The 90724-nt window shown below is 67.6% G+C and carries 91 protein-coding genes, 1 tRNA gene and 2 riboswitches; of the genes, 53 read left to right on the forward strand and 39 right to left on the reverse strand.

What is annotated here, in order from left to right:
- The first annotated feature begins 148 nt into the window (after positions 1 to 148).
- Positions 149 to 1588, forward strand: a complete 1440-nt coding sequence (locus ACFWYW_RS48690; RefSeq protein ID WP_379627267.1) for an alpha/beta hydrolase — start codon at positions 149 to 151, stop codon at positions 1586 to 1588.
- A gap of 57 nt (positions 1589 to 1645) precedes the next feature.
- Positions 1646 to 1719 (forward strand) — tRNA-Thr (locus ACFWYW_RS48695).
- Between the two features lie 70 nt (positions 1720 to 1789).
- On the opposite strand, the gene xerC is transcribed toward ACFWYW_RS48695, so the two are convergent.
- From xerC to ACFWYW_RS48735, 8 genes are all read right to left on the reverse strand, one after another.
- Positions 1790 to 3067, reverse strand: coding sequence for a tyrosine recombinase XerC (gene xerC, locus ACFWYW_RS48700; RefSeq protein ID WP_379627265.1), 1278 nt, complete (start codon positions 3065 to 3067; stop codon positions 1790 to 1792).
- The gene (locus ACFWYW_RS48705) at positions 3067 to 3252 is read right to left on the reverse strand and encodes a helix-turn-helix domain-containing protein (protein ID WP_379627263.1); all 186 of its coding nucleotides are present in this window, start codon (positions 3250 to 3252) and stop codon (positions 3067 to 3069) included. Before ACFWYW_RS48705 ends, xerC begins: the two co-directional genes overlap by 1 nt.
- A complete protein-coding gene (locus tag ACFWYW_RS48710; protein ID WP_379627261.1) occupies positions 3249 to 4466 on the reverse strand; it encodes a replication initiator in 1218 nt (405 codons plus the stop codon). Before ACFWYW_RS48710 ends, ACFWYW_RS48705 begins: the two co-directional genes overlap by 4 nt.
- Positions 4467 to 4565: 99 nt before the next feature.
- Positions 4566 to 4691 carry a hypothetical protein gene (locus ACFWYW_RS48715; RefSeq protein ID WP_379641309.1) on the reverse strand — a complete coding sequence of 42 codons (126 nt, stop codon included), beginning with the start codon at positions 4689 to 4691 and terminating at the stop codon, positions 4566 to 4568.
- Positions 4688 to 5014, reverse strand: a complete 327-nt coding sequence (locus tag ACFWYW_RS48720; RefSeq protein WP_379627259.1) for a hypothetical protein — start codon at positions 5012 to 5014, stop codon at positions 4688 to 4690. The genes ACFWYW_RS48715 and ACFWYW_RS48720 overlap by 4 nt, the downstream gene beginning before the upstream one ends.
- Positions 5011 to 5700: a DUF2637 domain-containing protein gene (locus tag ACFWYW_RS48725; RefSeq protein WP_379627257.1), complete on the reverse strand. Its 690-nt coding sequence runs from the start codon at positions 5698 to 5700 to the stop codon at positions 5011 to 5013. Before ACFWYW_RS48725 ends, ACFWYW_RS48720 begins: the two co-directional genes overlap by 4 nt.
- Positions 5701 to 5715: 15 nt before the next feature.
- A complete protein-coding gene (locus ACFWYW_RS48730; RefSeq protein ID WP_379627255.1) occupies positions 5716 to 7038 on the reverse strand; it encodes an FtsK/SpoIIIE domain-containing protein in 1323 nt (440 codons plus the stop codon).
- The gene (locus ACFWYW_RS48735) at positions 7031 to 7369 is read right to left on the reverse strand and encodes a hypothetical protein (RefSeq protein WP_379627253.1); all 339 of its coding nucleotides are present in this window, start codon (positions 7367 to 7369) and stop codon (positions 7031 to 7033) included. Before ACFWYW_RS48735 ends, ACFWYW_RS48730 begins: the two co-directional genes overlap by 8 nt.
- 96 nt (positions 7370 to 7465) lie before the next feature.
- On the opposite strand from ACFWYW_RS48735, the gene ACFWYW_RS48740 reads away from it, so the two are divergent.
- Positions 7466 to 7798, forward strand: coding sequence for a GntR family transcriptional regulator (locus ACFWYW_RS48740; protein ID WP_379627251.1), 333 nt, complete (start codon positions 7466 to 7468; stop codon positions 7796 to 7798).
- Here the strand turns inward: ACFWYW_RS48740 and ACFWYW_RS48745 are convergent.
- Positions 7725 to 7976, reverse strand: a complete 252-nt coding sequence (locus tag ACFWYW_RS48745) for a hypothetical protein (RefSeq protein ID WP_379641313.1) — start codon at positions 7974 to 7976, stop codon at positions 7725 to 7727. The two genes, ACFWYW_RS48740 and ACFWYW_RS48745, sit on opposite strands and share 74 nt — an antisense overlap.
- 2 nt (positions 7977 to 7978) lie before the next feature.
- A complete protein-coding gene (locus tag ACFWYW_RS48750; protein WP_379627246.1) occupies positions 7979 to 8182 on the reverse strand; it encodes a hypothetical protein in 204 nt (67 codons plus the stop codon).
- A gap of 200 nt (positions 8183 to 8382) precedes the next feature.
- Between ACFWYW_RS48750 and ACFWYW_RS48755 the strand changes: the two genes are divergently transcribed.
- Positions 8383 to 9072, forward strand: coding sequence for an XRE family transcriptional regulator (locus ACFWYW_RS48755; protein WP_379627244.1), 690 nt, complete (start codon positions 8383 to 8385; stop codon positions 9070 to 9072).
- 3 nt (positions 9073 to 9075) lie between these two features.
- A complete protein-coding gene (locus ACFWYW_RS48760; RefSeq protein WP_379627242.1) occupies positions 9076 to 9552 on the forward strand; it encodes an NUDIX hydrolase in 477 nt (158 codons plus the stop codon).
- Here ACFWYW_RS48760 and ACFWYW_RS48765 read toward each other — a convergent pair.
- The 6 genes from ACFWYW_RS48765 to ACFWYW_RS48790 all read right to left on the reverse strand — a co-directional run bounded on the left by ACFWYW_RS48765 (position 9540) and on the right by ACFWYW_RS48790 (position 12652).
- On the reverse strand, positions 9540 to 10205 hold the full coding sequence (locus ACFWYW_RS48765; RefSeq protein WP_379627240.1) for a DUF6000 family protein: 666 nt from the start codon (positions 10203 to 10205) through the stop codon (positions 9540 to 9542). The genes ACFWYW_RS48760 and ACFWYW_RS48765 overlap by 13 nt on opposite strands.
- Before the next feature lie 13 nt (positions 10206 to 10218).
- Positions 10219 to 10779, reverse strand: a complete 561-nt coding sequence (locus ACFWYW_RS48770; RefSeq protein WP_379627238.1) for an HD domain-containing protein — start codon at positions 10777 to 10779, stop codon at positions 10219 to 10221.
- Between the two features lie 87 nt (positions 10780 to 10866).
- Positions 10867 to 11340 carry a GntR family transcriptional regulator gene (locus ACFWYW_RS48775; RefSeq protein WP_379627236.1) on the reverse strand — a complete coding sequence of 158 codons (474 nt, stop codon included), beginning with the start codon at positions 11338 to 11340 and terminating at the stop codon, positions 10867 to 10869.
- Positions 11341 to 11345: 5 nt separating this feature from the next.
- Entirely contained in the window at positions 11346 to 11753 is a 408-nt protein-coding gene (locus ACFWYW_RS48780; protein ID WP_379627234.1) for a hypothetical protein, read from the reverse strand.
- Between the two features lie 219 nt (positions 11754 to 11972).
- Positions 11973 to 12278 carry a hypothetical protein gene (locus ACFWYW_RS48785; RefSeq protein ID WP_379627232.1) on the reverse strand — a complete coding sequence of 102 codons (306 nt, stop codon included), beginning with the start codon at positions 12276 to 12278 and terminating at the stop codon, positions 11973 to 11975.
- Between the two features lie 11 nt (positions 12279 to 12289).
- Complete coding sequence (locus ACFWYW_RS48790) at positions 12290 to 12652, reverse strand: hypothetical protein (protein WP_379627230.1); 363 nt, start codon at positions 12650 to 12652, stop codon at positions 12290 to 12292.
- A gap of 141 nt (positions 12653 to 12793) precedes the next feature.
- On the opposite strand from ACFWYW_RS48790, the gene ACFWYW_RS48795 reads away from it, so the two are divergent.
- Both ACFWYW_RS48795 and ACFWYW_RS48800 read left to right on the forward strand, forming a co-directional pair.
- A complete protein-coding gene (locus ACFWYW_RS48795) occupies positions 12794 to 13528 on the forward strand; it encodes a helix-turn-helix domain-containing protein (RefSeq protein WP_379627228.1) in 735 nt (244 codons plus the stop codon).
- 796 nt (positions 13529 to 14324) lie between these two features.
- Positions 14325 to 15053: an NYN domain-containing protein gene (locus ACFWYW_RS48800; protein ID WP_379627226.1), complete on the forward strand. Its 729-nt coding sequence runs from the start codon at positions 14325 to 14327 to the stop codon at positions 15051 to 15053.
- A gap of 230 nt (positions 15054 to 15283) precedes the next feature.
- Here the strand turns inward: ACFWYW_RS48800 and ACFWYW_RS48805 are convergent, their stop codons facing one another.
- A complete protein-coding gene (locus ACFWYW_RS48805) occupies positions 15284 to 16741 on the reverse strand; it encodes a hypothetical protein (RefSeq protein ID WP_379627224.1) in 1458 nt (485 codons plus the stop codon).
- Positions 16742 to 16815: 74 nt separating this feature from the next.
- Here ACFWYW_RS48805 and ACFWYW_RS48810 point away from each other — a divergent pair, with 74 nt between their 5' ends.
- Positions 16816 to 17022, forward strand: coding sequence for a hypothetical protein (locus ACFWYW_RS48810; protein WP_379627222.1), 207 nt, complete (start codon positions 16816 to 16818; stop codon positions 17020 to 17022).
- Positions 17023 to 17390: 368 nt separating this feature from the next.
- Here ACFWYW_RS48810 and ACFWYW_RS48815 read toward each other — a convergent pair whose 3' ends face one another.
- A complete protein-coding gene (locus tag ACFWYW_RS48815; protein ID WP_379627220.1) occupies positions 17391 to 18074 on the reverse strand; it encodes a hypothetical protein in 684 nt (227 codons plus the stop codon).
- 184 nt (positions 18075 to 18258) lie between these two features.
- Positions 18259 to 19404, reverse strand: a complete 1146-nt coding sequence (locus ACFWYW_RS48820) for a tyrosine-type recombinase/integrase (protein ID WP_379627218.1) — start codon at positions 19402 to 19404, stop codon at positions 18259 to 18261.
- Between the two features lie 102 nt (positions 19405 to 19506).
- Between ACFWYW_RS48820 and ACFWYW_RS48825 the strand changes: the two genes are divergently transcribed.
- Positions 19507 to 20982 carry an ISL3 family transposase gene (locus ACFWYW_RS48825; protein ID WP_379641310.1) on the forward strand — a complete coding sequence of 492 codons (1476 nt, stop codon included), beginning with the start codon at positions 19507 to 19509 and terminating at the stop codon, positions 20980 to 20982.
- A gap of 64 nt (positions 20983 to 21046) precedes the next feature.
- On the opposite strand, the gene ACFWYW_RS48830 is transcribed toward ACFWYW_RS48825, so the two are convergent.
- Together ACFWYW_RS48830 and ACFWYW_RS48835 are read right to left on the reverse strand one after the other, a co-directional pair.
- Entirely contained in the window at positions 21047 to 23500 is a 2454-nt protein-coding gene (locus tag ACFWYW_RS48830; protein ID WP_379611996.1) for a hypothetical protein, read from the reverse strand.
- Positions 23436 to 24524 carry a hypothetical protein gene (locus tag ACFWYW_RS48835; RefSeq protein WP_379611995.1) on the reverse strand — a complete coding sequence of 363 codons (1089 nt, stop codon included), beginning with the start codon at positions 24522 to 24524 and terminating at the stop codon, positions 23436 to 23438. Before ACFWYW_RS48835 ends, ACFWYW_RS48830 begins: the two co-directional genes overlap by 65 nt.
- A 1043-nt stretch (positions 24525 to 25567) precedes the next feature.
- On the opposite strand from ACFWYW_RS48835, the gene ACFWYW_RS48840 reads away from it, so the two are divergent.
- Positions 25568 to 25816: a hypothetical protein gene (locus tag ACFWYW_RS48840; RefSeq protein WP_379611994.1), complete on the forward strand. Its 249-nt coding sequence runs from the start codon at positions 25568 to 25570 to the stop codon at positions 25814 to 25816.
- A gap of 179 nt (positions 25817 to 25995) precedes the next feature.
- On the opposite strand, the gene ACFWYW_RS48845 is transcribed toward ACFWYW_RS48840, so the two are convergent.
- On the reverse strand, positions 25996 to 26181 hold the full coding sequence (locus ACFWYW_RS48845; protein ID WP_379611993.1) for a hypothetical protein: 186 nt from the start codon (positions 26179 to 26181) through the stop codon (positions 25996 to 25998).
- A gap of 511 nt (positions 26182 to 26692) precedes the next feature.
- Here ACFWYW_RS48845 and ACFWYW_RS48850 point away from each other — a divergent pair.
- Positions 26693 to 27331, forward strand: coding sequence for an LGFP repeat-containing protein (locus ACFWYW_RS48850; protein ID WP_379611992.1), 639 nt, complete (start codon positions 26693 to 26695; stop codon positions 27329 to 27331).
- 344 nt (positions 27332 to 27675) lie between these two features.
- Here ACFWYW_RS48850 and ACFWYW_RS48855 read toward each other — a convergent pair whose 3' ends face one another.
- Together ACFWYW_RS48855 and ACFWYW_RS48860 are read right to left on the reverse strand one after the other, a co-directional pair.
- Complete coding sequence (locus ACFWYW_RS48855) at positions 27676 to 28077, reverse strand: VOC family protein (RefSeq protein ID WP_379611991.1); 402 nt, start codon at positions 28075 to 28077, stop codon at positions 27676 to 27678.
- 49 nt (positions 28078 to 28126) lie between these two features.
- The gene (locus ACFWYW_RS48860) at positions 28127 to 28723 is read right to left on the reverse strand and encodes a GNAT family N-acetyltransferase (RefSeq protein WP_379611990.1); all 597 of its coding nucleotides are present in this window, start codon (positions 28721 to 28723) and stop codon (positions 28127 to 28129) included.
- A 110-nt stretch (positions 28724 to 28833) separates the two neighbouring features.
- On the opposite strand from ACFWYW_RS48860, the gene ACFWYW_RS48865 reads away from it, so the two are divergent.
- Positions 28834 to 29361, forward strand: a complete 528-nt coding sequence (locus tag ACFWYW_RS48865; RefSeq protein ID WP_379611989.1) for a DUF305 domain-containing protein — start codon at positions 28834 to 28836, stop codon at positions 29359 to 29361.
- A gap of 43 nt (positions 29362 to 29404) precedes the next feature.
- On the opposite strand, the gene ACFWYW_RS48870 is transcribed toward ACFWYW_RS48865, so the two are convergent.
- Entirely contained in the window at positions 29405 to 30523 is a 1119-nt protein-coding gene (locus tag ACFWYW_RS48870; RefSeq protein ID WP_379611988.1) for an alpha/beta hydrolase, read from the reverse strand.
- Positions 30524 to 30588: 65 nt separating this feature from the next.
- On the opposite strand from ACFWYW_RS48870, the gene ACFWYW_RS48875 reads away from it, so the two are divergent.
- The 7 genes from ACFWYW_RS48875 to ACFWYW_RS48905 are packed head-to-tail and all read left to right on the forward strand — an operon-like array spanning position 30589 to position 39843.
- Complete coding sequence (locus tag ACFWYW_RS48875) at positions 30589 to 31296, forward strand: FadR/GntR family transcriptional regulator (RefSeq protein ID WP_379611987.1); 708 nt, start codon at positions 30589 to 30591, stop codon at positions 31294 to 31296.
- Positions 31297 to 31306: 10 nt separating this feature from the next.
- A complete protein-coding gene (locus tag ACFWYW_RS48880) occupies positions 31307 to 32554 on the forward strand; it encodes an ABC transporter substrate-binding protein (protein WP_379611986.1) in 1248 nt (415 codons plus the stop codon).
- Complete coding sequence (locus ACFWYW_RS48885) at positions 32551 to 33393, forward strand: carbohydrate ABC transporter permease (protein ID WP_379611985.1); 843 nt, start codon at positions 32551 to 32553, stop codon at positions 33391 to 33393. The genes ACFWYW_RS48880 and ACFWYW_RS48885 overlap by 4 nt, the downstream gene beginning before the upstream one ends.
- Positions 33390 to 34199 (forward strand): carbohydrate ABC transporter permease, encoded by an 810-nt coding sequence (locus ACFWYW_RS48890; RefSeq protein ID WP_379611984.1) that lies wholly within the window; start codon positions 33390 to 33392, stop codon positions 34197 to 34199. Before ACFWYW_RS48885 ends, ACFWYW_RS48890 begins: the two co-directional genes overlap by 4 nt.
- A complete protein-coding gene (locus tag ACFWYW_RS48895) occupies positions 34199 to 37189 on the forward strand; it encodes a glycoside hydrolase family 38 C-terminal domain-containing protein (protein ID WP_379611983.1) in 2991 nt (996 codons plus the stop codon). The genes ACFWYW_RS48890 and ACFWYW_RS48895 overlap by 1 nt, the downstream gene beginning before the upstream one ends.
- Positions 37176 to 38408, forward strand: coding sequence for an enolase C-terminal domain-like protein (locus tag ACFWYW_RS48900; protein ID WP_379611982.1), 1233 nt, complete (start codon positions 37176 to 37178; stop codon positions 38406 to 38408). Before ACFWYW_RS48895 ends, ACFWYW_RS48900 begins: the two co-directional genes overlap by 14 nt.
- Positions 38409 to 38418: 10 nt before the next feature.
- Complete coding sequence (locus ACFWYW_RS48905; RefSeq protein WP_379611981.1) at positions 38419 to 39843, forward strand: S10 family peptidase; 1425 nt, start codon at positions 38419 to 38421, stop codon at positions 39841 to 39843.
- On the opposite strand, the gene ACFWYW_RS48910 is transcribed toward ACFWYW_RS48905, so the two are convergent.
- The 3 genes from ACFWYW_RS48910 to ACFWYW_RS48920 are packed head-to-tail and all read right to left on the reverse strand — an operon-like array spanning position 39832 to position 42709.
- A complete protein-coding gene (locus ACFWYW_RS48910) occupies positions 39832 to 40602 on the reverse strand; it encodes an SDR family NAD(P)-dependent oxidoreductase (protein ID WP_379611980.1) in 771 nt (256 codons plus the stop codon). The two genes, ACFWYW_RS48905 and ACFWYW_RS48910, sit on opposite strands and share 12 nt — an antisense overlap.
- Positions 40599 to 41561, reverse strand: coding sequence for a DUF4432 family protein (locus ACFWYW_RS48915; protein ID WP_379611979.1), 963 nt, complete (start codon positions 41559 to 41561; stop codon positions 40599 to 40601). The genes ACFWYW_RS48910 and ACFWYW_RS48915 overlap by 4 nt, the downstream gene beginning before the upstream one ends.
- Before the next feature lie 44 nt (positions 41562 to 41605).
- On the reverse strand, positions 41606 to 42709 hold the full coding sequence (locus ACFWYW_RS48920) for a DUF4185 domain-containing protein (protein WP_379611977.1): 1104 nt from the start codon (positions 42707 to 42709) through the stop codon (positions 41606 to 41608).
- 138 nt (positions 42710 to 42847) lie between these two features.
- Between ACFWYW_RS48920 and ACFWYW_RS48925 the strand changes: the two genes are divergently transcribed.
- From ACFWYW_RS48925 to ACFWYW_RS48945, 5 genes are all read left to right on the forward strand, one after another.
- On the forward strand, positions 42848 to 44458 hold the full coding sequence (locus ACFWYW_RS48925) for an ABC-F family ATP-binding cassette domain-containing protein (RefSeq protein ID WP_379611976.1): 1611 nt from the start codon (positions 42848 to 42850) through the stop codon (positions 44456 to 44458).
- A gap of 64 nt (positions 44459 to 44522) precedes the next feature.
- Positions 44523 to 45329, forward strand: a complete 807-nt coding sequence (locus ACFWYW_RS48930) for a hypothetical protein (protein ID WP_379611974.1) — start codon at positions 44523 to 44525, stop codon at positions 45327 to 45329.
- A 130-nt stretch (positions 45330 to 45459) separates the two neighbouring features.
- On the forward strand, positions 45460 to 46908 hold the full coding sequence (locus tag ACFWYW_RS48935; RefSeq protein WP_379611973.1) for an RNA polymerase sigma factor: 1449 nt from the start codon (positions 45460 to 45462) through the stop codon (positions 46906 to 46908).
- 3 nt (positions 46909 to 46911) lie between these two features.
- The gene (locus ACFWYW_RS48940) at positions 46912 to 47565 is read left to right on the forward strand and encodes a hypothetical protein (protein ID WP_379611972.1); all 654 of its coding nucleotides are present in this window, start codon (positions 46912 to 46914) and stop codon (positions 47563 to 47565) included.
- A gap of 84 nt (positions 47566 to 47649) precedes the next feature.
- On the forward strand, positions 47650 to 48768 hold the full coding sequence (locus ACFWYW_RS48945; protein ID WP_379611971.1) for a C40 family peptidase: 1119 nt from the start codon (positions 47650 to 47652) through the stop codon (positions 48766 to 48768).
- Between the two features lie 6 nt (positions 48769 to 48774).
- Here the strand turns inward: ACFWYW_RS48945 and ACFWYW_RS48950 are convergent, their stop codons facing one another.
- Complete coding sequence (locus ACFWYW_RS48950; protein ID WP_184971400.1) at positions 48775 to 49266, reverse strand: inorganic diphosphatase; 492 nt, start codon at positions 49264 to 49266, stop codon at positions 48775 to 48777.
- 113 nt (positions 49267 to 49379) lie between these two features.
- On the opposite strand from ACFWYW_RS48950, the gene dacB reads away from it, so the two are divergent.
- From dacB to ACFWYW_RS49015, 13 genes are all read left to right on the forward strand, one after another.
- Entirely contained in the window at positions 49380 to 50756 is a 1377-nt protein-coding gene (gene dacB, locus ACFWYW_RS48955; protein WP_379611970.1) for a D-alanyl-D-alanine carboxypeptidase/D-alanyl-D-alanine-endopeptidase, read from the forward strand.
- A 46-nt stretch (positions 50757 to 50802) separates the two neighbouring features.
- Positions 50803 to 51879 (forward strand): zinc-dependent metalloprotease, encoded by a 1077-nt coding sequence (locus ACFWYW_RS48960; protein ID WP_379611969.1) that lies wholly within the window; start codon positions 50803 to 50805, stop codon positions 51877 to 51879.
- A 557-nt stretch (positions 51880 to 52436) separates the two neighbouring features.
- Entirely contained in the window at positions 52437 to 53750 is a 1314-nt protein-coding gene (locus tag ACFWYW_RS48965) for a hypothetical protein (RefSeq protein ID WP_379611968.1), read from the forward strand.
- Positions 53751 to 53821: 71 nt separating this feature from the next.
- Positions 53822 to 54649 carry a hypothetical protein gene (locus ACFWYW_RS48970; protein ID WP_379611967.1) on the forward strand — a complete coding sequence of 276 codons (828 nt, stop codon included), beginning with the start codon at positions 53822 to 53824 and terminating at the stop codon, positions 54647 to 54649.
- A gap of 63 nt (positions 54650 to 54712) precedes the next feature.
- Positions 54713 to 55708 (forward strand): tRNA lysidine(34) synthetase TilS, encoded by a 996-nt coding sequence (gene tilS, locus ACFWYW_RS48975; protein ID WP_379611966.1) that lies wholly within the window; start codon positions 54713 to 54715, stop codon positions 55706 to 55708.
- 11 nt (positions 55709 to 55719) lie between these two features.
- Positions 55720 to 56271 carry a hypoxanthine phosphoribosyltransferase gene (gene hpt / locus ACFWYW_RS48980; protein WP_312896704.1) on the forward strand — a complete coding sequence of 184 codons (552 nt, stop codon included), beginning with the start codon at positions 55720 to 55722 and terminating at the stop codon, positions 56269 to 56271.
- Between the two features lie 260 nt (positions 56272 to 56531).
- Positions 56532 to 58526: an ATP-dependent zinc metalloprotease FtsH gene (gene ftsH / locus ACFWYW_RS48985; RefSeq protein ID WP_379611965.1), complete on the forward strand. Its 1995-nt coding sequence runs from the start codon at positions 56532 to 56534 to the stop codon at positions 58524 to 58526.
- Positions 58523 to 59092, forward strand: a complete 570-nt coding sequence (gene folE, locus ACFWYW_RS48990) for a GTP cyclohydrolase I FolE (RefSeq protein WP_379611964.1) — start codon at positions 58523 to 58525, stop codon at positions 59090 to 59092. Before ftsH ends, folE begins: the two co-directional genes overlap by 4 nt.
- A gap of 922 nt (positions 59093 to 60014) precedes the next feature.
- Positions 60015 to 60815, forward strand: a complete 801-nt coding sequence (gene folP, locus ACFWYW_RS48995; RefSeq protein WP_379612000.1) for a dihydropteroate synthase — start codon at positions 60015 to 60017, stop codon at positions 60813 to 60815.
- The gene (locus tag ACFWYW_RS49000; protein ID WP_184971388.1) at positions 60812 to 61255 is read left to right on the forward strand and encodes a nuclear transport factor 2 family protein; all 444 of its coding nucleotides are present in this window, start codon (positions 60812 to 60814) and stop codon (positions 61253 to 61255) included. The genes folP and ACFWYW_RS49000 overlap by 4 nt, the downstream gene beginning before the upstream one ends.
- Positions 61227 to 61610 (forward strand): dihydroneopterin aldolase, encoded by a 384-nt coding sequence (gene folB, locus ACFWYW_RS49005; RefSeq protein ID WP_379638429.1) that lies wholly within the window; start codon positions 61227 to 61229, stop codon positions 61608 to 61610. The genes ACFWYW_RS49000 and folB overlap by 29 nt, the downstream gene beginning before the upstream one ends.
- On the forward strand, positions 61607 to 62110 hold the full coding sequence (gene folK, locus ACFWYW_RS49010) for a 2-amino-4-hydroxy-6-hydroxymethyldihydropteridine diphosphokinase (protein ID WP_379611961.1): 504 nt from the start codon (positions 61607 to 61609) through the stop codon (positions 62108 to 62110). Before folB ends, folK begins: the two co-directional genes overlap by 4 nt.
- Positions 62107 to 62568 (forward strand): DUF3180 domain-containing protein, encoded by a 462-nt coding sequence (locus tag ACFWYW_RS49015; protein WP_379611960.1) that lies wholly within the window; start codon positions 62107 to 62109, stop codon positions 62566 to 62568. Before folK ends, ACFWYW_RS49015 begins: the two co-directional genes overlap by 4 nt.
- A gap of 4 nt (positions 62569 to 62572) precedes the next feature.
- Here the strand turns inward: ACFWYW_RS49015 and ACFWYW_RS49020 are convergent, their stop codons facing one another.
- From ACFWYW_RS49020 to ACFWYW_RS49030, 3 genes are read right to left on the reverse strand one after another with little or no spacing between them, the layout of a single operon-like run.
- On the reverse strand, positions 62573 to 62701 hold the full coding sequence (locus tag ACFWYW_RS49020) for a hypothetical protein (protein WP_379611959.1): 129 nt from the start codon (positions 62699 to 62701) through the stop codon (positions 62573 to 62575).
- Complete coding sequence (locus tag ACFWYW_RS49025) at positions 62698 to 63804, reverse strand: acyltransferase (RefSeq protein WP_379611958.1); 1107 nt, start codon at positions 63802 to 63804, stop codon at positions 62698 to 62700. Before ACFWYW_RS49025 ends, ACFWYW_RS49020 begins: the two co-directional genes overlap by 4 nt.
- Positions 63801 to 64946: an NADH-quinone oxidoreductase subunit D gene (locus ACFWYW_RS49030; RefSeq protein WP_379611957.1), complete on the reverse strand. Its 1146-nt coding sequence runs from the start codon at positions 64944 to 64946 to the stop codon at positions 63801 to 63803. The genes ACFWYW_RS49025 and ACFWYW_RS49030 overlap by 4 nt, the downstream gene beginning before the upstream one ends.
- A gap of 159 nt (positions 64947 to 65105) precedes the next feature.
- Between ACFWYW_RS49030 and ACFWYW_RS49035 the strand changes: the two genes are divergently transcribed.
- On the forward strand, positions 65106 to 65828 hold the full coding sequence (locus tag ACFWYW_RS49035; protein WP_379611956.1) for a DoxX family protein: 723 nt from the start codon (positions 65106 to 65108) through the stop codon (positions 65826 to 65828).
- Positions 65829 to 65831: 3 nt separating this feature from the next.
- Here ACFWYW_RS49035 and ACFWYW_RS49040 read toward each other — a convergent pair whose 3' ends face one another.
- A complete protein-coding gene (locus ACFWYW_RS49040; protein ID WP_379611955.1) occupies positions 65832 to 67145 on the reverse strand; it encodes an aminotransferase class V-fold PLP-dependent enzyme in 1314 nt (437 codons plus the stop codon).
- 43 nt (positions 67146 to 67188) lie between these two features.
- Positions 67189 to 67304: riboswitch (SAM riboswitch) on the reverse strand.
- 193 nt (positions 67305 to 67497) lie between these two features.
- Between ACFWYW_RS49040 and ACFWYW_RS49045 the strand changes: the two genes are divergently transcribed.
- Complete coding sequence (locus ACFWYW_RS49045; protein WP_379611953.1) at positions 67498 to 68247, forward strand: TerC family protein; 750 nt, start codon at positions 67498 to 67500, stop codon at positions 68245 to 68247.
- Between the two features lie 9 nt (positions 68248 to 68256).
- On the forward strand, positions 68257 to 69447 hold the full coding sequence (locus ACFWYW_RS49050) for a cytochrome P450 (protein WP_379611952.1): 1191 nt from the start codon (positions 68257 to 68259) through the stop codon (positions 69445 to 69447).
- On the opposite strand, the gene ACFWYW_RS49055 is transcribed toward ACFWYW_RS49050, so the two are convergent.
- Positions 69434 to 70732 carry an FAD-binding oxidoreductase gene (locus ACFWYW_RS49055; protein WP_379611951.1) on the reverse strand — a complete coding sequence of 433 codons (1299 nt, stop codon included), beginning with the start codon at positions 70730 to 70732 and terminating at the stop codon, positions 69434 to 69436. The two genes, ACFWYW_RS49050 and ACFWYW_RS49055, sit on opposite strands and share 14 nt — an antisense overlap.
- Positions 70733 to 70761: 29 nt before the next feature.
- Positions 70762 to 71700 (reverse strand): SAM-dependent methyltransferase, encoded by a 939-nt coding sequence (locus ACFWYW_RS49060; RefSeq protein WP_379611950.1) that lies wholly within the window; start codon positions 71698 to 71700, stop codon positions 70762 to 70764.
- A 227-nt stretch (positions 71701 to 71927) separates the two neighbouring features.
- On the opposite strand from ACFWYW_RS49060, the gene ACFWYW_RS49065 reads away from it, so the two are divergent.
- The 5 genes from ACFWYW_RS49065 (at position 71928) to ACFWYW_RS49085 (ending at position 77561) form a co-directional block, all read left to right on the forward strand.
- On the forward strand, positions 71928 to 72143 hold the full coding sequence (locus ACFWYW_RS49065; protein ID WP_379611949.1) for a chaplin: 216 nt from the start codon (positions 71928 to 71930) through the stop codon (positions 72141 to 72143).
- A 323-nt stretch (positions 72144 to 72466) separates the two neighbouring features.
- The gene (locus ACFWYW_RS49070; RefSeq protein ID WP_379611947.1) at positions 72467 to 73357 is read left to right on the forward strand and encodes a Rossmann-like and DUF2520 domain-containing protein; all 891 of its coding nucleotides are present in this window, start codon (positions 72467 to 72469) and stop codon (positions 73355 to 73357) included.
- A gap of 42 nt (positions 73358 to 73399) precedes the next feature.
- Positions 73400 to 74233 (forward strand): pantoate--beta-alanine ligase, encoded by an 834-nt coding sequence (gene panC, locus ACFWYW_RS49075; RefSeq protein WP_379611946.1) that lies wholly within the window; start codon positions 73400 to 73402, stop codon positions 74231 to 74233.
- Positions 74234 to 74315: 82 nt separating this feature from the next.
- Entirely contained in the window at positions 74316 to 76775 is a 2460-nt protein-coding gene (locus ACFWYW_RS49080) for an L-aspartate oxidase (RefSeq protein WP_379611944.1), read from the forward strand.
- 3 nt (positions 76776 to 76778) lie between these two features.
- Complete coding sequence (locus ACFWYW_RS49085) at positions 76779 to 77561, forward strand: type III pantothenate kinase (RefSeq protein WP_379611943.1); 783 nt, start codon at positions 76779 to 76781, stop codon at positions 77559 to 77561.
- A 53-nt stretch (positions 77562 to 77614) separates the two neighbouring features.
- On the opposite strand, the gene ACFWYW_RS49090 is transcribed toward ACFWYW_RS49085, so the two are convergent.
- Positions 77615 to 78091, reverse strand: a complete 477-nt coding sequence (locus ACFWYW_RS49090) for a hypothetical protein (RefSeq protein ID WP_379611941.1) — start codon at positions 78089 to 78091, stop codon at positions 77615 to 77617.
- Between the two features lie 119 nt (positions 78092 to 78210).
- Between ACFWYW_RS49090 and lysX the strand changes: the two genes are divergently transcribed.
- Complete coding sequence (lysX, locus tag ACFWYW_RS49095) at positions 78211 to 79692, forward strand: bifunctional lysylphosphatidylglycerol synthetase/lysine--tRNA ligase LysX (RefSeq protein WP_379611940.1); 1482 nt, start codon at positions 78211 to 78213, stop codon at positions 79690 to 79692.
- A gap of 4 nt (positions 79693 to 79696) precedes the next feature.
- Here lysX and ACFWYW_RS49100 read toward each other — a convergent pair whose 3' ends face one another.
- Positions 79697 to 80629: an NADP-dependent oxidoreductase gene (locus ACFWYW_RS49100; RefSeq protein WP_379611939.1), complete on the reverse strand. Its 933-nt coding sequence runs from the start codon at positions 80627 to 80629 to the stop codon at positions 79697 to 79699.
- Between the two features lie 76 nt (positions 80630 to 80705).
- On the opposite strand from ACFWYW_RS49100, the gene ACFWYW_RS49105 reads away from it, so the two are divergent.
- The gene (locus tag ACFWYW_RS49105; RefSeq protein WP_379611937.1) at positions 80706 to 81104 is read left to right on the forward strand and encodes a winged helix-turn-helix transcriptional regulator; all 399 of its coding nucleotides are present in this window, start codon (positions 80706 to 80708) and stop codon (positions 81102 to 81104) included.
- On the opposite strand, the gene ACFWYW_RS49110 is transcribed toward ACFWYW_RS49105, so the two are convergent.
- Positions 81086 to 82129 (reverse strand): cytochrome P450, encoded by a 1044-nt coding sequence (locus tag ACFWYW_RS49110; RefSeq protein WP_379611936.1) that lies wholly within the window; start codon positions 82127 to 82129, stop codon positions 81086 to 81088. The two genes, ACFWYW_RS49105 and ACFWYW_RS49110, sit on opposite strands and share 19 nt — an antisense overlap.
- Positions 82130 to 82480: 351 nt before the next feature.
- Here ACFWYW_RS49110 and ACFWYW_RS49115 point away from each other — a divergent pair, with 351 nt between their 5' ends.
- Positions 82481 to 82693 (forward strand): LuxR C-terminal-related transcriptional regulator, encoded by a 213-nt coding sequence (locus ACFWYW_RS49115; RefSeq protein ID WP_157251897.1) that lies wholly within the window; start codon positions 82481 to 82483, stop codon positions 82691 to 82693.
- Between the two features lie 85 nt (positions 82694 to 82778).
- Here the strand turns inward: ACFWYW_RS49115 and ACFWYW_RS49120 are convergent, their stop codons facing one another.
- Entirely contained in the window at positions 82779 to 83822 is a 1044-nt protein-coding gene (locus ACFWYW_RS49120; RefSeq protein WP_379611935.1) for an NlpC/P60 family protein, read from the reverse strand.
- Positions 83823 to 83827: 5 nt separating this feature from the next.
- Positions 83828 to 83976, reverse strand: a riboswitch (cyclic di-AMP (ydaO/yuaA leader).
- A gap of 337 nt (positions 83977 to 84313) precedes the next feature.
- Between ACFWYW_RS49120 and ACFWYW_RS49125 the strand changes: the two genes are divergently transcribed.
- From ACFWYW_RS49125 to ACFWYW_RS49145, 5 genes are all read left to right on the forward strand, one after another.
- The gene (locus ACFWYW_RS49125; RefSeq protein WP_379611934.1) at positions 84314 to 84883 is read left to right on the forward strand and encodes an amino-acid N-acetyltransferase; all 570 of its coding nucleotides are present in this window, start codon (positions 84314 to 84316) and stop codon (positions 84881 to 84883) included.
- An 85-nt stretch (positions 84884 to 84968) separates the two neighbouring features.
- Positions 84969 to 86204, forward strand: a complete 1236-nt coding sequence (locus tag ACFWYW_RS49130) for an RDD family protein (RefSeq protein ID WP_379611933.1) — start codon at positions 84969 to 84971, stop codon at positions 86202 to 86204.
- A 113-nt stretch (positions 86205 to 86317) separates the two neighbouring features.
- Entirely contained in the window at positions 86318 to 86827 is a 510-nt protein-coding gene (locus ACFWYW_RS49135; RefSeq protein WP_379611932.1) for an RDD family protein, read from the forward strand.
- Positions 86828 to 87320: 493 nt separating this feature from the next.
- Positions 87321 to 87653 (forward strand): Lsr2 family protein, encoded by a 333-nt coding sequence (locus ACFWYW_RS49140; protein ID WP_184971356.1) that lies wholly within the window; start codon positions 87321 to 87323, stop codon positions 87651 to 87653.
- A 615-nt stretch (positions 87654 to 88268) separates the two neighbouring features.
- Positions 88269 to 90724, forward strand: a 2456-nt coding sequence (locus ACFWYW_RS49145; RefSeq protein WP_379641312.1) for an ATP-dependent Clp protease ATP-binding subunit, incomplete at its 3' end; no start/stop codon positions are given.

Below are 90724 nucleotides of genomic sequence, written 5' to 3' on the forward strand. Positions count from 1 at the left end.
TTCACGGTGCAGATCTCGCAATCCACACCGAACCCGGAAGCCCTTCCTTATGCCAAACCGATCAACCCCTGTACCTAACCTCCGTGGTCAGTACACCTAGAAGTGGTTCGCGCAAGGCACCCCGTGGTCGCCTTCTACTCGGCGTAGCATGGCGACAGTGTGGTGCCGAGCCCTCCTAGCCGCCCTGATCCTGCTGACCTCCGGCTGCGCGAGCGCCCGGCCCCCCGCGACCCTGGTCTGGTCCGGCTGCGGTGACGACTTCGAGTGCGCCCGCCTCCGCGTCCCCCTGGATCACGCCCAGCCTGACGGCGAACACATCCAGATCAGCGTGATCCGCCTCCCCGCCACCGGCGACCGCATCGGTTCCCTGCTGATCAACCCGGGCGGCCCCGGCGGCTCCGGCATCGACTACGCCCGCGCCGCCCCCGCCATGCTCAGCCAGGACATCCGCGCCCGGTTCGACATCGTCGGCTTCGACCCCAGAGGCGTAGGCGCATCAACCCCCATCAAATGCCTCACCGACGATCAGCTGTCCGCGTTCATCGCCCTGGACAGCACTCCCGACACCCAACCCGAGCAATCCGCCCTGGAACAGGCCTCGAAGGACTTCGCCAAGGCCTGCCAGGCAAGCTCCGCGAAGCTCCTCCCGCACGTCAGCACCACGAACGCCGCCCGGGACATGGACCTCCTCCGAGCCGCCTTGGGCGACGAAAAGCTCACCTACCTCGGCAAGTCATACGGAACCCTCCTGGGAGCGACATACGCCCACCTGTTCCCCGGCAAGGTACGCGCCCTGGTCCTCGACGGCGCCATGAACCCGGCGATCACCCGCCAACGCCTCAACCTCGACCAGGCCAAGGGCTTCGAAACCGCCTTCCGCGCCTACGCCAAGGACTGCCTGACCTCCCGATCCTGCCCCCTCACCTCAAAGACCCCAGAACACGCCTTGGTTGAGATGTCAGACCTGCTCCGCCGTACCGACAAAGCCCCCTTGACCAGCGAAACCGGCCGCCCAGTAACAGAAGCCCTGGCAACCCTGGGAGCCCTGACCCCGCTCTACGACCGGAACACCTGGCCAGCCCTGTCCGAATCCCTGTCCGAAGCCCAGAAGGGCAACGGCACCCTGCTCCTGTCCTCTGCAGACCAGTTGGTAGGCCGCGCCGACGACGGCACCTACTCCAACCAGACCGAATCCGGAATGGCCATAACCTGCGCCGACACCCCCACCCCACCCGGCACCTCAGCCCTGGCCCAAGCCGCCACAACCGCCGCAAAAGCCGCCCCGGTCTTCGGCTCCTACGTCATGTGGAGCATCCTCCCCTGCGCCTTCTGGCCCTCAGCCCCCGAGCCCCCCGCAACCCTGCGCGCCCCCGGCGCCGCCCCCATCCTGGTCCTCGGCACCCGCCGCGACCCCGCAACCCCGTACCACTGGTCACAATCCCTAGCCGACCAACTCGAATCCGGCACCCTCCTCACCTACGAAGGCGACGGCCACACCGCCTACGGCAGCGGCTCCACCTGCATCGACACCCACGTGGACCACTACCTCATCACCCGCACCACCCCCGCCGACGGCACCCGCTGCTGATCGACGGGAGCGAGAAGTGCCACGCCTCCTGTAGACTTCATCACGCTGTACGGCAGTGCCGCCTTAGCTCAGTCGGCCAGAGCACTTCACTCGTAATGAAGGGGTCTCGGGTTCGAATCCCGAAGGCGGCTCCGCAGGTGAAAGGCCCCTCGCGATGATCGCGGGGGGCCTTTTTCGATCTTGTACAGCTTGGATTTACAGCTACGAGGTCAGGCGTTTGTTCAGGCGCTTTAGGGCCTTGCGGGTCTCCGGGGAGGGGACCTGGGTGTAGACGTTCATGGTGACCGCTATCTGGGAGTGGCGGAGGATGCGCATGGCCACTCGGGGGTGGACGTCCAGGGCGGCCAATAGGGAGGCGCAGGTTCTCCGGGTGTCGTGGACGCGGATGCGTGGGACGTCGGCGTTTCGGCAGTGCATGTCGAAGGATCGGTTGAAGTTTCGGGGTTCGATGGGCGTGCCGTACCTCGTGGTGAAGACGAGGTCGCTCTTGTGCCACCTCTTGCCGGCGGCCTTGTGGGCTTGAGCTTGGATCTGCTCGCGATCTTTCAGGGCTGTGACGCAGAGGCCAATCAGCGGGAGCGAGGTGGATGAGTCTTCTGTCTTGGTGTTGTCGCGGTGAAGGAGCTGGCCGTGGACGCGGGTGAGTTGGTGACTGATGCTCAGTTCTTCGGTCTCGTAGTCCACGCTGTCCCACGTGAGGCCGAGCACTTCGCCACGGCGTAGGCCCAGGAGCAGCACTAGGACGTAGGCGGCGTACAGGGGCTCTTGGACCTTGCGGAGGTGTTCGAGGAAGCGGCGGGCCTCGTCTACGCTCCAGGCGCCGCGTTTGCGCTCCTTCTTGGGGAACTTGCTGGGGTTCGGTAGAAGGGTGAGGCTGACGACGTTCTTGGAGATGAGTTCTTCGCGGATGGCGTTGGAGACGGCTGAGCGGAGGATGCGGCGGATGCTGGCTAGGGTGCCGCGGGAAGGGGTGCTCTTGCAGCACTCGCCTATTGCGCAGCATCGTTGCTCGTCCTCCGGGCGGTTGTGGTCCTTCTTTTGGGCGCAGCACGTACAGAGCGTGGGGAGCTTGTTGAGCCAGCTTTGGACGTCGCGGACGGTGAGCTTGTCGAGTCGGATCTTGCCGATGCCGGGGATCATGTAGAGCCGTACGAGAGCTTCGTAGGCGGCGTATGTGGTGGGTTCGAGGTTGGGCTTGATGACCTCCTTGAGCCAGCGGTTGAGGTACGTCGTCATGGTCTCGTGCTTGGTGGCGACCGGGCCTTTGGCGGCTTGCTCGTGGAGTTTGAGCCACTTCTCGTGGGTTTCCTCGCGGGTCTTTCCGTAGACCCATTTGCGGGTCCTATCGCCGTCCGGGGTAGTGACCCAGACGTAGCCGGCCCACTGGTTCTTGTAGGGGAAGATCGAGCCTTCCTTGTTTGCTCGGGTGCGACGGCGCTTGGGCTCTTCCGGGGTGGCGAGGGCGGTTTTAGTTGGCATTACGCGGCCTCCTCTCTCAGTCGGTTGATGTAGGAGTTGAGGGCGGACGTGGGGATGCGCCGACAGCGGCGGGCGACGAGGACGGACTCCAGTTCGCCGGAGCGGATGAGGTTGTAGAGGGTCCAGCGGCTGACCTGCAGGAGGGCCATGGCGTCGGGGACGGTGAGCATGGCGTCGCCGGTCATCGGGGGCCGTCCGGGGTGAGTGCGGCGGCCAGGAGTGCGTCACTGGCGGAGTGGCCGCGGCCGGCGTATTGCCAGTGGGCGACCGTATGACCCTCTTGCTTGACGTGGTCCTGGCGGGCGGTGCGGAGGGCGCCCAGGGTGGGGCCGTAGTGGCGGGATCGGGTGGAGAAGTGACCGCCGAAGCCGAGCATGTGGGCCCAGTGGGTCATGCCGAGGTCGAGGCAGGCGGCGATAAGGCGGCGGGCGTGGCCGGGAATGGGGAGCGCAGTCAGGTCCGTGAGGGGACTGATGCGCTGGTCGAGGACGCCGACGCATTCGGCCGCCTTGGTGGCGTATTTGGCGACGTAGGACGCGGCGTGCTCGGTTACCGCGCGGATGTCGAGTTGGGTGCCCCATCGCAGAGTTCTGCCGGAAACCGTTGCCGTGACTGTGGTTGCGGCTTCTTGTACGGCTTGCGCCAGGGTCTCGGTGGTTGCCCAGGGTGGGGGAGGCGTTGCCGGTCCAGTGGAGCCGTCCAGGCGGAGGATGGCGTGGAAGTGGACGACGCCGCGGCGCTGGTACTCGGCGACTTTGGCGAAGGAGAGCATGACGCCGGGGTCGAGGCGGCGGCGGGTGGCGTTGATGAGCCGTTTCCACAGCAGCGGGGCAACGCCGTTGAACAGGACGGTGCCTGCGTAGTCGTAGCACTCCGGGCATAGAGGGCGGCCAAGGCGCTGCTCAGTGGCCTTGTGGCGGACGGTGCAGGACAGCGCGTTGCCGTGTTGGCAGGTCGGTGTGTTGCGGCGGGGGCGACAGGGCAGGATGCGTCCGGCTCGCGCCCTGTGGGCATGGACGAGGCCGAAGCTGGGGGCGGTCAGGGTGATGAACAGGGTCGGATGGGTGCGGACCGATTCGGGGACGCCTTTGCCGCCGATGAGGCCGGCGCGGATGAGGTGGTAGGTGTCTTGCCGGTAGGTTTCGGCGCAGGCGGGGCAGCGGGTGGCGCGGCGGGTTTTGCAGGGGATGCGTAGGACGCCGTCTGGTTCGTGGGTGGTTGTGTAGCGGCGGGTGACGACGCCGCTCGCGTCGTGGTGGGTGATGTGGCCGCGCAGGTGGATGGGGTTGCGGCAGCCGTTCGTGTTGCGGATTTGGGTTGCCCAGCGGGCGTATTTCGGGTGGTTGAGTCGGGCGATCATCCCCGCTTTCTTGTGCAGGTTGATGGTGGTTGCGGGCAAGATGGTGTCCTCCTTTCGCTCGTTCTCGGGTGGAGGGATGGCTCCCGACCTGGCGTGTGTCTTGGCGGATGTGCGGCCAGGCCGGGGGCGCTGCGCTGGTTAGGCGCCGTGGTTGTCGATGCCGGTGCCGTCGCAGTCTCGGCATCTGGCGTCTTCTGTGAGGCCGGTGCCGTTGCAGGTGCAGCAGCGGTAGTGGATCACCGGTAGGTCCTCGTCGGCCGTCACGGGTCGACGCAGTCGTGGTAGCTGGATTCGGCGCGGTAGCGGGCCATGCTGGCGGCGGGGATGGCGACCGCTTCGTAGGCGACCGGTCCGAAGGCCACCATGGTGCGGTAGTGCTCGCGCGGGGTGGCGTCTGCGGTTGCTTCGGTGCCGAGCTGGGCGGCGATCTGGTCGATCTCGGCGAACGCGGCGGCGTCGGTGTCCTGGCGTGGGAAGTACCGGATGGACATGTCGCCGTGGCTGACGGGGAGAGCCGGGTTGGCCTTCAGGAAGGCGGCCAGGTTGATCAGGCCGTTGATCACTTCGGTGCGGTGGTCGGTGGTCATGGGGGGCTCCCTTCTGGTCGGAGTGTCCGCAGGGCGCGGAGCAGGTCGGAGGCGAGCTGGTTGGAGACGCCCAGGCGGGCGCGGAGGGCGTCGCGGGTGATGGGTTTGCCGTGGCGGGTCTGGTGTTCGTCGGCGGCGCGGCGGGCGTAGTCGAGTAGCTGCGGGGACGGTCCTGAAGCTTCGTCCTGACCGTCCTGGGGCGTGAGGACGGCGGGTTCCTCGGGCGAGGAGCGGGCCGGTTCGTCCGGGACGAGGGCTAGTTCGCTGGTGGGAGCTGGGGTTTCTTCCGCGGCCGCGGTCGGGTGGGAGTTGGCGCGGCGTTCGAGCATCGAGACGGCGATGAGGAATGCGGCGGCCGGGGTGGCGGCGGTGATCCAGCCCCAGGGGGTTGGGACGGCTTGCTGGAGGTTGGCGGCCAGGCTCAGGACGATGCCGCCGGTCAGGACGAGGGTGGGCCAGGAGGCGAGGCCGTGCCGTACACGTCCTGAGCGTTTGTCGTGGTGGCGTTCGCGGGCGGCCATGACGCAGGTGAGGTCTACGCAGATGGCGATGGCCCAGGACATCCAGCCGGTTTGGCCGTGGTCGGTGGCGGTGGCGCGAATGTGGGTGAACGATCCGGCGCCGGCGATGGCAGCTAGGACGACGATGGGGCCGGTGTCGAGGAGCCAACTGGCGAAGCGTCGCATCGTTGCACCCTCCTTTCAGGCGTTGATGGGGGTGGGTTGGTCGGTGGTGAGGTCGACCCAGGTGGGGGTTCGGTGGGCGTGGCGGTTGGCGGCTTCTTCGGCGGCTTGCTCGGGGATGTGGAAGGAGCGGGCGCGGTACCAGCGGCCGTCTTGGCCGGCGACTATGGCGACGCCGGGTTGGTCGGCGGGGATGGCTCGGGCCGAGACGAGGGCGGCGGGGTCGAGGTCGCCGAGGGTCATCGTGGCGGTTTCGGGGTCGTTGACGCGGTGGCAGATGCGGCCGGAGCACTGGGCTCTCAGGGCAGTTACGCCGGGGCCTAGGTCGGAGCCGATGCGTTGGCCGCAGCAGAACAGGTAGAGGCCGAAGGCGCGGCCGAGCTGGGCTATGCGCAGGAGGGCTGTCGAGGTGGTGGCGATCTCGTTCTTCTCCGCCTTGTCGGCCATCAAGTAGAGCTCCGCGAGCTCGTCTATGAGGATCACGATGGGGATGGGGCGGTCTGTCTCGGGGAGTTGCCAGATGTTGCGGGCGCTGGCCGCACGGCATTGGCCCATACGTTCGATCATCAGGGCGATGAGGTCGGTGAGTAGGTCGGTGGATGCGGCGCGGTTGGTGGCCAGGGCGGACAGGCGCCTCTCGTAGGGGGTGAACTCGACGCCGCCTTTCAGGTCGAAGCCGACCAGGGCGACGGGTTGCGGGGCGAGGCCGACGATGAGGGCGTTGGCGAGGTTGGATTTGCCGGACTGGGTGGCGCCGGCGTTCATCCAGTGGGGAACGGTGCGGAAGTCGATCACCCAGGGGTCGCCGGTTTCCAGGCGGCCGACGGTGACCTTCAGCAGGTCTGATGCTGCTGGGAGCTGGGCGATTGTGGTCAGGGGGTCGTTCCGGGTGACGTGGAGGCGGATGCGGCCGGGGCGGGGTGAGGAGACGCGGACCGCATGGACGCCCCAGGAGTGGGCTAACGCTTCTGCGGCCTCGCTGTAGTCGGTCGGCGTCTGCCCCTCCAGCGTGTGGAGGGTGACGCGCCAGCCGTACCGCGTCGGGAGGGGAAGCCACATGAACGGTTTGGTGTCTACGGCGACGCGTTGGAAACGGCGCTTGACCTTGACGATGCCGGTGGAGGCGATGGCGCCGGGGACGGTGGTGAACCACCACTGTTGGCGCTTCTTCGTGAGGCCGCAGCCGAGGGCTACGCGGCGCCAGGTGAGTCGGACGTTCAGGGCGGTGAGTGGGTAGCCGATGATCCACCAGAAGGAGCGGGGGTGGAGGGCTCGCCAGGCCCACAGGGTGCCGGTTGCTGCCGAGATGGCGATCAGGGTGAGGGTGAAGGTGTCAGGCATGGGTGGCCTCGATGGGGACGATCTCGGCGGCCTTGTAGCTGATGCCCCAGCGGGTCTGGCCGCCCTGGGCGATTTCCCAGACGTAGCCGAGCAGGCCGTGCGGGGTGACGTCTTGGCCTTGGGTGATGGCGGGTTCGCCGGTGGTGTTGACCTTGACGAGTTCGAGGCGGCCGAGGGTGTCCTCTGCCATGAGGATCGTTTCGTAGAGCGTGTTGCCTTCCTTGTCGGTCTTGATCTGGCCGGTGTCCTTGCTGACGAGGCGGGGGCGGGGTGCTTTGGCGCAGGTGAAGGTCAGGCGGGTGGTGTCTACGGGGATCGGGATGGTGCGCATTCGGTATCTCCTTATCCGTCGTAGCCAACATAGTTAACCTAGTTGGCTCGGTTGTCAACGTTGGCGTGGGTGACTTGGTGTGGTGAGATTGGGGCGATGGTCAAGCACACCGGGCGGCCGGGATATCTACAGATCGCCGATGATCTGCGGGAGCAGATTCGCGGTGGTTCGCTTGCGCCCGGGGCTCCGTTGCCGTCTACGGCGCAGCTTTCGGAGCGGTACGACGCTTCGTTGTCCGTGGTGAAGATGGCGGTCGGGCTGCTGCGCAACGAGGGGCTCGTGATCGGGCAGCAGGGGAAGGGCGTTTACGTCCGGGATCTGGCCGAGGCGCCGGCCGTCGATTTGGCGGCCGAGGTCAGCGAGTTGCGTAGTGCGGTGCGACAGCTATCGGAACGTCTCGCTCGGGTAGAGAAGGAGCTCCGGAGCTAGAGCCGTCGCGGGTGTGGCAACCCGTCACCATGCGGGTCATCCAGTTGAACGAGGTCGCCGGCTTCTGGCGCAGGCTCATGGCCTTGTCTTCGCGGCGGATGCTGATGACCAGGACGGCGAAGCCGTACACGATCGAGATGCCGATGATCGCGGCGATGATGAGCGGGATCCAGTGCATGGTCATGCCTCCTTGTGGTTGCGGGGGTTGCGCGGGGGACGACGGGTTTCGTTGCGCTGCCGGGTACGGCGTTGGCGGGCGGTGTGCTTGCGCTGCCAGCGTTCGCGGCGCAGGCACTTCGAGCAGCGGGCCTGACCCTGCAGGAGGGCGGCGCCGCATTCGCAGGACGGGGTCTCGTCCAGCAGGGGGATGGGGGTCTGGTTCATGGGCATTCCTCCTTGGGTTGTGGGCCTTGGGGCTTGTGCAACCTGAGAATGCGCCCGGGAACCAGGACGGGATCACTACACGACGGGACATGTTCAAGACGTCCCGCTTACGATGGCCAGGTCCCCGGACGTCCCCCATGCGGGCAGGTGAGATGGCGAACGAGCGACTGCGGGCGGCTTTGCTGGCCAAGGGTGTGGGCGTGGGTGATCTGGCCGAGGCGATTCAGGTCGATCCCAAAACCGTGGAACGGTGGGTCACCAAAGACCGCGAGCCCTATCGGAAGCATCGTTACGCTGCGGCTTCTTACCTCGGAGCGGATGAGAGCTATCTCTGGCCGAAGGCGCTCACGCGGGAGCAGGTCGCCTCGGCTTCCGAGAGCGAGATCATCACCGTGTATCCGCACCGCTGGGCCGTACCGAGGGACGCTTGGGGACATCTCTTCGAGAAGGCGTCCCAGGAGATCGGGATCCTGGTTTTCAGCGGGACGTTCATCCATGACGACAAGGGGCTGATGCGGTTGCTGGGCGAGAGGGCGCGGGCCGGGGTCCGGGTTCGGATCTTGCTGGGTGAGCCGGAGAGCGCCGAGGTCGCCCAGCGCGGGATCGATGAGAACATCGGCGACGCCATGCGCGATCGGTGCAAGCAGGCCATCACCTACTTCCGCACGCTGGTCCCGGACGGCGCTGAGATCCGGCTGCATCGGACGGTGCTGTACAACTCGATCTTCCGCGGCGACGATCAGCTTCTCGTCAACACCCACGCGTACGGCCAGCCCGCCGGCGACGCGCCCGTCCTGCATCTGCGTCGGGTGGCCGGTGGGGACATGGTGGGGCTGTACCTGGGGAGTTTCGAGAAGACGTGGGACGGGGCGGCCCCGCTAGAGTCCTGACCCATGGCTACGCGGATCGACTACTTCGACGACCCCGACGCGCCCGCGGCCAACAGCCTGGTGCCGTCCGTGAACGTCATGGTGACCAATGCCGAAGGTGCGCTGTTGATGATCCGGCGCAGCGACAACGACAACTGGGCCGTCCCTGGTGGGGCCATTGACCTTGGAGAGTCGATCCCGCACGCCGCGATCAGGGAGACGCTGGAGGAGACCGGGATCACCTGCGAGATCACCGGGATCTCGGGGACTTACAGTGATCCGCGGCATGTGATCCTCTACACCTCGAATGGTGAGGCACGGCAGGAGTTCTCCCTCGTGCTCACCGGCCGGGCTGTCAGCGGGACGCCCACGCCGAGTGACGAGTCGCGCGAGGTTCGGTGGGTGCCGCGTGATCAGGTGTTGGCGCTGCCCATGGACCGGTCGATGCGGATGCGGATTGAGCACTTCCTGTCCGGCGCCGGGCATCCTTACATCGGGTGACCGGTCTGTTCGTCCATGAACCGGCGCCGCCGTGGCAGCCATTGATCGATCTCACGAGCCATGCAGGCTTCGGCGAAAGCCACGTACTCGTCTGTCTGCATCTTCTGCTCGGCCGGATCCAGATGGGACACCGCGGATCCTTCCCATAGCCCTCCAGGCTGGAGGAACTGTGCCGCATGGTCGGTACCGAGCCGCTCATCGAGGTGGAGCAGCGCGCCCATCGCGTCGTCTTGGTCGTACATGCATTCCACCCGCGGGAGGTAGCGCTCCAGGTAACTGACGAGAATCTCGGCATCGCGCTCCTCCCCGAAGCGGGCCAATGCGAGACAGTAGGCGTTTCCCGCGTACACGTACTGGCTCTCAAGGAGCAGTTCGCCCAGACGGTCGCGAAACTGCGTCCGCCGGTCAAGGCTGATCAGCCATGCAGCGGTGTACTTGGACCGCCATTCGAAATCCAGGAGGAACTCCAGCTCATCGTCGGAGACCCGGCGGGCGTCCCTGGCCAGTGAGCGCCCGAAGCGGAGTAGCTTCCGATCCGGCATGAGCATGAACATGCCCATGAGCTGCAAGTACCGCCGGACACTGCCCCGACCGGTCGCTACATAGCGCCGGACCATACGCGACTGTCTGAACGACACGTCGCGAAATGGCATGAACCCATCATGGTCAGACGCCGTCCGGATTTGAAGCCATGGCAGCCTCTACGGCTCGGACAGCAGCCGTGATGCATGGTGTCGAAGCAGTGATCGACCGGCTGACGAGGTGATCGGGGCCGTAGCGTGAGTGAATCTCGGCGAGGCGTTCCTCAACGTTAAGGTGCTGGCCGTCCGGTCCCGTGGTCATGTCGCTGTAAGTCAGGGCGTCCATCAAACGTGGACGTTCCTTGTCGAACTCGCTGATGAGCGCGTCGTACAGGGAGCGCTCAAGGGCCTCGTTCACGGCGCAGGAGTGGTGGGCGACCAGTCGGCACAGTGTCTCGTCGGCCTGGTGGACATCACGCAGATATCGGGCGCCGTCGAGGGGGTGGAAGCCGGTGTCCACAAGCTGTGGAGAGTATCCGATGTCGTGGAGGTAGGCCGCGGCCACGAGGGTGTCCGCGTCGGCGCCCAGGATCGGGGCGAGGGTCTCGGCGCGCTTGCCGACGCCTTGCGTGTGTGCCCATCTGCGAGGCAAGGGCTCTTCCAGCAATCGTTTGGCCAGGTCATAGGCCCAGGCAACTTGTCCCACGCGGTTCACGATAGGCAGTAGACCCCGGCCTCGGGCTAGAGGAGAAGGTGAGACGTCCCGGGACGTCTCACCTGACCCCTCTGGGAATCACTGATCATCGGACTTGGGCCGGATGAATCGCCCCCTTCCTTGGAGTGCGTGGATAAGACCCTCTTGCTCCAGTACGGCCAGCGCACGCCGTACCGTGTTGCGCGACGCCGAGTACCGGCGCCGGAGGGTGAGTTCGCTGGGCACCTCAGCCAGCTCACCCCGCTTGATCGCGTCCCGCAGGTCGCCGGCGATGACCTCGTAGCGGTAGGACATGCTCTCGGCTTGGCCGCCGGTCACCACGCGGCCCTTGGAGGGGACCGTGACGATCAGGCCCTCGTCCTCCAGGATCGCCAGGCCGCGCCGTACCGTATTGCGCGCGACCCGAAACTCGCGGCCCAGCTCAGCCTCGGACGGCAGGACGCTGTCCACCGGGTAGACGCCCGTGGTGATCCGGCTCCGCAGGCGGGCGGCGAGCTGGGGGAAGACGCGCTTGCCGGTCAGCCATGGCCGGTCGTCGTCGGCGGTGGGCATCGACGCTATGGGTTCGGGTCGGTGAGGGCCGCGTCCCAGGTGTCCGGGGGAATCGGCGGGAGCGTGGTTTGGTAGCGGAGGAACACGTTCGCCTCTTCGAGGGTGGCGCCTTCGTCGGCCCAGGTTCGGATCTTGTGCTGCGATTCGGGCGAGTGCCAGGGGTCGTGCGCGTTCTGGGCTGGGCTTGTGGGGATGCGGAGGAGCGTCTCGGCCTTGGCCCTGTCCCAGGCGGCATCTGGGATGGTGGGGATCTTGAGCATGATCAGAGCGGCGTTGACTTCGCGGTGGGTCACTCCCGTGCGGAGCAGGAACCTGATGTGGCCCTGCCAGTCGTCGCTGTACCAGACGTCCGGGAAGGTGGCCGATTCGATGTCGGGGAACATCAGCTCTCGCTGTGTTGCGTAGATGTCCATGGGGATCCGATCTCGGCGTTTCTGGAGCGGCTGATGGGGCCTCCGGATGGAGTGCGAGGCGGTACCCGGAGACCCCACCTGACCCCTGGCTTGGGCCTTGCCAGGGGGTGAGCGACCGCCGCAGAGCCGCGGAATCGCCCCCGCTTCGGGGAGGGAGCGACCGAAGCGGGGGTGCGCACGTTCCTCCCGCAGCAAGGGGTAGGCGTGCGTGTTCCCCGGCTACGGCGCTGCGGCTGAGCCACGCTTGGCAGGCGAGACGGCGTAGCCGGGGAAGGGTGCGTAGATCTGGGAATTGGGCGGCTTCAGGTGCCCTTTGGCGCGGAGGTGGAGCTCGAACGGCAGCGCGGGGAAGCAGGTGTCGCAGATGATGTCGCCGCACTGGTTGAGACAGTGGCGCAGGCCGCACCAGTGGGTTGCTTCACATCGATGCATGCTCGTGCTGTCGGTGGGGTTGCCCAGGCAGACCGGCGGGCAGGATGTGAGCTCGTCGTCCGATCCCAAGGGCGGCGGGATGAACGGGACCATCGGGTAGATCGTCACTGCGGTACCGCCGCTCGGAGGTTGGCGACCTCGTCCACGGGACTGCCATGGGTGGGGTGCTGGGCCCGAAGCTCGTCGTAGCGGGTGACGAGCTTGGTCGCCGCGGTGCTCGGGTCGTCGGCGGGGGCGTAATCCCAGATCGGAGTAGCGCCCCTCGCGCCGGTGATCCAGGAGAAGAGCAGGCCATCGCAACTGACCAGCAGGCCACCCCAGAGTGACACCCACGCCCGGCCCTGGAAGAACGGCTGTAGATCAGCGTCAACGCCTCGGGCGGCGAGCTCAGCAACGAGGAGCCGGGCGGCGTCGTGCGGAAGGACCCGGCGGCCGGCGTGCTCGGGAGCTCCATCTGTCACGATCATGATCAGACCCTTCGGTGGCGGATGTCGTGCGAACGAGCTTCGTTCGCGGCCATCGACATCGGCACCGCGTCTCCGGGACGTCTAGGGACGTCTTGTGTTACCGTCCGCGTAGGAGCCAGCTGCGTGGGAGGGAACGTCCCCGTGAATGACTACCTGCGTGCGGCCATGGCCCACGCCCGGTTGCAACCGCTCGACCTCGCATCCCGCCTCGGCGTCGACCCCAAAACCGTCAGCCGCTGGCTACACGGCCGCATCCCTTACCCACGCCACCGCGCAGCCGTAGCCGACTGCCTCCAGGTCGACGAAGCCGACCTCTGGCCGGAAGCCGCCGGCGCTCACCGGATGATCAATCACGAGGTACGCGCCGTCTACCCGCACCGCTGGGCCGTTCCACATGCGGCATGGCGGAACCTCTTCTCCGCGGCCACAAGAAGGATCGACATCCTCACCTACAGCGGACTGTTCCTCGCCGAGGACGCAGGGCTCATGAACCTGATCGCCGAGCGTGGCCGCGGAGGTGTAGGGCTCCGTATCCTCCTCGGCGATCCGGAAAGCACCGAGGTCGCCGCGAGAGGCGTCGACGAGGGAATCGGCGCAGACGTCATGGCCGCCCGCGTCCGCAACGCCCTCACCCTATTCAGCCCACTCCAAGAAGTACCGAGCGCGGATATTCGCCTTCACCGCACAGTCCTCTACAACTCGATCTACCGAGCCGACGACAACCTCTTCGTCAACGCTCACGCCTACGGCACGAAAGCTCCAGACGCACCCGTCATCCACCTCCACCACGCCGGCCCCCACGGCACAACGGCCGTCTACCTCACCGGCCTCGAACGCATCTGGAGCCGAGCGAGCCCCGTCCCGAGAACGTGTTGAGTCTGCAACCCAAATATCTCTACGACTATCAAGGCCGCCCGCCTGCGGCGGTCGGCGCGCGTCGGGGCGGTCGCTGGCCGCGCTGCGGCTCTTCGGCCGGTCGCGGCCAGCGCCGACCACGCGCGGGGCCACCTCCATACGTGGGCTTCGACGATCGACCGTGCATGGATCGAACAGGGCGACTCGGCATTCGGCCGAGTTGGCGAGGAGGATCAGGGCATTCGGAGGGAGCCGCGTGAGGCAGCGTCCCACGATGGCCGATCGGTAGGTGGCCGCCATCGCCGCTCATGTCGAGACTGCCGCGTTGGAAATCAGACACTGGACGTTTCGGCATCATCAGGTGGAACGGCACCGAGCGACCACGCAGTTACAGACGAGAGGTTTACGCGCCATGGCATAGGATTTAGGCTGCTACCTCCGTTTAGGAGCGTTGCGTCCCAAAGATGTAGATAGTCGCCGACGTGGTCAATGATCGAGCCTTCGGGAGTTGTCAAGCCGGACGCTGAGGCTATGGCACGCAAGACGGCTGCCGATTGTTGCGCACTTTCGCTCGCACGTTCCAGTCCTTCGAGCCACAGCTTGTGCCACTTTCCGCTACTGATCAGGCGTCCAACCAATGCGCCTCCGGGGAAAGCGACGATGATATCCATTTCTGTGCCGATGTGAACCAGCGCCATCAGTCGTGCTAACGCTGGGTCCACCTCACCTCGCTGGACAGATGGTGGATAGTTCTCAGTTTCATGCTGTGAGGACATGTGAGCTCCGGTAGATTGATAGGAATCGATTCCTATCCTAGATGCAGGAGGCACAGTTGAGAGGGCGAATCGCAGGCCTGATAGACGCTGGCTTTATGACCAGGTCAGCTGCTGGCGCGTTACAGAAGCCGGTTGGCGAAATTAAGTTTGAAGGAGAAGAGCTGGTTCAATGGTTCCGCATATGTGCCCACCGATTGGATATGTCGTTTCTTCGGGCCTATTGGTACGACGGTGCATACAATATAGATGATCCGAACTCCAGGGTCCAGCGCGTGCGTTTTGCCGAACTGGAAGCGTGTGCTGGCCTGCAATTGCGACTGGGGCATCTGGAGGCACGCCCATTCGACCATAAGATTGCACTCAAAAGGGCCGTTAAGGAGGCTGGATACAGCTACGAGGAATTGAGAAAACACTTTCATCCTGAAAGGCTGTACCAACAAAAGGGTGTCGACACACTATTAGTCCTGGATATGATGCGTCTTGCTCAGCAAAAGGCGTGTGACACCTTTCTGCTTATAGCAGGAGATCGGGATCTCGCTGAGGCGGTACGCGCGGTCCAGCAATTGGGAATCAAAGTATTCTTGGCTTGTCCTGCAGGAGCGCCTGTCGCCACCGAGCTAGGCAATCTGGTTGATATGAAAATCGCTTGGTCCCAGGAATTATTGCACCAGCTCACATCTACGCATGAAGATAGATTCGGGCGTGCATTCAAGTTGCCTTCGAGTTCTCACAAGGTAGAGATTCTTATGGATGACAGTGCTGAAGAGTGAGTTTCCTCGCTGATCCATAAGCACAGACTCCTATTCACCCCCTGCGCCGAGCCAGCTGGCTGAGACTACGTCGGAGATCAGGTTGGCCAAACTGGCTGAGGGTGGATGGGCATCTTCGATTGAGGCGTGCATGGCCACGATGTCCGTACCTTGCAGCTGGATGCTACCCCTTTCGCTGACCAGCGCCGGCGACACGGCCATCCACCCTGCTGCACCAGCATGCGCCAGGCCTACTTCTTCGCCAGCTCAATTATCTTTATTCCAGTCTCATAGCGCCCTTTAGAAGACGGATCAAGAATCGCAACCATCTGGGCCACCAGGATCACAGTACATGTCGTGGTGAGCGTTGCAGCTAGTCCCGCGGGAAGCGCTCGCGAATATAGTGTCGAGATAACGATAACAGCCACTGTTGCTGCTAGGAGCGAAATTCGAAGGAAGACTTTAGCAATCCTCATATATTTGCGCGGACTCCTTTCAATTTCCGAGACAGAGAGAAGCTCCCAGTCGCCATCACAAGCATTTAGCACGGCCAATGAAAAGGCTTCTCGTGCTTGCTCAAGATTCTTCACCCCTCCGAGAGTAAGTCTTAGCTTCCAGCCCCTCAGAGCTTGCGAGATGCCTAAGGAGAGATGCAGGAGCTCCTTATCGTTCGTCGCGTATCCGGTCCTTAGTGATCGATACCATGAAGTTTCGACCCCACTTGCAGCTTCCTCAATTTCGGCCACGAGTCGAGATCGTAGATCGCTCACTGCATACTGAACTGAACCGGCCTGGTAGTCGCCCATCGCATCCAAATAGCGGGAGATTTGAGCCAATTTGAAGATAAAACTGGAAATCGCCACTTGAGATCGGTGTGGATGACCTAGATGGCTCAGCGACTTAATCCACAGGAGTAGCCGCATGACTAAGCTGGCCCACCAAACAAGACCGGCAAATACGAGCAACTTCGACGCCGCGTCCCCGGCATGAGCCCAGCGGACCGCCTGGAAGTGGGCCCAAGGCGCAGCGTCGCCCAAAAAGGCCACGATGCCATCCAAGATGTTCTTAGAATCTAGGAACCAGGTGCGTGACCATGGGGGACCCTCGGGATCTGAGCCCATCATAATGAACACCGATAGAGACACTCCAAGGATTGCTGCAACTACTCGGCCGAGTATCTTGACAACGCCTAAGTGAAGAAGAAGTCCGACAATAAACAATCCGATGGCGGCCACCGCGGACGGGATGCCTGCCGAAAAGACATTAAACATCATTGTGAAGCCGATTAGTCCTGCGAATGTAAGCGGAACAACCGTTAAAGCATATTGTAGTTGAGGTCTGTTCTCCAAGGTTGGGCTCGATAATGGTGAAGTGCGCCATTGCTCGATCAGGATATTGCGTGTCGCATCTTGAAGTGCGGGCTTTATGCGTTCTTGCTCTTCGGGGCGAAGTAAGAGTATGCTGGCAACTATCTCTGCATGCTTCTGGGATGCGACATTAATATAGTCTCGCTGAGCATCTCCTAGCTCACTTAACTGAGTAGCTACTTTCTCGATATAGGCGACGAAAGTCTTAATGGCGGTGTTCCCTAGAGAAAATGTAGTACTTGCGGCTACGGAAACAATCCAGAGGATGAACTCTATTGCGGACTGCCCCCTGGGCATTTTCGGGTGATCCGATTTCTGCTCGGATGGATTCTTGGCGGCCATGTCACCAGTATTGTCCTTCGGGATGCATATTTCTGGAGAATCGCGGCATCTGCAGATCGCCAGAATCTGGCCGCGTGGCTTCGTTCGTCTGGCTAGGGTTTCTCCAGTACGGGGCCACTTGCCATCAAGGCATGTGCGGCTCTCGCCTCTGCTGCACAGTGGCGAAATACGGCGACGGACGCGAACGACAGTTCCCGACACCGGTTGCCATTGGTGACCTTGAAAGTGAAGACTTCGAGGACTTCACGATCCACCACGGGCTCGACCTGATCACTTCATGAAGGCGGCAGAGGTAGAAGAGCGGGCTGCCGCGTGACTTCCGTTCCTCGGGCCTGGCGGCCCTGCGGTACGGGTCCACTTGCCATCGAGGCAGAAGGGGTTCTCGCCTCTGCTGTACAGCACGCAAGTACAGCAACGCACCCGGACGCCGGCTCATCATCACGTACCCCTTCACACGCCTGACCAGCGCCGCGACGTCTCAGCCACCCCTCCGCCGTTCACTCGTAATGAAGGGGTCTCGGGTTCGAATCCCGAAGGCGGCTCCAGGTCAAAGGCCCCCTGTGATGATCACAGGGGGCCTTTTGCTAACACCCTTGCTAACAGGCGCTGCCAGATGCCATCTCATGAATGCTGGGGCAGGAAGCAGAGACTAGGCCGCACAGTCGCTGACCGGTGCACTGTGGGTGGCCGCGCCGACATAGTGGATCTGCTCGGCGCCGTTGGCATCTTTGACACCATAGGTTCCGAAGATTGTTTCGTCGGAGGCGACAACGGGATCTGAGCCAGGAAGCCAGTCATGGCCCCCCTTCCGCACAATTGACCCCCATGTCGTACGAGGTGAGACCGTGAACGTGCGCTGAGTGCACGGCTCGACGATGATCTCCCAGTTTTCAGGTACCTGCCCGGCCGGGGACAGCGATAGAAAGAGGACACGTGCAGTCGCCGAGTTGGCATTTCTAACCATGACCTGCATTCCCTCTGGTAGGGAGTACGTGATCACGGACACGCGGCCGACGAAGTCGGCGTGTCGGCGCATCTCATCCCGGTCCACCTGTGAACGCCATTGCCAGACCCCGAACCCGAGACCGGCAACTGTGACTAGCGCCACGACCAGGTTCAAGCGCTCTGACATCGGGCGATCCAAGATCCAAGCCGAGCCCCAACCGAGAATGACCACGCCGAGTAGGCATCCCCAGACGGGGAGATGTCCGAGTCCAAAGGGCAGGGCGAGGTCGGACATGGCCAGTTGCCCTACGAACGCGAGGGGGACGTAGATGAGAGTCCCGAGAGCAATGAAGAAGTTGACCAGGAGGTCTCCGAGATCCGCGAGCAAGCATGCCTCCGCTGAGGCCCATGATTCCCATGGGGACTAAAGGGGGAACGGCGACAAATGTCGGTAGGTTCCCAGTATGGGGCTAGCCAGCTTCTGGGAATGACCTCTTTGGCCGGAACCATCAGCAAGTCGGAGCAGGCGCCCAGGTAGAAGATTGGACGCCTGGCCGTTGGCTTTCGAGTCGCTAAGAGCGCTGTGATCCTGCGTCGTTCAGGAACTTGGCGAAGATGTCGGCGGCGGCGGTCTCCGCGGAGCGGATCACGTGGGCGTAGACCCGGAGGGTGATCGCGGGGTCAGCGTGGCCGAGGCGGGCCGCGACCACGTGCACGGGGACGCCGGCCAGGAGCAGCATCGTCGCGTGAAGGTGACGAAGATCGTGTAGGCGGATGAGCGGGAGCTTATCCTTGGCCTTCTCGTTGTGAACCTCGATGAGTTTGCGGGGCAGGTTCGTGGCGGTGGTGGGGTAGATGGGGCCGCCCCAGGCGGTGAGAAATACGTGGTCGTCGTTCTCGCCTTGCCATTCGTCACCGAGGCGCTCTTTCTCGGCTTGTTGGGCCTCTTGGTGGTTCTTGAGGACGGTCACGGTGATGTCGTCGATGGTGACGACGCGAGTCCGTCCGCTCTTAGTGGAGCCCTCCAGGCGTTCGCCTTCCACGACCCCTACGGAGCCACTGATGGTGATCTGCTTGCCGTCCATGTCGATATCTGACCAGCGGAGGTTGAGCAGTTCGCCACGACGGGCGCCGGTGTAGGCGGCCAGGTGGAGGAAGGCGAAGAGCCTGTGCTTCTTGGCCACGCGCAGGAACGTGCGGAGCTGGGCCGCCGTCCAGACCGTTCCAGGTGGCTTGATCTCGGGGCGGGGGCGCTTGGCTTTCTCGACCGGTGAACTGCTGATGTACTCGTGAACGAGTACGGCGTCGCGGAACGCGCGGCGGAGGATCGCGTGAGTGTGCGTGACGGTGGAAACTTTCAGCGGCTTGCCGTGCTTGCTGCCCTTGGTGAGCAGGTCACGGTACAGCTTGGTGATCGTGGCGGGCCGTACCGCCTGAAGACGCATCTTGCCGATGAACAGGGTGATGTATAGGCGGATACCCGCGCGGTAGTCCTCCAGAGTGCCCGGCTTGACCTCCATCGCGTGATCCTCGATCCAGATGTCGAGGAACTCGGCGACGGTGATCTCGTTACGGTCTACGTACTCACCGCGCCGGGCCTGCACGCGTCCTTCATCGCGAGCTTCCTTGGCTTCGTCGGCAGTGGAGAAACCGCCGACCCACCGGGGCTTGCTCAGGCCAAGAGTTTCGGGTCTGTCCAGTGAACGGCTCTGGCCCACTTTCGGTGGTGACGGAACGTAATAGCTCGTGTCGGTCCACGGCTATCTCGGCGTGCTGTGTCAGCGTGACGCCGGTGTGACGTAAAGGATCTTGCGAGGCTGGTGTTTCCGCAGTTGGCCGACCTGGCCATCGGCAGCGTTCAAGCCGAGGTCGGAACCGGGGCGATCGTGGTGCATGTCGCGTCCCGGGGCATGCCGGCAGCGTGCCCCGGCTGCGGAACAGTCGGGCGGGTGCACGGCTATGTGAATCGGCAGTTGGCTGATCTGCCGTTGGGCGGGCAGCGGGTGCTGGTGCGGCTACGGTTTCGGCGGTTGAGGTGCGCGACGGTCGGGTGTGAGCGGCAGACGTTCCGGGAGCCGCTTCCCGGGCTGGCCGGACCGTATCAGCGCCGCACGATCGCGTTGGCCACGCAGGTGGGGGCGGTGGTGCGGGAGTTGGCCGGGCGAGCGGGGTCTCGGCTGCTGGCCGTACTGGGAGTCGCGATGTCGCGGCAGACCGCGGTCCGGTCTCTGCTGTCTCTGCCCCTGCCGGTCCGTCCGACGCCGGAGGTGATCGGGGTGGACGACTTCGCGCTCCGTAAACGGCACCGCTACACCACGGTGATCATCGATGCGGTGACGCGGGAGCGGATCGATGTGCTCGCCGATCGTCAGGCCGACACCTTGGAGGCGTGGCTGCGTGCCCATCCCGGTGTGCGGGTGGTGTGCCGGGACAGCAGCGGCGCCTACGCCGAGGCGATCCGCCGGGCCCTGCCTGACGCGGTGCAGGTCGGTGATCGCTGGCATGTCTGGCACAACCTGGCTGAAGCCATGGTCAAGGAGGTCGCCGCGCACTCGCTCTGCTGGGGCAAGAACGGCCCGCCGCCGAAAGAAGGCGTCCGAACCGCCACTACCCGCGAACGCTGGCGGCAGGTCCACGCCCTGCTCGACCAGGGTGTCGGGCTGCTGGAATGCGCCCGCCGCCTGGGCCTTGCGCTCAACACCGTCAAGCGCTACGCCCGGGTCAGCGAACCCGAGCGGCTGGTGCGCGTGCCGAAATACCGGCCCACACTCGTCGACCCGTTCCGCGACCATCTGCGCCAACGCCGGGCCGAAGATCCCGCCGTCCCGGTCCAGCAACTCCTCGCCGAGATCAAGAAGCTCGGCTACACCGGCAGCCAGAACCTGCTCTACCGCTACATCAACCAAGGCCGCGTCGAATGCGACCGGCCCGCGATCTCGCCCAAGCGCCTGGCCGGCCTCCTCCTCACCGAACCGAGCAAGCTCAAGACCCACCACGCCGAGCGGCTGGATACCGCCACCGCCGCCTGCCGCGAGCATGGTCATCTCGACCCCAAGCAGGACAACGACCAGCGACTGACCGCCTGGATCGACCAAGCGCGTCAGGTCGACCTACCCCACCTGCACGCCTTCACCCGCGGGCTGGACTACGACCGAGCCGCCATCAACGCCGCCCTCACCCTCCCGTTCCACAACGGCGGTACCGAAGGCGTCAACACCAAAACGAAAATGATCAAGAGGCAGATGTACGGGCGAGCCGGCTTCGCGCTCCTTCGCCACCGCATCCTGCTCGGCTAACCACGATCCGTCACCACCGAAAGCGGGCCAGAGCCGTTCTTTGTACAGTCCCATTACCAAGAAATCATGAAGAATCTGCGAACTCCGCGAGTATGTCGTGGGCGGTCTGTGCGGGGTTCGGTAGGGCGATATGGGGGGCCATGCAATCGACAATGTCCGCATGTGGGGATCCGCAGTGCAGACATGTCCACTTGCCGTGCTCCGTGCTGGCGATGCTCTTGAGGTGTTCGACAGCCGCCTCCGTGCGCACATCACCGACGTTGCGCACCGCAGCGTCGGCCACGCGATTGTCCTTGTCATGTGTGAGTTGGCAGAGGAGGGAGTTGAGCTCCCCGTTCACCGCGTTCGGTAGCCGCATCGCGGCTACACGCCGTAGTTCAACTTGGTCCGATACGGCCCACTCCCTCAGCGGCTCATCGTGCTGTAGTAGTGAGAGAGCAAGCGCAGCAAAGTGCTGATTGTCGCGGAGGGACTCAAGCCGGGGCAGTGCATCTTCCAGCAGTGGGACGGCAATATCTGGAGGAGCGGCCGATAGGGCAGCGGCGGCGACGAAAGATGTCGCCCTGCCCATGAAAAGAGCCTTGGCAAGGCTGCGCGCGGCAACCTCGGGAGTATCGATGGTGTGCCAGCGTACGAGGCGTCGGCGTTCAGACGCGATGTCCAGTGCCGTAAACGCTCTAATGCCACACTGCGCGACACGTCGCTGCATGATCGCGGCTTCTGCGGAAATGCGGGCTAGATCGAATCCGCCAAGGGTGAGGATGACATCGACAAACTCCAGCCAGGCTGAATACGCCTCTCGGCGAGGCCAAGCGCTGAGGTCATCCAACCTCAGCGACGTGATGAGTACGGCGAGTTCGTCGAGTCGCGCTGCTTGGGCGACATCCAACTCCGCGGCACACGAGAGGTGTGCGAGATAATCAAGGACGCGCGCCTCTCCCTCCCAATCGTGATCCTTCAACCACTCCAAAGTGCGCTTAAGATTGCGCGCCTCTTGAGTGAGAATGTCATTTACCTCGTCGTCAAAACCAGCACCGCGCAGCGCACTGAGCAAACGCTTGCGCAGACCTATGGATGCGTTCTGAAGCATCTCTACGATGAGCCCTGTCGCCTCATCCACATGGCTCAGAAGCCGGCGCGCTACCGCCTCAATCACCTCGTCATACAGATCGTCCCCAAGAGTCCATGGGACCCCCGATGTGGCGGTGAGATCTCGATCCGGCAATTGTCGAAGGCGATTAGTGCGAAGCGTATTCAGCAGGGCCTCGTTGTCTGCCGAGTCGGATGAGACGCGTAGCGCCATCGCCGCCTTCGCGATGACTTGATGCTCAAGCGGATATTGCGCCAGCACCTCACCTGTGTGACGCAGGGTGTCGTACTCGCTCACCAATCCCAGCATCGCAACGTAGGATGTCCATCCGTGTCTATCCGGGCTCGCGGCATCCTTCGTTAAGGCAGCGGCGAGTCGTACCCGACCCTCGTCGGATATGCGTGCATGCTGGCGGACAGCGGTGCTGGCAGCGATCAGCAACTCGTGCTCGCCGCTGTCACACGCTGCGGTTAGCAGCTTCTCGCACGCGATGTCGCTCATTGCGGCAGCGAGGATGAGGGGCTCGTGCCGTCGGTCACGGATGCGTACGTCGACCCATGCGGCAACGGCCTCCGGTGGCCGTTTGCTGGCTTGGACGGCGTCGCCAATGTCGAGGAACAGTTCCATCCGTGGCGCGATGATCTCATCCGCACCGCGGATGACGAATACTCCAATTTCATCCCAGAAGTGCACAACGGCTCTCGCGCTGGACGCAGCGGCGCCTGAGGGGAGACCCCAGTCGCGTATCAAGGCGGTGGCGACCGCCTCCTGCACGGTCGCCAATCGTGCCTGGCCGCCAGCGTCCCCGAGAACACCGGCCTCGACTGCGAACGCGGCCAGGGTCGCGTTCGCAGAGTCGTGCTCGTTGAGAGTCGCTAGTCGAACACCGGGGTCGCGATGCGCCTCGCGGCGTCGTACGGCGGCCTTGACTACCCCGTGCAGGATCTCGGCGCGCGTTACAGGCAGGGCTCCGTTGCTTCGGTCGCCCGCAAGCAACGCCAACAGCACTGGCATGAGTGCTGTTTCGCCCAGCACACGGTCCCTGTCGAGGATCGCTGCGACCCACTCGACCCGCCGTTCCACCCACGCGTCAGAATCCGGTGCCTGGCGAGCGGCCGCTACTGCCGCAAGGACGGCCCGGACAGCTCGTTTGGGCTCCTTCGGTTTGACGAGGCGCAGTTCGTCCCACCCAAGCGTGGCTGCTTGGGCGTAGGCGACATCGCGCGTCGCAAGCAATACCGGCACATCCGCGCTAATTCCACCACATAGGTTTTCTATCTCGGACACAACCGTCCCGCGGCGGTCGTGTGTCTCATCGAGTGAGTCCAGCAGAAGCGCTGTCGCACCCGACCGCAGCCCGTGCTCAAGCGCCGCGCGGACCAGTGGTCGATCGATCGCCGGTACGTCTTTTACGGCGGTATCCAGCACGCGGTCGGGCAAATCCGCTGGACCGGTCCCGCGCATCGACGTCCCGCAAGGAGACCACCAGCGGGAGGGGCGCGCCCGCCGCATCGACGAGCACCGCTGCTGCCGCTGACATCGTGACGCTCTTTCCGCCGCCTGGTAGCCCTGTAAGCAGCACGCGTCGACGGCGAAGCAATGACCACGGCAGCGGCTCGACTTCACGTTCATCCGCACCCGCCGGCACGCATTCCGTTACTGAATCCACTTCTGCCAGCGGAATCGGTGGCGTGTCGGCGCCGAGTGGCCGCAAGTCGACCATAGTGCCGCGCGACCGCAGCAGATCCCGATATCTGTCCAACGCCTCTGCTTGTCGGGCCACATCTGCCGCCGGGGTCCCGTAGCCAGCGACCCGATACCCTTCCTCCTGCAGGAGGCGAACCCAGCCTTCGACACCGAACCCACCCCGCAGTCGTCCCACTCTGCCGCAATGCGCAACCAAATCACGCCAGGCTCGTACTGCCACGTCGCCGCCGAGGACTCGCCCAAGTAAATGCCGAGCAAGATTGGCCCCTGACGACTGCTCCTCCTCCACATCGAGGATCGTGATCACCGCGCACCGACGTACGAGCCGCCGCTGCTGTGACGTCAGGCCAGACAGCATCTGGTCGAGCGCCTTCAGCGCCTCCTTCTCCTGTCCCGTGAACGCCCCAGGCTCGTCGGTCTTGCATCGATCGAGCGCTCGTGCCAGCGTACGTACAGGCCCGCTAGCAGCACCGGTTACCAGGACCAGTCGGTCACGCGTAACGTCCAGTCCTGACATCGCCGCGTCGCGCCACTGCGCTACAGCATTACGCAACACACGGCCGGAGCGCAGCGTGCGCTTTGCCTGAACCTGCGCCTTATGACCGCCAGCGAGCGTTACCCGAACATCGTCGGCGTGCTCGTCCGTCTCAATCGCAACTGCCACGACTTGCGCCAAGGTGAGGGCAAATCCGAACTCCGGCAGCGCCTCGCCCGCCAGGGCGTGCGCCACGGCGTACGCTGCCACGGCTCGCCGGTACTCCACACCCCCGTCCCCGCTCGCCCCTCCGATCGGGGCACGCGGGACCGACACTTTCAGATGAGCCATAGCAGGCAGACTAAAGGACCCAACTTTGATCAGATGGCAACTGCCGTTAGGAGCGCGGGATCTCCGGTGGTGGTGAAGTCGGCAACTCCCCTACGCCCGGAGGTCCTTTTCGCGATCAGCTATTCTCTCAGGGAGTCGAGGCCACGCCATCACTGTAGGGAGCTCAAAGAGGCTTTGCGCCGTATCCCGCTCATTTCTATAGGGCGCTCACGCTGATCCACGGCATGACAACGAACGTCACTTGCTGAGGCCGTGACGATCGCGGACTTCGGCTCTCGCCGTCCGTTGCTGGGGCGATCGACGCCGAGGCCTTCCTTCGTCGGGCCTCGCCACCGAGTGACATTGGCTGAGGTGACAGCAGCGCTGACAGCAATGTCCCCACACGCCGACGCATCCGCGCCACCGTCCACGCGTGCCTGACCACGGTCTCTATCAGCCGAGCAGGCTGATCGGTCCGCCTGAAAAGCGGACGGTCGCGCGGTCACGCTGCCGCAAGGCTTCCCCTCGTCGGGTCTGGTAGCCCTGCGGTGCGGTCTCCTCTGGCCATCGGATGACGTGACTGAGGGCCGGATCTTGCTAACGCGGTTGCTAACAACGGCCTTGGACGAGCACGGACGACAGTAGGCCGGGCCAAGCGCATCGGGTGGATGTGACCAGCGCGCGGAGCCTCTAGTGGACGGCGCTGGACGATCATGGAGAATCTCGTAATGAAGGGGTCTCGGGTTCGAATCCCGAAGGCGGCTCCGCAGAAAAAAGGGCCCTTCCGGATGATCCGGGAGGGCCCTTTTCGATCTTGTGCAGATACGAGGACAGCCGCTTGTTCAGGCGCTTGAGGCCTTGCGCGTCTCGGGGGACGACACCGGCGTGTAGACGTTCATCGTGGCCACTAGCTGGAAGTGGCGGAGGATGCTCATCGTCACGCGGGCTGGGCCTGGAGCGAGGCGCGGGGTTCGGCGGGTGTCGTGAACGCGGATACGTGGGACGTCGGCGTTTCGGCAGTGCATGTCGAACGAGAGGTTGAGGGTGCGTGGCTCGATCGGGGTGCCGTGCTTGGTAGTGAACACCAGATCGTTTTCGTGCCAGTCATCGCCCGCGAACTCCTGGTGTGGATGGTGTTTGCGGAGTGGCTGGAGTGGAATCTGATCACCCTGTACTCCATGACCCAGGCAGGCCCAGCAGACCGGCTCCTCCGCATCAAGTCCGGGCCGTGACTGCAGGACAACTCGTGACCGAGGAAGGCCACTGGCGGACGTACGCGCAGCCGGCCTTGACACTCCGTCCCCGGCCCGTCTGCTGCTATGCGGTGTATGGCTTCTCTATTGATCTGTCGGGTGCTGGCAGCGTTTCGCCAGTTGTACGCAATCCGGAGACAGGGACTGACGACCTCTGGTCAGGAGCGTCCCGTTCTGAGGAGGCACCTGCGGATCGCAGGTGTCCCGAACAGCACGCCCATGACGACGGTCCACGCCAACAGCATGGTGGCCGGGTCCCCGGCCACCGGCAATGTGAACAGGAGCACACCCCAGACCGCGACGGCGGCGATGAACACAGTGACGACGATGCGGAGTGCGCGCATACGTTTCAGCCTACCCGCGCAGGACCTCGGCCACCGGCGATGCAGCGGCACCGGCAAACACCACGCGGGTTGTCGGCACGTCGGTCCTCACGCGATCATCCTCGCCACATCGGATGAGAACTCGTTACTTCGGATGAGAACCCACACGGTGGGTTGACGGCGTGCGAGGTGATCAGAGCGCGAGAGCCATTTTCTGATGGATGTCAATAGCGCAATCATTTAATTTCGCTCCAGATCTTTTTAGGCGTTGGATCGATGTCCGTGATCTGCGGGAAGGTGAAGTACCGGTTGCGTGTCCTCAGCGAATGGTCGAAGGCCGCGAGGCGCTACGTCTCATAGACCTTTACCCACTCTTACTTGACGATCTCCAGTCGTAGGGTGCCTACTGGAAAAGAGAACAGTCCTGTGTATCGAGCAGATCGATCGCACCAGCCGAAGACCATGCAAATCTATTCAAGGCCTCTTTCTCTGGAGGTGCGATGGAATAATGCCCTGCGTTGCATCGGTAGATATGATCAACTCCGGGGAGGAAACCATGGTCGCCGTTGCATGTCTTCAGCGATCAACTGCTGCCTATGTGGTCGTCGTTGCGCTCCTACCCTCACCGGTCGTCGCCGTGGAGGATGTCGAGAGAGAGGCGTCGATTGCTGCATGTAATTCCGCACTCGTGGCACCTCCAGGAAGCCTGGTCGGGGACTACTGGCGCTCAAAGGGTGGGGAACGCAGCATCTACGGCTGCCCGACTACTCGGGAGACGGGGTTTCCGGACAAGCGCGGTTCAATTCAGCGGTTCAAGAACGGCCAGATCGCCTGGTCGCCAAATATGGGCGGGGGCAACTTGCTTCGCGTCTATCAAAAGAACGGAAAGATTAACCTCCGGTGGGGTCCGACTTCCCGCGACTGGGACTTCTTTCACGTGCGATGGAACATTAACGCCGATCCGAATCCGGCGCATGAGGTGCAGCTGCGGGTAAAGCGAGAGACGCCGTGGACTGGGGGGTACTCCTTCAACCCCTATCCAAATGTTTCACACCAAGGCGACCGATACGATGTATTCAATTTTTCGTTCCAGGGCTGTGATCGAGGAGTGTTCAGTTCCGATTGTGGCCCTTGGAGCAACGTCAATATCCATACTGTATGGCGCAGTTGACGGATCCGCATACGCCAGGGTCGTGACGATCGTTCACTTCGCCGCTCGCCGTATTCGGCGCCGACGCATCCGCGCCACCGTCCGCACGCCCCTGACCGCAGTCCCGATCTGCCATGCAGGGTGATTGCCCTACCTGAAAAGCGGACCGTCATGCTCGGGGGCTTTCGCCAATGCTCTGTCCGTAGCTTGGCTTGTGACGGATTCGCCAGCGATAGACGACACCTTCGACGGTGATGAGCCTAGAGCCCTTCTTTGGTATGGCCACAAGCGCCTCCGGTCATGATCTGGTCCGCAGAAGGCCACAAGGCGGCCGAGAGCGACGAAAGCTCCGTTGCCGCCTCCGTTCAGGCCTGTTGGATTCGGACCGTGTTGCCTGAGGGGTCGCGGAAGGCGGAGTCGCGTGGGCCCCAGGGGCGGTCGATGGGTTCCTGGAGTACTTCGGCGCCGTATGCCCTTATCTTCTCGAAGGTGGCGTCCAGGTCGTCGGTGCTGAAGACGATCATGGGCAGGATGCCCTTGACCAGCAACTCCTGCAGGGCGTCGCCGTCGGCTTGGGAACGGCCGGCGTGTGGCTGGGACAAAACGAACTCTAGGCCGGGCTGTTTCACGCTGCCGAGAGTGACCCAGCGGGAGACGTCCGAGCCGACGTCGTTGCGCACTTCCAAGCCGAGTGCGTCGCGGTAGAAGGCGAGCGATTCGTCCAGGTCGTTGACGGTGATGTGGCAGTACTGAAGTGCGAGGTTCATGCCGTTGACGCTAGGTGGCGCGGGTCGCTGGTCGCTTCTTCGTTTCTGCTCAGACCGCCTCTGGGTTGAGGCGGGTGATCAGGTTTCGGCGTACGGCGGGCCACTCGGGAGCTATCACCGAGAACATCGCCGAGTCCCGCAACCGCCCTTCTTCTCCGGGGGCCCAGGAGAGGGACCAGCTCCGCAGTACACCCTCGAAGGTCGCGCCGAGTCGTTCGAGGGCACGGCGGGAGCGCTCGTTACGGGTGTCCGTTTTGAGGTCGACGCGCTCCACGCCCAGCACGTTGAAGGCGTGGTCGAGCATCAGGAGCTTGGCCTCGGCGTTGATGCCGCTGCCCTGGGCGGAGGCGGACAGCCAGGTGAAGCCGATCTCGATGGCGCGCAGGTCCGCGCGTCCGGGCCAGGTGCGCGGGTCCCAGAAGCCGGTGCAGCCTACGGCCGTGCCGTCTTGGGTGCGTACCTGGGCGAACGGGGTCAGGCCTGGGCGGGTCAGCTGGGCGGAGATGTACGACTCGACCTCGTGGGCCCGGGGGACCATGGTGTACGCGTAGGACGAGCGGTCCTCCTCGGCGGCTTTCGCCAGGTCGGGGGCGTGGCCGAGGGCGAGGGGCTCTAGCCTGACGAGGGTGCCGTGCAGCGTGACCATTCGGCGATCATGCCGGACGGCGGCCGATACTTAAAGGAGAATTAAGCACACTTAAGGTCGAACTTCGGGTCTCGACTCGACCGCCGTAACGTGTCAATCTCGGGTCTGAGATGAAAAGAGCATTCGCCCTGGGGCTTCTGTTACTGGCGGCCGCCTGCGCCGCGCCCGAGACCGAGGCGCCGGCCAACTCCGAGGACGTCATGTTCCTGCAGATGATGATCCCCCATCATCGGCAGGGCATCGAGATCGTCAAGCAGGCTCGGGCCAAGCCCGTCCAGGACCAGCTCAAGGTGATGGCGATGGCGATCGAGTCCACGCAAGGGGACGAGGTCAAGAAGATGATGGAGTGGTTACGCTCCTGGGATCAGCCGACCGTCGCGCCTTCTAGTGCCCACGACCATCATGGCGGGATGCCGGAGACGGACCGGGAGAAGATCGAGCGGCTGGCGAAGTCGAAGAACTTCGAGCCTGACTTCCTCAACCTGCTGATCGCGCACCAGGATGACGCCATCCAGATGGCGAAGATTGAGACGATGAACGGGATAAATCCGGACGTGAAGCAGTGGGCTGACCAGATCAGCAAGTCACGTAAGGCCCAGATCGACCAGATGATGGCCCTGCTCAAGAAGAAGCCGTAGAGGCGCTTCGCGGGGGAGCGGGAGGAAAGCCGTGGGGGCGGGGTCAGGGAGAGGCTGTGGGTAGGTTTGTGGTGAAGTCGGTGACGGTCTTTTCGTAGGCTTCCGGGTCGACGTTCCATGATCCGACGTGCCCACCCCCCTGCGTACGCACCACGTTCACCAAATCCGACCGAACCCGTGCAAACTCCAACGCCGGCCCAGGCGGCACCCCAGTGTCGGAGTCGTCCACGAACAGCAGGACCGGCATCCTGAACTCCTGGGCATGCGCCACATGATCCAGCTCAGCCAGCGAGATCCCGGTCCGCCGCTCGATCACGAACCGGCCCACCGACGCCAGCCACAACGGCACACCCTGCTCACGCGCCCCCGCCTCGATCGGCCCCTTCCAGTCCATGACCGGACTGTCCAGGACGATCCCCCTGATCGGCTCCTTGGGGAGCTTCCGGGCAGCCATCGCGACGATCCCGCCGCCCATCGAGTACCCGTAGAGCACCACCCCGCTCGCCCCCTGCGAACGCGCGTAGGAGATGGCGGCCGCCACCTCCTTCCATTCAGAGGCACCGAGGTGGAACTTCCCGTCGGGACCGGCCGGCGCCCCGGTGTCGTTGCGGTAGCTGATCCCCAGCACCCGCATCCCCAGCCTGTGGAAGGCGGGGGTGATCCGCAGCGCCTCGCCGGCGTTCGCGTTGCGCCCGTGCACCGCGATCACCCACGTCTTCGCCTTGCCCTCCGTCTGCCACGCCGGGAACTCGCCCAGTTCCGAGCGGATCTTCACGCTCTTGTACGGCAGGCCGAGCGCCGACCCGGGATCCTCGTTCCCCCACATCCACCGGTCGAGGTAGCCGCGGACCCCGGGTTTCAGCTCGCCCCGCCGTACCTTGAGGACCTCGCGCGTCACCGTCCCGGGACCGGTGGAGATCACCTTGCCCAGCGTGGCGTTGCCGTCCTTCCACGTCAGCCCGTAGGTGCCGGGGGCGGCCGTGTCGCCGCCGCCCTTGAGCGTGACCTGGTCGCCGGTGGCCTCGGTGACCTCGAGCGGGTAGGAGTTCTGGCCGCCCGACGGGTCGATGACCATGCCGGAGTAGTACCAGCCGGCCGCGCCCACTCCGGCCGTGCCGAGTGCCAGGAGGACGGGCACCGTCCACGCCAGAAACCTTTTCATGGCGTGCAAAATACTCCGAAAGCACGCGTAGACGCAGTGCACATAAGGTGATTAGATGACTTGATATGTCGGCCGAAGTCACCCGTCCCACGCTCTCCGACGCGCTTACCGAGCGCATGCTGGAGCTCATCCGCACCGGAGGTCACCGTCCGGGCGACCGGCTGCCCTCGACCAGGGAACTGTCCCAGCGCTTCGCTGTCACCACCCCGACGCTCCGCGAGGCGCTGCGCAGGCTCGAAGCCACCGGCGCGATCGAGATGCGCCACGGCTCCGGCATATACGTCGGCTCCGCCATCGAACGTCTTGTCATGCCCAACCCCAACATGCGCGAGATGCGCGGCGCTCAGCTCGTCGAGCTGCTCGGCGCCCGCATCGTCATCGAGCCGCCGCTGGCGGCCATGGCCGCGCAGCACGCCACCGCCGAGGGCATCGCCGCACTGCGCACGATGCTCGACGAGGCGGCGCTCCACCTGCGCGGCGAGGACGCCGAACTGCACGACGCCAACATGACCTTCCACCGGGCCACCGCCCGGCTGGCCGGCAACGGCGTCCTGCACGAGATCGTCGACTCGCTGCTGACCGTGCACGCCAACGAGCAGCGGGAGATCCTGCAGATCTTCGATGACCGGCGGCGTGACTACGACGAACACCTGGCGATCCTCGAAGCGATCGAGGCAGGTGACCCCCAGGCCGCTGAGCGGCTGATGAAGGCCCATCTCGCGGACGTGAAGAGCGTCGTCGAGCTGAGGCTGCACCATCCCCCCATGGAGTAAGGAGTCCGGCATGCGCACTCTGGCCGCGCTCGGATTGGCCGCCACCCTGACGCTGGCGGCCTGCGGTGGCAACGACGCCGCAGCACCGCAGAAGAAGAGCGAGCTGTCGCTCTACAACGACAAAGGCGCCTGGAGCAAGTATTTCGACGGCATGGGCGCCCTGTCCAAGCAGCAGATCAGCCTGTCGATGAAGCCGGTGGGTTACACCGACTCGGCGCAGTACCAGGCGTTCATCAAGGCCTCGTTCCGCACCGACGTGAAGCCCGACCTGTTCACCTGGCAGACCGGGGGGATGCTCGAAGAGATCGTCAAGCAGAAGCAGGTCGCCGACACCACCGCCGTCTGGCAGGAGGCGATCAAGGCGGGTGACCTCCCGCAGGATCTCGCGCCCTACTACACGGTCGGCGGCAAGCAGTACTGCGTCCCGCTCAACGTCGCCTACTGGGGCATGTTCTACAACATGCCGGTCTTCGAGAAGCACGGCGTCAAGCCGCCGACCACGTGGGAAGAGCTGATCAAGGCCGCGGACACGCTGAAGAAGGCCGGGGTCACGCCCTTCTACCACACCAGCGTGTTGTTCTCCTTCGTCTGGTTCGAGCAGCTCATGGCAGGAATGGACCCCGACCTGTACGACCGGTTGTCCACCGGCAAGGCCAAGTACACCGACCCGGGCGTGGTCGCGGTGATGGACAAGTGGAAGGAACTCATCGACGCCGGATACTTCGTGAACGCCGGTGACAAGACCGACCCGGCGGACCTGCTGAAGACCGGCAAGACCGCCATGGTCTCCTTCGGCACGTTCTTCAACACGAGCATGACCACCCGCAGCATGGCGCCCGGCAAGGACTACGGCTTCTTCGTCATCCCGAACGTCAACACGTCCCTGCCCAAGACCTCGGTCATCTTCGAGAGCGGCCCGCTCTGCGCGCTGGACAAGGCCGCCGACCCCGAGGCCTCGATGAAGTACCTCAAGTGGTGGACGAGCGCCGGGGCCCAGGAGAAGTGGGCGAGCAGCAGGGGCGACGTCAGCGCCAACCCCAAGGTCACGGTCAAGGACGAAGCGCTCAACGCGATCACGAAGGACGCGGGCAGCGGCAAGTACCGCCTGGTCAACCGCTACTTCGAGGCGACGCCGCCGCCGATCCTGTCGGCCGCGCTCGACGGCTTCGGCAAGTTCGTCTCCGACACCAGCACCACCAAGGAGGTGCTGGAGACGATTCAGAAGGCCGCCGACGAGTACTGGAGCACGCACCAGTGAGAAACGCCCCCATCCTCGGGCGGTTCAGGGGCGGGTACGTGGCCCCGGCGGTCCTCCTGGTCGCCGGGCTCCTGTACGCGCCGTTCCTGTGGACGGCCTACCTCAGCCTCACCGCCTACGACGGCCTGGCCGACCCCGAGTTCGTCGGGCTGCGCAACTTCACCCGGCTCTTCGACGACCCGGCGCTGCTCACCTCGACCAGGAACACGCTGATCTGGGTGGTCGGCACGATGGTGCTCCCGGTCGGGCTGGGCCTGCTGGTGGCGGTGCTGTCCTACGACATCAAGGGCGGGGCCTGGTTCCGGGTGCCGTTCATGCTGCCGTACGCGCTGAGCGGCGCCGGGCTCGGCATGGTCTGGAGCCCGATCCTGTCCCACGACGGCATCGCGAACCTGCTGCTCGGCACCGACACCGCGTACATGCAGGAGGCGCCGCACAACACGGTCGCGATGCTGCTGGTGTGGACGTGGCAGCAACTCGGCGTGAACACGCTGTTGTTCGTGGTCGGCCTGCAGTCGATCCCGAAGGCGCCGATCGAGGCGGCCAGGCTCGACGGGGCGTCGGGCTGGTCGTTGTTCCGGCATGTCATCTGGCCGCTGATGCGCCCGCTGACCGCGGTCGTGGTGGGGCTGGCGCTGGTGGCGGGGCTGAAGACGTTCGACATCGTCTGGGCGATGACGCAGGGCGGGCCCGGACGCAACTCCGAGACGCTGGCGGTGATGATGTACCGCGAGACGTTCGTCGCCACCAAGTACGGCTACGGCTCCGCGGTCGCGGTGCTGCTGACCGTGGTGGCCGGACTGGCCTCCTGGCTCTACCTGAGGAGGCAGGTGCGATGATTCGCCGTCTCGTGCTGGTGGTGCTCGGGCTGATCTGGCTCGGTCCCACCTATCTGCTGCTGGTCAACGCCTCGCGTCCGGCCGACGCCTACGACCCGGCCGGCGCGTGGGTCCCGTCGGGCGACTTCGCGCTGTTCCAGAACTTCTCGACCGCGCTGGAGCGGGTCGACCTCGCCCAGAGCCTGGCGAGCACCGCCCTGTACAGCCTGGTCTCGCCCCTGCTCGGCGTGCTCGTCGGCGCCATGGCCGGGTACACGATCGTGGTGCTCAGGCTGCGCTTCGGCTTCCTGTGGTTCATGCTCATCTTCGGCGGCACGATCTTCCCGTCGCAGATGCTGCTGGTGCCGCTGTTCATCGGCTACAGCGAGGCCGGCCTCTACGACGACCGCTTCGGCATGCTGCTCCTCTACACCGCGATCAACGTGCCGCTGGCCGCGTTCGTGCTGCGCAACTTCTACTCGGGCGTGGCCTTCTCCATCTTCGAGGCCGCCAGGATGGACGGCGCCTCGACCCTGCGCATCTTCTTCCGCATCTACCTGCCGCTGTCGACGAGCGCGCTGGCCGCGGTCTTCATCCTTGAGTTCACCTTCATCTGGAACGACCTGATCTTCGGCCTGGTCCTCACCCAGTCCCAGGACGTGCGACCGGTCATGGTCGCGCTCAACGGCCTGATCACCGACGTTTACGCGGGCACGCCCGTCCCCGTCGGCCTGGCCGCGGGCCTGATGGTCTCGCTGCCGACGGTCGCGTTGTTCCTCGCCACCCAGCGCCTCTTCGCCAGAGGCCTTTCTCTAGGGAGTGTGTGATGACGAGCCGGTTGCTGCAGAGGAGCCTCGGTTCCCCGGACTACGACGGGATCAGGCAGGCGCTGCGGCACGACACCTCGACCCCGGTGATCAGTGTGCGCGGCCTGGAGGTACGGCTGGCCGTACTGCCGTTGTTCACCCATGACGGACGCCAGGCGGTCAGGGTGTCGTGCACCGGATTGATCGGCTCCGACCTGGTCGTGTCGCTGAAGGACGTTGATCAAAAGACCGGCGCCGACGTCACCCTGCTGGTGCCCGAGGTGACCGAGCCCAGGACGTTCACGCTGGAGGTGCGCGACGCCGCCGGCGTGATCGGCTCGGCCGAGGTCACGGTGACGCCGCAGCGCAAGTGGAGCGTCTTCGTCGTGCACCACTCCCACCTGGACATCGGCTACACCGACCCGCAGGGCACCGTCCTGCGCCACCATCTGGAATACCTCGACGCGGCGGTACGGCTGGCCGACGAGACCGCCTCGTGGCCGGACGACGCCAAGTTCCGCTGGACGGTCGAGTCGTCGATGCCCGCGGCGAAGTGGCTGGCCGCCCGCCCGGCCGAGCAGGTGGAACGCTTCAACCGGGCGGCCCGCGAGGGGATCATCGAGGTCACCGCGCTGCCGTTCCAGCTGCACACCGAGGCGTGCTCGACCGAGGAGCTCTACCGGCAGCTGCGGCAGGTCTTCGACTTCCCGGTCAAGTCGGCGATGCACACCGACGTGCCGGGCGCCGTGGTCGGGCTCGTGGACGCGCTCAACGCGGCCGGGGTGCGGTATCTGGCCGCGGCGCACAACTGGGCCGGGCGGTCGGTGCCGTATCTGCACGGCGGCGACAAGCTGACCAGGCCGTTCTGGTGGCAGGCGCCGTCGGGGCAGCGGGTGCTGGTGTGGTTCACCGACACGCCGCACGGCATGGCGTACATGGAGGGCAACACGGTCGGGCTGACCGACTCCTACGAGCTGGCCGACGACCTGCTGCCGCGTTACCTGTCGGCTTTGGCCACCCGGGGGTATCCGTATGGGCCGGGGACGTTCGGGTGGCAGGGGCCGGACGCGCCGCGGGAGCCGTACGAGCTGGATGTGCTGCATCTGCGGGTGCAGGGCGCGCACGCCGACAACGCGGGGCCCTCGATCGTCCCGGCGTCGATCGCGCGGCGCTGGAACGAGCAGTGGGCCTGGCCGAGGCTGCGCTCGGCGGTCAACAGCGACTTCTTCGAGCACGTCGAGGAGCGCTACGGCGACCGGCTGGCCGTGCACGAGGGCGACTGGACCGACTGGTGGGCCGACGGGCTCGGCTCCGGCGCCCGGCCGCTGGGTTATGTGCGGCGGGCGCAGTCCTCGCTCAGGGCCGCCGAGACCCTGCACACGCTGGCCGGTGTCGACGCCACCGAGCAGATCTCGCTGGCCTACGACAAGGTGGCGCTGTTCAACGAGCACACCTGGGGCGCGGCCAACCCGTGGGAGGACGCCGAGGAGGCGGGCGACTCGGGCGGGCTGCAGTGGACCAGGAAGTCGGCCGGGGCCTACGACGCCCAGGACGACGCGGCCGACCTGCTGCACGCGGCCGTCCGCCGGTTCGGCGCGGCGCTGAGCGGGGAGGGCGCGGCTTCGTTCGCGGTGTTCAACCCGGGCACGCACGCCAGGACCGACGTGGTGAAGGCGTTCCTGCCGCGCGACCTCGTGCCCATCGAGGCGCCGATCGCGCTGAAGGACGCCAGGACCGGGCAGATCCTGCCCCACCACGAGGAGGTCGTGCTCCCGGAGGACTGGCCGACGCGGCCGATCGGGCGCCACCTGCACGCGGTGGTCCCCGACGTCCCCGGGTACGGCTACGCCCGCGTGGACGTCGTCGCCGCCGAGACGCAGGCTCCTGAGCCGGTCGAGATGGGCCAGGAACCGGTGATCGAGAACGAGTTCTACCGGGTCACCTACGACCTGCGCGAGGGCTACGTCCGTTCGATCTTCGACAAGGTGGCCGGTCGCGAGCTGGTCAACGCCGACGCCGCCGCCGGGTTCGGCCAGTACGTCTACGACCGCTACGCCACCGCCCCGCATTTCAACCACATGTCCGGACACGTGGGCGCGCACGACCGGACGCTGCTCGGCGACCGGGCCATCGCCAGGAACGCCGCCGTGGTCAAGGCGCAGCGCACCGCGGTCAGCGAGAAGCTCGTCGTGGAGCTGCAGGGCAAGGGCGTCGACTGGCTGCGTACCACGATCGAGCTGCACAAGGGCGTGCCCAGGCTCGACCTGACCTACCAGCTCGCCAAGCAGGGAACTCCGGCGAAGGAGGCGGTCTTCCTGGCCTTCCCGTTCGCCGCGGGCGCCCCGGCGGCCTGGGAGCTGACCGGTGGCGTCGGCGGGCCCGGCGTGCCCCGGGTGCCGGGTTCGGCGGAGTACATGCTGCCGATCCGCCACTGGATCGCCTACGAGGACCCCGAGCTGACCATCGCCTGGGCCACGATGGAGGCGCCGCTGGTGCAGCTCGGCACCATCCACATGCCGTACGCGCCGTTCCCGCCCACGCTGGAGGAGGAGGCGGGCACCGTCTACTCCTGGGCGCTCAACAACATCTGGGACACCAACTTCCCCGCCCAGCAGCAGGGTGAGACCACGTTCCGCTACGCCGTCACCTCGGAGGCCGGAGCCGAGGCCAGGCGCCTGGGCGCGCGGGCCGCGGCGGGGCTGACCGAGCCGTTCATCGGGGTCCTGACGACCGGCGCGGACACGGCGGCGCACGAGTACGTCCGCGTCGACCACCCGGACGTGCTGGTCACGTCGCTGGGCAGGTCGGCGGACGGCCTGGTGGTGCGCCTGCAGTCGCTGGCGCCGCGGCCGGTGGAGGCGCGCGTGACGCTGCCGGGCCTGCGTGAAGCCCAGGTCAGCTCCGGGCTGCGCACCGACCTGGCGCCCGCGGCGGTCGACGGCGAATCGGTCAAGGTCGTGCTGCCCGCCTGCGGGGTGGCCGCCGTTTGGGGGACTTGTGAAGATCGTTGACATCCGGGCGACAACCGTCGCCGTCCCGCTGGAGGCGCCGCTGCGGCACAGCAACGGCGCCCACTGGGGCCGTTTCGTCCGCACGATCGTCGAGGTCGAGGCGGACAACGGGCTGGTCGGGCTGGGCGAGATGGGCGGCGGCGGCGAGAGCGCGCAGGCCGCGTTCAAGGCGCTGCTGCCCTACCTGACCGGCCACGACCCGTTCCAGCTCGAAGCGCTCCGCTTCAAGATCGCCAATCCCACCGCCTCGCTCTACAACAACCGCACGCAGCTGCTCGCGGCCATCGAGTTCGCCTGCCTCGACCTGGTCGGGCAGCACCTCGGGGTGCCCGTGCACGACCTGCTCGGCGGGCGCGTACGCGGCGAGGTGGCCTTCGCCTCCTACCTGTTCTTCCGGTACGCGGCCGAGGGCCACAAGGAGATCAGGACCCCCGACCAACTGGTGGAGCAGGCGCGCGAGCTCAAGCGGGACCACGGCTTCACGGTGCACAAGCTCAAGGGCGGCGTCTTCCCGCCCGGCTACGAGCTGGAGTGCTACCGGGCGCTGGCCGCGGCCTTCCCCGAGGACCGGCTGCGCTACGACCCGAACGCCGTGCTCTCGATGGCCGAGGGCCTGCGGTTCGGCCGGGCCATCGAGGACCTCAACAACGACTACCTGGAGGACCCGGTCTTCGGCCTGGAGGGCCTGCGGCAGGTCCGCGAGCAGGTACGCGTGCCGCTGGCCACCAACACCGTGGTGGTCAACTTCGAGCAGCTCGCCTCGAACGTCATGCGGCGCAGCGCGGACGTGATCCTGCTGGACACGACCTTCTGGGGCGGCATCCGGCCGTGCGTGAAGGCGGCAGGCGTGTGTGAGACGTTCCAGCTCGGCGTGGCGGTGCACTCGTCGGGCGAGCTGGGCATCCAGCTCGCGACCATGCTCCACCTGGGCGCGGTGCTGCCCAACCTCGGGTACGCCGCCGACGCCCACTACCACCAGTTGCGCGACGACGTGATCGAGGGCGGCAAGCTGCCGTACGTGAACGGCGCGATCGCGGTGCCCTCCGGCCCCGGGCTGGGGGTCCGGCTGGACCGCGACAAGGTGGCGCGATACGCCGAGCTCTACCGGGAGACGGGCGGCTATCCGTACGACCGCGATCCGGGCCGTCCGGGGTGGTACGCGCAGGTGCCCAACGAGCGCTTCGCCGACCCTGACATTTCAGTAGAAGTCCAGACATAGTCTCATCCTCATGACGAACACCACTCCCGCTGACAACCTGGTCACCACCCTGCACACCCTCACCTCCGGCCAGCCGTACACGGCCAGGACCGGGACCATGGTGCTGCGGGAGGAGACGTTCACCGACGGCGCCTTCGACGGCCACCAGGCCAAGGCGGAGATGTTCGTCACCGCCTACACGCTCGACGGCGCCGACCCCCTGACGCGCCCCGTCACCTTCGCCTTCAACGGCGGGCCCGGGTCGTCGAGCGTGTGGCTGCATCTCGGGGTGCTCGGCCCCCGCCGGGTGGTCATGGGCGACGCCGGGGCGTTGCTGCCTCCGCCGTACGGGCTGGCCGACAACGCCGAGACGCTGCTCAACGAGAGCGACCTGGTGTTCATCGACCCGGTCTCCACCGGATTCTCCCGGGCCGCCGAGGGCCACAAGCCCGACGCCTACCACGGCTTCACCGGCGACGTGGAGTCGGTGGGGGAGATCATCCGGCTCTGGACCACCCGCAACGGGCGGTGGATGTCGCCCAAGTTCCTGGCCGGGGAGTCCTACGGCACGCTCAGGGCCGCCGCGCTCGCCGACCACCTGCAGACCCGCTACGGCATGTACCTCAACGGGCTCATGCTGATCTCCTCGGTGCTCGACTTCATCACCGGCGAGTTCAACCCGGGCAACGACCTGGCCTACGCCCTCTACCTGCCCACGTACGCGGCCATCGCGCACTACCACGGCCTGCACGGCGAGCGCCCGCTGGCCGAGGTGCTGCGCGAGGCCGAGGAGTACGCCGCCCGCGACTACCCGTGGGCCCTGGCCCGCGGCAACCGCCTCACCACCGAGGAACGCGCCGCCGCCGTCGCCAAGGTCGCCGCGCTCACCGGCCTCGGCGCGGACTACGTCGACCGGGTCGACCTGCGCCTGGAGCACATCCGCTTCTTCACCGAGCTGCTGCGCTCGCGTCGCCGGATCGTGGGCCGCCTCGACGGCCGCTTCACCGGCTGGGACGAGGACGGCGGCCGCGAGCACTTCGACCGCGACCCCAGCATGAGCGCGATCGTCGGTCCCTACAGCGCCGCGCTCAACCACTACCTGCGTGCCGACCTCGGATACACCAGCGACCTGCCCTACGAGATCCTCACCGGCCGGGTGCAGCCCTGGTCGTACAAGGAGTTCGAGGGTGCCCACGTGCACGCCGCCGACAAGCTGGCGGCGGCCATGCGCGACAACCACCACCTGCGCGTCCACGTGGCCTGCGGGTATCACGACGGCGCCACGCCGTACTTCGCCGCCGAGCATACCTTCGCCCAACTGCGCATCCCGCGGGAGCTGAGCGGCAACGTCGAGTTCAAGTACTACGAGGCCGGCCACATGATGTACGTCCATGAGCCGAGCCGCCTGCGCCAGTCGGCCGACCTGGCCGCCTTCGTCGCGGGCTCACTCCGGTAGCGCCACCGGGACGCCGGACAGCAGGCCGCCGTCCACGCGGTGCTCGGAGCCGGTGATGAACGAGGCCCGATCACTGGCGAGGAACGCGACCAGCTCGGCCACCTCCGCCGGCTGGGCCACCCGGCCCAGCGGGTGGGAGCGGCCCCACTCGGCCACCATCTCCTCCCGCGTGCGCTCGCCCCGCCACAGGTCCGCGGCCCAGCGCAGCATGGGCGTGTCCACCGAGCCGGGGCAGACGACGTTGGCCCTGATGCCGTCGGCGGCGTGGTCGAGCGCCATGGACCTGGTCAGGCCGAGCAGGGCCGCCTTGCTGGTGGAGTAGGCCGCCACCCGCGTCTGCGAGGCGAACGACTGGACGGAGGCGACCACGACGATCGACCCGCCGCCCCGGGCGCGCAGATGCGGGACGGCGGCCTGGCAGGCCAGGTAGACGCCCTTGACGTTGACGTCCATGACCTCGTCCCAGGTCTCCTGCGGGGTGTCCTCGACGGTGCCGTAGCGCTGCACGCCGGCGCAGGTCACCACGATGTCCAGCCCGCCGTGACGGGAGACCGCCAGCTCGGCCAGCTCGCGCATCCGCCCGACGTCGCGCACGTCGGCCGCGATCCCGGTCACCCGCTCGCCCTCCACGGGCACGCCCTCGCCGAGGCCGCAGAAGACCACCGAGGCCCCGCCGGCGACCAGCCGGTCGACGACCGCCCGCCCGATGCCCGTGGAGCCACCGGTCACCAGCGCCACCTTGCCGTCGACATCTTTCATGCCAGCACCTCCGCGCGCCATCTCAGCACTTTGCTCTCGTACGGCCCCAGCGCCATCGCCGTGCCGTTGCCCACGGCCGCCGCCAGCCCGTCGGTCGGCATGCCGGCGAACGGTTCGAGCCCGAGCACGTAGGCCCGGCCCCACCAGGGATAGTCCACCGAAGCACCGAACTCCTGCCACATCCACAGATACGGCAGCACCCCGGCATCCCATTCCACCCGCATGCCGATCTCTCCCGAGATCTCATACCAGCCTTCGGTGAAGCCGGTCAGGTACAGCACGTCGCTCGGCGAGCCGGGCTCCTGCACCACGCCCAGATCGGTCGTGCCGCCGGCGCCGTCGGGCACCAGCGGCCAGTCCCAGGGGCCGCCCGGCGCGACCCTGCGGCCCGCCGGGTTGATGGCCGTGTCGTGCGGGACCACCTTCACGCCGCCGGGCAGCGTGATCCGGTGGCCGGGCTTGAGGAACGGCGCGCCGTACACGATGTGCTGGCCCCACATGGCGTGCAGGGGCAGGCCGCTGTCGTTGCTCGCCCGGCCCTCGACCTCCAGCGCGGGTGATCCGGCCGCGAGCGTGAGCGTCCTTTCCAGCCGGTACGGCAGGCGCCGGGTGCGCACGCTGAGCCGTACGGAGACCCGCTCGGGTGTGTCGGCCACGACCGCGCACTCCCACGGCAGCCCCGACACCTCGCCGTGCTGGGCCAGGCGGGCGCCCCGGTAGAGGCTGGGCGCGCCGCCGCTGGGGAAGATCTCCTGCCAGCCGCCCTCGTAGTGGTCGATGAACTGGGCCACGTCGTCGGCGGCGCCCTGAAGGTGCGCGGCGGGGGCGCGCAGACCCTGCGGGGAGAGCCAGACGAAGTCGGTGTCGGTCGGCTTGTGCAGAAACTCGACGACGTCGCCGCCCTTGCCCGGCAGGACGGTGACGCGGAGAAGCTCGTTCTCCAGCGTCACCGCGTCCATGCCGTCAAGGGCGAAGCGACGAAGACGTGCGGACCAGTTACGCCTCAACCGAACCTCACGTCGATGAACCTCGGGCGGTAGATCGACACGTCGCGATAGTGGTCGGTGTTGACGAAACTGTTGACGTTGTAGGAGACCACGAGGCCGTCACCGGCCGCGGCGGGGTGGGCGTGGGCGTTGTAGGTAAAGATGTTCCCGTTGGTCTCGGGGGTCGTGTAGAGGAGCTGCTTGCCGGTGAACGGTCCGGTCGGCGAGCAGGACGAGTAGGCCACGATCTTGGCGCTCAGCGCCTCGGTCGTGTCGTGGGTGATCAGGACGTAGCCGTCGCCGACCTTGGTCACGCTGTACTCGTTGGCCACGCCTTCCATCATGCGCGCCGAGTCCTTCTCGGACGGCGACCAGGCGCCGGAGGCGGTCCGGAACTCCCAGCGGCCCACCAGGCTCTCGCCACGGACCCTGGCCAGGTGCATGTACTTGGTGGCGCCCTTGTCCTCGACGCCGTAGACGTAGGTGTAGCGGCCGTCCTTGAGGATGCCGGAGGCCCAGGCCACGCCGTTGCCGGAGGGCAGGTTGTGGACGCTGACCGGGCGCTCCATGCGGCCCTGCGGGAAGCGGGCCACGACGTTGCGGTGCCACTTCCAGTCCCAGGCGCCGGTGCCGAAGCGCTCGTACTCCTGGTAGGTCACCTCGACCATGCCACCGGCCAGCGTGACGTCGCCGGCCCAGTACCAGTGCTTCTTGTCGCGGGGCGGCATCACGGCGGCGGGTTTGCCGGGGCTGCCGCCGTAGATCGTGCGCAGCCGTCCTTCGCGCTCCAGCGCGAAGGTGTTGTTGAGGAACACGGTCGTGCCGCCCTCCTCGACCACCGGCGGCCGGGACCCGTCCGGGTTGACCTGGCCGAGGAAGGTATCGGAGAAGACCCAGAGTTCTTTGCCGCTGGGCAGGCGGACGGAGTAGGTGCCGTCGGCACCCGTCCAGTCGTCGAGCCGGGAGTTGTCGTTGCCGTAGTTGCTGAACAGGCTGGTCAGCCGGGGGTTGATCGACGAGCCACGGAATTCGGGCGCGCAGTTGGCCTCGGCGGCCATGGCCTGCTGAGGCAGGAGGAGCGCGAGTAGGAGTGGGATTAAGACCAGGCGCAGACGCTTCATCACACATCCAAGGGGGAGGAGGTGAGCCGACTACAGTTCTAGTCATTAGATGACTTATTGTCTACCCCCGAAAACCCGGATGACCCGGCCCGTCCCCGGCAGGTAGCCTGCGCGAGGAGCTGGGGGAGGGATCGGGAGATGGGACACGTCGAGGTCGGACACCTGACGTACGTGCTGCCGGATGGGCGGCCGCTGCTGAACGACGTGTCTTTCCGGATCCCCGACGGGATCAAGGCGGCGCTCGTCGGTCCCAACGGGGCCGGGAAGACGACGCTGATGCGGCTGGTGGCGGGCGACCTGCAGCCGGTCGAGGGGAGCGTGGCCAGTTCCGGCGGGCTCGGCGTGATGCGCCAGTTCATCGGCAGCGTCCGTGACGGCTCCACCGTGCACGACCTGCTGCTCAGCGTCGCGCCTCCGCCGGTGCGGGAGGCCGCGGCCAAGCTGGAGCGGGCCGAGCTGGCCATGATGGAGCGCGAGGACGAGAAGACGCAGCTCCGCTACGCCCAGGCCATCACCGACTACACCGACGCCGGTGGCTACGACATCGAGGTGCTCTGGGACACGTGTACGGTGGCCGCGCTCGGCGTGCCGTACGACAACGTGAAATATCGGGATGTGGCCACCTTGTCGGGCGGCGAGCAGAAACGGCTGGTGCTGGAGGCGCTGCTGCGCGGTCCCGACCAGACGCTGCTGCTCGACGAGCCCGACAACTACCTCGACGTGCCGGGCAAGGAGTGGCTGGAGGGCCAGCTCAGGGAGACGTCCAAGACGGTCCTGCTGGTCAGCCACGACCGGCAGCTGCTGGCCAACGCCGCCGACCGGATCGTCACGGTGGAGTCCGGCAACATCTGGATCCACGGCGGGAGCTTCACCACCTACGCCGACGCCAGACGGGCGCGCAACGAACGCCTGGAAGAGCTGCGCCGCCGCTGGGACGAAGAGCACGCCAAGCTCAAAGCCCTGGTCAACATGCTCAAGAACAAGGCACGCTACAACGACGGCATGGCCCCGGCCTATCACGCCGCCCAGACGCGGCTGCGCAGGTTCGAGGACGCGGGCCCGCCGGAGGAGACGCCCAGCGAGCAGAACATCCGCATGCGGCTCAAGGGCGGCCGCACCGGCAAGCGCGCGGTCATCTGCGAGGAGCTCGAACTGACCGGCCTGATGAAGCCGTTCTCCACCGAGATCTGGTACGGCGAGCGCGTCGCCGTCCTGGGCTCCAACGGCTCCGGCAAGTCCCACTTCCTGCGCCTGATCTCCGGCGAGGACGTGCGCCACACCGGCGTCGCCAGGCTCGGAGCGAGGGTGGTCCCGGGCCTGTTCGCCCAGACCCACGCCCGCCCCGACCTGCGGGGACGCACCTCGGTCGAGATCGTCATGACCGAGCACGCCAGGCTCAAGAACGAGGCCATGAAGATCCTGTCCCGCTATGAGCTGGCCGGGCTCATCGCCGACCAGCGCTTCGAGACGCTGTCCGGCGGCCAGCAGGCGCGGCTGCAGATCCTGCTGCTGGAGCTGTCCGGCGCGACGCTGCTGCTGCTCGACGAGCCCACCGACAACCTCGACCTGGCCAGCGCCGAGGCGCTCCAGATCGGCCTGGACGCCTTCGACGGAACCGTGCTCGCGGTCACCCACGACCGCTGGTTCGCCGCGGACTTCGACCGATACCTGGTCTTCGGCGCCGACGGCACCGTTTACGAGGCTCCTGAGCCGGTGTGGGATGAGACGCGGGTCGTGCGCCCACGTTAAAGAATGGGTACGCCATGCGCGTGTCTCACGCATGACGTGCCCATGCACCGGCTATCACGGCAAAGTGATCCTGCGTAGCCGAACCGTCACTGTCCTCGCACTCGGCGCGATCTTCTTGACCGGGTGCTCAGAAGAAGCGCAGCAGCCTGCCCAGCTCAAGCCGCTGGCGCTGAAGGAGCAGGTGTCCAACACCGTCAAGACCGCCTCCGGCTACGCCGTGAACTGGGCCGGCGTGCTCACCAACGCCAATCCCTGGCACTTCGGCGAGCACGTGGTGGCCACGGTGATCGGGCGCGACGCCTCCGGCGCCGAGGTCGTGCGCATGGACCAGCCGCTGGACGCGGTCCCGCCGGGCGGCTCGCTGTCGTTCGCCGGTCAGGCCAGCGCCTCGGAACGGCCGACCAAGGTCACCATCGAGTACCGCCCCGCCCAGTGGCGCGCGGCGGCCAGGATCGCCTCGGCCTTCCGCAGCTTCCCGGTGTCGGGCGTGCAGACGCTCAAACAGAAGGACGGCACCTACCTGGTCACCGGGTACGTGGACAACCCGTACGCGCTGCCCGCCAGCAGCCTGGTGGTCAACGCCCTGCTGCGTGACCCGGCGGGCAAGCTGGTCGGCGGCGGATACGCGTTCGTGGACGACGTGAAGGCGGGGGCGCCGCCGCGTTTCATCCTCACGGTCGAGGGGCTGGCGCCGGGGGCGAAGGTGGCCAAGACCGAGGTGGTGGCGCGTACCTGGGGTTCGACCGGCCGGCCGTTCGAGGAGCTGGCTCTGGCGGGTGCGGTGCCGGTCCACACGGTCATGCCGACGACCGAGCCGTTCGCCGTTGACCGCGGGCGTACCGTGCTGCCCGGCGACGACCACAAGGAGTGAACCGCCGCGCCCACGGGCGCGGCGCTTTCGCAACAATTCCTTTTTATTCGGACTTTTTATCGGCGGGCCATTCTGTCATTAGCGCTGAATCGGTAGAACTACTAGTTACCAATCCATTACCTTCAGCAACATGACTGACCGCGTCCTGGTCGAGGCTCTCCGCGCTGACGACCCGGGTGCTCTGGCTGCGCTCTACGACACGTATGCCGAGGGCATCTACCAATACTGCTGGTCCCTCCTCCAAAGCTCCGACAGCGCCCAGGTGGCGCTGCGCGACACGCTCATCGCCGCGGAGGCGCACATCGGCGCGCTGGCCGAGCCGGAGCGCCTGCGCCCCTGGCTCTACGCGCTGGCCCGCGGCGAATGCGCCCGCCGCCGCCTGGCGGCGCCCCAAGACGCGCCGACGCCGACCGAGGCCCCGGAGCCGGACGACCCCGAGGACGCCGACCTGCGGGTCATGGCATGGAACGCGGCGCAGGGCCTGCCGGTCGGCGACCGCGAACTGCTGGAGCTGAGCACCCGCCACGGCCTGGCCACCCTCGACCTGGCCGCCGTCCTCGGCGCCTCGCCGCGCCAGGTCGAGACCGCCGAGGAGGAGGCCCGCGAGCGCCTGCGCGACGCGATCACCGCCGAGTTCCTGGCCAGGAAGGGCCCCTACGACTGCCCGCGCCGCGCCGACATCCTCGCCGGCTTCTCCGGCGAGCTCACCGCCGAGATGCGCAGGCAGCTCGTCCGGCACGTGTCCCACTGCGACCTGTGCGCCCCGCACCGCAACCGGCAGATCGCGGCCGCCAAGGTGTTCGAGCTGCTCCCGGTGGTCAGCCTGCCGGGTTCGCTGCGGGTCCGGGTGATGAGCTGCTTCATCGACCCGGAGCTCCTGCCGTACCGCCGCTACGTCGCCAGGCGCTCGGCCGCCCTGGACGCCGCCGGCTTTCCCGGCCCAGGGCAGAAGAAGGCTCGCAAGTGGCCTCAGGCGCTGGCTGGCGCGCTGGCGGCCGTAGCCACGGTGATCGCGATCGGCGTCGTCTTCCACCAGTTCGGCACTGAGACCGGCGGCCTGTCCGGCCTCGCCACCGGCGCCTTCCCCGCCACCGGCGAGCCGCCCGGCATCAGGCTGCCCTGGGCGCCCGACCCGCAGGACACCGCCATCCAGGTCGAACCGATCCCCGACAGCACCGCCACCCGCCCCGTCGGCGTCCTGGCCGCCACCGATCCGTCCGCGGTCACGCCGCCCGCCACCGACCCCGCCGCCGGCCCCACCACCGCACCGCCCACCCGCGCGCCCTCCTCGCCCGCACCGGCCACCACCCCGCCCGCCTCCCCACCGGCCGCTCCCGACCCGGGCGAGCCCGGCGACCCCGGCGGCGTACCGGGAGCCGGCAAGCCCACCAGAGACCCGCAGGGCCGCCCCACCCGCACGCCCTGCCCCACCACCCCCGCGCCGACGGCCACCCCGACGCACAAGCCCACCAGGACCCCCACCCCGTCGGCGACGCCCACGCGGACTCCCACCCAGACCCCCACGCCCACGCCGCCCGTGGAGACCCCCACCGCCGCCCCCGACCCGACGGCGAGCTGAGCGATGGAGGCATTCGAGCTGCGCCACGACTCGCACCTCGGCTGCCGCGTCTGCCCGCTGACCGTCCGCGACGAACTCGCCGCGATGGTGCACAGAAGCCACTGCGTCGCCTGGCCCACCTGGCTCGACCCGGGCCCCCGCATGCTGCGCGACCTGCTCGAACTGTGCCGGTTGCGGACCGCGCGGGGCCTGGCCGTCCTGTCCTGGCTCGCCGGTGGCGAGCCGCCCGCCGAGCTCGACTGGCTGTGGACCTCCCGCCGCCTCACCGGCACCCGCCAGGAGCGCATGTACGGCGCCGCCGCCACCCTGCCCGACCCCGTGCTGGGCCTCGTGCTGGCCAACTGGACCTGGGCCCTGGACACCACCCACGGCGGCCGGGTCACCGCCCCCTATCTCGCCGGAACCGCCTACCCCGGCGACGGCCACCTCGCCGCGGCCGCCACGATGACGCTCTTCCAGACCTACGACCGCCACCAGGAGTCGCGCCCGGCCATCGCCGCCGCCTGGGCCGCCGCCCGGGTCAGCGCCGACTGGTGCAAAGCCGCCGAACTTCACGCTGCGTATGGAAGCCAGACACCTGTCTTCACCTATCCCCGTGGGGCGAAACCTCCCTCTGTCGGCGTCCGTCCCTGGATAGAACGCCTGTTTCGCCTGTGATGATTACGTTGCGTGTGTTTCATGTGTGCGGTGAGTGACGAACGGGCACTGAGTGCATAGAGTGACCGAGAGCGAGGGGGATCTATGCACTCCGTCAGAGCCGGACTCCTGGTCGCCTGCCTGATCGCCACCCTTTGCCCGCCCGCCTACGCGGAACCGCGGCCTTCTGCCGACGACGTGACCGAGGCGCGCGACGCCGTACGGGACAAGAACAAGGCGCTGGGGGCGGCGGCCGCGAAGCTCGCGGCCGCGCAGAGCAGGCTCGACGAGCTCGACGCGGCCGCCGAACGGCTGGTCGAGGCCTACAACGGGGAACAGGTCAAGCTCGCGGCGGCCAAGGTCGCCGCGCAGGCGGCACGTACGCGGCTGCTGGACGCCGAGACGATGGCCGAGGCGGCCAGGGCGGACGTGGCGGCGATCGCCGCGCAGGCCTACGGCGGGTTCGACCTCGCGCGGCCGATGCTGACCATGATCGCGGACGGCGGCGACGGCTTCCTGCACCGGGCCTCGGTGCTGGAGCAGATGGGCGGCGAGCGCACGCTCGTCCTCGACCGCATGCGGGCCGCGGAACGCGTGGCCGAGATCCTGCGCGAACAGGCCGACGACGCCCAGACCGCGCAGCAGGACGCCATGGAGCGCGCCGAGGAGGCCAAGACCGCCGCCGAGGCCGCCGTCGCCGAGCAGACGCGCGAGACCAGGACGCTCCTGGCCACCAAGAAGAAGCTGCAGGACCAGGTCGACTCCGCGCGCAGCCTCGCCGACCGGCTGGCCAGGGAACGCGCCGCCGCGTACGAACGCACGAGCTTCGGCGCCGGGGCGATACCGGTGTCCGGGTCCGGCAACGGGGACATCGCCGCCAACTGGGCGCTCACGCAACTCGGCAAGCCGTACGTGTGGGCGGCCGACGGGCCGGGCAGTTACGACTGCTCGGGGCTGACCATGCGGGCGTGGGAGCGGGCCGGGGTCCGGATCGACCACTGGACGGGAACCCAGTGGACCTCGGGACCCCACATTCCGCTACGCGAGCTGCGCCGGGGCGACCTGCTGTTCTTCGGCCGGATCACCAGTGATCCCGGCGACATCCACCACGTGGGCATGTACATCGGCCGCGGCCTCATGGTGCACGCCCCGCAGACGGGTGACGTCGTCAGGATCGCCTCCATGTGGCGCCGTGACCTCGTGGGCGCCACCCGCCCCAGATGAGGTCCGTCAGTGGTGGCCCTGGTCCTTCAGGCGCTGGAAGGAGCGCTTGATCTCGACCTCGGCCTCCAGGCGGCCCACCCAGTTGGCGCCCTCCACCGACTTGCCGGGCTCCAGGTCCTTGTAGACCTCGAAGAAGTGCTGGATCTCCAGCCGGTCGAACTCGGGCACGTGGTGGATGTCGCGGATGTGCTCCATCCTGGGGTCGGTGGCGGGGACGCACAGCACCTTGTCGTCGCCGCCCTTCTCGTCGGTCATGCGGAACATGCCGACCGCGCGGCAGGTGATGTAGCAGCCGGGGAACGTCGGCTCCTGCAGCAACACCAGCGCGTCAAGGGGATCGCCGTCCTCACCGAGGGTGTTCTCGATGAAGCCGTAGTCCGCGGGGTACTGCGTGGAGGTGAACAGGAGCCGGTCAAGCCGGATCTTCCCGGTCTCGTGGTCCACTTCGTACTTGTTCCGTTGCCCCTTGGGAATCTCAACGACAACGTCGAACTCCACCGCTGTTCCTCCGCTCAACCCCCCGGGCACCCCCGGCTGGGCGTTAATGTCTCGTAGGCGAACTACAGGAGAGAGGGACAGGCGACGTGGTACGGCGCGAGCGTTGGGTGGCGGTGACCACTCTCGTCCTGCTCCAGGCCACGACGATCGCCACCGGTGTCTACGCGGTGCGGAACGACTTCAGCCTGGCCGCCCTGACGAGGCAGGCCCCGCACCCAGCCGAACAGCCGACCGCGTCTCCTTCCGTCCCGGTGATCACCGCTGGACCAGTGCTGGCCTCGGGTGGAGACGGACCTCTCCCGACTAAGGGTACTTTGACGCAACAGCTCACCGATGCGCTGGGTGACAAAGCGCTGGGGAAACGTGTCGGCGCCGTCGTTCTGGACGCCACGACCGGCCAGCGCGTCTTCGCGTCCAACGCCGACATCGGCATCGTCCCCGCCTCCACCACCAAGATCGTCACTGCGGCGGCCGCGCTGGCCTCGCTCGGCCCGGACACCCGCCTGTCCACGCGCGTCGTCCAGGGCAGGACGCCCGGCTCGATCGTGCTCGTCGGCGGCGGCGACCCCATGCTGTCCGGCCCCGCGGCCAAGCCCAGCACCTACCCGAAACCGGCCTCCCTGGCCGTGCTCGCCGCCCGCACCGCGGCCAAGCTCAAGGAACAGGGCGTCAGGAAGGTCACGCTCGGCTACGACTCCTCCCTCTACACCGGCTCGCCCATCGGCCCCGGCTGGAAGCCCAGCTACATCCCCGACGGCAACGTCGCGCCCGTCCACGCGCTGGCCATCGACGAAGGCCGGCAGAACCCGGCCCGCTCCCAGCCCCGCGTCGCCAACCCGCCGCAGTTCGCCGCCGCCGCCTTCGCCAAGCTCCTTTCCCGGTACGGCGTCGCCGTATCGAAGAGCATCGCCCCCGCCAAGGCCGGCCAGAGCGCCGCGGAACTCGGCAAGGTCGACTCCCCGCCCGTCTACGCGCTGGTCGAGCACGCGCTCACCTTCAGCGACAACGACCTGTCCGAGGCGCTGGCCAGGCAGATCGCGCTGAAGGAAGGGCAACCGGCCTCCTTCGAGGGCGGCGGCAAGGCGGTGCTGGCCGTACTCAAGAGACTGGGGGCCTCACGCGGCATCCAGGTGTACGACGGCAGCGGCCTGTCCACCAAGAACCGCATCAGCGCCGACGGCCTGGCCAGGCTCGTGGCGCTGGCCGGCTCGCCCCAACATCCCGAACTCCACGCGGTGGCCTCCGGCATGCCGATCGCCGGATTCACCGGCACGCTGGGCAACGGGCGGCGTTTCTCCGGCTCCGACAGCAAGGGACAGGCCGGGCTCGTCCGCGCCAAGACCGGCACGCTCAACAACGTCAACACGCTCGCCGGCCTCGCCACCACCAAGGACGGGCGGCTGGTCACCTTCGCCTTCATGGCCGACCAGGTTCCGCTGTCGGCAGAACCCGTCCTGGACCGGCTTGCCGCCATCGTCGCCCGATCCTGACGCGAGGCCGTCGCGGGTCGGCCTCCGACCACGTACGGTGGTAGGCATGCAGGTGATCGACTGGGATCTGGCCGTATCGACCGGCACGCGCCTGGTGCGCCCCGGGCCGCAGGTAAGCCGTGAGGAGGCCAGGCAGGCGGTCACAGAGCTACGCACTCTCTCCCGCGAGGCCGAGGGCCACGTGCGTGACTTCACCAAAATCCACACCGAGACGCCCCCGCAGCCGGCGACCATCGTCGACCGCCCCGGCTGGATCAGGGCCAACGTCGAGGGCTTCCGCGTCGTGCTGGAGCCGCTGACCGAGCGGATGGGCAACAGCGACAACCCGCCGCCCGCCATCGTCACGGCCGTCGGCTCCCGCATCACCGGGGTCGAGGTGGGCGCCGTGCTGGCGTTCCTGGCCTCGCGCGTACTGGGCCAGTACGAACTGTTCCTCCCGCCGGACCCGACCGGCCAGGAGGCAGCGGGCCGGCTGACGCTGGTCGCGCCCAACATCGTGCACGCCGAGCGCGAGATGAACGTGCACCCGCGCGACTTCCGCCTCTGGGTCTGCCTGCACGAGGAGACGCACCGCGTGCAGTTCACGGGCGTACCGTGGCTGCGCGAATACGTGCGCTCGCAGATGACCGAGTTCCTGCTGGCGTCCGACCTCGACCTGCCGACGATCCTGGAACGGCTGCGCACCGCGGCCGACACGGTCGCCGACGTGGTACGCGGCGGAGACGGCAGCCTGATCGACGCCATCCAGTCGCCGGCCCAGAAAGAGATCCTCGACCGCCTGACCGCGGTGATGACGCTGGTCGAGGGGCATGGGGACTACGTGATGGACGCGGTGGGGCCGTCCGTGGTCCCGTCGGTGGCCGACATCCGCGCCAAGTTCGCCTCGCGCAGGGAGAGCACGTCCAGACTGGACAAGACGGTGCGGCGACTGCTGGGCATCGAGCTGAAGATGAAGCAGTATGCGGAGGGCTCGGCCTTCGTCCGCCATGTGGTGGGCAAGGTGGAGATGGACGGCTTCAACAAGGTGTGGACATCACCCGAGACGCTGCCCACCATCGCCGAAATCGCCGACCCGGACGCCTGGATAGCCCGCGTGATCGGCCAACCGGCCCTGGAGTCCTAAAAGCAAGGTGCTTCGCGCGTTTGGCCAGTCGAGCTGAAGCTCGACTCCTGGGGGTCCTCGCTGCGCTCGGGCTGCCTGCTGGGGCCCCACCCCTTGCCCGGCTAAGTGGTAGACACGCTCCTGCCCAGCCTGCCGGAGGCGTGGTGGGCCGGGTAGGCGCAGGTGGCCGGGGTCGTGGGTGGGCTGCCAGCCCGTTGGCCGGTTGGCCCGCTGCGCGGCTGGGTGGTGGCATGCTCCTATCCACCCTGCCGGAGGCGTGGGGGACCGGTAGGCGCAGGTGGCCGGGGTCGTGGGTGGGTTCCCAGCCCGTTGGCCGGTTGGCCCGCTGCTCGGCTGGGTGGTGGATACGTTCCTGCCCGCCCTGCCGGAGGCGTGGAGGACCGGGTAAGCGCAGGTGGCCGGAGCCGTGGGTAGGTTCCCCAGCCCGTTGGGTGGTGGGCGCCGCTCTGGTCCGCCCTGCTCGGGGCGTGGTGGACCACGTATGTGTAGAACAGCCGGGCCGTACTCGCAGGAAGCCCGTGAAGTAACTGTCAGTGCCGAGATCCACAATGACGGCCATGTACCAACCGCTCCCACTCGCCCTGCCGGCCAAGCTGGTGGATCTTCACCGCATCGACCTGACCGCGCTCTACTCCAAGGGCTGGGGCGTCGAGGCGTACGACGTGGCGGCCGCGCCCAACGGTGAGGTGTATGCGCTGTACGGGGTCCACCGGCACCTGGACCGCAGGTCGGACGACGTACAGGACCCGGCCGTGGCCGACTTCGCATACCGGATCCTCACCCGCTACTCCGGCACCGGTGACGTGCTGGCCAGTGCCTATTGGCGGAGCCGTTATCTGGACGGTGCCACGGTGGCGGAGGGCGGTGACATGAGTCTCTGTGTCCTGCCGGACGGCACCCTCGCCGTCAGCGCGCTCCCGGACAGAACGACCTTGATCACATCCGACCTGAGCCGGGTGGCGGCCACCTACGCCACAAGGGAATGGCGGAACGCCTTCGACGAGTTCACGCCAGGCGAGTCCTTCGCCACGTCCATCAGCGTCACGCCCTCGGGCCGGCTGCTGTGTACCGTCGCCGAGTTCGGTGTGTGGAAGTACGGCAGCCACCTCACCAACCTCGTCGGTGTGGCGGACGGCGCCCTGAGCGCCGCGTCCAAGCCGGTGATCGAGGCGCTCGTTTCGCTCGATCCCCAACCGGATCACCAACGCGAGATCGACCTGCGCGCGCACGTCTTCTATCAGGGCGCCCCAGTGGGCCTGGCCCACCGGCCCCGGCCCGCGCTGACCGAACAGGTGCCCGACGAGGACCTGTTCGCACCATGGCGCGACTCCCGCCTCAAGCGGGCCGTGGCGCTGGCCGACGACCTGTTCGTCGTCCCCTGGTACGGCAAGACCTACCGTGGCGGCAGCCGGGGCCGGCCGTTCGTGTTCGCCCTTGTCGATGACCGGGGGAAGATGACCGGGCGCCTCCAAGGCATGGACAACTGGGACGACTCCCCTTTCACCGGCTTCTGCTTCGGCCTGGCCGCCGACGCATACAGGGGCTTCGCCTTCCACCTCAACCGCTACGGCCTCTACGCCTGGGACAGAACGGGAAACCTGCGCGCCAAGCTGGACACCGGCAGCGGGGCGTTCAAACCGCTGATCCACTTCACCCTCACCGCCTGCTCGCCCGCCGGTGAACTCCTGCTCGTCCACAACAAGCAGCACCTGGTCCTGCGCCTGCCCGTCCCCGACGATCTGAACGACCTGGCGGCCGCCGTCGAGCAGGCCTTGAGCGGGTACGCGCGGCAGCGCACCGTCCTGAAGAAGCGGTGGGCGCCGGTCAACTGGCACTGGACCCAGGCGGACGCCCCTCTTCAACACTTCTGAGCGGATCGGTTGACAGTTGATCTCGCATGCACAAGATTGTTCGTCCCTCCGGCCAACTCCAGGAGAGCGTGATGAAGCGAGCCGTCGTGGGCGTACTCCTGGCACAGCTGGTCGCCGTCCCCGCGCAGGCGGCGCCCGGGACCGACCCGGTGACGGCGCTCCGGGCGGCGTTGATCCGCGGCAAGGGGGTGAACTTCGAGTTCGCCGCGAAGGTGGATCACGGCCAGGGCCTGCGGTACACCTTGAATCTGGAGGGCACGGCCGGGTTCGGGCCGGAAGGTGAGATCGCCTCCGATACGTCCCAGCAGATGCGGTACAGCAAGGCGGCGGTCCGAGGTCTGAAGGAATTCGGCCTGGTAGAGGAGGCCGCCCTGGAAGAGGCGCCGCTGCGGGTGATCTCGTCCCGCTACGTCGACTACGTCGCGGGCCCGCGATTCGCCGATGTGCTGCCGGAGGGCACCCACTGGGTGCGTTACCGGCATACCGATCTGCCTTCCACGAACCCGCTGCTGGAGGTTCTGGAGCCCGCCACGCTCAAGGCGCTGCTGGCCCACCGCACGTCCTGGCGGGGCGGGGTGGTGAAGGGCACGATCAAGGGCGACAAGCTGGTCAAGGTCTCTGACGCCTTCGCCGCGCGCTTCCGCGGCTATTCCTTCGGCAAGCCCCTCAGCACCATCTCCTACACCCTTCGCCTGAGTACGGCCGGCCTGGTGGAGCGAGCCACGGTCAAGGCGGTCATGCACCACTGGAGGGGTTCCGTGTTCCGCGTCGAGACGGACACCCGCTACTCCGACTGGGGACGGCAGGTCACCGTCGCGCTGCCCCTGGAGAGCGAGGTGCTCGGCCAGGACCAGCTCAAGGACAAGGTGCCCGAGCAGGTGCCCGGCGCCTGGAACTAGCCCCAAGGCGATCGGGCCGACCCGCCGGTATCTGGGGCAGAAGACCGCCCGGCGGCGGGGACAATGGGCGGCATGGGGCCGCATCCAGCCGTAGCCGACGTCCGGCGAGCCGTCAGAGAGGTCCTGGGTGATCTGCCCCAGGGCGACCTGGTGCTGGCCGCGTGCAGTGGTGGCGCCGACTCCCTGGCCCTGGCCGCGGCGCTCGCCTTCGTGGCGCCCAGGATGGGCCTGCGGGCAGGACTGGTGACGGTGGATCACGGCCTGCAGCAGGGCTCGGCGGAGCGGGCGGCCGGTGTGGCCGCGCTGCCGCTGGGGCTGGAGCCCGCGGAGGTGCTGACGGCGAAGGTGGGCACCGAGGGCGGACCGGAGGCGGCGGCGAGGGACGCCCGCTACAAGGCGCTCAAGGAGGCGGCGGCGAGGCTGAGCGCGGTGGTGGTCCTGCTGGGTCACACGAGGGACGACCAGGCGGAGACCGTACTGCTGGGGCTGGCGCGGGGCAGCGGGCTGCGGTCGTTGTCGGGGATGGCGAAGGTTCAGGGGATCTATCGGCGGCCGTTCCTGGAGCTGGGGCGGAGTACGACGGTGGCCGCCTGCGCGCAGCTGGGCCTGGAGCCTTGGGAGGACCCGCACAACGAGGAACACCGGTTCACGCGGGTACGGGTGCGCAGGGCGGTGCTGCCGGTGCTGGAGGGCGAGCTGGGGCCCGGAGTGGCTCAGGCGCTGGCGCGGACGGCCAAGCTGGCCCGTGACGATGCCGACGCGCTTCATGAATGGGCGGAAAAGGCGTTCGAGGATTGCGCTCTAAGCGATATCCCGGGGATGGTGACGCTGGCCGTACCGGCGCTGGAGGATCTTCCCGGCGCGGTCCGGCGGCGGGTGATCAAACGGGCGGCGATCGACGCCGGGGTGCCTTCCGGGGCCTTGTCGGCCGTCCACGTGCACGCTGTCGAGCGGCTGGTCACCGAGTGGCGGGGGCAGAAGGGCGTTGACCTGCCCGGGGGTCTGACCGCCGTGCGGCGGTATGGGACGCTGATACTCGCCATCAGACCCATCCCGTAAGGAATTCGCAGGTGGACGCTGCCGACATGGGCCACGACCTCGAGAAGGTCCTCATCCCCGAGGACGAACTCCAGGCGAAGATCAAAGAACTTGCCGGCCGGATCGACGAAGACTACGCGGGCCAGGAACTGCTGCTCGTGGGCGTGCTGAAAGGGGCGGTCATGGTCATGGCCGACCTGGCCAGGGCCTTGCACACCTCGGTGCAGATGGACTGGATGGCGGTGTCCTCCTACGGCGCCGGCACCAAGTCGTCGGGTGTGGTCCGGGTGCTGAAGGACCTGGACAACGACATCATGGGCCGCCACGTGCTGATCGTCGAGGACATCATCGACTCCGGCCTGACCCTCCACTGGCTGCTGGAGAACCTGAAATCGCGCAACCCGGCCTCGCTGGAGATCTGCGCGGCACTGCGTAAGCCGGACGCGGTGAAGGTGCCGATTGATGTGAAGTATGTCGGTTTCGACATCCCGAACGAGTTCGTCATCGGCTACGGGCTGGACTACGCGGAGAAGTACCGCAACCTGCCGTTCATCGGCACGTTGGCTCCGCATGTCTACACGTAACTGTCTGTGCGGCATTTCCGACATTGCACGCAGGGACCGGGAACATCGCTCTACCTGACGTACGTTGGTAGGGCAAGGCCGGTCTAGCGGGCGGTGCCACCGCGCGTTGTCCGGTGTACCTTCTGACGACGGGAGGGTGACCACGTGGTCCCCTTCGGGTAGTCAGTAGTCGCGGTGTCGGATGCCGCGGCCCCGGGCCCTGCCCGGGGTTTCCAGGCCATGGTCAGGAAGGGACGGGCCCGCAAGGGGTTCCGCATCGGATGGATCTCAAGCGATTTACACGTGGGCCACTGCTGTGGATCCTGGGCATCGTCGTGCTGCTCCTGCTCGTCACCCAGCTGTGGAGCGGTGGTGGCAACTTCAAGCAGGCCGACACGTCCACGGTCCTCGAGCAGATCCGCACCGGCAACGTCAGCAACGCGAAGATTGTTGACAAGGACCAGCGGATCGAGCTGACCCTCCACAACAAGATCACCGTCAAGTCGGGCGACGCCCCGACCAACATGATCCAGTCTGACTGGGTCACCGGCTACGGCCCGACGCTCACCGAAGAGCTGAACAAGCAGGTGGGCGCCGGAAAGACCAAGAGCTTCACCACCGAGGTGCCGCAGGAGAACTTCCTCGTCGGCCTCCTGGTGAGCTTCCTGCCGATCGTCATCATCGTGCTGATCTTCCTGTTCATCATGAACCAGATGCAGGGCGGCGGCTCCCGGGTGATGAGCTTCGGCAAGTCGAAGGCCAAGCTGATCACCAAGGACACCCCCAAGACGACGTTCGCCGACGTCGCGGGCGCCGACGAGGCCATCGAGGAGCTCCAGGAGATCAAGGAGTTCCTGCAGGCCCCGGCCAAGTTCCAGGCGATCGGCGCGAAGATCCCGAAGGGCGTGCTCCTGTACGGCCCGCCCGGCACCGGCAAGACCCTGCTGGCCCGTGCGGTGGCCGGTGAGGCCGGAGTGCCCTTCTACTCGATCTCCGGTTCCGACTTCGTCGAGATGTTCGTCGGCGTCGGCGCGTCCCGCGTGCGCGACCTGTTCGAGCAGGCGAAGGCCAACGCCCCGGCGATCATCTTCATCGACGAGATCGACGCCGTCGGCCGCCACCGCGGCGCCGGTCTGGGCGGCGGTCACGACGAGCGCGAGCAGACGCTGAACCAGTTGCTCGTCGAGATGGACGGCTTCGACGTCAAGGGCGGCGTGATCCTCATCGCCGCGACGAACCGGCCCGACATCCTCGACCCGGCGCTCCTGCGCCCCGGCCGTTTCGACCGGCAGGTCACCGTCGACCGTCCCGACCTGGAGGGCCGCAAGGGCATCCTCAAGGTCCACGGCCGCGGCAAGCCGTTCGCGCCGGAGGTCGACCTGGACGTCATCGCCCGCCGTACCCCCGGATTCACCGGTGCGGACCTCGCGAACGTGATCAACGAGGCGGCGCTGCTCACCGCGCGCGGCGACCAGAAGCTGATCTCGATGGACACCCTTGAGGAGGCCATCGACCGCGTCATGGCAGGACCCGAGCGCAAGACGCGGGTCATGTCCGACAAGGAGAAGAAGATGATCGCCTACCACGAGGGCGGTCACGCGCTCGTGGCGCACGCGTTGCCCAACAGCGACCCCGTGCACAAGATCACGATCCTCTCCCGCGGCCGCGCGCTCGGCTACACGATGACGCTGCCGATGGAGGACAAGTTCCTCGCCACCCGCTCGGAGATGATGGACCAGCTCGCGATGCTGCTCGGCGGCCGCGCGGCGGAGGAGCTCGTCTTCCACGAGCCCACCACCGGCGCCTCCAACGACATCGAGAAGGCCACCGCCGTGGCCCGCCGCATGGTCACCGAGTACGGCATGAGCGAGCAGCTCGGGGCACGCAAGTTCGGCAGCGGTCAGGCCGAGGTGTTCCTGGGCCGCGAGATGGGCCACGAGCGCGACTACTCCGAGAAGATCGCCTCCACGATCGACGAGGAAGTCCGCCGGATGATCGAGACGGCGCACGACCAGGCGTGGGACATCCTGGTCGAGTACCGCGAGGTGCTCGACAACCTGGTGCTCGAACTCATGGAGAAGGAGACACTCTCCCGCCAGCAGGTGGTGGAGATCTTCTCGTCCGTGGTCGTCAAGGAGCACCGCCCGTCCTACGCGGGCTACGGCAAGCGGCTCCCGTCGGACCTGCCGCCCATCCTGACGCCGAAGGAGCAGTCGGCCAACGGCTCGCTCACCGCGGGGCACCAAGACGCCCTGCCGTCCGGGGACAGTGCGTGAACGTAGATCAACCAAGGATCGAGAAGGCCGTCCGGGAGATCCTCATCGCCATCGGTGAGGACCCCGACCGTGACGGCCTCCTCGACACCCCCTCCCGGGTCGCCCGTGCGTACGCGGAACAGTTCTCCGGCCTGCGCCAGCAGCCGGAGGACGTCCTCACCAAGGTCTTCGACGTCGACCACGACGAGATGATCCTCGTGCGCGACATCGAGGTGTACTCCACCTGCGAACACCACCTCGTCCCCTTCCACGGCGTGGCCCACGTCGGCTACATCCCCAACGAAAAAGGCCAGGTCACCGGCCTGTCCAAGCTGGCCCGCCTGGTCGACGTCTACGCCCGCCGCCCGCAGGTCCAGGAACGCATGACCTCCCAGATCGCCGACGCGCTGATGCGCGTACTGGAGCCGCGCGGCGTCATCGTGGTGATCGAGGCCGAACACCTGTGCATGACGATGCGGGGCGTGCGCAAGCCAGGCGCCAAAACCCTCACCAGCGCGGTCCGCGGCGACTTCCGCACCAGCGACAAAACCCGCGCCGAGGCGATGAGCCTGATAATCGGCCGCTAGGGGCTCTTCCAACAAGCAAAATCATGCCTTGCGGTTACGGCCAGCCCAGGTAACCCCACCCGCCGCACCCATAGCGCGCTTGCGGTGGGTGCACCACGCTTTGGGGTTACGGCAAGCCCAGGTACCCCCACCCGCCGCACCCCTTCCCGCCCTTCCAGGGAAACGCTCGTCCACCTCACGGGTGTCCCGCCGTTACGTCCGCCCGGTTGGCCGGGCACGCGACCCCACCCCGGCCACCGCACATCGGCGCCGACTCCGCCGGTGCCGCCTCCCACCGCACCGGCGCCTCGGGAGTACCTCCCCGCTACCGCCCGGCCCCACCGCCCCACCCACATGGTGTGTTTGCCTGCGTGGTGTGTGGTTTCCTTCCACGCTATGCGGCTGGATGCGCGCGAGCGGGGGAGGGACTCCCCGAGGCGCCGCGGCGGCGGGGAGTGGTGCGGGCGGGTTCGGCGCCGATGCGCGGTGGCGAGCGCGGGGTCGCGTGCCCTGCCCAGGGGGCGGGCGTCACGGCGAGGTACCCGTGAGGTGGACGACCGTTTCCCTGGAAGGGCGGGAAGGGGTGCGGCGGGTGGGGGTACCTGGGCTTGCCGTAACCCCAAAGCGTGGTTCACCCACCGCAAGCGCGCTATGGGTGCGGCGGGTGGGGGTACCTGGGCTTGCCGTAACCCCAAAGCGTGGTGCACCCACCGCAAGCGTGATGCACCCACGCTATGGGCGGCGAGCGCGCCATCCTTTGGAGAGTGGGGGCGTTACGCTGGCGGGGCTGTGGTGGATATACACGTGATCCTGCGACGCGCCACTGAGAGTTGAGAGCGGTGGGGAAAGTGCCACCCACGACATCGAGAGCGAACCACCACCGCCTAGGCTTGGGGGCATGATGAGGGTGCCGGGACTGCCTGCCGAGGATCGGTGCCTCGTCATGGGTGTGGTCAACGTCACGCCCGACTCCTTCTCCGACGGCGGGTTGTGGTTCGACGAGGCGGCGGCGATCCGGCACGGGCTTGAGCTTGTGACCGAGGGTGCCGACATCGTCGATGTGGGTGGGGAGTCCACGCGGCCGGGTGCCGCGCGGGTGGGGCTGGATGAAGAGCTGGCCAGGGTGGTGCCGGTGATTCGGGCGCTGGCCGGTGAGGGTGTCGCGGTCAGCGTGGACACCATGCGGGCCGAGGTCGCCAAGGCGGCCGTCGAGGCGGGCGCGCGGCTGGTCAACGACGTGAGCGGCGGGCTGGCCGATCCGGACATGCCGCAGGTCGTGGCCGCCACCGGTGTGCCGTATGTGGTCATGCACTGGCGTGGCCACTCGCACGACATGGACAATCGGGCCGTTTACGAGGACGTGGTCACCGAGGTGGGTGAAGAGCTGGCCAAGCGGGTCGACTACGTGCTGGCCGAGGGCGTTTCCACGGAGCAGGTGGTGCTTGATCCCGGGCTGGGGTTCGCGAAGAACGCCGAGCACAGCTGGGCGGTTCTGGCGGGTATCGAACGGCTGGCGGAGCTGGGGTTCCCGCTGCTGGTCGGGGCGTCGCGCAAACGGTTCCTCGGGCGGCTGCTGGCCGGCGCCGACGGTACGCCGCGGCCGTTCAGCGGGAGCGACGACGCCACTCTGGCGGTGACGGCGCTGGCCGCGCGGGCGGGCGCGTGGTGCGTGCGGGTGCACGAGGTAGGGCCCAACGCGGACGCCGTGCGTGTGGCCGCCGCATGGAAGAGAGCCGAAGGATGAGCGTCGACACCGCGGCCATCGAGACGGTCAACCAGGCCTTCTATACCGCCATAGAGAACGCCGATCTCGACAAGATGACCGAGATCTGGGCCGAGGACACGATCAGCGATCAGGTGAGCTGTGTTCATCCTGGCTGGTCGCTGCTGGCCGGGCGCTCAGAGGTGCTGCGGTCCTGGGCGTTGATCATGGCGAACACCACCTACATCCAGTTCGTGCTCACGGACGTGAGCACCGTCGTGCTGGGCGACGTGGCGGTCCTGACCTGCGTGGAGAACATCCTGACCGCCGGCGAGGAAGGCGAGGCCAGCTTCGCCGCCGGGAAGGTCGTGGCGAGCAACGTCTACATCCGTACGCCGCAGGGCTGGCGGTTGTGGATGCACCACGGCTCACCGGTGCTGCAGGGCGAGGACGATGAGGAAGAGGGCGAGCTTGACCGCTGACCGCATCACGCTGAAGGGTCTGCGCGCCCGTGGCCGCCACGGGGTGCTGCCCGCGGAGCGCGAGCTGGGCCAGGAGTTCGTGGTCGACGCGACGTTGTTCCTCGACACCGCCCCGGCGGCGGCGGGCGACGACCTCAGGCTGACCGTCCATTACGGCGAGCTGGCCGAGGCGCTGGTCAAGGTCGTCGAGGGCGAGCCGGTCGAGCTGATCGAGACGCTGGCCCAGCGGCTGGCCGACGTCTGCCTGGCTTCCGAGCTGGTGACGCGGGCCGAGGTGAGCGTGCACAAGCCGGCGGCGCCGATCCCGCTGCCCTTCGACGACGTCGTGGTCACGATCGAACGGAGCCGGCCATGAAAGTGGTTCTCGCGCTGGGCAGCAATCTCGGGCAGCGTTTCCAGACGTTGCAGGGCGCGGTCGACACGCTGTTCGACGCGCCGGGGCTGGAGTTCGTGGCCGCCTCGCCGGTGTACGAGACCGATCCGGTGGGCGGGCCGGAGGGGCAGAAGCCGTACCTGAACGCGGTGATCGTCGCGGAGGCGAAGTTGCAGCCGCAGATGCTGCTGGACCGGGCGCAGAGCGTGGAGAACGCCTTCGGCCGGGTGCGGGAGGAGCGGTGGGGCGCCCGCACGCTCGACGTGGACCTGCTCGTGGTCGGCGAGGTGATCAGCGACGACCCCGAGTTGACGCTGCCGCATCCGCGGGCGCACGAGCGGGCGTTCGTGCTGGTGCCGTGGGCTCAGGTGGATCCCGACGGTGAGATTCCCGGGCGGGGGCGGGTGGCCGATCTGCTGGCCGGGCTCGACCGGGCCGGGGTGTGGCTGCGCGAGGACCTGAAGCTGCAGGGGCCGGCTTGAGGCCCACCAAACCCGGCGTGCTCGTCGGGATCGTCGTCGTGCTGGCCCTGCTCACCTGGATTCTGGTGCGGCAGGTCTACTCCGACCTGCCGGTGATTCCGTGGACCGCGATTCCGACCGTGCTGCTGCTGGCCGTCGGAGAGGCGTACAGCGCGTGGATGACTCGGGCGCGCATCGCCCGCAAGCCGGGCACCAAGCCGGTGGAGCCGCTGGCGGTGGCCCGTCTGGCCGCTCTGGCCAAGGCTTCGGCGTACGTGGGGGCGGTGTTCGCCGGGATCTTCGCCGGGTTCTCGCTGCACACCATGTCGATGCTGACCAGGCAGACGCCGCGGGTGGAGTTCTTCGTCGCGACGGGCTCGTTCCTGGCCTTCGTCGTGCTGATCGGTGCCGCCCTCTTCCTCGAACACTCCTGCCGCATCCCCAAGGACCCGGAAGCGGAACGTCAGAGCCCGAGGTAGCTGGTCATGCCTGCGAGCGGTCGAGCAGGTGAAGGGCTCGCCGGATGACGTCCTCGGCGGTTTCGCCCTCGCCCATGGCCGCCTTGATGATGCGCTCGTCCTCGGCCGTGGCGGGGAAGTCGATGGTCGTCATTCCTCCAGGCTACGGTGTTGGTCCGGCGTTTGCTGGACGGTGCGGCGTTTGCGGCCGAACAGGTAGATGACCGGAAGGGTGCAGATCAGGGGCCCGAGGATGGCCAGGGGGCGTTCCAGCCACCACGTGAAGTCCGGGGGGATGGTGCCGCCGAGTGTGCCGAACAACCACCACCCGAGCCCCAGCGCGATCGCCATCCCGGTCGTGTGGAACAGGAACAGCGGCAGCGCGAACCGGTTGATGGTGTCGTTGACCCGCTTCCATCCGGGCTTCTCCAGCACCCGCTCCATGGCCGGGCGCAGCACCTCGACCAGGCCGATCTGGAAGATGAGCAGGGCGACGATGACGAAGGTCGGCGGCGCCATGTTGGACCACTTCTCACCGGGTACGCCGACCATGGACCCCGGGTAGATGCCCGAGTACACCAGCCCGATCAGCATGAACAGGCCGGTCCAGAGCACGCCGATGTCGTAGCGGCGGGGCAGCGCGACCACGCGGTCGTAGAAGAAGCCGGCCTGGTGCGCCAGCCCCCACACGATGATCATGTTGAACCAGCCGGCCCACTCCAGGTGGTAGCGGAACCGGAGTACGTCGACGACCAGCGCCGCGCCGCCCAGCCAGATGAGGGCGAGCACGTCGTATCGCCGGTGCAGCCACAGCGCGACCGGCAGCAGCGCGATCAGCGTCAGGTAGACCCCGATGAACCACAGCGGGCTCAGGACCAGCAGCACGACCCGCCACGTCCAGGGCGGGGCGTCGAACACCGTGGTGGCGACGGTTCCGATGGCGATCCACGCCGCCGACAGCCCGAGCGCGGGCAGCGCGAGCGCCCGCAGCCGCCGCCAGACGAAGGCGCCGATGCCGACGCCGCGCTCGCACGCCCGGTTCCAGGACAGCAGGTGGACGTGCCCCCCGACGTAGAAGAACAGCGGCAGCACCTGCAGCAACCAGGTGAGGATCCACAGCCCGGTGGTGAAGCCGAGCGGGCTGGTCGGCGAGGGCCCGTCCGGCGTCCATTGCAGGATCGTGAACGCCCAGTGCCACACCACGACGACGATCAGGCTCAGAGCACGTAGCCAGTCGACGTATTTATCGCGTTTCACTTGTCGATGTCACCCACGACGAAGAACATGGATCCCAAGATCGCCACCATGTCGGCCACCAGGTGCCCCGGCAGGATCTCGCGCAGCACCTGGATGTTGCTGAAGGAGGCGGAGCGCAGCTTCATCCGCCACGGCGTCTTGTCCCCCTTGGAGACCAGGTAGTAGCCGTTGATGCCGAGCGGGTTCTCGGTCCAGGCGTAGGTGTGTCCCTCGGGCACCTTCAGCACCTTGGGCAGGCGCTGGTTGATCGGGCCCGGCGGCAGGGAGCGCAGCTTGTCGACGCAGGCCTCGGCCAGATCGAGGGAGACCTTCACCTGGTCAAGCAGGACCTCGAAGCGGGCGTAGGAGTCGCCCGCGGTCCGCGTGACGACCTTGACCGGCAGCTCGGGGTAGGCCAGGTACGGCTGGTCGCGGCGCAGGTCGATGTCGACACCGGCGGCTCGGGCTATGGGGCCGCTCACGCCGTACTGCATGATCGTGTCGCGGTCGAGGACGCCGACGCCCTTGGTGCGCGCGAGGAAGATGTCGTTGTGCAGGATGAGGCCCTCGATGTCGGGGACCTTGCGGCGGGTCATCGCGACGGTCTCGGCCACGCGGTCCAGCCAGCCGAGCGGCAGTTCTTCCTTGAGCCCGCCGACGCGGTTGAACATGTAGTGCATGCGCCCGCCGGAGATCTCCTCCATGACGGCCTGGATGCGCTCGCGCTCCTCGAAGGCGTAGAAGAGCGGCGTGATCGCGCCCAGCTCCAGCGGGTAGGAGCCGAGGAACATCAGGTGGTTGAGCACCCGGTTGAGCTCGGCCAGCAGCGTACGCGCCCAGACCGCCCTGACCGGGACCTCCATGCCCAGCATGCGCTCGGCGGCCAGCACCACGCCGAGCTCGTTGGCGAACCCGGACAGCCAGTCGTGCCGGTTGGCCAGCATGATGATCTGCCGGTAGTCGCGGACCTCGAACAGTTTCTCCGCGCCCCGGTGCATGTAGCCGATGATGGGCTCGGCGCTGGAGATCCGCTCGCCGTCGAGCGTGAGCCGCAGCCTGAGCACGCCGTGGGTGGAGGGGTGCTGGGGGCCGATGTTGAGGACCATGTCCTCTGTGGCCAGTTCCTTCGCCCCTGCGCCGATCCCGATGATGCGCTCGGTCATTTCCCCATGCTCCCATCGGCCTCGCGCGCGATCTACTGTGCGGTCCTTTCATTCTGTACGGCGCGCCCAGGCGTAACGGGCCGTTCAAGAGACGGTATGGGGAGGAGTCGCAGGTCAGAGTGGTGGGGGACAATTACCACAACGGGGGGAGAAACCACCATGAAGCTAGCTTTCGACCTAGCTGCCCTGATCTCGCGAGTGACCATCGGCGTGATCTTCGTGGCCCACGGGTGGCAGAAATGGCAGAACGGACTGGGACCGACGTCACAGATGTTCACCCAGTCCGGCGTGCCCCAACCCGAGCTCGCGGCCGGTTTCACGACCGTGGCCGAGCTCGTGGGCGGCAGCTTCCTGATCATCGGACTGCTGACCCGCCTGGCCGCGCTGGCCCTGCTGTGCGTCAGCCTGGGCGCGATCATCTTCGTCCACGGTAAGAACGGCATCTTCGTCACCGACATGGGCTGGGAACTCGTCGGCGCGCTGGGCGCGGCCTGCCTGCTCCTGCTGGCCGCCGGGGCAGGCCGGATCAGCGTCGACAGCATCGCCCGCACGATCCTGAGCAGGCGCGCGGCCGACCAGACGCTGCCGGAGTCGACCGGGAGCGGCGCGACGACCACGACCATGCCCACGAACGTCCGCACCGTGCGGGAACCGCGCACCGAGCCGGAACAGCCCGGCAACGGGACGCAGCCACCCACCCAGCCGAACCCGCCCACCCAGACGCAGGCGCCCGGCAACGGGACGGAGTCGCGCGCCGACGTGCCGCGCCAGCCCACTCCGCCACCCGCCACGAGCAGCGGCGCGGCCCTGAGCGACGACGACATGAAGGCGCTCGACGCGCTGATGTCCGACGACCAGCCGAGGAAGAACCCGCCCGAGTGACGCCTAACGGGCGGCGAGGTTGACGGCAGAGAGGTCCCGCAGTGCGGTGATGAGCCGGTCGATGTGCTCGTCGGTGGTGCCGATGCCGATCGAGGCGCGCACCGCGGAAGCCGTCCCGTCCTCACAACCGCCGTCGGCGGTGCCCAGCAGATGCCGCACGAACGGGTGCGCGCAGAACTTGCCGTCGCGCACGCCGATCCCGTACTCGCCGGACAGCGCCTCGGCGACCTCGCGCGCGCTGTAGCCGTCCACGATGAAGGAGACGATGCCCACCCGCGGGTGGTCGGGACCCCACAGCGACAGCTCCCGCACGCCCTCGATCGAGGCCAGGCCGTCGCGCAGCCGCGCGATCAGCCGCTCCTCCTCGATGACCAGCGGCGCCCAGCCGGTCGCGCTCAGCGCGTCGCACGCCGCCGCCAGCGCGATCGCGCCGATCACGTTCGGGGTGCCGGCCTCGTGCCGGGGCTCGGGGTCGTCATGCCACTCGGTGGACTCCTCGTCCGCGCCGACCGACTTCACCGCGCCGCCACCCTTGAGGTACGGCTCGCCGCTCGCCAGCCAGTCACGGCGCCCGATCAGCACACCGGCGCCGAAGGGCGCGTACAGCTTGTGGCCGGAGAAGACGACGTAGTCCAGGTCCAGGGCGGTCAGGTTGAGCTGGCGGTGCGGGACGAGCTGGGCGGCGTCGACCAGGATGCGGGCGCCGTGCCGGTGGGCGATGTGCGCGAGGGCGGCGATGGGCCACAGCTCGCCGGTGACGTTGGAGGCGGCGGTGACGACGAGCAGCTTGGGGCCGGAGATGGCGGCGAGGGCCTCGTCGGCCTGGCGGACGGCTTCGCCGGGGAAGGCGGGCGGCGCCAGCCGTACCGTCTTGTTCCAGGGGAGCAGCGAGGCGTGGTGCTCGCTGTCGAAGACCACGGTGGTGGTGCCCGCGGGCAGGACGCCGGCCAGCAGGTTCGTGGCGTCGGTGGTGTTGCGGGTGAAGATGACCGCGTCGTCGGGGCGGGCGCCGGCGAAGGCGCGGACGGTGTGGCGGGCCTGCTCGTAGCGGGCGGTGGTGAGCTGGGAGGCGTAGCCGGCGCCGCGGTGCACGCTGGAGTAGGCCGGGAGCGCGGCGGTGACGGCGGCGCTGACCGGCTCCAGACAGGGGGCGCTGGCGGCGTAGTCGAGGTTGGCGTAACCGACCAGCTTGCCGCCCTTGACCGGGACCTCCAGGTCGGCGCCGAGCACGGCCGGGACGGCACGGGCCTCGCCGTGCTGGGGCTGCTGCGACTGGGTCTGGGCGGGGACGGAGCTGAAGATGGTCAGCGTGGACACGGCAAGTCTCCTGGGGTCGTCGGGACCCCTGGAATCGCCACGGAGCCCGCGCTTGCCCGCCACACCTCGTGACGGACCAGGTCCTCACCCGGGGCACCCCGCCGCGGACGCGAGGGTTGCCGGCCAGCTAGCCGGGGCTTGTCGCTGGCACTCATGACCTACACGCAGCACTATAAGCGACACCCGGCCATAAATAGCAACCCCTTAACGCTGCGACCCGTCGTTGACCACCTCTCTGGGGTGGATCATCCCAGGCCAGCGACATATCCGAACTACTAAGGGGGATCGTGAACTTCTGCGGGGGTTAGGTCGTTGGTACCGGGAGATAGTTCCCGACAACGGAGGTGCGGAGATGTGGGACTGGGTAAGCAACCCGGAGATCTGGATCGGGTTCTTCACCCTGGTCGCCCTGGAGATCGTCCTGGGAATCGACAACATCATCTTCATCTCGATCCTCGCCGGGAAACTCCCTGAGCACCAGCGCGACCGGGCCCGGGTGCTCGGACTGGCCGCCGCGCTCATCAGCCGACTGCTCCTGCTGCTCGCCCTGTCCTGGGTGGTCAGGCTGACCGAGCCCTTGTTCGCCGTCTTCGGCCATGACATATCCGGCCGTGACCTGATTCTCATCCTCGGCGGCCTGTTCCTGCTGGCCAAGAGCGTCACCGAGATCGGCCACAGCATGGAGCTGAAGGGCGACAACGGCAAGCCGCGCAAGGCCGCCTCGTTCGCCTCGGTGATCATCCAGATCATGATCCTGGACATCGTCTTCTCGCTCGACTCGGTCATCACCGCGGTCGGCATGGTGAACGAGTTGGGTGTCATGGTCGCGGCGGTGATTGTGTCGGTGCTGGTCATGCTGTTCGCCTCCGGCCCGATCAGCCGCTTCGTGGACAAGCACCCGAGCATCAAGATGCTGGCCCTGTCCTTCCTGGTGCTGATCGGCGTGGTGCTTCTCGCGGAGGGCTTCGGCCAGCACATCTCCAAGGGCTACATCTACTTCGCGATGGCCTTCTCGGTCATCGTCGAACTGCTCAACATCAGGATGCGCAGCAGGCAGGCCAAGCGGTCCGAGCAGGAGAACGCCAAGGACGGCAGCTCGTAGGATGAAGCGGTGCGCTTTGACCCGTGGAATCCGGATTTCGTAGCCCATCCGTACGACGTCTACGCCGAGCTGAGGCGGGCTGAGCCGGTCAGCTTCTTCGAGCCGACCGGCCAGTACCTGGTCTCGCGGTACGCCGACGTCAACGCGCTACTGCGTGATCGCCGGCTCGGCCGTTCCTACCTGCACGTCGCCGAGCACGAGGAGTTCGGGCAGGAGGCGCCGCCGGACTTCCAGGAGCCGTTCTGGCGGGTGGTCAACGCGAGCATGCTCGACGTGGAGCCCCCCGTCCACACGCGGCTGCGCCGCCTGGTCTCCAAGGCGTTCACGCCGAGGATGGTCGAGTCGCTACGGCCGCGCGTACGGGCGATCGCGGGCGGGCTGGTGGACGCCTTCGTGGCCAAGGGCGGCGGCGACCTGCTCGCCGAGGTGGCCGAGCCGCTGCCGGTGACGGTGATCGCCGAGATGCTCGGCATTCCCGACGCCGACCGGCACCTGCTGCGCCCCTGGTCGGCCGACATCTGCCTCATGTACGAGCTGAACCCGTCGCCGCAGGCCCAGCACACGGCGGTCCGCGCGGCGGCCGAGTTCGCCGACTACCTGAAGGACCTGGCCCGCGAGCGCAGGCGGCAGCCCGGCGAGGATCTCGTCAGCGCGCTGGCCCAGATCGAGGAGCTGACCGAGGACGAGCTGGTCGGCACCTGCGTGCTGCTGCTCAACGCCGGTCACGAGGCCACCGTGAACGTCACCGGCAACGGCTGGTGGTCGCTGTTCAGGAACCCGGCCGAGCTGGAACGGCTGCGCGCCGACCGCTCCCTGCTCCCGACGGCGATCGAGGAGCTGATGCGCTGGGACACGCCGCTGCAGATGTTCGAGCGCTGGGTTCTGGAGGACATCGAGGTGGAGGGCGTGGCGATCCCGAAGGGTGTGGAGGTGGCGCTGCTGTTCGGCTCCGCCAACCGCGATCCCGACGTCTTCGCCGACCCCGACCGCCTGGACGTGGGCCGCGCCGACAACCCGCACATCTCCTTCGGCGCCGGCATCCACTTCTGCCTGGGCGCGCCGCTGGCCAGGATCGAGCTCATGGAGTCCTTCGGCGCCCTGCTGGAGAAGGCGCCGAACCTGGAGCTGGTCCGCGAGCCGGTGTGGAAGCCCGGCTACGTCATCCGCGGCCTGGAGTCGCTGGAGGTCACGACCGGCTGATCGCCCGGTCGCCGCCGAACATCCCGGCCGGGTCGTGCCGCTGTTTGACCTCCGCCAGCCGCCGCAGGTGCTCGGGGGTGAAGGCCCGCGCCGCCTGCTCCGGCACGCCCATGAAGTTGAGCGGCACGAACCCGGTCGCGCTGCCCGCCAGCGCGGCCGAGAACCGGTCGCCGAAAGCCGCCACCTCGGCCGCGGCCCGCTCGTCCGGCACCATGCTGACGGCCCCGACGGCGAAGTCGCCCTGCCAGTAGCCAAGCCCGGCGTCGTCCGCGTGCGGGAGCCCGGCCACATGCCTGACCAGGATGAAGGCGTACGGCTCCGCCCCGCGCGGCGCCACCTCCACCAGGTAGTCGATCACCGCGTCGGACAGCTCCGTCACCATCTCGCCCCGCATCGTGTAGGGCAGCGGGTCGACCGGATCCCGGGTCACCGCGTCGATCTCGGTGAACGGCAGCGGCCCGGCCATGTCCACCACCAGGCCGGGCACCGCCCGCATCGGCGCGACCAGGTCCTCGGCGCTGGAGCCGGTGGCGCACAGGCACACGCGCACGTACGAGCGGCCGCGCATCGGCTCGGGCACGAAGGGCGCGTCCGGCAGATGGAGCGTCCCGGCGGCCGAGGTGATCGAGGCCGGCAGGTCCGCGGTCCACTCGCGGTAGGCGGTCAGCACCTGCCGGGTCAGCTCGACCGGCCAGTACAGGCCGCCGCCGTAGATCCGCGGTTCGGGGACGAGCTTGATCCGCAGCGCGGTGACCGCGCCGAGGTTCGGTCCGCCGCCGCGCAGCGCCCACATGAGGTCCGGCTCGCCGGCGTCGTCGAGCCACCGCAGGTTCCCGTCGGCGGTGACGATCTGGGCGGCGGTGATGGCGTCGCAGGCCAGGCCGTACTGGCGGGACAGGAAGCCGAGCCCGCCGCCGAGGCTGTTGCCGACGACGCCGACGTGGGTGCTGGATCCGGTCAGCGGCACCAGGCCGTGGGGGTGGGCGGCGGCGATGACGTCCTTCCACGTGGCGCCGGCGCCGACCGTGGCGGTGCCGGCGGCCGGGTCGATCTCGACGCCGGTCAGCTCGGAGGTGATGATGAGCAGGTCGCCGGTCGTGGCCGGGCGCAGCGCGCCGTGGCCGGTGTTCTGCACGCGGACGCGTAGATCGTGCGCGGCGGCGTAGCGGACCGCCTCCCGGACGTGCTCGGGCGATGTGGCCAGCACGGTGAGGGAGGGTTCGTGGGTGACGGCGAGGTTCCAGGGGGTGGGAGCCGCGCGGAGCAGACCACTGGGCAGATCCATGAGGGTAATCGTCTCATGGCGGAGAGTGATCACGCATGCTGCTGGAGCCAGCCGAAGCCGCCCAGGCCGCGCGGGTCGATCAGCTCGCCCTCCTCGGAGGCGCGCGCCAGCGCGCGCAGGTACCCGCGGGGGTCGGTGTGGGCCAGGTCGAGGGGCGGGCGGGCGGCGGTGATGCCGAGGGCGCGCAGGGTGTCGCGCTGTGTGGACAACGTTGTGGATATCGCGCCGGCCCGCTCACCGGCGGCGGCACACGAGTCGAGTGCCACGTGTGCGGTGATGTCGCAGGTCCCGTCTGGTATGGGCGGGACGACCGAACCGTCGCGGTATCCGGTGAGCGTTCCGCAGGGCGGCCGGTTATCCACAGGGTGTGAATAGTCGACGGCCACCGCCAGGCCGCGGGCCAGCCGTACGATGACCGCCGCCCACGCGGCGTCACGGGCGCGGCCGATCTCCGCGCGGGCGCCGACGCACGCCAGGGGCCACCAGCGGGCGAGCCACTCCTCGTCGGCGGGGTGCGGTGGCTCGCCGAGGCGCTCCTCGCCGGTCTCGGTGTCGACCATGACCAGCCGGGGGCCCTCGGCGGTGTGCTCGGCCACGTCGAGCGGGATGTTGTCGAGCCACTCGTTGGCGATCGCCAGGCCGGTGATGCCGCCGGGGATGGTCTGCGACCAGGCGATGCGCTCGGGCAGCTGGGACGGCCTGGCGGAGAGGTCGACGGCGGTGACGTTCAGGCGTACGGCCAGCTCGGGCGGTGCGGCCGCGAGCACGCGGCTGACCAGGACCCCCTCCCCGGCGCCGACGTCGACGAAGTCGAGTCGCTCCGGGTGGCCGAGCTCGGCGTCGACCCGGAGAAGGAGCGTGAGCGCCGCGTCGGCGAACGCGGCCCCGGCGCTGACCGAGGTGCGAAAGTGGCCGGAAGGGCGTTCGCGCAGGTAGAAACCCCTGTCGCCATAGAGTGCGCGCTCCATCGCGGCACGCCAGGTGAGCCACATTCCTGGACTATCTCATGACCAGGCGCCGACACGCACAGTGATGTCATGACTACTTATTGTGGCGAGATTGCGCTATCGTTACTCATGGTCACCGGCGATCGTCCCGGCCCGCCCCCCAGCGGGCTCGGTCCGGTCCCGCCGGTCGGCCGAGTAAGTAGCTGAAGCGGCCACCCGGGGTCGCGTCATCGAGAGGAGCCCCCCAAATGCTCAAGAAGACCTTCGTCGCGGCCGGCGCCTTCGCCATGCTGGCCCTGGCCACCCCAGCCCAGGCCGACCTCGTCACCTCCGGTAACAACGGCGTGCTCTCCGGCAACCAGGTGTTCGCCCCGGTCCGGATTCCGATCAACATCTGTGGCAACGCCGTCGCCGTGCTCGGCCAGGCGGTCGCCGGCTGCAAGGGCGGCGCGCACACCAGGTAGACGGACGGAGGGCTCGGACCGGTTATGGCAACCCGGCCCGAGCCCTTTTCGGCCGGCCAGTCGGCGGATGGCCGGTCGATGGTGCACTCCCAAGGGGGTAGCACATCGTCATTGCGGGCGTCGGGTCCACTATGGGCTCGGCGCCCGCTGCCATGCGATGAAAATCCCCTCTCCTCATCTCTCCCGACAGGGGGTGCACGTTTTGTATGCCCTTGTCGGATTTGTCGTTAACGCAACATGCGGTAAAAGCCCGGTCACCTGTGCATGGCAAGGCTCCAGTTACGCTGGTCGGCAGCGCCAACAGGGGACAGGGACAGGACGACATGGACGCAGGTGATCGCCCGGCACGGCTGGCCGTCGGCGTGGTCGGGGCGGGCAAAGTGGGCTCGGCACTCGGTGCCGCGCTGGCCCAGGCCGGCCATCGCATCGTGGCCGCCAGCGGGGTCTCCGACAGTTCCCAGCGCTGGGCTGCCGAGCGGCTCGGCGTCGCCACCTCCAGGCCCGAGGACGTGGTCGCGGCCGGCGAGCTGATCCTTCTCACGGTGCCCGACGACGCGTTGCCCGGCCTGGTCGGCGGTCTGGCCGCCACCGGCGCCGACCTGCGCGGCAAGCTGGTCGTCCACGCCAGCGGCGCCTACGGGCTGTCCGTGCTCGACCCGGCGGCGCGGGCTGGAGCGCTCCCGCTGGCGCTCCACCCGGTGATGACGTTCACCGGCCGTGACGACGACATCAACCGGCTGACCGGCATCTCCTACGGCGTCACCGCGCCCGACCCGCTGCGCCCGATCGCCGAGGCGCTGGTCATCGAGATGGGCGGCGAGCCGGTCTGGATCGCCGACGCCGACCGCGCGCTCTACCACGCCGCGCTCGCCGGGGCGGCCAACCACATGGTGACGCTGATCGCCGAGTCCTCGGAACTGCTGGAGGGCATCGGCGTCGAGCACCCCGGCCGCATGCTCGGGCCGCTGCTCGGCGCTGCGCTCGACAACGTGCTCAGGCTGGGCATCGCGGGGCTGACCGGGCCGGTCGTACGCGGCGACGCCGGAACGGTCCGCAAGCACGTGGACGCCCTCATCCTGGCCGCGCCCGAGGCCGCCGACGCCTACATCGCCCTGGCCCGGCTCACGGCCGACCGCGCGCTCGCGGCGGGTCTGCTCAAACCCGAGGAGGCGGAGAGGTTGCTCGACGCGCTGGGCGGCAACATATGGACCTGACAGGGACCGGACGGCCCTGATCGTGGCATAGGAGGCTGTGGCGTGGAGCTGATCGTCGCGCGCAATCGCGCTGACCTGGTCAAGGCTCGGGGAGAGGGCAGGGTCGCCCTGGTTCCGACCATGGGGGCGCTGCACGAGGGGCATCGGGCGCTCATCCGCGAGGCCAGGGCGCTGGCCCCCCGGGTGGTCGTCAGCATCTTCGTCAATCCCCTGCAGTTCGGCCCTTCCGAGGACTTCTCCCGTTACCCGCGCACCCTGGAGGCCGACCTCGACGTCTGCCGCGCGGAGGGCGTGCGCGTGGTCTTCACCCCGGCGGCCGAGGAGATCTACCATCCCGACCGGCAGGTGAGCGTCTCCTCGGGGCACATGGGCACGATCGTCGAGGGCGCGGTCCGCCCCGGGCACTTCGACGGCGTGCTGACCGTCGTGCTCAAGCTGTTCAACCTGGTGCAGCCCGACGTGGCCGTCTTCGGCCAGAAGGACGCCCAGCAACTGGCGATGATCCGGCGCATGGTGGCCGACCTCGACCTGCCGATCGAGATCGCCGGCATCCCCACGGTGCGCGAGCCCGACGGCCTGGCGATGTCCAGCCGCAACCGCTACCTGTCGCCGGACGAGCGGCGGACCGCCCTCGCGCTGTCGCGGGCCCTGTTCGCCGGCGCGGCCGAGTCCGTGGAGTCCAGGCCGGCGCGCATCAAGGCGGCGGCGCGGGCCGTGCTCGACGGGGCCGATCTGGCCCTCGACTACCTCGTGCTGGTCGACCCGGCCACGTTCGCCGAGGTCGGCGAGACGTACACGGGTGAGGCGGTCCTCGCCGTCGCCGCGAAGGTCGGCGGCACGCGGCTCATCGACAACGCCGTCCTGCGCCTGTCCTGAAAAGGTGCCACCCCGGCGATAGGTCACTCATCGGGAGGGGTTATCGTCATATTGACGAAATTCCCTCGATGAGGAGACCCCCATGAGTGGACCGGCGATCCCCCTGCGGCTCAGCGCGCCGGAGCCCGGCTGGACCCGCGAGGCCGACGTGGTCGTGGTGGGCTCGGGAGTGGCCGGGCTGACCGTGGCGTTGCGCCATGCCGAGCTACGGCCCGAGGCCAAGGTGCTCGTCGTCACCAAGGATGTGCTTGAGGAAGGTTCGACCCGGTTCGCGCAGGGCGGGATCGCGGCGGTGCTCGATCCCGGCGACAGCCCGGAGGAGCACCTGAACGACACGCTGATCGCCGGGGTCGGGCTGTGCGATCGGCGGGCCGTACGCGCTCTGGTGACCGAGGGGCCGCGGGCGCTGCGGCGGCTGATCGCGCGCGGCGCCAGGTTCGACCTGACCGACGGCGGCGAGCTGCAGCTCGGCCGCGAGGGCGGGCACCGGCGCGACCGGATCGTCCACGCGGGCGGCGACGCGACCGGCGCCGAGGTGCAGCGCGCGCTCGTCGCGGCGCTGCGCGAGCGCGGGATCGAGGTCATCGAGCACGCGCTCGTGCTCGACCTGCTCAAGGACGCCGCCGGGCGGGCCGCCGGGGTGACGCTGCACGTCATGGGCGAGGGCGCGAGCGACGGCGTCGGCGCGGTACGCGCGGGCGCCGTCGTGCTGGCCACGGGCGGCATGGGGCAGGTCTACCAGTCGACCACCAACCCGCTGGTCTCCACCGGGGACGGTGTGGCGCTGGCGCTGCGCGCCGGGGCGGTGGTGCGCGACCTGGAGTTCGTCCAGTTCCACCCGACCGTGCTCTGGCTCGGCGAGGACGCCACCGGCCAGCAGCCGCTGATCTCCGAGGCGGTCAGGGGCGAGGGCGCGTTCCTCGTGGACGAGCGCGGCACGCGCTTCATGGACGAGGTGCACGAGCTCGCCGACCTCGCCCCCCGCGACGTGGTCGCCAAGGCGATCATGCGCAGGGCCGGGCAGGTCTACCTCGACGGCCGCCACTTCGGCGAGGACAAGTGGCGCACCCGCTTCCCCACGATCCGCGCGCTCTGCCTGGAGCACGGCATCGACCCGGTCAAGGAGCTGATCCCGGTCGTGCCCGCCGCGCACTACGCCAGCGGCGGCGTCCGCACCGACCTGCACGGCCGCACCTCCATCCCCGGCCTGTACGCCTGCGGCGAGGTCGCCTGCACCGGCGTGCACGGCGCCAACCGCCTGGCCTCCAACTCGCTGCTGGAGGGGCTCGTCTTCGCCGAGCGCATCGCCCAGGACATCCAGCCCGCGGTACGGCCGGCGCCCACGGACCCCGAGACCCAGGAAGGCCTGTTCGACCCGCGCGTCCGCCCCAGGATCCAGGCCCACATGAGCAGGGGAGCGGGCGTGCTGCGCAGCCGCGAGTCGCTGGTCCTGACCGCGAAGGCGCTCGGCGACGCCCGCTGGACGCCGGTGCGGGTGCCGCCGTGCACCGAGGCGTGGGAGACGACGAACCTGCTCACGGTGGCGACCGTGCTGACCGCCACCGCCGTGGCCCGCGAGGAGACCAGGGGCTCGCACTGGCGCGAGGACTTCGGCGAGCGCGACGACGAGCGCTGGCTGGGACATCTGGACGTGCGACTGACCGAGGAAGGCTTGCAGATGACTTACACGCCGCACGGGCTCGCGCTGGACACCGGCGCGCCCGAGATCCAGGACGTGATCGACCGGGCGCTGGCCGAGGACCTCCAGGAGGCCGGTGACGTGACCAGCCTGGCCACGATCCCGGCCGGGCACCGGTCGGCCGGGGACGTGGTGGCCCGCGAGGACGGCGTGGTCGCGGGGCTGGCCGTGGCGGAGGCGGTCTTCCTGCGGCTGGGGGCGAGCCGTACGACGAGGCTGGTGGAGGACGGGCAGCGGGTCGCGGCGGGAGAGGTGCTGATGACGGTCGAGGGGCCCACGCGCGCCCTGCTCACGGCCGAGCGGACCGCGCTCAACCTGCTCACGCACCTGTCGGGCATCGCGACGCGGACCGGCGCCTGGGTCGCGGCGGTGGAGGGCACAGGGGCGCGGGTGCGCGACAGCCGTAAGACGTTGCCGGGGTTGCGGGCGCTGGAGAAGTACGCGGTGCGGGCCGGAGGCGGCGTCAACCACCGCATGTCGCTGTCGGACGCGGCGCTGATCAAGGACAATCACGTGGTCGCCGCCGGGGGAGCCGGGGCGGCGTTCAGGGCGGTCAGGGAGCGGTACCCGGATCTGCCGGTCGAGGTCGAGGTCGACACGCTGGAGCAGTTGCGGGAGGTGCTGGCCGAGGGGGCTGAGGTGGTCCTGCTGGACAACTTCACCGTCGAGGAGATGGCGCTCGCCGTACAAATCACGAAAAATCAGGCGAAGTTGGAGGCCAGTGGGGGACTGACCTTGGAAATGGCCCGTGATGTGGCTGAAACTGGCGTTGACTATCTTGCGGTGGGAGCGCTTACGCATTCCGCGCCGGCCCTGGACATCGCACTGGATCTACGGGGGTAATTGATGCTGCTCACGATCGACGTCGGCAACACGCACACCGTGCTCGGTCTCTTCGAAGGCGAAGAGGTGATCGAGCACTGGCGGCTGGCCACCGACGCCCGCCGCACCGCCGACGAGATCGCCGTCGTGCTCCAGGGGCTGCTCGGCCAGTCACCGCTGCTCAAGGGAGCCGACGTCAGCGGCATCGCGATCTGCTCGACCGTCCCGTCCGTGCTGAACGAGATGCGGGAGATGTGCCGCCGCTACTACGGCGACGTGACCGCGGTGATCGTGGAGCCGGGCATCCGCACCGGCGTGCCGGTCCGCATGGACAACCCCAAGGAGGTCGGCAGCGACCGGGTGGTGAACGCCCTGGCCGCCATCGACCAGTACGGCGGGCCGTGCGTCATCGTCGACTTCGGCACCGCCACGTCCTTCGACGCGGTCTCGGCCAAGGGCGAGTACGTGGGTGCGGTCACCGCGCCCGGCATCGAGATCTCCGTCGACGCGCTCGCCGCCGCCGGCGCCCAACTCCACAAGGTCGAACTGATCAGGCCGCGCTCGGTCATCGGCAAGAACACCGTCGAGGCGCTCCAGGCCGGCATCATCTACGGCTTCGCCGGCCAGGTCGACGGCATCGTCGAGCGGATGGTGGCGGAACTGGCCGACGACCCGGACGAGGTGACCGTGGTGGCCACAGGCGGACACGCGGCGCTGGTGGTGGGGGAGTCGCGCTCGATCGACGTGCACGAGCCCTGGCTGACCCTGATCGGCCTGCGGCTCATCTACAACCGCAACACGACGTGAGCGAGTGGCCCCCCGCTCGGGAATGGGGGGCCGCTCGCGGCTTGCGGGCGTCGTTACTCGGACTCGGCCGTGTACAGGTACTTCCACGAGCCGCACTTGGTCGGGTGGCTGCTGTGCGGGCCGATCTGGCAGACCTTGACGCGCAGGCTGAAGACGTCCTCCTCGGAGAAGGCGTACTTCTTGTAGCCGGGGTAGCCGCAGTACTTCTTCGTGTAGACCGTGGACCAGTCGTAGTCGAAGTCGCTGGCCTGGAACTTCACGTACGCGCACTTGCCACCCTGCTTGTAGGTGCGGGAGTCGAGGTCGTAGAGCCGGCCCTTCACGGAGACGGTGTTGGACTCCTGGTGCTCGTCCCACTCGACGCCGACCCAGCCGTGCGACTTGGCCTGGTAGTGCTTGGAGTAGACGGGTCCCCAGTACGAGCTGTAGTCGTAGCTCGACGTGCTGGCGGAGGCGGCGGTCGGCAGGCTGAGGGCGAGGGCGGAGGTGGCGGCAACGGCGAGGGCGCCGATCGCGATCTTCTTTATCATGGTCTCTCTCCTGGAACCCGGAGGTGCTGTGCTCCATTGGTAACGGAGAGTTCTTGCAGCGCCCCTGCAGGGAGCCGACGAGCCCTTGCAGTTCGCCATATCCCCTACCCTTTGTTCTTGTGAGCGACGAACTTCCCGAGCAGATGCGCATCCGGAGGGAGAAGCTCGACCGCCTCCGCAGCGAGGGCGTCGAGCCCTTCCCGGTCAACTTCCCCCGTACGGCGACCAACGCCGAGGTCAGGGAGAAATACCAGGGCCTGGAGCCGGACACCGCCACGGGAGACAGGGTCGCGATCGCCGGCCGGGTCATGCTCAACCGCGTCGGCGGCAAGCTGTGCTTCGCCACCCTGCGCGACGGCTCCGGCGACCTGCAGGTCATGGTCTCGCTCGACAAGGTCGGCGAGGAGTCGCTGGCCGCCTGGAAGAGCGACGTCGACCTCGGTGACCACGTCGGCGTCGAGGGCGAGGTCATCACCTCGCGCCGCGGCGAGCTGTCGATCCTGGCCGACTCCTGGCAGATCACCGCCAAGTGCCTGCGCCCGCTGCCCGAGAAGCACCTCGGCCTCACCGACCCCGAGGCCCGCGTCCGCCAGCGCTACGTCGACCTCATCGTCAACGACGAGGCCCGCAGGATGGCCCACCTGCGCAGCGCCACCGTCCGTGCCGCGCGCGACTTCTGGCACGAGGAGGGCTACCTCGAGGTCGAGACCCCGATGCTCCAGCCCATCCACGGCGGGGCGACGGCGCGGCCGTTCAAGACCCACATCAACGCCTACAACATGGAGCTCTACCTTCGCATCGCGATCGAGCTCTACCTCAAGCGGCTCGTGGTCGGCGGCATCGAGAAGGTCTTCGAGATCAACCGCAACTTCCGCAACGAGGGCGCGGACTCCACGCACAACCCCGAGTTCACCATGCTCGAGGCCTACGGCACCTACCTCGACTACCACGACATGGCCGACCTGACCCAGCGCATGTACCAGAAGTGCGTCGTGGCCGCGCTGGGCACGTCCGTGGTGGAGCACGACGGCGTCGAGGTTGACCTGGGCATCAAGGAGTGGCCGCGCATCACGCTCTACGGCTCGGTCTCCGACGCGCTGGGCGAGGAGATCACGACCGAGACCTCGCTTGAGCAGGTCCGGAAATATGCCGACAAGCGGGACATTCACTGGGACCCGAAGTGGGGCCAGGGCAAGCTCGTCCAGGAGATCTTCGAAGAGCTGGTCGAGCACACGCTCATCCAGCCCACCTTCGTCATGGACTACCCGCTGGAGACCTCGCCGCTGGCCCGCAACCACCGCGACAACCCGCTGGTCACCGAGAAGTGGGACCTCATCGGGTTCGGCACCGAGCTGGGCACCGCCTACTCCGAGCTGAACGACCCGATCGAGCAGCGCCGCCGCCTGGTCGAGCAGTCGCTGCTGGCCGCCGGCGGCGACCTTGAGGCGATGCAGCTGGACGAGGACTTCCTCCAGGCTCTGGAGTACGCCATGCCGCCCACCGGCGGCGTGGGCGTCGGCATCGACCGGATGATCATGGCCTTCACCGGCAGGAACATCCGCGAGACCATCCTGTTCCCGCTGGTCAAGCCCACCGGCTGACCCGTTACGGAGTGAGGACGAACCGCCCGCGCTGCCCTCCTGCCGACAGCCGGGCGTAGGCCTCCGCCGCCTTCTCCAGGGGGTGGGTGCCGGCCAGGCGTACCGTCAGCCGGCCCGCCTCCGCCCAGCGGGCCACCTGGGCCAGCTGGCCGGCGTCGGCGCGTACGTACACGCTGGAGACGTGGATTCCGCGCAGCGGGATCGGCGCCGCCCCCGCGGCCACCGCCACGTACGCGCCCCCGGCCCGCACCGAGTCCAGCGCGGTGAGCCCCACGATCGCGGCGTCGACCACGCCGTCCACCCCGCCGGGCACCAGGGCGCGCACGGCCGCGGCCAGGTCGGCGTCGCGGGGCACGAACCACTCCGCCCCGAAGCCGCGCACCAGCTTCTCGTCGTCGGCGCCGGCCAGTCCGGCGACCCGCAGCCCGCGCGCGGCGGCGATCTCCACCAGGTAGCCGCCCAGCGCACCGGCGGCCCCGGTCACGAGGAGAGTCTGCCCGGGAGCCAGATCGGCCAGGTCGAGGGCCTGGATGGCGGTCAGCGTGTTCAGCGGCAGCGTGGCGGCCTGCTCCGGCGTCAGCCCCTCGGGCGCGGCGGCGACCTCGGAGACGTCGAGCAGCACGTACTCGGCCTGCGCCTTGTACGGCAGCATCAGCCGGTCGGACAGCCCGAACACCGCCTGCCCGGCCGTCAACCCGCCGACCCCCGGCCCCACCTGGTCGACCACCCCGGCCACGTCCCACCCGAGCCCGTACCGCTCCATGGGGTCGGTCAGCTTGTAGCCGGGCAGCGACCCCGAGGCGGTGAACAGGTCGATCGGCTGCACGGCGGCCGCGGTCACCTTCACGCGTACCTGCCCGGGTCCGGCCTGCGGCACCGGGACCGTGACGATCTCTACTTCACCCTCGCGCCCGACCAGCGCTCGCATCGTTGTCATGCGGCCACGGTAGGAAGGCTTACTCTCTTTTGGTAAGAAGGCACCTGAAGGTGCGTAAGCAACCCGGAGGAATGCCGTGCCCACCCAGTCGGCCGCGGACAGGCGCGCGGCAGCCCGCCTGGCCTACGACGCGTACATCGCCAAGTGCCCCTCGCGCCAGCTCCTCAGCACGCTCAGCGACAAGTGGGTGAGCCTCATCCTCACCGCGCTCGCCGGCGGCTCCCAGCGCTACAGCGACCTGGCCAGGACCATCGCCGGCGTCAGCCAGAAGATGCTCACCCAGACCCTGCGCAGCCTGGAGCGCGACGGCCTGGTCTCCCGCACCCTCACCCCGTCGGTCCCCGTGCGCGTCGACTACGAGCTCACCGATCTGGGCCGCACGCTCCTGCCGATCGTGGCCGCGATCAAGGAATGGGCCGAGGCCCACATCGAGGACGTCCTGGCCGCCAGAACCCGCTACGACAACCGCACCTGAAGCCTGGCCAGCCCCCGCAGAACCACGTTCTCCTTGTACGGCGGCGCCTCCTCGACCAGCTTCAGCTCCGGCGCCGCACGGGCCAGCGCCCGCAGCGCGATCTCGCCCTCCATGCGCGCCAGCGTGGCCCCGAGGCAGAAGTGGATCCCGAGCCCGAAGGCCAGATGCCGCTCCGGCGCCCGTCCGGGGTCGAACCGTCCCGGGTCGAAGCGGTCCGGATCGGGGAAGACGGCGGGGTCGCGGTTGGCCGCGCCGACCAGCGCCATCACCGGCGTGCCCGCGGGCACGGCCGTGCCGCCCAGCTCCGCCTCCCGCAGCGCCGTCCTGGCGGTGAGCTGCACCGGCGGGTCGTAGCGCAGCACCTCCTCGACCACCGGCTGGGGATCGTCCGCCGCCCGGTGGAGCATGCCGTGCCCGGCCAGGTTGAGTACGCCGTTGGCGATCAGGTTGACGGTCGTCTCGTGCCCGGCGACCAGCAGCAGGACACAGGTGGCCAGGAGTTCGGACTCGGTGAGCTCCCGGACCTGGGTCAGGGCGCTGAGCAGGTCCTCGCCGGGGCGTACGCGCCGCTCGGCCAGCAGTTCACGGAAGTACGCGCGGAACTCCAGGCTTGCCCGCTCGGTGGTGTCCGCCTGGCCCGCGGGCAGCATCGGGTCGAGGCTGCGGGCGAGCGTCTCGCTCCAGCCGCGGAAGCGCTCGTAGTCCTCGGGCGGTACGCCGAGCATCTCGGTGATCACCAGGACCGGCAGCGGATAGGCGAACTCGGCGACCAGATCGGCCTCCTCGCCCATGGCGCCGATCAGCTCCGCGGTGATCGCCTCGACCCTGGGGCGCAGCCGTTCGAGCATGCGGGGCGTGAACGCCCGGCTGACCAGAGCCCGCAGCCGCGTGTGGTCGGGCGGGTCGAGACGCAGGAACGACACCTGTGGCCGGTCGGGGTCATCGGTGTCCGCCGGGACGTGCCCGTGGCCGAAGCGGGGGTCGCGCAGCATGGCCGAGACGTGCTCGTGTGATGTGGCTACCACCAAACCGCCACGGGTATGAAATAAATCGCCACGCTCGCGAAGCTCCCGGTACTTTCCGTACGGGTCACGCCGGAACCCGGGATCGAACGGATCGAATCCCAGCACGTCGGCGGGGGTCAGTGTCGGTGACCGAGGGGCGTTGTAAGGATCAGTGAGATCGCTCATCGTGCCCCGAAGTGTGACGACATATGGCGAGTAGTTCACATAGATTTGATCATGTCAATACAGCTGGTCAAGCTGGGCAATTGTCGAGCTTGACGACCTTTCCTGAATGCGTTTACCGTCTGCGGGACGAGCGCGTTGCGCGGTCCGATACGTCTGCGAGTTCTGCTGTTGGGGGGAGGGCTCCCGATGGATGTGCTCACCGAGGGCGTTGAGCTGAGCCACGCCGATTTAGCCTTGCTCGCCGAGCTGGCCAAGGGAGTCACGGTCGATCGGGTAGGGCGCCGGCTGGAGATCAGCGGACGCACGGTACGCCGCCGTTTGCGAGGGATATGCGACAGGATCGGTGTGGCCACCGCCATCGAGGCGGTGGCCTGGGCGGCACGCCGCCAGCTGATCTAGCAGGACCGAGACTCGACCCCGCCGGTTCGCCCGGCGGGGTCGGTTTTGGCTGGCGTGGGTTCCTGGTTCCGTCTCTTTGGCGGGGTCAGTTCGCGATGCGGACCGCGCCCGCCCACGGGCGGCGGGAGATCGACGCCAGGCGCACGACGTCGCCGGTCTGCGGCGCGTGCACCATCATGCCGCCGCCGACGTAGATGCCGACGTGGTGCAGGTCGCTGTAGAAGAACACCAGGTCACCGGGGCGCAGCTCCTCGCGGGAGATGCGGGTGCCGGCCGTCCACTGGTCGCCGGTGTAGTGCGGCAGCGAGATGCCGACCCGCTGGTAGGCCGCCATGACCAGGCCCGAGCAGTCGTAGGAGCTGGGACCCTCGGCGCCCCACACGTACGGCTTGAGCTGCTGCGTCAGCGCCCACCTGGCCGCCTCGGCCGCCTTGCCGGAGCCGGCGATCGGCAGGCTGACCCGCACCGCGCGGGTGCCCGGCCGCCCGGCCTCGCCGATGGCCCGCTGGAACAGGTCGCTCTCGACCTTCTTGACCAGCTTGCTGATCTTGTCGCGCCGGGCGTCCAGGTCCTCGACGATCTCGGTGACCTTGTCGATGCGGGTCTTCGCCTCGGACTGCGCCTTCTCGGCCAGTTCCCTGGCGCGGGTGACCTGGTTGACCTCCTCGCCCTGCTGCTGCTCCAGCGCGAAGCTGGTCGCGGCGCGGTCGAGGAAGAGCTCGGGGTCGTCGGAGGCGGCGAAGGCGAGGGCGCGGCTGAAGCCGCCCATCATGTACTCGCTCTGGGCGAGCATGCCCGCCCGCTGGCGCTTGGCGGCGAGATCGGCCTCGCTGGAGGCCAGCGTCTTCTTGGCGGCGTCGACGGCCTTCTGGGCGTCCCTGAGCTTCACACGCTGGCCGTTGAACTGCTCGCTGAGCGTCTCGATCTCCGTGTGGAGCTTCTCGGCCTGCTCCGACAGTTGCTTGAGCGACGGCTTCGGATCGGCGGCGGCGGAACCGAGAGGCGTGACGGTGAACGTCACCGCGGCTACGGCTGCCGTCAGGACGACCAGCCGCTTCTTGATGCCTGGTTCGGGAGGGCGGGCATGCTTGCCCGCGGGCTTCCCCTCACGGTTACGCGTGCGCTTCACCAACCAGCTCCTCTCATGGCCGCCTACCGGGTTAGCTGACGGGTTCGGGCCGGAGCAGCCCTACCGAGCCGTGGCTCGGATTCACCCCGGGATGGCCTGCGGCCACTGGCGGGTCCCCGGCTCCCCAGGGGAGGGGATTAGGCGTGCCGCCGCGCGTAAGAACGCGGGTGACATCGACGCTGGACACTAGTGCACTCCAGGTTCGTGCTCAACCAGAACTGCCAAGTCTGTTGAGGTTTCACAACCGAAGTGTCACGGGGGGATCACGTGCTCCGCCGTACAGGAGCGACTTTATGCGCACTTTGCGGGTGCATGGGACGTACGTGAGGTTCGGCGTCACCGAGGGAGTCATTGCTCGTCACTGGCTATTCGCCTGGTGGTTGAGGGGGCGATGGCTGTTGTCGGGCATGCTCGTCCACTGGGTGAGATGGTTGAGGAAGTAGGCGGGCAAATAGGGGGCAGCCGTAATTGCGTCTGTACTCTGAAGTGCCATGGAACAGGTCGCCGAACGGGCGGTACCCGACATCGAGGTCGTCGTGAGGCGGGCTCGCACGCCGGATGTCCGGACGATCAGGCGCCTGGTCGACACTTATGCCGGAGCCGGGCCGCGCCTGCTGGAAAAAGCCACGGTCACTCTTTACGAGGACGTCCAGGAGTTCTGGGTGGCTGAGCGTGGCGGGCAGGTCGTCGGATGCGGTGCCCTGCACGTGTTGTGGGAGGACCTCGCCGAGATTCGCACCGTGGCCGTCGATCCCGACGCCCGCGGTCTCGGAGTTGGGGGCCAAATCGTTACCGCTTTGATCGGAACGGCCCGCGAACTCGGGCTGCGGCGGGTGTTCTGCCTGACATTCGCGGTAGATTTCTTCGCCGCGCATGGGTTCCGCCCGATCCAGGGCACGCCGGTATCTCCCGAGGTCTACGCCGAGCTGCTCGCCTCCTATGACGAGGGCGTAGCCGAGTTCCTCGACTTGGAGCACGTCAAGCCCAACACCCTGGGCAACACCAGGATGCTGCTCCACCTGCCGTCGTTTGACTCGGACCTCGACCAAAGGGAAAGGTGATTGTAGATACCTATGTCGATACGTTGGGCAGCGAAGGCATGTGTCCTGACATGTGCCACATGCACACTCGAAGCGAGGTGACACGGTGAGCACCGGACAGCCGCCGTATCCACAGGACGACCCCGGCGACAACTCCGGGACTCCCGAATACGGACAGCACAACGCGGGCCACGCACAGGGCGAGCCCGACCCGGACGTGACCGTTGTGGGTTACCGCCAAGACGGCGACCCCTACGGCCAGCAGGGATACGGACAGCAGTCCGGCTCCCAGCCGGGTTACGGTCAGCAGCCCCAGTACGGCCAGCAGCAGGGATACGGTCAGCAGCAGCCCCAGTACGGCCAGCAGCCCGGCTCGCAGCCGGGTTACGGCCAGCAGCCTGGCTACGGCCAGCAGGCCCAGCAGCAGCCCGAGTACGGCCAGCAGCCGGGTTACGGTCAGCAGCAGCCCGGCTACGGCCAGCAGCCCGGTTACGGCCAGCAGGCCCAGTCGCAACCCGGCTACGGCCAGCAGCAGCCCGAGTACGGCCAGCAGCCCGGCTCCCAGCCGGGTTACGGCCAGCCTGGCTACGGTCAGCAGCAGCCTCAGTACGGCCAGCAGCCCGGCTCGCAGCCGGGTTACGGCCAGCAGCCTGGCTACGGCCAGCAGGCCCCGTCCGGGCAGCAGTACGCCCAGCCGGGCTACGGCCAGCAGCCGGGTTACGGCCAGCAGCAGCCCGGATACGGTCAGCAGCAGCAGCCGCAGGGCTACGGCCAGCAGGGCTTCCAGCCCGGCTACGGCAAGCCCTACGGTCAGCCGGTGGGCGTCCAGCCGCCCGGCGCGCCCGCGCCGCTGGCCGAGTGGTGGCAGCGGCTGGTAGCCCGAATCATCGACGGTGTGCTCTTCGGCATCGTCTACTGGGTGATCACGCTGATCATGGCCGGCCTGTTCCTGGCGACCTACAGCTCGCTCGACGGTTCCAGCTCGGGCTTCTTCGGCTCAGTGGTCATCGGGCTCATCTCGGGTGTGCTGGTCGGGGCGATCTACATCGCCTACGAGCTGATCATGACCAAGATGAACGGGCAGACGCTCGGCAAGATCGTCATGGGCATCAAGATCGTCCCGGCCGGCGGCACCATGCCGCACGGCGGGCTGTCCACCGACATCGCGATGAAGCGGGCCGGCGTGACGTGGGGCGGATACCTGATCTCGGGCATCCCGTTCCTCGGCTGGCTCGGCTACATCTTCGTCGCGCTGAACGGCGCCTCGCAGCTGTGGGACAAGCCGCTGCAGCAGACGTTCGCCGACAAGGTCGCGCGTACCGTGGTGGTCAAGATCAAGTAGTGGTCGGGTCATGGATTCAGGGGTCACCGCCCGGTGGCCCCTGTTTCATGTGGCGCCGTGCCGTACCAGAATGAGGGGACAGCCGATCTAAAGGCCGTCGAGAGGTTGAGGCTATGGCCGCGCCCGCCCAACGCGCAGTGACCGCCGAATGGTGGGAGCGTCTGGTCGCGCGCCTCATTGAGGCCTTGGTCTTCGGCGTGTTCTATTACATTCTGTTCATCGGGCTGTGGACACTCTTCCGGTCTGTAGGGCTGCTTGAGGTCTTCGAGGGTCGCTGGCCCGAGGTCATCGCCTGGTTCGGCGCGGGCCTTGTCTATACGGTCTACGACTGGGTGTCGCATTCCGCGGGCGGCCGTACCTTCGGGCAGGCGATCATGCGGATTCGCGTCGTTCCTGCGGACGGCGCCGTTGTCACCTCCCATGGGCTGCTGAAACGTTCGCTGCTGTATCCGGGACCGACCATGTTGATGGGCATTCCGGTGCTCGATCTGGGGGCCGCGGTGGTCGCCTTCGGCGTGGGGATGCTCATCCTCATCGACCGTCCCCAGCTGCGCGGTCCCCATGACCGGCTGGCGGGAACGCGGGTGGTCAAAGACCTGCGCGAGCCGGGGCGGGCGGGATAGCCCAAAAATTTCCCTTGATCCGGTAAGGAGCCTGGAGAGACTGGCATTAGGCTGTCAGTCGCCCAGGTCACCCCTTGTCGGCGACCTGTCTCACCGGTGGCATCCGCGTGGCGCTATGGTCGGGCGTCGGCGGTTGTCCGCCACACGGCCCCCACGCGCGGCGCCGCGCCCGAGGCGTTCAGCCGGCTCCTGGGAAATCTGCCGCCGTGGAAACCCCGATCGGCGCGCGGGCCGAGGACGAATGGAAGGCCTTACGGAAGCATTGGCGGGCGCCGTGACACCGGCTGGAGTCACCGGTTCCTTCGACTTTGGCGTGCGCTGAAGGCGTCCCGCGACCCTCACCGGCCGGCGGCCAAACCGCCAGGATCGGGTCGAGAACCACAACTGATCCGCGAGTCAGCCGAATCCGTGTCTCGCTGAATTGTCTTAGCGCCTTTCCGGGTATATGTTTGGGCAGGCGAATGAAACAATGCTCCGGGAAAGGATTGCGTAGATGGCCAAGCAGATCCAGGAGATTCTCATCGATGACCTCGATGGGGGCGAGGCCAATGAGACGGTCAGCTTCGCTATTGACGGCGCTTCGTATGAGATTGACCTCAGTGACGTTAACGCCAAGAAGCTGAGGGATGCGCTCTCGCCTTTCGTGCAGCACGCTCGGCGCGGCGGTGCCGTCTCCACGCGTCGTCGGGGTCGTGGCGGGCAGCGCGCGATGACCCGCGAGAAGAGCTCCGAGATCAGGCAGTGGGCCAAGGCTCACGGCCTGCCCGTCAGCGAGCGCGGCCGAATCGCCTCCACCGTGGTGGAGAAGTACGAAGCCGCGCACTAACCGCTGTCGCGATCGACCATGCGCTTATGACAGTTGCCTAGAACCCCGGCGACTGCCATAAGCGCATGATCGTTTTTTAGGGCGGTCTTTGTCCTGGTTTGCGCGTCTCGCATCGTGGACCTGGGGGCCCATTGTGCCGCATTTGGTACCCGGGATTCCTGACGATTTCGCTCCGCCGTACCGTGCGAGTACTCACTCCCCGCAGCCGGATTTGCCGATGCACTCGCGGTTTACGCGTCCTTGATTCCTGAATGCCGATCAGTGCGGAGTCGCTGGCTGATCGCATGCCAACCGCTTGCCGGGAGGCCATAGGATGTCAAGTACGGCTTACGGATGTGTCCGGCGCCTCGTCGTGGCGGTCCGTACGCGTGGCGGGCGGTAATTTCCCGACGCTCCGCCGAGGGCGTCCTAAACCTCGTTCGCTTGCGGCGTATCGGGAACACACCACCCCCGAACGGTAGTTGGATGGAGGGTGAACGCCCTGCTCTCGGGGAACGTCTCTGCTATAGAGCGTGTCAGCGGCAGTGGGCACGGTTCGCCGAGCCAGGGCTAGCATGCGGGATGACGGGACCGGACTAAACCGGCCTGACTGACCGCTCTGTGAGGAGCGACGAGATGTTCGAGAGGTTCACCGACCGAGCGAGGCGGGTTGTCGTCTTGGCCCAAGAAGAGGCCAGGATGCTCAACCACAACTACATCGGCACTGAGCACATTCTTCTTGGTTTGATCCACGAAGGTGAGGGCGTTGCCGCCAAGGCTCTGGAGAGTCTCGGCATCAGCCTTGAGGGTGTGCGCCAGCAGGTCGAGGAGATCATCGGCCAGGGCCAGTCGGCTCCGTCGGGGCACATTCCTTTCACCCCGCGGGCCAAGAAGGTCCTCGAGCTGTCGCTCCGTGAGGCTTTGCAGCTGGGCCACAACTACATCGGAACCGAGCACATCCTGCTCGGTCTCATCCGCGAGGGTGAGGGTGTGGCAGCCCAGGTGCTGGTCAAGCTTGGAGCCGATCTCAACCGTGTCAGGCAGCAGGTGATCCAGCTGCTGCACGGCTATCAGGGCAAGGAACCGGCGGCTGCGGGCGGACCGCAGGAGTCGGCTCCGTCGACGTCCCTGGTGCTCGACCAGTTTGGCCGTAACCTGACCCAGGCCGCCCGCGAGGGCAAGCTGGATCCGGTCATCGGCCGTGAGAAGGAGATCGAGCGGGTCATGCAGGTCCTCTCCCGGAGGACCAAGAACAACCCCGTTCTCATCGGCGAGCCCGGCGTCGGCAAGACCGCCGTCGTCGAGGGGCTCTCCCAGAAGATCGTCAAGGGCGAGGTGCCCGAGACGCTGAAGGACAAGCAGCTCTACACGCTTGACCTCGGCGCTCTGGTCGCCGGCTCCCGCTACCGCGGTGACTTCGAAGAGCGCCTGAAGAAGGTGCTCAAGGAGATCCGCACGCGCGGCGACATCATCCTGTTCATCGACGAGCTGCACACGCTCGTGGGTGCGGGCGCCGCCGAGGGCGCGATCGACGCCGCCAGCATCCTCAAGCCGATGCTGGCCCGCGGTGAGCTGCAGACCATCGGCGCCACCACGCTCGACGAGTACCGCAAGTACCTCGAGAAGGACGCCGCGCTGGAGCGCCGCTTCCAGCCGATCCAGGTGGCCGAGCCGTCGCTCAGCCACACGATCGAGATCCTCAAGGGTCTGCGCGACCGCTACGAGGCGCACCACCGCGTGTCGATCACCGACGACGCGCTGGTCGCCGCGGCCCGCCTGGCCGACCGCTACATCAGCGACCGCTACCTGCCCGACAAGGCGATCGACCTCATCGACGAGGCCGGTTCCCGGATGCGCATCCGCCGGATGACCGCTCCGCCGGACCTGCGCGAGTACGACGAGAAGATCGCCAACGTCCGCCGCGACAAGGAGTCCGCGATCGACGCGCAGGACTTCGAGAAGGCGGCTGCCCTCCGCGACCAGGAGAAGCAGCTCCAGCTCAAGCGCGAGCGGCGGGAGAAGGAGTGGAAGGCCGGCGACATGGACGTCGTCGCCGAGGTCACCGAAGAGCTCATCGCGGAGGTCCTCGCCACGGCGACGGGCATCCCGATCTTCAAGCTGACCGAGGAGGAGTCGCAGCGCCTGCTCCGCATGGAGGACGAGCTCCACAAGCGGATCATCGGCCAGGACGACGCCATCAAGGGTCTGTCCCGCTCCATCCGGCGCACCCGCGCCGGCCTGAAGGACCCCCGCCGCCCCGGTGGCTCGTTCATCTTCGCCGGCCCGTCCGGCGTCGGTAAGACCGAGCTGTCCAAGGCGCTGGCGGAGTTCCTGTTCGGCGACGAAGACGCGCTGATCATGCTGGACATGTCGGAGTTCATGGAGAAGCACACCGTCTCCAGGCTGTTCGGCTCCCCGCCCGGCTACGTCGGGTACGAGGAGGGCGGCCAGCTGACGGAGAAGGTGCGGCGCAAGCCGTTCTCCGTGGTCCTGTTCGACGAGATCGAGAAGGCCCATCCCGACATCTTCAACTCGCTGCTGCAGATCCTGGAAGACGGTCGCCTGACCGACGCCCAGGGCCGCGTGGTCGACTTCAAGAACACGGTCATCATCATGACCACCAACCTCGGCACCCGTGACATCTCCAAGGGCATCGGGGTCGGGTTCGCGAAGGCGAACGACGCGGAGTCCAACTACGACCGGATGAAGTCCAAGGTCCAGGAGGAGCTCAAGCAGCACTTCCGGCCCGAGTTCCTCAACCGTGTCGACGACATCGTGGTCTTCCACCAGCTCACGCCGAAGGAGATCATCAAGATCGTCGATCTGATGCTCGCCCAGGTGTCCGAGCGGCTGAAGGACCGGGACATGTCGCTGGACGTCTCCCAGGACGCCAAGCAGCTCCTGGCCGACCGCGGCTACGACCCCGTCATGGGGGCCCGGCCGCTGCGCCGTACCATCCAGCGTGAGCTGGAGGACTCGCTGTCGGAGAAGATCCTCTACGGCGAGCTGCGCGCGGGCCAGGTCATCAAGGTGACGATCGAGGGCGAAGGCGACAACGCCAAGTTCGTCTTCACCGGCGAGACGGCGCCCAC

The sequence above is a fragment of the Nonomuraea sp. NPDC059023 genome (genome assembly GCF_042740095.1).
GTDB lineage: Bacteria > Actinomycetota > Actinomycetes > Streptosporangiales > Streptosporangiaceae > Nonomuraea.

What these genes read in the sequence shown, in the direction of transcription:
- ACFWYW_RS48690 (WP_379627267.1), top strand. Translation starts at nt 149, where the DNA reads ATGGCGACAGTGTGGTGCCGAGCCCTCCTAGCCGCCCTGATCCTGCTG.
- xerC (WP_379627265.1), bottom strand. Translation starts at nt 3,067, where the DNA reads ATGCCAACTAAAACCGCCCTCGCCACCCCGGAAGAGCCCAAGCGCCGT.
- ACFWYW_RS48705 (WP_379627263.1), bottom strand. Translation starts at nt 3,252, where the DNA reads ATGACCGGCGACGCCATGCTCACCGTCCCCGACGCCATGGCCCTCCTG.
- ACFWYW_RS48720 (WP_379627259.1), bottom strand. Translation starts at nt 5,014, where the DNA reads ATGACCACCGACCACCGCACCGAAGTGATCAACGGCCTGATCAACCTG.
- ACFWYW_RS48725 (WP_379627257.1), bottom strand. Translation starts at nt 5,700, where the DNA reads ATGCGACGCTTCGCCAGTTGGCTCCTCGACACCGGCCCCATCGTCGTC.
- ACFWYW_RS48730 (WP_379627255.1), bottom strand. Translation starts at nt 7,038, where the DNA reads ATGCCTGACACCTTCACCCTCACCCTGATCGCCATCTCGGCAGCAACC.
- ACFWYW_RS48735 (WP_379627253.1), bottom strand. Translation starts at nt 7,369, where the DNA reads ATGCGCACCATCCCGATCCCCGTAGACACCACCCGCCTGACCTTCACC.
- ACFWYW_RS48740 (WP_379627251.1), top strand. Translation starts at nt 7,466, where the DNA reads ATGGTCAAGCACACCGGGCGGCCGGGATATCTACAGATCGCCGATGAT.
- ACFWYW_RS48745 (WP_379641313.1), bottom strand. Translation starts at nt 7,976, where the DNA reads ATGCACTGGATCCCGCTCATCATCGCCGCGATCATCGGCATCTCGATC.
- ACFWYW_RS48750 (WP_379627246.1), bottom strand. Translation starts at nt 8,182, where the DNA reads ATGAACCAGACCCCCATCCCCCTGCTGGACGAGACCCCGTCCTGCGAA.
- ACFWYW_RS48760 (WP_379627242.1), top strand. Translation starts at nt 9,076, where the DNA reads ATGGCTACGCGGATCGACTACTTCGACGACCCCGACGCGCCCGCGGCC.
- ACFWYW_RS48765 (WP_379627240.1), bottom strand. Translation starts at nt 10,205, where the DNA reads ATGCCATTTCGCGACGTGTCGTTCAGACAGTCGCGTATGGTCCGGCGC.
- ACFWYW_RS48775 (WP_379627236.1), bottom strand. Translation starts at nt 11,340, where the DNA reads ATGCCCACCGCCGACGACGACCGGCCATGGCTGACCGGCAAGCGCGTC.
- ACFWYW_RS48780 (WP_379627234.1), bottom strand. Translation starts at nt 11,753, where the DNA reads ATGGACATCTACGCAACACAGCGAGAGCTGATGTTCCCCGACATCGAA.
- ACFWYW_RS48785 (WP_379627232.1), bottom strand. Translation starts at nt 12,278, where the DNA reads ATGGTCCCGTTCATCCCGCCGCCCTTGGGATCGGACGACGAGCTCACA.
- ACFWYW_RS48790 (WP_379627230.1), bottom strand. Translation starts at nt 12,652, where the DNA reads ATGATCGTGACAGATGGAGCTCCCGAGCACGCCGGCCGCCGGGTCCTT.
- ACFWYW_RS48800 (WP_379627226.1), top strand. Translation starts at nt 14,325, where the DNA reads ATGCAGGAGGCACAGTTGAGAGGGCGAATCGCAGGCCTGATAGACGCT.
- ACFWYW_RS48805 (WP_379627224.1), bottom strand. Translation starts at nt 16,741, where the DNA reads ATGGCCGCCAAGAATCCATCCGAGCAGAAATCGGATCACCCGAAAATG.
- ACFWYW_RS48845 (WP_379611993.1), bottom strand. Translation starts at nt 26,181, where the DNA reads ATGCGCGCACTCCGCATCGTCGTCACTGTGTTCATCGCCGCCGTCGCG.
- ACFWYW_RS48850 (WP_379611992.1), top strand. Translation starts at nt 26,693, where the DNA reads ATGATCAACTCCGGGGAGGAAACCATGGTCGCCGTTGCATGTCTTCAG.
- ACFWYW_RS48855 (WP_379611991.1), bottom strand. Translation starts at nt 28,077, where the DNA reads ATGAACCTCGCACTTCAGTACTGCCACATCACCGTCAACGACCTGGAC.
- ACFWYW_RS48860 (WP_379611990.1), bottom strand. Translation starts at nt 28,723, where the DNA reads ATGGTCACGCTGCACGGCACCCTCGTCAGGCTAGAGCCCCTCGCCCTC.
- ACFWYW_RS48865 (WP_379611989.1), top strand. Translation starts at nt 28,834, where the DNA reads ATGAAAAGAGCATTCGCCCTGGGGCTTCTGTTACTGGCGGCCGCCTGC.
- ACFWYW_RS48870 (WP_379611988.1), bottom strand. Translation starts at nt 30,523, where the DNA reads ATGAAAAGGTTTCTGGCGTGGACGGTGCCCGTCCTCCTGGCACTCGGC.
- ACFWYW_RS48875 (WP_379611987.1), top strand. Translation starts at nt 30,589, where the DNA reads ATGTCGGCCGAAGTCACCCGTCCCACGCTCTCCGACGCGCTTACCGAG.
- ACFWYW_RS48880 (WP_379611986.1), top strand. Translation starts at nt 31,307, where the DNA reads ATGCGCACTCTGGCCGCGCTCGGATTGGCCGCCACCCTGACGCTGGCG.
- ACFWYW_RS48890 (WP_379611984.1), top strand. Translation starts at nt 33,390, where the DNA reads ATGATTCGCCGTCTCGTGCTGGTGGTGCTCGGGCTGATCTGGCTCGGT.
- ACFWYW_RS48895 (WP_379611983.1), top strand. Translation starts at nt 34,199, where the DNA reads ATGACGAGCCGGTTGCTGCAGAGGAGCCTCGGTTCCCCGGACTACGAC.
- ACFWYW_RS48905 (WP_379611981.1), top strand. Translation starts at nt 38,419, where the DNA reads ATGACGAACACCACTCCCGCTGACAACCTGGTCACCACCCTGCACACC.
- ACFWYW_RS48910 (WP_379611980.1), bottom strand. Translation starts at nt 40,602, where the DNA reads ATGAAAGATGTCGACGGCAAGGTGGCGCTGGTGACCGGTGGCTCCACG.
- ACFWYW_RS48915 (WP_379611979.1), bottom strand. Translation starts at nt 41,561, where the DNA reads ATGGACGCGGTGACGCTGGAGAACGAGCTTCTCCGCGTCACCGTCCTG.
- ACFWYW_RS48920 (WP_379611977.1), bottom strand. Translation starts at nt 42,709, where the DNA reads ATGAAGCGTCTGCGCCTGGTCTTAATCCCACTCCTACTCGCGCTCCTC.
- ACFWYW_RS48925 (WP_379611976.1), top strand. Translation starts at nt 42,848, where the DNA reads ATGGGACACGTCGAGGTCGGACACCTGACGTACGTGCTGCCGGATGGG.
- ACFWYW_RS48935 (WP_379611973.1), top strand. Translation starts at nt 45,460, where the DNA reads ATGACTGACCGCGTCCTGGTCGAGGCTCTCCGCGCTGACGACCCGGGT.
- ACFWYW_RS48940 (WP_379611972.1), top strand. Translation starts at nt 46,912, where the DNA reads ATGGAGGCATTCGAGCTGCGCCACGACTCGCACCTCGGCTGCCGCGTC.
- ACFWYW_RS48945 (WP_379611971.1), top strand. Translation starts at nt 47,650, where the DNA reads ATGCACTCCGTCAGAGCCGGACTCCTGGTCGCCTGCCTGATCGCCACC.
- ACFWYW_RS48960 (WP_379611969.1), top strand. Translation starts at nt 50,803, where the DNA reads ATGCAGGTGATCGACTGGGATCTGGCCGTATCGACCGGCACGCGCCTG.
- ACFWYW_RS48965 (WP_379611968.1), top strand. Translation starts at nt 52,437, where the DNA reads ATGTACCAACCGCTCCCACTCGCCCTGCCGGCCAAGCTGGTGGATCTT.
- ACFWYW_RS48970 (WP_379611967.1), top strand. Translation starts at nt 53,822, where the DNA reads ATGAAGCGAGCCGTCGTGGGCGTACTCCTGGCACAGCTGGTCGCCGTC.
- tilS (WP_379611966.1), top strand. Translation starts at nt 54,713, where the DNA reads ATGGGCGGCATGGGGCCGCATCCAGCCGTAGCCGACGTCCGGCGAGCC.
- ftsH (WP_379611965.1), top strand. Translation starts at nt 56,532, where the DNA reads ATGGATCTCAAGCGATTTACACGTGGGCCACTGCTGTGGATCCTGGGC.
- folP (WP_379612000.1), top strand. Translation starts at nt 60,015, where the DNA reads ATGGGTGTGGTCAACGTCACGCCCGACTCCTTCTCCGACGGCGGGTTG.
- ACFWYW_RS49000 (WP_184971388.1), top strand. Translation starts at nt 60,812, where the DNA reads ATGAGCGTCGACACCGCGGCCATCGAGACGGTCAACCAGGCCTTCTAT.
- folB (WP_379638429.1), top strand. Translation starts at nt 61,227, where the DNA reads ATGAGGAAGAGGGCGAGCTTGACCGCTGACCGCATCACGCTGAAGGGT.
- folK (WP_379611961.1), top strand. Translation starts at nt 61,607, where the DNA reads ATGAAAGTGGTTCTCGCGCTGGGCAGCAATCTCGGGCAGCGTTTCCAG.
- ACFWYW_RS49020 (WP_379611959.1), bottom strand. Translation starts at nt 62,701, where the DNA reads ATGACGACCATCGACTTCCCCGCCACGGCCGAGGACGAGCGCATCATC.
- ACFWYW_RS49030 (WP_379611957.1), bottom strand. Translation starts at nt 64,946, where the DNA reads ATGACCGAGCGCATCATCGGGATCGGCGCAGGGGCGAAGGAACTGGCC.
- ACFWYW_RS49035 (WP_379611956.1), top strand. Translation starts at nt 65,106, where the DNA reads ATGAAGCTAGCTTTCGACCTAGCTGCCCTGATCTCGCGAGTGACCATC.
- ACFWYW_RS49045 (WP_379611953.1), top strand. Translation starts at nt 67,498, where the DNA reads ATGTGGGACTGGGTAAGCAACCCGGAGATCTGGATCGGGTTCTTCACC.
- ACFWYW_RS49055 (WP_379611951.1), bottom strand. Translation starts at nt 70,732, where the DNA reads ATGGATCTGCCCAGTGGTCTGCTCCGCGCGGCTCCCACCCCCTGGAAC.
- ACFWYW_RS49060 (WP_379611950.1), bottom strand. Translation starts at nt 71,700, where the DNA reads ATGGAGCGCGCACTCTATGGCGACAGGGGTTTCTACCTGCGCGAACGC.
- ACFWYW_RS49065 (WP_379611949.1), top strand. Translation starts at nt 71,928, where the DNA reads ATGCTCAAGAAGACCTTCGTCGCGGCCGGCGCCTTCGCCATGCTGGCC.
- ACFWYW_RS49070 (WP_379611947.1), top strand. Translation starts at nt 72,467, where the DNA reads ATGGACGCAGGTGATCGCCCGGCACGGCTGGCCGTCGGCGTGGTCGGG.
- ACFWYW_RS49080 (WP_379611944.1), top strand. Translation starts at nt 74,316, where the DNA reads ATGAGTGGACCGGCGATCCCCCTGCGGCTCAGCGCGCCGGAGCCCGGC.
- ACFWYW_RS49085 (WP_379611943.1), top strand. Translation starts at nt 76,779, where the DNA reads ATGCTGCTCACGATCGACGTCGGCAACACGCACACCGTGCTCGGTCTC.
- ACFWYW_RS49090 (WP_379611941.1), bottom strand. Translation starts at nt 78,091, where the DNA reads ATGATAAAGAAGATCGCGATCGGCGCCCTCGCCGTTGCCGCCACCTCC.
- ACFWYW_RS49100 (WP_379611939.1), bottom strand. Translation starts at nt 80,629, where the DNA reads ATGACAACGATGCGAGCGCTGGTCGGGCGCGAGGGTGAAGTAGAGATC.
- ACFWYW_RS49115 (WP_157251897.1), top strand. Translation starts at nt 82,481, where the DNA reads ATGGATGTGCTCACCGAGGGCGTTGAGCTGAGCCACGCCGATTTAGCC.
- ACFWYW_RS49125 (WP_379611934.1), top strand. Translation starts at nt 84,314, where the DNA reads ATGGAACAGGTCGCCGAACGGGCGGTACCCGACATCGAGGTCGTCGTG.
- ACFWYW_RS49135 (WP_379611932.1), top strand. Translation starts at nt 86,318, where the DNA reads ATGGCCGCGCCCGCCCAACGCGCAGTGACCGCCGAATGGTGGGAGCGT.
- ACFWYW_RS49140 (WP_184971356.1), top strand. Translation starts at nt 87,321, where the DNA reads ATGGCCAAGCAGATCCAGGAGATTCTCATCGATGACCTCGATGGGGGC.